The 114,179-nt window shown below is 74.7% G+C and carries 103 protein-coding genes, 2 tRNA genes and 1 riboswitch (1 of these 106 running past the window's edge); of the genes, 53 read left to right on the top strand and 52 right to left on the bottom strand.

The window, feature by feature from the left end; genetic code table 11:
- The 3 genes from KMZ30_RS09265 to trmB form a co-directional block, all read left to right on the top strand.
- Positions 1-12, top strand: partial view of a ribose-5-phosphate isomerase gene (locus KMZ30_RS09265; protein WP_256437935.1) — the end only. Its footprint begins 459 nt before the window's first position; 12 of the gene's 471 nt are visible here — the last part of the coding sequence; the start codon falls outside the window, past its left edge; its stop codon occupies positions 10-12.
- An 84-nt stretch (positions 13-96) separates the two neighbouring features.
- Positions 97-1,209, top strand: a complete 1,113-nt coding sequence (locus KMZ30_RS09260) for a PP2C family protein-serine/threonine phosphatase (RefSeq protein ID WP_215512670.1) — start codon at positions 97-99, stop codon at positions 1,207-1,209.
- 52 nt (positions 1,210-1,261) lie between these two features.
- Complete coding sequence (gene trmB, locus KMZ30_RS09255) at positions 1,262-1,942, top strand: tRNA (guanine(46)-N(7))-methyltransferase TrmB (protein ID WP_308279702.1); 681 nt, start codon at positions 1,262-1,264, stop codon at positions 1,940-1,942.
- A gap of 194 nt (positions 1,943-2,136) precedes the next feature.
- Here the strand turns inward: trmB and KMZ30_RS09250 are convergent.
- Positions 2,137-2,210: transfer RNA gene (locus KMZ30_RS09250), tRNA-Pro, on the bottom strand.
- 88 nt (positions 2,211-2,298) lie between these two features.
- Here KMZ30_RS09250 and KMZ30_RS09245 point away from each other — a divergent pair.
- Positions 2,299-2,372, top strand: a tRNA-Gly gene (locus KMZ30_RS09245).
- A 16-nt stretch (positions 2,373-2,388) separates the two neighbouring features.
- On the opposite strand, the gene KMZ30_RS09240 is transcribed toward KMZ30_RS09245, so the two are convergent.
- Together KMZ30_RS09240 and KMZ30_RS09235 are read right to left on the bottom strand one after the other, a co-directional pair.
- On the bottom strand, positions 2,389-3,363 hold the full coding sequence (locus KMZ30_RS09240) for a DUF389 domain-containing protein (RefSeq protein WP_215512668.1): 975 nt from the start codon (positions 3,361-3,363) through the stop codon (positions 2,389-2,391).
- A gap of 36 nt (positions 3,364-3,399) precedes the next feature.
- Positions 3,400-4,350 carry a zinc metalloprotease gene (locus KMZ30_RS09235; RefSeq protein ID WP_215512667.1) on the bottom strand — a complete coding sequence of 317 codons (951 nt, stop codon included), beginning with the start codon at positions 4,348-4,350 and terminating at the stop codon, positions 3,400-3,402.
- 265 nt (positions 4,351-4,615) lie between these two features.
- Between KMZ30_RS09235 and tig the strand changes: the two genes are divergently transcribed.
- Entirely contained in the window at positions 4,616-5,971 is a 1,356-nt protein-coding gene (gene tig, locus KMZ30_RS09230) for a trigger factor (RefSeq protein ID WP_215512666.1), read from the top strand.
- 95 nt (positions 5,972-6,066) lie between these two features.
- On the opposite strand, the gene KMZ30_RS09225 is transcribed toward tig, so the two are convergent.
- Positions 6,067-7,149, bottom strand: coding sequence for a LacI family DNA-binding transcriptional regulator (locus KMZ30_RS09225; protein WP_215512665.1), 1,083 nt, complete (start codon positions 7,147-7,149; stop codon positions 6,067-6,069).
- 97 nt (positions 7,150-7,246) lie between these two features.
- On the opposite strand from KMZ30_RS09225, the gene KMZ30_RS09220 reads away from it, so the two are divergent.
- From KMZ30_RS09220 to clpX, 5 genes are all read left to right on the top strand, one after another.
- A complete protein-coding gene (locus KMZ30_RS09220) occupies positions 7,247-8,500 on the top strand; it encodes an MFS transporter (RefSeq protein ID WP_308279701.1) in 1,254 nt (417 codons plus the stop codon).
- Between the two features lie 166 nt (positions 8,501-8,666).
- On the top strand, positions 8,667-9,293 hold the full coding sequence (locus tag KMZ30_RS09215; RefSeq protein ID WP_036829374.1) for an ATP-dependent Clp protease proteolytic subunit: 627 nt from the start codon (positions 8,667-8,669) through the stop codon (positions 9,291-9,293).
- A 29-nt stretch (positions 9,294-9,322) separates the two neighbouring features.
- A complete protein-coding gene (locus KMZ30_RS09210; protein ID WP_030527423.1) occupies positions 9,323-9,970 on the top strand; it encodes an ATP-dependent Clp protease proteolytic subunit in 648 nt (215 codons plus the stop codon).
- A 196-nt stretch (positions 9,971-10,166) separates the two neighbouring features.
- Positions 10,167-10,934 (top strand): DUF4118 domain-containing protein, encoded by a 768-nt coding sequence (locus KMZ30_RS09205; RefSeq protein WP_215512664.1) that lies wholly within the window; start codon positions 10,167-10,169, stop codon positions 10,932-10,934.
- Positions 10,935-11,042: 108 nt separating this feature from the next.
- Complete coding sequence (clpX, locus tag KMZ30_RS09200; protein ID WP_030527421.1) at positions 11,043-12,326, top strand: ATP-dependent Clp protease ATP-binding subunit ClpX; 1,284 nt, start codon at positions 11,043-11,045, stop codon at positions 12,324-12,326.
- Positions 12,327-12,426: 100 nt separating this feature from the next.
- Here the strand turns inward: clpX and KMZ30_RS09195 are convergent, their stop codons facing one another.
- Genes KMZ30_RS09195 through KMZ30_RS22325 form a run of 5 tightly spaced genes read right to left on the bottom strand, consistent with a single transcriptional unit; the run spans position 12,427 to position 16,474 of the window.
- Positions 12,427-12,945, bottom strand: a complete 519-nt coding sequence (locus KMZ30_RS09195; RefSeq protein WP_215512663.1) for a hypothetical protein — start codon at positions 12,943-12,945, stop codon at positions 12,427-12,429.
- Positions 12,942-14,291 carry a DUF58 domain-containing protein gene (locus KMZ30_RS22330; protein WP_215512662.1) on the bottom strand — a complete coding sequence of 450 codons (1,350 nt, stop codon included), beginning with the start codon at positions 14,289-14,291 and terminating at the stop codon, positions 12,942-12,944. The genes KMZ30_RS09195 and KMZ30_RS22330 overlap by 4 nt, the downstream gene beginning before the upstream one ends.
- The gene (locus KMZ30_RS09185) at positions 14,288-15,253 is read right to left on the bottom strand and encodes an AAA family ATPase (RefSeq protein WP_030527418.1); all 966 of its coding nucleotides are present in this window, start codon (positions 15,251-15,253) and stop codon (positions 14,288-14,290) included. Before KMZ30_RS09185 ends, KMZ30_RS22330 begins: the two co-directional genes overlap by 4 nt.
- The gene (locus tag KMZ30_RS09180) at positions 15,250-15,744 is read right to left on the bottom strand and encodes a hypothetical protein (RefSeq protein WP_215512661.1); all 495 of its coding nucleotides are present in this window, start codon (positions 15,742-15,744) and stop codon (positions 15,250-15,252) included. The genes KMZ30_RS09185 and KMZ30_RS09180 overlap by 4 nt, the downstream gene beginning before the upstream one ends.
- Positions 15,737-16,474: a DUF4129 domain-containing protein gene (locus KMZ30_RS22325; RefSeq protein WP_215512660.1), complete on the bottom strand. Its 738-nt coding sequence runs from the start codon at positions 16,472-16,474 to the stop codon at positions 15,737-15,739. The genes KMZ30_RS09180 and KMZ30_RS22325 overlap by 8 nt, the downstream gene beginning before the upstream one ends.
- 60 nt (positions 16,475-16,534) lie before the next feature.
- Here KMZ30_RS22325 and KMZ30_RS09170 point away from each other — a divergent pair, with 60 nt between their 5' ends.
- Positions 16,535-17,212: a hypothetical protein gene (locus KMZ30_RS09170; protein ID WP_215512659.1), complete on the top strand. Its 678-nt coding sequence runs from the start codon at positions 16,535-16,537 to the stop codon at positions 17,210-17,212.
- Between the two features lie 106 nt (positions 17,213-17,318).
- A complete protein-coding gene (locus tag KMZ30_RS09165) occupies positions 17,319-17,798 on the top strand; it encodes a hypothetical protein (RefSeq protein ID WP_215512658.1) in 480 nt (159 codons plus the stop codon).
- 98 nt (positions 17,799-17,896) lie between these two features.
- Here the strand turns inward: KMZ30_RS09165 and valS are convergent, their stop codons facing one another.
- From valS to eccD, 4 genes are read right to left on the bottom strand one after another with little or no spacing between them, the layout of a single operon-like run.
- The gene (gene valS, locus KMZ30_RS09160) at positions 17,897-20,527 is read right to left on the bottom strand and encodes a valine--tRNA ligase (RefSeq protein WP_215512657.1); all 2,631 of its coding nucleotides are present in this window, start codon (positions 20,525-20,527) and stop codon (positions 17,897-17,899) included.
- A gap of 43 nt (positions 20,528-20,570) precedes the next feature.
- A complete protein-coding gene (locus KMZ30_RS09155; RefSeq protein ID WP_215512656.1) occupies positions 20,571-21,818 on the bottom strand; it encodes a S8 family serine peptidase in 1,248 nt (415 codons plus the stop codon).
- Positions 21,815-23,146: a type VII secretion protein EccB gene (eccB, locus tag KMZ30_RS09150; protein ID WP_215512655.1), complete on the bottom strand. Its 1,332-nt coding sequence runs from the start codon at positions 23,144-23,146 to the stop codon at positions 21,815-21,817. The genes KMZ30_RS09155 and eccB overlap by 4 nt, the downstream gene beginning before the upstream one ends.
- A 1-nt stretch (position 23,147) precedes the next feature.
- On the bottom strand, positions 23,148-24,482 hold the full coding sequence (eccD, locus tag KMZ30_RS09145; protein WP_215512654.1) for a type VII secretion integral membrane protein EccD: 1,335 nt from the start codon (positions 24,480-24,482) through the stop codon (positions 23,148-23,150).
- Positions 24,483-24,712: 230 nt separating this feature from the next.
- Here eccD and KMZ30_RS09140 point away from each other — a divergent pair, with 230 nt between their 5' ends.
- From KMZ30_RS09140 to KMZ30_RS09120, 5 genes are all read left to right on the top strand, one after another.
- The gene (locus KMZ30_RS09140) at positions 24,713-25,030 is read left to right on the top strand and encodes a WXG100 family type VII secretion target (protein WP_215512653.1); all 318 of its coding nucleotides are present in this window, start codon (positions 24,713-24,715) and stop codon (positions 25,028-25,030) included.
- A gap of 24 nt (positions 25,031-25,054) precedes the next feature.
- Positions 25,055-25,345, top strand: a complete 291-nt coding sequence (locus KMZ30_RS09135; RefSeq protein ID WP_036829365.1) for a WXG100 family type VII secretion target — start codon at positions 25,055-25,057, stop codon at positions 25,343-25,345.
- A 117-nt stretch (positions 25,346-25,462) separates the two neighbouring features.
- Positions 25,463-26,050, top strand: a complete 588-nt coding sequence (locus KMZ30_RS09130; RefSeq protein ID WP_215512652.1) for a hypothetical protein — start codon at positions 25,463-25,465, stop codon at positions 26,048-26,050.
- Entirely contained in the window at positions 26,050-27,534 is a 1,485-nt protein-coding gene (locus tag KMZ30_RS09125) for a S8 family peptidase (protein WP_215512651.1), read from the top strand. The genes KMZ30_RS09130 and KMZ30_RS09125 overlap by 1 nt, the downstream gene beginning before the upstream one ends.
- Positions 27,534-29,000, top strand: coding sequence for a WXG100 family type VII secretion target (locus KMZ30_RS09120; protein WP_215512650.1), 1,467 nt, complete (start codon positions 27,534-27,536; stop codon positions 28,998-29,000). The genes KMZ30_RS09125 and KMZ30_RS09120 overlap by 1 nt, the downstream gene beginning before the upstream one ends.
- A gap of 86 nt (positions 29,001-29,086) precedes the next feature.
- Here the strand turns inward: KMZ30_RS09120 and KMZ30_RS09115 are convergent, their stop codons facing one another.
- Complete coding sequence (locus KMZ30_RS09115) at positions 29,087-30,661, bottom strand: hypothetical protein (protein WP_215512649.1); 1,575 nt, start codon at positions 30,659-30,661, stop codon at positions 29,087-29,089.
- Between the two features lie 121 nt (positions 30,662-30,782).
- On the opposite strand from KMZ30_RS09115, the gene eccCa reads away from it, so the two are divergent.
- From eccCa to KMZ30_RS09100, 3 genes are all read left to right on the top strand, one after another.
- Positions 30,783-34,763: a type VII secretion protein EccCa gene (eccCa, locus tag KMZ30_RS09110; protein WP_215520003.1), complete on the top strand. Its 3,981-nt coding sequence runs from the start codon at positions 30,783-30,785 to the stop codon at positions 34,761-34,763.
- A 14-nt stretch (positions 34,764-34,777) separates the two neighbouring features.
- Positions 34,778-35,530, top strand: coding sequence for a lysophospholipid acyltransferase family protein (locus tag KMZ30_RS09105; RefSeq protein WP_215512647.1), 753 nt, complete (start codon positions 34,778-34,780; stop codon positions 35,528-35,530).
- Between the two features lie 266 nt (positions 35,531-35,796).
- Positions 35,797-36,480: a hypothetical protein gene (locus tag KMZ30_RS09100; RefSeq protein WP_215512646.1), complete on the top strand. Its 684-nt coding sequence runs from the start codon at positions 35,797-35,799 to the stop codon at positions 36,478-36,480.
- A 20-nt stretch (positions 36,481-36,500) separates the two neighbouring features.
- Here the strand turns inward: KMZ30_RS09100 and KMZ30_RS09095 are convergent, their stop codons facing one another.
- The 6 genes from KMZ30_RS09095 to KMZ30_RS09070 are packed head-to-tail and all read right to left on the bottom strand — an operon-like array spanning position 36,501 to position 43,221.
- Positions 36,501-37,040 carry an NUDIX hydrolase family protein gene (locus tag KMZ30_RS09095; RefSeq protein ID WP_030527400.1) on the bottom strand — a complete coding sequence of 180 codons (540 nt, stop codon included), beginning with the start codon at positions 37,038-37,040 and terminating at the stop codon, positions 36,501-36,503.
- Complete coding sequence (locus KMZ30_RS09090; protein WP_308279697.1) at positions 37,037-37,915, bottom strand: ECF transporter S component; 879 nt, start codon at positions 37,913-37,915, stop codon at positions 37,037-37,039. Before KMZ30_RS09090 ends, KMZ30_RS09095 begins: the two co-directional genes overlap by 4 nt.
- Positions 37,912-39,555 carry an ABC transporter ATP-binding protein gene (locus KMZ30_RS09085; RefSeq protein WP_215512645.1) on the bottom strand — a complete coding sequence of 548 codons (1,644 nt, stop codon included), beginning with the start codon at positions 39,553-39,555 and terminating at the stop codon, positions 37,912-37,914. Before KMZ30_RS09085 ends, KMZ30_RS09090 begins: the two co-directional genes overlap by 4 nt.
- On the bottom strand, positions 39,548-40,669 hold the full coding sequence (locus KMZ30_RS09080; RefSeq protein ID WP_215512644.1) for an energy-coupling factor transporter transmembrane component T: 1,122 nt from the start codon (positions 40,667-40,669) through the stop codon (positions 39,548-39,550). The genes KMZ30_RS09085 and KMZ30_RS09080 overlap by 8 nt, the downstream gene beginning before the upstream one ends.
- A 21-nt stretch (positions 40,670-40,690) precedes the next feature.
- On the bottom strand, positions 40,691-41,566 hold the full coding sequence (locus KMZ30_RS09075; protein WP_215512643.1) for a hypothetical protein: 876 nt from the start codon (positions 41,564-41,566) through the stop codon (positions 40,691-40,693).
- Positions 41,566-43,221 carry a prenyltransferase/squalene oxidase repeat-containing protein gene (locus tag KMZ30_RS09070; protein ID WP_215512642.1) on the bottom strand — a complete coding sequence of 552 codons (1,656 nt, stop codon included), beginning with the start codon at positions 43,219-43,221 and terminating at the stop codon, positions 41,566-41,568. The genes KMZ30_RS09075 and KMZ30_RS09070 overlap by 1 nt, the downstream gene beginning before the upstream one ends.
- A 110-nt stretch (positions 43,222-43,331) precedes the next feature.
- Positions 43,332-43,404, bottom strand: a riboswitch (cobalamin riboswitch).
- 313 nt (positions 43,405-43,717) lie between these two features.
- On the opposite strand from KMZ30_RS09070, the gene ileS reads away from it, so the two are divergent.
- On the top strand, positions 43,718-47,050 hold the full coding sequence (gene ileS / locus KMZ30_RS09065; RefSeq protein WP_215512641.1) for an isoleucine--tRNA ligase: 3,333 nt from the start codon (positions 43,718-43,720) through the stop codon (positions 47,048-47,050).
- 85 nt (positions 47,051-47,135) lie between these two features.
- Entirely contained in the window at positions 47,136-47,735 is a 600-nt protein-coding gene (locus KMZ30_RS09060; RefSeq protein ID WP_308279696.1) for a GNAT family N-acetyltransferase, read from the top strand.
- Positions 47,736-47,866: 131 nt separating this feature from the next.
- On the opposite strand, the gene KMZ30_RS09055 is transcribed toward KMZ30_RS09060, so the two are convergent.
- Together KMZ30_RS09055 and KMZ30_RS09050 are read right to left on the bottom strand one after the other, a co-directional pair.
- Entirely contained in the window at positions 47,867-48,244 is a 378-nt protein-coding gene (locus KMZ30_RS09055; protein ID WP_308279695.1) for a rhodanese-like domain-containing protein, read from the bottom strand.
- The gene (locus KMZ30_RS09050; protein ID WP_215512640.1) at positions 48,241-48,711 is read right to left on the bottom strand and encodes a cysteine dioxygenase; all 471 of its coding nucleotides are present in this window, start codon (positions 48,709-48,711) and stop codon (positions 48,241-48,243) included. The genes KMZ30_RS09055 and KMZ30_RS09050 overlap by 4 nt, the downstream gene beginning before the upstream one ends.
- Positions 48,712-49,059: 348 nt before the next feature.
- On the opposite strand from KMZ30_RS09050, the gene KMZ30_RS09045 reads away from it, so the two are divergent.
- Both KMZ30_RS09045 and KMZ30_RS09040 read left to right on the top strand, forming a co-directional pair.
- Complete coding sequence (locus KMZ30_RS09045; RefSeq protein WP_215512639.1) at positions 49,060-49,860, top strand: class I SAM-dependent methyltransferase; 801 nt, start codon at positions 49,060-49,062, stop codon at positions 49,858-49,860.
- 52 nt (positions 49,861-49,912) lie between these two features.
- Positions 49,913-51,304 (top strand): bifunctional folylpolyglutamate synthase/dihydrofolate synthase, encoded by a 1,392-nt coding sequence (locus KMZ30_RS09040; RefSeq protein WP_372447512.1) that lies wholly within the window; start codon positions 49,913-49,915, stop codon positions 51,302-51,304.
- A gap of 17 nt (positions 51,305-51,321) precedes the next feature.
- On the opposite strand, the gene KMZ30_RS09035 is transcribed toward KMZ30_RS09040, so the two are convergent.
- The 4 genes from KMZ30_RS09035 to KMZ30_RS09020 are packed head-to-tail and all read right to left on the bottom strand — an operon-like array spanning position 51,322 to position 54,853.
- A complete protein-coding gene (locus KMZ30_RS09035; RefSeq protein WP_215512638.1) occupies positions 51,322-51,933 on the bottom strand; it encodes a response regulator transcription factor in 612 nt (203 codons plus the stop codon).
- The gene (locus tag KMZ30_RS22320; RefSeq protein WP_308279694.1) at positions 51,930-53,108 is read right to left on the bottom strand and encodes a sensor histidine kinase; all 1,179 of its coding nucleotides are present in this window, start codon (positions 53,106-53,108) and stop codon (positions 51,930-51,932) included. The genes KMZ30_RS09035 and KMZ30_RS22320 overlap by 4 nt, the downstream gene beginning before the upstream one ends.
- A gap of 12 nt (positions 53,109-53,120) precedes the next feature.
- Positions 53,121-53,945 (bottom strand): ABC transporter permease, encoded by an 825-nt coding sequence (locus KMZ30_RS09025; protein WP_215512637.1) that lies wholly within the window; start codon positions 53,943-53,945, stop codon positions 53,121-53,123.
- A complete protein-coding gene (locus tag KMZ30_RS09020) occupies positions 53,942-54,853 on the bottom strand; it encodes an ABC transporter ATP-binding protein (protein ID WP_215512636.1) in 912 nt (303 codons plus the stop codon). The genes KMZ30_RS09025 and KMZ30_RS09020 overlap by 4 nt, the downstream gene beginning before the upstream one ends.
- A gap of 128 nt (positions 54,854-54,981) precedes the next feature.
- Here KMZ30_RS09020 and KMZ30_RS09015 point away from each other — a divergent pair, with 128 nt between their 5' ends.
- From KMZ30_RS09015 to KMZ30_RS08955, 13 genes are all read left to right on the top strand, one after another.
- Positions 54,982-55,254, top strand: coding sequence for a hypothetical protein (locus tag KMZ30_RS09015; RefSeq protein WP_215512635.1), 273 nt, complete (start codon positions 54,982-54,984; stop codon positions 55,252-55,254).
- The gene (locus KMZ30_RS09010; RefSeq protein WP_215512634.1) at positions 55,251-55,664 is read left to right on the top strand and encodes a DUF4233 domain-containing protein; all 414 of its coding nucleotides are present in this window, start codon (positions 55,251-55,253) and stop codon (positions 55,662-55,664) included. The genes KMZ30_RS09015 and KMZ30_RS09010 overlap by 4 nt, the downstream gene beginning before the upstream one ends.
- Positions 55,665-55,673: 9 nt before the next feature.
- On the top strand, positions 55,674-56,096 hold the full coding sequence (gene ndk, locus KMZ30_RS09005) for a nucleoside-diphosphate kinase (protein WP_030527382.1): 423 nt from the start codon (positions 55,674-55,676) through the stop codon (positions 56,094-56,096).
- A gap of 225 nt (positions 56,097-56,321) precedes the next feature.
- Complete coding sequence (locus KMZ30_RS09000) at positions 56,322-57,356, top strand: rod shape-determining protein (protein WP_215512633.1); 1,035 nt, start codon at positions 56,322-56,324, stop codon at positions 57,354-57,356.
- Complete coding sequence (gene mreC / locus KMZ30_RS22315; protein ID WP_215512632.1) at positions 57,353-58,189, top strand: rod shape-determining protein MreC; 837 nt, start codon at positions 57,353-57,355, stop codon at positions 58,187-58,189. The genes KMZ30_RS09000 and mreC overlap by 4 nt, the downstream gene beginning before the upstream one ends.
- On the top strand, positions 58,186-58,677 hold the full coding sequence (locus tag KMZ30_RS08990; protein ID WP_215512631.1) for a rod shape-determining protein MreD: 492 nt from the start codon (positions 58,186-58,188) through the stop codon (positions 58,675-58,677). The genes mreC and KMZ30_RS08990 overlap by 4 nt, the downstream gene beginning before the upstream one ends.
- Positions 58,674-60,659 carry a penicillin-binding protein 2 gene (mrdA, locus tag KMZ30_RS08985; protein ID WP_215520002.1) on the top strand — a complete coding sequence of 662 codons (1,986 nt, stop codon included), beginning with the start codon at positions 58,674-58,676 and terminating at the stop codon, positions 60,657-60,659. The genes KMZ30_RS08990 and mrdA overlap by 4 nt, the downstream gene beginning before the upstream one ends.
- 38 nt (positions 60,660-60,697) lie before the next feature.
- Positions 60,698-62,095 carry a dihydrolipoyl dehydrogenase gene (gene lpdA, locus KMZ30_RS08980; protein WP_215512629.1) on the top strand — a complete coding sequence of 466 codons (1,398 nt, stop codon included), beginning with the start codon at positions 60,698-60,700 and terminating at the stop codon, positions 62,093-62,095.
- A gap of 184 nt (positions 62,096-62,279) precedes the next feature.
- On the top strand, positions 62,280-62,435 hold the full coding sequence (locus tag KMZ30_RS08975; protein ID WP_215512628.1) for a hypothetical protein: 156 nt from the start codon (positions 62,280-62,282) through the stop codon (positions 62,433-62,435).
- Positions 62,432-63,484, top strand: coding sequence for a hypothetical protein (locus tag KMZ30_RS08970; RefSeq protein ID WP_215512627.1), 1,053 nt, complete (start codon positions 62,432-62,434; stop codon positions 63,482-63,484). Before KMZ30_RS08975 ends, KMZ30_RS08970 begins: the two co-directional genes overlap by 4 nt.
- A 186-nt stretch (positions 63,485-63,670) precedes the next feature.
- Entirely contained in the window at positions 63,671-65,089 is a 1,419-nt protein-coding gene (locus KMZ30_RS08965) for a pyridoxal phosphate-dependent decarboxylase family protein (RefSeq protein WP_215512626.1), read from the top strand.
- A 100-nt stretch (positions 65,090-65,189) separates the two neighbouring features.
- Positions 65,190-65,825 (top strand): DUF2510 domain-containing protein, encoded by a 636-nt coding sequence (locus KMZ30_RS08960; RefSeq protein WP_215512625.1) that lies wholly within the window; start codon positions 65,190-65,192, stop codon positions 65,823-65,825.
- Positions 65,826-65,878: 53 nt separating this feature from the next.
- Positions 65,879-67,009, top strand: a complete 1,131-nt coding sequence (locus tag KMZ30_RS08955) for a M48 family metallopeptidase (RefSeq protein WP_215512624.1) — start codon at positions 65,879-65,881, stop codon at positions 67,007-67,009.
- Between the two features lie 21 nt (positions 67,010-67,030).
- Here KMZ30_RS08955 and KMZ30_RS08950 read toward each other — a convergent pair whose 3' ends face one another.
- Positions 67,031-69,082: a HelD family protein gene (locus KMZ30_RS08950; protein WP_215512623.1), complete on the bottom strand. Its 2,052-nt coding sequence runs from the start codon at positions 69,080-69,082 to the stop codon at positions 67,031-67,033.
- 110 nt (positions 69,083-69,192) lie between these two features.
- On the bottom strand, positions 69,193-69,687 hold the full coding sequence (locus tag KMZ30_RS08945; protein ID WP_215512622.1) for a CoA-binding protein: 495 nt from the start codon (positions 69,685-69,687) through the stop codon (positions 69,193-69,195).
- 105 nt (positions 69,688-69,792) lie between these two features.
- Here KMZ30_RS08945 and KMZ30_RS08940 point away from each other — a divergent pair, with 105 nt between their 5' ends.
- The gene (locus KMZ30_RS08940; RefSeq protein WP_215512621.1) at positions 69,793-70,236 is read left to right on the top strand and encodes a VOC family protein; all 444 of its coding nucleotides are present in this window, start codon (positions 69,793-69,795) and stop codon (positions 70,234-70,236) included.
- A gap of 133 nt (positions 70,237-70,369) precedes the next feature.
- Here KMZ30_RS08940 and KMZ30_RS08935 read toward each other — a convergent pair whose 3' ends face one another.
- From KMZ30_RS08935 to KMZ30_RS08920, 4 genes are all read right to left on the bottom strand, one after another.
- Entirely contained in the window at positions 70,370-70,750 is a 381-nt protein-coding gene (locus KMZ30_RS08935) for a RidA family protein (RefSeq protein ID WP_215512620.1), read from the bottom strand.
- A gap of 93 nt (positions 70,751-70,843) precedes the next feature.
- The gene (locus KMZ30_RS08930; RefSeq protein ID WP_215512619.1) at positions 70,844-72,415 is read right to left on the bottom strand and encodes an HNH endonuclease signature motif containing protein; all 1,572 of its coding nucleotides are present in this window, start codon (positions 72,413-72,415) and stop codon (positions 70,844-70,846) included.
- A gap of 147 nt (positions 72,416-72,562) precedes the next feature.
- Entirely contained in the window at positions 72,563-73,051 is a 489-nt protein-coding gene (locus KMZ30_RS08925) for an SRPBCC family protein (RefSeq protein ID WP_215512618.1), read from the bottom strand.
- Between the two features lies 1 nt (position 73,052).
- Entirely contained in the window at positions 73,053-73,382 is a 330-nt protein-coding gene (locus tag KMZ30_RS08920) for an ArsR/SmtB family transcription factor (RefSeq protein ID WP_215512617.1), read from the bottom strand.
- 230 nt (positions 73,383-73,612) lie between these two features.
- Between KMZ30_RS08920 and KMZ30_RS08915 the strand changes: the two genes are divergently transcribed.
- Entirely contained in the window at positions 73,613-74,758 is a 1,146-nt protein-coding gene (locus KMZ30_RS08915) for an acyltransferase family protein (RefSeq protein WP_215512616.1), read from the top strand.
- Positions 74,759-74,776: 18 nt separating this feature from the next.
- Here the strand turns inward: KMZ30_RS08915 and KMZ30_RS08910 are convergent, their stop codons facing one another.
- The 5 genes from KMZ30_RS08910 to KMZ30_RS08890 are packed head-to-tail and all read right to left on the bottom strand — an operon-like array spanning position 74,777 to position 80,593.
- The gene (locus KMZ30_RS08910) at positions 74,777-75,349 is read right to left on the bottom strand and encodes a 1-acyl-sn-glycerol-3-phosphate acyltransferase (protein WP_215512615.1); all 573 of its coding nucleotides are present in this window, start codon (positions 75,347-75,349) and stop codon (positions 74,777-74,779) included.
- 60 nt (positions 75,350-75,409) lie between these two features.
- Entirely contained in the window at positions 75,410-75,667 is a 258-nt protein-coding gene (locus tag KMZ30_RS08905; RefSeq protein WP_215512614.1) for a formate dehydrogenase subunit delta, read from the bottom strand.
- Positions 75,664-78,534 (bottom strand): formate dehydrogenase subunit alpha, encoded by a 2,871-nt coding sequence (fdhF, locus tag KMZ30_RS08900; protein ID WP_215512613.1) that lies wholly within the window; start codon positions 78,532-78,534, stop codon positions 75,664-75,666. Before fdhF ends, KMZ30_RS08905 begins: the two co-directional genes overlap by 4 nt.
- The gene (locus KMZ30_RS08895; RefSeq protein WP_215512612.1) at positions 78,531-80,111 is read right to left on the bottom strand and encodes an NADH-ubiquinone oxidoreductase-F iron-sulfur binding region domain-containing protein; all 1,581 of its coding nucleotides are present in this window, start codon (positions 80,109-80,111) and stop codon (positions 78,531-78,533) included. Before KMZ30_RS08895 ends, fdhF begins: the two co-directional genes overlap by 4 nt.
- Positions 80,108-80,593, bottom strand: coding sequence for an NAD(P)H-dependent oxidoreductase subunit E (locus tag KMZ30_RS08890; protein ID WP_308279693.1), 486 nt, complete (start codon positions 80,591-80,593; stop codon positions 80,108-80,110). Before KMZ30_RS08890 ends, KMZ30_RS08895 begins: the two co-directional genes overlap by 4 nt.
- A gap of 613 nt (positions 80,594-81,206) precedes the next feature.
- On the opposite strand from KMZ30_RS08890, the gene rpsO reads away from it, so the two are divergent.
- Positions 81,207-81,476, top strand: coding sequence for a 30S ribosomal protein S15 (gene rpsO / locus KMZ30_RS08885; RefSeq protein WP_030527353.1), 270 nt, complete (start codon positions 81,207-81,209; stop codon positions 81,474-81,476).
- A gap of 196 nt (positions 81,477-81,672) precedes the next feature.
- Positions 81,673-84,075 (top strand): polyribonucleotide nucleotidyltransferase, encoded by a 2,403-nt coding sequence (locus KMZ30_RS08880; RefSeq protein ID WP_215512611.1) that lies wholly within the window; start codon positions 81,673-81,675, stop codon positions 84,073-84,075.
- A 159-nt stretch (positions 84,076-84,234) separates the two neighbouring features.
- Here the strand turns inward: KMZ30_RS08880 and KMZ30_RS08875 are convergent, their stop codons facing one another.
- Positions 84,235-84,372, bottom strand: coding sequence for a hypothetical protein (locus tag KMZ30_RS08875; protein ID WP_169742042.1), 138 nt, complete (start codon positions 84,370-84,372; stop codon positions 84,235-84,237).
- 143 nt (positions 84,373-84,515) lie between these two features.
- Here KMZ30_RS08875 and dapB point away from each other — a divergent pair, with 143 nt between their 5' ends.
- From dapB to KMZ30_RS08860, 3 genes are read left to right on the top strand one after another with little or no spacing between them, the layout of a single operon-like run.
- Positions 84,516-85,262 carry a 4-hydroxy-tetrahydrodipicolinate reductase gene (gene dapB / locus KMZ30_RS08870; protein WP_215512610.1) on the top strand — a complete coding sequence of 249 codons (747 nt, stop codon included), beginning with the start codon at positions 84,516-84,518 and terminating at the stop codon, positions 85,260-85,262.
- Positions 85,259-86,497, top strand: coding sequence for a uroporphyrinogen-III C-methyltransferase (gene cobA, locus KMZ30_RS08865; RefSeq protein ID WP_215512609.1), 1,239 nt, complete (start codon positions 85,259-85,261; stop codon positions 86,495-86,497). The genes dapB and cobA overlap by 4 nt, the downstream gene beginning before the upstream one ends.
- Positions 86,490-87,182, top strand: coding sequence for a sirohydrochlorin chelatase (locus KMZ30_RS08860; protein ID WP_215512608.1), 693 nt, complete (start codon positions 86,490-86,492; stop codon positions 87,180-87,182). Before cobA ends, KMZ30_RS08860 begins: the two co-directional genes overlap by 8 nt.
- Position 87,183: 1 nt before the next feature.
- On the opposite strand, the gene KMZ30_RS08855 is transcribed toward KMZ30_RS08860, so the two are convergent.
- The 3 genes from KMZ30_RS08855 to KMZ30_RS08845 are packed head-to-tail and all read right to left on the bottom strand — an operon-like array spanning position 87,184 to position 89,506.
- Complete coding sequence (locus KMZ30_RS08855; protein ID WP_215512607.1) at positions 87,184-87,498, bottom strand: AzlD domain-containing protein; 315 nt, start codon at positions 87,496-87,498, stop codon at positions 87,184-87,186.
- A complete protein-coding gene (locus tag KMZ30_RS22715) occupies positions 87,495-88,772 on the bottom strand; it encodes a GNAT family N-acetyltransferase (protein WP_215520001.1) in 1,278 nt (425 codons plus the stop codon). The genes KMZ30_RS08855 and KMZ30_RS22715 overlap by 4 nt, the downstream gene beginning before the upstream one ends.
- A gap of 2 nt (positions 88,773-88,774) precedes the next feature.
- Positions 88,775-89,506 carry an enoyl-CoA hydratase-related protein gene (locus KMZ30_RS08845; protein WP_215512604.1) on the bottom strand — a complete coding sequence of 244 codons (732 nt, stop codon included), beginning with the start codon at positions 89,504-89,506 and terminating at the stop codon, positions 88,775-88,777.
- Between the two features lie 62 nt (positions 89,507-89,568).
- On the opposite strand from KMZ30_RS08845, the gene KMZ30_RS08840 reads away from it, so the two are divergent.
- Positions 89,569-90,507, top strand: coding sequence for an SMP-30/gluconolactonase/LRE family protein (locus KMZ30_RS08840; RefSeq protein ID WP_215512603.1), 939 nt, complete (start codon positions 89,569-89,571; stop codon positions 90,505-90,507).
- On the opposite strand, the gene KMZ30_RS08835 is transcribed toward KMZ30_RS08840, so the two are convergent.
- Positions 90,492-90,959 (bottom strand): dihydrofolate reductase, encoded by a 468-nt coding sequence (locus KMZ30_RS08835; protein WP_215512602.1) that lies wholly within the window; start codon positions 90,957-90,959, stop codon positions 90,492-90,494. The genes KMZ30_RS08840 and KMZ30_RS08835 overlap by 16 nt on opposite strands.
- Positions 90,956-91,765 carry a thymidylate synthase gene (locus KMZ30_RS08830; RefSeq protein ID WP_030527336.1) on the bottom strand — a complete coding sequence of 270 codons (810 nt, stop codon included), beginning with the start codon at positions 91,763-91,765 and terminating at the stop codon, positions 90,956-90,958. The genes KMZ30_RS08835 and KMZ30_RS08830 overlap by 4 nt, the downstream gene beginning before the upstream one ends.
- Before the next feature lie 34 nt (positions 91,766-91,799).
- Between KMZ30_RS08830 and dapA the strand changes: the two genes are divergently transcribed.
- From dapA to KMZ30_RS08810, 4 genes are all read left to right on the top strand, one after another.
- Positions 91,800-92,696, top strand: a complete 897-nt coding sequence (gene dapA / locus KMZ30_RS08825; protein WP_215512601.1) for a 4-hydroxy-tetrahydrodipicolinate synthase — start codon at positions 91,800-91,802, stop codon at positions 92,694-92,696.
- A complete protein-coding gene (locus KMZ30_RS08820) occupies positions 92,693-94,378 on the top strand; it encodes a ribonuclease J (RefSeq protein ID WP_215512600.1) in 1,686 nt (561 codons plus the stop codon). The genes dapA and KMZ30_RS08820 overlap by 4 nt, the downstream gene beginning before the upstream one ends.
- Before the next feature lie 672 nt (positions 94,379-95,050).
- Positions 95,051-97,795 (top strand): FtsK/SpoIIIE family DNA translocase, encoded by a 2,745-nt coding sequence (locus KMZ30_RS08815; protein ID WP_215512599.1) that lies wholly within the window; start codon positions 95,051-95,053, stop codon positions 97,793-97,795.
- A gap of 34 nt (positions 97,796-97,829) precedes the next feature.
- Complete coding sequence (locus KMZ30_RS08810) at positions 97,830-98,531, top strand: ion channel (RefSeq protein ID WP_215512598.1); 702 nt, start codon at positions 97,830-97,832, stop codon at positions 98,529-98,531.
- 12 nt (positions 98,532-98,543) lie between these two features.
- Here KMZ30_RS08810 and KMZ30_RS08805 read toward each other — a convergent pair whose 3' ends face one another.
- The gene (locus KMZ30_RS08805) at positions 98,544-99,737 is read right to left on the bottom strand and encodes a dipeptidase (protein WP_215512597.1); all 1,194 of its coding nucleotides are present in this window, start codon (positions 99,735-99,737) and stop codon (positions 98,544-98,546) included.
- A 58-nt stretch (positions 99,738-99,795) separates the two neighbouring features.
- Here KMZ30_RS08805 and rimO point away from each other — a divergent pair, with 58 nt between their 5' ends.
- From rimO to KMZ30_RS08790, 3 genes are all read left to right on the top strand, one after another.
- The gene (rimO, locus tag KMZ30_RS08800) at positions 99,796-101,211 is read left to right on the top strand and encodes a 30S ribosomal protein S12 methylthiotransferase RimO (RefSeq protein ID WP_215512596.1); all 1,416 of its coding nucleotides are present in this window, start codon (positions 99,796-99,798) and stop codon (positions 101,209-101,211) included.
- A complete protein-coding gene (gene pgsA / locus KMZ30_RS08795; protein WP_226902246.1) occupies positions 101,208-101,951 on the top strand; it encodes a CDP-diacylglycerol--glycerol-3-phosphate 3-phosphatidyltransferase in 744 nt (247 codons plus the stop codon). The genes rimO and pgsA overlap by 4 nt, the downstream gene beginning before the upstream one ends.
- Positions 101,952-102,153: 202 nt before the next feature.
- On the top strand, positions 102,154-102,462 hold the full coding sequence (locus KMZ30_RS08790) for a helix-turn-helix domain-containing protein (RefSeq protein WP_215512595.1): 309 nt from the start codon (positions 102,154-102,156) through the stop codon (positions 102,460-102,462).
- 309 nt (positions 102,463-102,771) lie between these two features.
- Here KMZ30_RS08790 and KMZ30_RS08785 read toward each other — a convergent pair whose 3' ends face one another.
- The 5 genes from KMZ30_RS08785 to KMZ30_RS08765 all read right to left on the bottom strand — a co-directional run bounded on the left by KMZ30_RS08785 (position 102,772) and on the right by KMZ30_RS08765 (position 111,153).
- A complete protein-coding gene (locus KMZ30_RS08785) occupies positions 102,772-103,647 on the bottom strand; it encodes a DNA-formamidopyrimidine glycosylase family protein (protein ID WP_215512594.1) in 876 nt (291 codons plus the stop codon).
- Between the two features lie 6 nt (positions 103,648-103,653).
- Complete coding sequence (locus KMZ30_RS08780; protein ID WP_215512593.1) at positions 103,654-108,357, bottom strand: ATP-dependent helicase; 4,704 nt, start codon at positions 108,355-108,357, stop codon at positions 103,654-103,656.
- A gap of 83 nt (positions 108,358-108,440) precedes the next feature.
- Positions 108,441-109,070: a dihydrofolate reductase family protein gene (locus tag KMZ30_RS08775; protein ID WP_215512592.1), complete on the bottom strand. Its 630-nt coding sequence runs from the start codon at positions 109,068-109,070 to the stop codon at positions 108,441-108,443.
- A 70-nt stretch (positions 109,071-109,140) separates the two neighbouring features.
- Complete coding sequence (locus KMZ30_RS08770; protein ID WP_372447511.1) at positions 109,141-110,178, bottom strand: agmatine deiminase family protein; 1,038 nt, start codon at positions 110,176-110,178, stop codon at positions 109,141-109,143.
- A gap of 3 nt (positions 110,179-110,181) precedes the next feature.
- Positions 110,182-111,153 carry a nitrilase-related carbon-nitrogen hydrolase gene (locus tag KMZ30_RS08765; protein WP_215512591.1) on the bottom strand — a complete coding sequence of 324 codons (972 nt, stop codon included), beginning with the start codon at positions 111,151-111,153 and terminating at the stop codon, positions 110,182-110,184.
- Positions 111,154-111,222: 69 nt separating this feature from the next.
- On the opposite strand from KMZ30_RS08765, the gene KMZ30_RS08760 reads away from it, so the two are divergent.
- Positions 111,223-111,447 carry a DUF3046 domain-containing protein gene (locus KMZ30_RS08760; protein WP_030527319.1) on the top strand — a complete coding sequence of 75 codons (225 nt, stop codon included), beginning with the start codon at positions 111,223-111,225 and terminating at the stop codon, positions 111,445-111,447.
- 10 nt (positions 111,448-111,457) lie between these two features.
- Here the strand turns inward: KMZ30_RS08760 and KMZ30_RS22310 are convergent, their stop codons facing one another.
- From KMZ30_RS22310 to KMZ30_RS08745, 3 genes are all read right to left on the bottom strand, one after another.
- On the bottom strand, positions 111,458-112,441 hold the full coding sequence (locus KMZ30_RS22310) for an NBR1-Ig-like domain-containing protein (RefSeq protein WP_215512590.1): 984 nt from the start codon (positions 112,439-112,441) through the stop codon (positions 111,458-111,460).
- A gap of 152 nt (positions 112,442-112,593) precedes the next feature.
- Complete coding sequence (locus KMZ30_RS08750) at positions 112,594-113,523, bottom strand: peptidase inhibitor family I36 protein (protein ID WP_308279691.1); 930 nt, start codon at positions 113,521-113,523, stop codon at positions 112,594-112,596.
- A partial coding sequence (locus KMZ30_RS08745; protein ID WP_215512588.1) for a peptidoglycan DD-metalloendopeptidase family protein occupies positions 113,520-114,179 on the bottom strand: 660 nt, incomplete at its 5' end. The genes KMZ30_RS08745 and KMZ30_RS08750, both read right to left, overlap by 4 nt.

The raw sequence follows: 114,179 nt of genomic DNA, 5'->3' as shown, positions 1-114,179 counted from the left end.
CCCGCTCCCTGACCGGCGCGTCGCCCGCAGCGGTCGCCCCGTGTCAGGGCGATCGCCTACTGTGGCGCTGCCCGGACGACGACGCAGGGGGTGAGCATGGCCACAGGAGTCGAGCTCCCCGGCGTCGCGCGCCACGACCCCGGGGCCACCCGGCGGACGGTCGTGGCCGGCCGGTTCTCCGGCGTCGACCAAGGGCGCGCCCTCACCTGGGGCCTGGTCGCGCTCGTCATCCTGCTCGGCATCGGTGTCGTCTTCGACCCCGAGCTCGTCGCCATCTCCTTCGCCTTCCCGATCGTCGTCGTCTCCGGCCTCGTGCTCGAGCCTCGGCGCCACGCCGTCGTCCTCGCCGCGGCCGGAGCCGTGGTGCTGCTCTGGGGTCCGCTCGCGCAGCTGAGCGTCGCCCGCGTGCTCGGGGTGTACGTCGCGGTCGCGCTCGTCATGGCGCAGACGGTCGTCATCTCCCGCTCGCGGGCGCTCGTCGGCACCCGGGGGCTCGGTGCCGACCGGATGTTCGCCGACCTGCGCGACCGCATCGACCAGGTCGGGCGGGTCCCGGCGCTGCCGGCGGGCTGGCGTGCCTCCTCGAGCATCCTCTCGGCGCACGGCGACCGCTTCTCCGGCGACTTCGTCATCGCCAACCTGTCACCGGCACGGGACCGGCTCCAGGTGGCGCTCGTCGACGTCAGCGGCAAGGGCACGGGTGCCGGCGTGCGCTCGCTCCTGCTGTCCGGCGCGCTCGGCGGCCTGCTCGGGTCGGTCTCCGCCGACGGGTTCCTGCGTGCCGCCAACGACTACCTCGTGCGCCAGGGCTGGGACGAGGGCTTCGCGACCGCCGTGCACCTCGACCTCGACCTGCGCAGCGGGGCCTTCTCGATCGGCAACGCCGGCCACCCCGCCCCGGCGCTGTTCACCGCCGGCCGCGGCCGGTGGACCGTCCTCGAGGGCCTGCACGGCCCGCTGCTCGGGGTCGTCCCGGACGTCGACTTCCCGCGGGCCACCGGCCGCCTCGACCGCGGCGACGCGTTGCTCGTCTACTCCGACGGCGTCATCGAGGCCCGCGGGCGCGACCTCACCGACGGCGTCGACCGGATGCTCGGCGTCGCCGCGGCGTCGGTCGTCAAGGGCGGCGACATCGCCCGCGATGTGTGCGCGACGGCGCGTTCGGGGCAGGATGACGACCGGTCCGCCTTCTCGGTCCACCGCGGCTGAGGCCCGGCGAGCAGGCGGCCGGCCCGCCTCCCCGACCCGAAAGGCCCGACCCGTGGCACCCGGCCCGGTCCTCGACCACGAGCCCCGCGAGGGCGTGCGCACCTTCACCCCGCGCTGGCGCAACAGCCCGCTGACCGACGAGCGGATGGCGACGCTGCTGCCCGCGCGCACGCTGCCCGACGGTCCGCTCGACCCGCCCGTCGCGTTCGGCCGGACCGGCCCCGTCGTGCTCGAGATCGGCAGCGGCCACGGTGCGGCCGCGGTCGCGTTCTGCCGCGCCCATCCCGAGGCCGACCTCGTCGCCGTCGACGTCCACGTGCCCGGCGTCGCCCGGATGCTCGCCTCCGCCGAGGAGGCCGGCCTGCGCAACCTGTGGGTGCACCCCGGGGACGTCCTGCCGTTCCTCGGCGACCGGATCGCCCCCGGCACGCTCGACGCGGTGCACCTGTTCTTCCCCGACCCGTGGCCGAAGTCCCGCCACGCGAAGCGGCGGTTCGTCCAGCAGCACACCCTGACGCTCATCGCCTCGCGGCTGCGCCCGGGCGGTCATCTGCTCATCGCGACGGACATCGCCTCGTACGCCGAGCACTGCCGCGAGCAGCTCGCCGCGCACGGCGGCTACGACGTCGTCGAGGGGGAACGGCCCGACTGGCGCCCCGAGGACGGCTTCGAGGCCAAGGGGCGGCGCGCCGGACGGTCGGTCCACGAGTTCCGCTGCACCGTGCGCGCCTGAGCGGCCCGAGGGGAGGCGACACGCAGGTGCCGAGGCGCGACCGTCTGCGTGTTCCCTGCTCTCGATGCTCCGACGGGGCAGCCGGACCCGCCGTCGCCGCTCCCGCTCCTCCGTCGCGGGACCGGCTCCGCCTCCCGTCATCCGCCACCACGACAAGAGGCTCGAAGGGCGCTTCGCGCCCGACGAGCCTCGTGTCGGGGTAGCCGGATTCGAACCGGCGGCCTTCCGCTCCCAAAGCGGACGCGCTACCAAGCTGCGCCATACCCCGTGACGCGCGGGCGTCCTCGTCGATTTCCGGATCCCGCGCGAGCCGCCCTAGGCTAGCGGTGCCCTCGCGGTGCACGCCGACGAGGTGCGCGGGCGTAGCTCAATGGTAGAGCCCCAGTCTTCCAAACTGACTACGCGGGTTCGATTCCCGTCGCCCGCTCCACGGCCCTCCCGGCCCCTCAGTAGTCGGGGTGCCCGAGCACCCCTCGACCCCGCACCAGCGTCCGCCGCCGGGCCGGCACCCGCGACCACACCGCCTGCTGCAACGCGAGCGTGAGGGCGCCGGCGACCGCCATCCCCGCGAGGTTGAGCCCGAGCTGCGCGAGCGACCCGGTCACCTCGTGCCAGGCGCCGAACGCCGCACCGAGCGAGACGTTGGCCGCCGCCGGGACCGTCGTCACCGAGATGAAGACGCCCGACAGCCCGCCGGTGCGCGCGGAGGTCAGCGACAGGACACCCGCCGCGGCCGCGATGACCGCGACGACGAAGCTCCAGCGGTCCGGGGTGTAGATGAACGCCGTCGCCGGGCGCTCGCCGACGATGTCGTCGTACGTCACCCAGCCGAGCGCCCGCCCGAGGAGGCCGGCCAGCGCCGTCACCAGCATCCCGGCGAGGAAGCCGAGCACGAGGGTGCGCGCCGCGATGCCGAGCAGGCCGGCCTTGCGGCGGACGATCGCCAGCCCGATGGCCGCGACCGGGCCGAACTCCGGCCCGAGCACCATCGCGCCGATGACGAGGATGGGGGAGTCCAGGACGATCGCCACGCCGGCGATGAGCGTCGCGAGCCCCATGAACGACAGGTAGGTCCAGTTGAGCTCGGCCTCCGAGTAGGCCCGGTGGCCGACCTCGGTCCACACGACGGCGTCGGCGCTGGCCCCGGGCGCGAGCCGCTCTGCCTCCAGGCCCGAGCGCGAGAGCCACGTGTCGACCGTCTCGACGCGGATCGTCCCCTCCTCGTGCACCCCGAGGGCGCGCAGCCCGTCGATCACCGGGTTGGCGCCCTCGCGGGCGATGTCGGCGGTGACGACGTCACCCGGGGGGATGCGCGAGGCGCCCCGGTGCACGGCGAGACCGGTGACGTAGTCGTCGGACTCCAGCAGCGCGAGGACGTCGTCGGTCAGCGACCCGGGGACGGAGATCCGCAGTGACAGCACCGCGCCAGTGTGCACCGGCGCGGTGCCGTCATCGCGTCACTTGCCGCCGTTGCCGCCCGCGCGGAAGGCGACCCACGCGTCGCTCATCCGCTCGGCCTGTCCACGGGTGAACATGTCCATGCAGGAGTCCTGCGTGTAGTCCATGAAGTTGTGGATGGGGTCCAGCCCCGGGGCGCTGCAGGTGTCGGCCCCGACCGGGCAGTCGAACTGCGGCTGCGCCTCCTTCGGGGTGTCGGTCACGTAGTCGCCGGAGGCCGCGCACCCGTGGGCGAAGGTGTGCTCGAGCATCAGCCAGTGCCCGACCTCGTGGGTCAGGGTGTCGCCGAGGGCGTACTTGCCCGCGGTGCCGCCGGGCATGGACTCGTCGAGCATGACGACGCCGTCGATGTGGTCGCGACCGTTGTTGTAGCCCTTCGGGAAGTACGCCCAGCCGAGCAGCCCGCCGCCGATGTTCGCCGCGTAGACGTTGAGCGTGCGCGAGTCGCCTTGGTGGAGCGCCTTCTTCATGTCGCGCTCGTTCTTGCCGGGCACGACCGTGTACCAGGCCGGGTTGGTCGTCCACGTCGTGCCGGTCAGGGTGAAGCGGAACGGGGTGTTCGCGGCGTCGGCCGAGGTGCGCCCGGAGTAGGAGTCGTTGAGCACCTTCATCTGGGCGGCGATGAGGGTGGTCCAGCGCGCCTTCTCGGCGGCGGTGAAGCCGTCGTCCGAGACCATGTGGAAGACGGTGTTGACCGTCACCGTGCCGTTGCCGAGGTACGGGGCGTCGGGTAGCACGCCGTACGCGTTGGCCTGGTTGTCCGGGTAGAGCTTCGGCTCGGCGGCGGTCGCGCCCTCGGCCGCACGGGCGGCGCCGCCCGGCGCGCAGGCGGCGACGGCCGGGGAGGGGGTCGCGCCGGCGGCCACGGAGCCGACGGTGCCGGCGGTCGGGACGGCCAGGGCGGCGGCGAGGGTGCCGGCCGCGGCGAGGCGGGTGAACGTGCTGGTCATCGAGGTCATCGTCGTCCTCCGAAGGGGACGTCCCCGGGTGGGGGACGCGCGGTGGTCGGGACGGTACTCGTCCGCGGTGTCGGGCGGTAGGTGCCGGGCGCCCGGGATGCCGAGAGGGCGATTCGGCCGCGCCGCGACGGGCCGCTAGCATGGGCCTTTGGTGTCGTCCCGGGCACCGGCGCCATGCGCGGCCCGGGTGCGGCCGGTGCGTCCGGCCCCGCGACCCGTGACCGTCAACCCCGACACCCCAGGTGGAGTGCCCGAAGTGAAGAGTGCCGTCGAGACCCTGAGCCCGACCCGGGTCAAGCTGACCGTTGAGGTCCCGTTCGACGAGCTGAAGCCGCTGCTCGACGACGCGTACCGGACCATCGGTGGCCAGATCCAGGTCCCCGGCTTCCGCAAGGGCAAGGTCCCGGCCCGGATCATCGACCAGCGCGTCGGCCGTGGCGCCGTCGTGCAGGAGGCCGTCAACGAGGCCCTCCCGCGCTTCTTCGCCGAGGCCGCCGAGGCCGAGGACGTCCGCGCCATCGGCCAGCCCGAGGTCGACGTGACCGCCGTGCCCCTCGAGGACGGCCAGGAGCTCACCTTCACCGTCGAGACCGACGTGCGCCCGACCATCGAGCTCCCCGAGCTCACCGGCATCGCCGTGAGCGTCGACGACGTCACCGTCTCCGACGAGGACGTCGAGGAGCGGATGACCTCGCTGCGCGAGCGCTTCGGCACCCTCGTCGGCGTCGACCGCGCCGTCGAGGACGGCGACCACGTCTCCATCGACCTGCGCGCCGAGATCGGCGGCGAGGAGATCGACTCCGTCACCGGCATCTCCTACGAGGTCGGCAGCGGCAACATGCTCCCCGGGATGGACGAGGCTCTCGCCGGCATGACCGCCGGCGAGACCAAGACCTTCACCGCGCCCCTGGCCGGCGGCGACCACGAGGGCGAGGACGCCGAGTGCACCGTCACCGTCCAGTCCGTCAAGGTCCGTGAGCTCCCCGAGCTCGACGACGAGTTCGCCCAGCTCGCCTCGCAGTTCGACACGATGGACGAGCTGCGCGCCGACGTCGTGACCCAGGCCGAGCAGGCCAAGAAGTACGAGCAGGGCATTCAGGCCCGCGACAAGGTCCTCGAGCACCTCCTCGAGACCGTCGAGGTCCCGGTCCCCGAGGGCATCGTCAAGGCCGAGGTCGACGCCCACCTCGAGGGCGAGAACCGGATGGACGACGACGAGCACCGCGCGGAGGTCGACGAGTCGACCCGCAAGGCGCTCAAGGCCCAGTTCCTCCTCGACGCCATCGCCGAGAAGCTCGAGGTCCGTGTCGAGCAGCCCGAGCTCATCGAGTACCTCGTGATGAGCGCGCAGCAGTACGGGATGGACCCGAACCAGTTCGCGCAGGCGCTCGACCAGCAGGGCCAGGTCCCCGCGATGGTCCAGGAGGTCGCGCGCCGCAAGGCGCTCGCGGCCGTCCTCGACGACGCGACCGTCACCGACGCCAGCGGCAACGCGGTCGACCTCGACGAGCTCGTGCCGGACGCCGAGGGTGACGAGGCGGCCGACGCGGAGGCCGTGGCCGACGAGGCCCCCGCGGACGAGCAGGCCGAGCAGGAGTCGGCGAAGGCCTGACGCCTCCCGCAGCAGCGACCGCACGGCGCCGCACCCCGACCGGGGCGCGGCGCCGTGCGTCGTGCGGGGGTGCGCCGCGCGAGGGCGTGCCGGCGTCAGGCGGCGGGCGGGGGAGCGGTCGTCGTGCCGACCCGCAGCGAGACCTCGAAGTCGACGTCGGCGACCGGCGCGCCGTCGAGGGCGGCGCGCACCAGCCGGCCGAGGGCGCGGCCCTTCTCGGCGCCGGGCTGGACGACGGTGGTCAGCGTCTGGTCGAGCCACGGCAGGTCGACCCCGTCGAACCCGGTGACGGACACCTCGCCCGGCACGTCCAGCCCGAGGGCCTGGGCCGCGCGGACCACCCCGGCCGCGAGCAGGTCGGCCTGGACGACGACGGCGGTCGGGCGCTGCGCCGCCGGGCGGTCGAGGAGGAGGCGGCCCGCCGCCTCGCCGGCGCCGACGGTGAGGGCGGCGGCCTGGACGACGGCGGCGTCCGGGCCCGCGAGGTCCCAGAACCCGCGCAGGCGGCCGCCGGCGTCCGGGTAGAGCGCACCCTCGAGGTCGGCGGCCGTCACGGCGCGCGTCGTGGCGCCGGGGTGCAGCGCCATCGCGACGGACGCGACGCGGGTGTGCCCGAGCCCGAGGACGTGCCGGGTCGTCAGGCCGATCGCGCCGGCCTCGTCGACCCGGACGTGCGCGACGCCGGGGTCGGCGGGCGAGCCGGCGCCGACGAGGGGGATGCCGCGGGCGCCGAGGTGGGCGACGACGGGGTTGTCGCGCAGCCCGCACAGGGGGAAGACGGCGGCGTCGACGGCCTGGGTCGCGAGCTGCCCGACCGCACGGACCGGGTCGTCGGCCGGCTGGGCGACCAGGAGCATCGAGCGGCCGGCGGCCTCGAGCTCCTCGGCGAGCCCGTCGAGGACGGCGAGCGCGAAGGGGTCGCGGAACGCGTCGCGCAGGGGGGCCTCGACGACGACCGCCACGGTGCCGACGCGGCCCTGCCGCAGGGACGAGGCGAGCGGGTCCGGGCCGGCGAAGCCCAGCTCCTCGGCCGCCGCGCGCACCCGGTCGGCGGTGCCCGGCGAGACCGGCCCCTTGCCGCTGAACACGAGGGAGGCGGTGGAGGTCGAGACCCCGGCCAGCTCGGCCACGTCGCGCAGGGTGGGACGGCGGTCCCCGGCTTGACGTGGCTGGCTCATGCGGCCGACAATATCGAATCGATTCGATCGAATCGATTCGACGCGGGTCACGACCGCGTCACGGACACCCACGACCACCACGACCCGAGAGCGACCCGTGACCTCCGCCATGACCGCCCCGCCCCTGTCCCGAGCCCGCGTCACGAGCGCCCGCACGGCCGTGTTCGTCGTCTTCGCGCTCGCCGGGCTCGTCTTCGCCTCGTGGGCGGCCCGCATCGCCGACACCAAGGTGGCGCTCGGCCTCAGCGCCGGCGAGCTCGGCGCGACACTGCTCGCCGCGAGCGTCGGCTCGGTCACCGGGCTGCCGCTCGCCGGCCGGGTCAGCAACCGGCTCGGCGCCGGCCGGACCGTGATGATCGGGATGGCCGTCTCGCTCGTCGGGCTGATCGGCACCGGGGCCGTCGTCGACGCCGGCGCCTCGCGCGGGTTCGTCATGGTCGGGCTCTTCCTCGTCGGCCTCGGCGTCGGCCTCTGGGACGTGTCGATGAACCTCGAGGGCGCCGCCGTCGAGCGGGAGCTCGGCACCTCCGTCATGCCGCACTTCCACGCCGCGTTCTCCGGCGGCACCGTGCTCTCGGCCCTCGTCGGGGCGGGGATGTCGGCCGCCGGCGTGCCGCTCAGCCTGCACTTCGCCGGGGCCGTCGTCGTCACCGTCGTCGGCGCCGCCTGGGCGCTGCCGCGCTTCCTGCCGCAGAGCCTCGAGCTCGAGGAGCCGGGCGAGGCCGTCGAGGGTGGCGGGCGCGAGCGCTCGGCCTGGCTCGAGCCGCGCACCCTGCTCATCGGCGTCGTCGTCCTCGCCGCCGCCTTCACCGAGGGCACCGCGAACGACTGGCTGGCCGTCGCGTTCGTCGAGGGTCACGAGCTCCCGACGTGGGCCGGGGTCCTGGCGTTCGCCACGTTCCTCACGTTCATGACGGTCGGCCGGCTGCTCGGCACGCGCCTGCTCGACACGCACGGGCGCGTCCCGGTCCTGCGGGTCAGCTTCGGCCTGGCCGTCGTCGGCGCCGCGCTCGTCATCTTCGGGGCCGACTGGCTCGCGTTCGTCGGCGCCGCCGTCTGGGGCGTCGGGGCCGCGCTCGGCTTCCCCGTCGGGATGAGCGCCTCGGCCGACGACCCCCGGCGCGCCGCCGCCCGGATGTCGGTCGTCGCGACGATCGGCTACGTCGCCTTCATCGCCGGCCCGCCGCTCCTGGGCTTCCTCGGCGACCGGGTCGGGGTGCTCCACGCCCTGCTCGTCGTCGGCGCGCTGGCCATCCTCGCCCTCTCCGTCGTCACCGCCGTCCGCGAGCCGGACGGTCGGCCGGTGGGGGAGCGGCCCCACGACCCCGCCGCGGGCAGCCCGGTCGGCTGACCCGGCCCGGGGGAACCCGGGGCGGGCCCGTGCACGCTCGTGCACGGGCCCGCCCTCGCCCGTTGTGCTCACGGCGAACACGGGACCGGCAGTGGAGTGCGGCGGGGTGGCCGGGCGTTAGGGTCACTGACAGGAACGACCCATCACGAGCGAGGAGCATCCCAGCGTGACCAGCACCGAGATCGTCGCCGCGGGCGAGGGCCAGAAGGCCGGCCTCGACGACTCCATCTACAACCGACTCCTCAAGGAGCGGATCATCTTCCTCGGGTCCGACGTGCGCGACGACAACGCGAACGCGATCTGCGCGCAGATGCTGCTCCTCGCGGCCGAGGACCCCGAGAAGGACATCTGGCTCTACATCAACAGCCCCGGCGGCTCGGTCACCGCGGGCATGGCGATCTTCGACACCATGCAGTGGGTCTCGAACGACGTCGCCACCGTCGCGATGGGCATGGCCGCCTCGATGGGGCAGTTCCTCCTGTCGGCCGGCACCCCGGGCAAGCGCTACGCGACCCCGCACGCGCGCGTCATGATGCACCAGCCCTCGGGCGGCATCGGGGGCACGGCGTCCGACATCAAGATCCAGGCCGAGCAGCTGCTCCACATCAAGAAGCAGATGGCCGAGCTGATCGCCGAGCACACCGGGCAGACCGTCGAGCAGATCGAGACCGACTCCGACCGCGACCGCTGGTTCACCGCGGCCGAGGCCAAGGAGTACGGCTTCGTCGACCACGTCATCACCAAGGCCGACATGGCGGGACGCCGTGCCGACAACCCGGTGACCGGCGACTGACCCCGGCCGAGACGACGCGAGAGAGAGACATGAACGCAGACCTGACCGGCCGCCTCCACGTGCCCGGCCCGAGCAGCCGCTACATCCTGCCGCAGTTCGAGGAGCGCACCTCCTACGGGATGAAGCGCCTCGACCCGTACACCAAGCTCTTCGAGGACCGCATCATCTTCCTCGGGGTGCAGGTCGACGACGCGTCCGCCGACGACGTCATCGCGCAGCTGATCGTGCTGGAGTCCCAGGACCCCGACCGCGACATCCTCATGTACATCAACAGCCCCGGTGGCTCGTTCACGGCGATGACGGCCATCTACGACACGATGCAGTACATCCGCCCGGACGTGCAGACGTTCGTCATCGGGCAGGCCGCCTCGGCCGCGGCGGTGCTCCTCGGCGCCGGCGCGCCGGGCAAGCGCTTCGCCCTGCCGAACGCCCGGGTCCTCATCCACCAGCCGGCGATCGAGGGGACCGGCGGCATGGCCTCCGACCTCGAGATCCACGCCAACGAGATCATCCGGATGCGCGGGTGGCTCGAGGAGACGATCGCCAAGCACTCCGGCCGCGAGCTCGACCTCGTCCGCAAGGACATCGACCGCGACAAGATCCTCTCGGCCGAGGGCGCGAAGGAGTACGGCCTCATCGACGAGGTGCTCGCCTCGCGCAAGGCCTCGACCGTCTGAGGTCCGCCGCACCTCGCACCACCGACGCCGCCCGGCTCCGTGAGGACCGGGCGGCGTCGTCGTGCCCGCGCACCACGCCGGCGAGGGCGGGGGCGGCACGACGAGGTCGGGAGGCAGGCGTCAGGATGGCGTCAGGACGCCGTCAACACCGCGTCGGCGACCCCTCGACGACCCACCGGGGTGCTGCGCTGGGGTCATGTCCGTCCGTCGTGACCTCACCCTCCTGCACGCCGCCGCGGCCTTCGGCCCGGTCCTGCTCGCCGCCCTCGTCGGCCTCGCCCGGGACGCGCTGACGCCCACCGTCGTCGCCCTGGTCCTCGTTCTCGTCGTCGTCGCGGTCGCCGCGGCGGGCGACCGGCTCTCCGGGGTCGTGGCGGCGCTCAGCGCGGCCCTCGGGTACGACGTCTTCTTCACGCGCCCCTTCCTCAGCCCGACGATCGCCTCGCCGGCGGACGTCGAGCTCGTCGTGGCCCTCGTCCTCGTCGGGCTCGCGGTGAGCGAGGTCGCGATCCGTGGACGACGGGCGCAGGCCGCCTCGGCCCGCCGCGAGGGCTACCTGTCCGGCGTCGCCGCCCTCCTCGACCTCGACGAGGGGACCGGCACCGCCGAGCGGAGGGAGGCTCTCGCGCGGGCCGTGGGCGAGGTGGTGGGGGTCGAGCGCGCCCGCTGGCACGACGGCCCGCCGGACCGCCGCGACGCCGTCGTCGGGCCGGACGGCCTGCTCCGCGTCGACGGCCGGGTGCGTGAGCCGGAGCGGGAGGGGCTGCCCACCGACCGCATCACGTCCGTCGTCGCCACCTCGCCACGGGGCGTCGTGGGGCACGTCTCGCTGACGTCCGCGGCGCGCGTGCGCCGGCCGACGCACGAGCAGCTGCGCGTGGCGGCGCTGCTCGTACGGGTGGCGGCGCCGCGGGCCGAGCACGAGGAGCCCGGACCCGCCGGGAACGACCTCGCGTTGCGCTGACAGCGAACCCACGCGACGCGCCGGGCCCGCGGGGGCTTCAATGGGTGCGGCGGAAACCGTCGGCGGGTAGCGTCGGGGGCGTTGTCGAGCCGAGGTGGAGGACGTTCCGTGGCACGAGTGGGAGAGACCAGCGACCTGCTGAAGTGCTCCTTCTGCGGCAAGTCGCAGAAGCAGGTCAAGAAGCTGATCGCCGGCCCCGGCGTCTACATCTGCGACGAGTGCATCGACCTGTGCAACGAGATCATCGAGGAGGAGCTCGCCGAGACCGGCGACCTCGGTCTCGACGAGCTGCCCAAGCCGCGCGAGATCTTCGACTTCCTCGAGAACTACGTCGTCGGCCAGGACGTCGCCAAGCGCGCGCTCGCCGTCGCCGTCTACAACCACTACAAGCGCATCCAGGCTGGGGAGGCCGGCTCCAAGAAGGACGCCGACCACGTCGACATCGCGAAGTCGAACATCCTGCTCATCGGCCCGACGGGCTGCGGCAAGACCTACCTCGCGCAGACCCTCGCGAAGATGCTCAACGTCCCGTTCGCCATCGCCGACGCGACCGCCCTGACCGAGGCCGGCTACGTCGGCGAGGACGTCGAGAACATCCTCCTCAAGCTCATCCAGGCCGCCGACTACGACGTCAAGAAGGCCGAGACGGGCATCATCTACATCGACGAGGTCGACAAGATCGCCCGCAAGTCCGAGAACCCGAGCATCACCCGGGACGTCTCCGGCGAGGGCGTCCAGCAGGCGCTGCTCAAGATCCTCGAGGGCACGACCGCGTCGGTGCCCCCGCAGGGCGGTCGCAAGCACCCCCACCAGGAGTTCATCCAGATCGACACGACGAACGTGCTGTTCATCGTGGGCGGGGCGTTCGCCGGGCTCGAGAAGCTCATCGAGTCCCGCAACGGCAAGAAGGGCCTCGGCTTCGGCTCCGAGCTCCACACGCCGAAGGACCTCATCGAGAGCATCCACGAGGTGATGCCCGAGGACCTCATGAAGTTCGGGCTCATCCCCGAGTTCATCGGCCGCCTCCCGGTCATCACGACGGTCGCGCCGCTCGACGTCGAGGCCCTCGTGCGCATCCTCACCGAGCCGCGCAACGCGCTCGTCAAGCAGTACCAGAAGATGTTCGACATCGACGGCGTCGTCCTCGAGTTCAGCGACGACGCGATCGAGGCCGTCGCCGAGCAGGCGCTCGCCCGCGGCACCGGCGCCCGTGGCCTGCGCGCGATCATGGAGGAGGTCCTCCTCCCCGTGATGTTCGACGTGCCGAGCGACGACGAGATCGCCAAGGTCGTCGTCACCCGCGACGTCGTCCTGCGCAACGTCAACCCGACGATCGTGCGCCACGACGACGAGGGCGGCCGCAAGCGCACGCCGCGCAAGCGCTCGGCCTGACGGCGCACCCCCGCCACGACGCGAGCCCGGACCGGTCGGTCCGGGCTCGCGGGCGTCCGGGGCCCGACCGCGACGGGTCGGTCACCCGGATCTGGCGGGGTCAGCCGGTGCGCGCGGCCCGCCAGGCGAGGATCGCGGTGGCGGCCAGCCCGGCGAGGGCGAGGGTCACGACGGCCGTGCCCCACGCCGACGGGGTCCGGGTGCCCAGGAGGCCGACGAGCGCGGCGCCCGCACCGGTCGTCGCGAGCAGCCCGCCCTGCGTCGCCCACCGGCGCAGGGTCGCCCGGGGCAGCCCGGCGCCGGGCGGGAAGGCCGCGAGCAGGGCGAGGCAGAGGTGGGTCGCGAGCACGAGCGTCGCGACGAGCACCGCAGCGGCCCAGCCGCCGACGTCCGTCGGCGTCACGCCGCTCATCCCGACGACGACCACCTGGCCGACGAGCAGGAGTGTCGCCCCCCAGCGCCCCGGCCGGCGCAGCCCCCACCACGTGAGGCCGGCGAGCGGGAGCGCGAGGACGGCAGCCGTGACCGGGGTCGACAGCGCGGCGAGCCCCAGGAGCAGGACGTCGGCGACGACGACGAGGAGGGCGGCGAGCGGCCGCCAGCGGCGCGCGGGGGTCATCGGGCCGCTCCTGCCGTGCGGGGACGACGGCCGATGCCGCGCAGCACCGTGTCGAGGGCGCCGTCGGCGCCCCAGGGGACGACCGGCACGCCGGCCCGCGCGCAGCGGTGGGCCTCCCGCTCGCGCTCCAGCAGCCGCAGCCGCCAGGTGAGGGAGGCCAGCCGCGGGTCCTCGATCCCGGTGGCGGCGACGAGCGCGGCGGGGTCGGCGTCGGGGGTCGCCAGGTGCCCCGGCAGGGTGTCGACGACGAGGACGACGTGCCCGCTGCGGGCCAGGCGGACGGCGTGCGCGAGCGGTTCGGCCGACACGAGCGCCGAGAGGATGACGACGACGGCGCCGGGTGGCACCGACCGGCGCAGCTGGGCCCGCAACGCCCGCTCCTCGCCGACCGACCCGCCGGAGGGCTCGGCCCGGCCGAGGCCGAGGAGGATGCGGGTCAGCTGGTGGTGCCCACCGACCGCCGGGACGTCGACGACCCCGCCGCCGCCGAGGACCGACACCCCGACCCGGTCGCCGGTCGAGAGGTAGTGGGCGGCGAGCGCGCCCGCGGCGTCGACCGCCACGTCGAGGCTCGAGCGGCGGCCGGTGTCGGTGTCGGGCACGCCCACGTCGCGCAGCGCGTCGACGAGGAGGCGGACCTCGGCGTCCTGGTCGGCGTGGGTCGTCGTCACGTGGAGGGTGCCGGTGCGCAGCGACACCGGCCAGCTGATCCGGCGCAGCCGGTCGCCGGTGCGGAACGGGCGCAGGTCGGCGAGCTCGGTGCCGGAGCCCTGCCGGTTGGAGCGGTGCTGCCCGACGAGGCCGGACGGGTGCGGCAGCCCGGCGCGTGAGGAGAACCGGCCCGGGCGCGGTACGACGGTCACGGCCCCGCGCAGCTGCTCGGGCGAGAGCCAGACGAGGCCGCCGAGGTCGCCGAAGCCGGCGACCTGCGCGGGCCCGACCCGCCGCGAGCCCCACCGCAGCGCCTCGACCTCGAGCCCGAGCGGCACCAGCTCGTGCGGCTGCGGGCCTTCGGTCGCCGCGGCGACGTGACCGTGCCGGGGCGTCGAGCGCCCCCAGCGGTCGGCGGGCAGGTGGGCGACGACGTCGCGCAGCCCGGGGACGGGCGCGAGGTCCAGGCGCCACACGAACGACTCGCCCTCGCGCACCACGAGCGGGTCGACCGACGACTGCACCCGGGGCGCCCGACGGGGGCGCGTGACGAGCGACCACGCGGCCGCCCCGAGGAGCGGCACGCCGACGACGACGAGGTCACCGCGCCCGAACGCGACGCCCACGACGAGCACGAGCAGCCCGACGAGCAGGGCCCGACCGAGCGCTCGGGTGGGGCGCCACCCGCCGGTCACGCCGTGCGGGCCGTCGTGCGCGGGGTGCGGACGGTGCGCAGGACGTCCGCGACGACGGTGGCCGAGGTGACCTCGCCCATCCACAGCTCGGGCCGGACGACGACGCGGTGCTCGAGGACCGCGGGGGCGACGGCCTTGACGTCGTCGGGGGCGACGTAGTCACGGCCGCGGACGACGGCCAGGCCGCGCGCGACGAGCATGAGGCCGAGCGAGCCGCGGGGGGAGGACCCCATCAGCACGTGCTCGTGCTCGCGGGTGGCCCGGGCGAGGGCGACGCAGTACCGCCCGACCTCGGGGGAGACGGTGACGTCCTCGAGGGAGGCCTGCAGCTCGAGCAGCTCGGCGGCGTCGACGACGCGGCGCGCCTCCTGCTCCTCGCGGCGCCGCTCGAGGCGACGGCCGAGGACCTGCCACTCCTCGTCGGCGTCGGGGTAGCCGAAGGCGACGCGGACGAGAAAGCGGTCCAGCTGCGCCTCGGGCAGCGGGTAGGTGCCCTCGTACTCGACGGGGTTGGCCGTCGCGAGCACATGGAACGGCCGCGGCAGCCGGAAGGTCTGGCCCTCGACGGTGACCTGCCCCTCCTGCATCGCCTCGAGCAGCGCGGCCTGCGTCTTCGGGGGCGTCCGGTTGATCTCGTCGGCGAGGAGGAGACCGGTGAAGACCGGGCCCTGGCGGAACTCGAAGCGCCGCTCGCCCTGGTCGTAGACGAAGCTGCCGGTGAGGTCGGAGGGCAGCAGGTCGGGCGTGAACTGCGCCCGCGTGAAGTCGAGGCCGAGCGCCTGCGCGAGGGTGCGCGCCGCGAGCGTCTTGCCGAGCCCCGGGTAGTCCTCGAGGAGGACGTGCCCGCCCGCGAGGACCGCCGCGACGACGACCTCGGTGGCCGCCCGCTTGCCGACGACGACGGTGTCGACCTCGTCGAGGACGGCGACGGCGCGTCGGTGGGTCGTGGCGAGGTCGGTCATGCGGTCTCCTTCGTCGGGGGCACGGTCTGCGTCGGGCGCAGCGACTCGAGGTCGGCGATGACCGCCTCGGCGTCCTGGGGGGTCAGTCGGCGCGGTGGCGCCGCGAGGTAGCGCGCGAGGGCGCCGTCGGGCGGGGTCGCGGGGCGGCCGCCCGGTCCGCCGCCGCCGAGGCGCTCGGTGGCGAGCGCCCGCACGAGCTCCTGGAGCTCGGCCGGGGCGCTCGTGTCCGTCCGGTTCGGGGCCAGCAGCCGGCGGAGGGCACCGATCCCGGGCTCGGGCGGCACCTCGTCGGCCCGGCGGGGGAGCCAGTCCCAGTCCACGCCGTCGTCGCGCTGGAGGGGGACGAGCAGCCCGATGAGCGAGACGACGAGGACGACCGCCGCGGCCGCCGCGAGCACCACGACCCCGCGGGCGAGGACGAGCCCGACGAGCGCGACGCCGGCCACGCCGAGTCCGACGACCCGGCCCCGGGTCAGGGGCAGGTCACGCACGGGATCCGGCCTCCTGCCGCTCGGTGGCGGCGCGCAGGTCGGCGGCGAGGCGGGTCAGGGCGGTCTCCGCGGTGGCCCGGTGGTCCTCGGTCAGCTCGTGCCGCGACCAAGCGGCCTCGCGGTAGAGGGCCGCGAGCGACTGCAGGGTCTCCTCGTCGACCTCGAACCGGCGCAGGACGCCCACGGCGGTCTCGGTCGAGGTCCGCGACGCGCTGAGGGTGAGCCCGGCGGCCCGCAGGGTGTCCTCGAGCCGGTCCCACGCCGCGATGATGCCCTCCGCCGGCGTGCCCCGTCCGAGCACGACCAGCCGCTCCTCGGCGTCGTCCGTGAGCGCGGTGCCCAGCCGGGCCAGGTCCGGCCCGGCCGTGTCGTCGGCCTCGACGGCGCGCGGCCCCTGCAGCGAGCGGAGCAGCGCCCGCAGGACGAGGACGAGGACGACGAGGAGCGCGAGCCCGACGAGGCCCACGGCGGTCCAGCCGACGAGCGCCGCGAGGGAGTCGCCGTTGACCGAGGCGGAGCGGAAGGCCCGGGCGTCGACCTCCGAGGAGGGGCGGAAGACGTCGTCGTCGGCGCCGTACTGCGTCACGGGGCCGAGGTGCGGGCCGCTGATGACCCGCGGGATGCCGGGGACCGACGCCGCCCAGACGGCCAGCAGCGCCGCGGCGGCCGCGGTCGCCCCCAGGGCGACCCGGCTCCACCGGGCGCGGTCACCGCGTCGTGCGTCCCCCACGCGACACACCCAACCACACGCGGCTTGGCGAGAGGGGGACCGGGAGGGGACGATGTGCCCGTGGCGACGACCTTCCGGCTGCGGGCCGGCGACACCGGCCCGGTGCAGCAGTCGCCGGTCACCTGCGGGTCGGCGTGCCTGACCGTCGCCCGGATGCTCGTCGACCCCGTCTTCGCGTCGTGGGTCCGGACGGGCGACCCGCACCCGCCCGGCTCACCGGCCGGGGCCACCCAGGCCGAGCGCTTCGCCGCGTACGAGCGGGTCGTCATGCGACGCACGAACGGGGTGCTCTCGGGTGGTCGGCGCCCGAACCTGCCCTGGCCGCGGGCGCTCGGCACGCCGCCGTGGGGTGCGCTGCGCGAGCTGGAGTTCGGGGCCGCCCGTCTCGGCACCCGCTACACGCTCGACCTGCTGCGCGGCGCCGACGAGTACGGGCTGGTCGAGCGCTTCGAGACCCTGCAGCAGGTCGTCGCCGACGGCGAGCCGGCGCTGCTGTACATCGGCAACGCGCTGCTGCCCCGCCACGTCGTCCTCGTCCTGCCCGGCGACGGCGACCGGATGCTCGACGTCTACGACCCCGGGACCGGCCGGGTCGGCCACCTGCGCCGGGACGAGGTCGTGCAGCACCGGATGCGCCTGTCCGGCTGGGACGTCCCCTGGGTGGCGGTGCGGCCGACGGGCCTGCGCCGGGTCGAGGCGCGCCAGGGCGCCCCGTCCCTCGGCCCGATGCCCGCCTGAACCCGTCGAGTGAGCAGGACACGCCGCGTGCGGGCTTCCGCAGACGGCGTGTTCTGTTCACTCGACGGGTGAGAGCGCCCGGGCGCGCGCGGTCTACGCTGCGCTCGTGCCGCTGCCGCCCGACCTCGCCCCGGGACGAGCCGCCGCGCTCGTCGAGGAGCTCGGCCGGGTCGTCGTCCTCTCGCCGGCCGGCACCGCCTACGCGGTCCGCACGGACCGCCGGCACCTTGTGCGGCACGCGCTGCTCGGGGCCGCCGTCGGCTTCTGGCTGGGGCGGCTGCTGGCGGCGGCGGTGCCGATGCCCCTCGCGCTCGTCGTGGCGCCGCTCTGCCTCGTCCTGGGCGCCGGGGCGTGGGCGCTGCGCTTCCCGCCGTGGGCCCGCTGCTGGGTGCAGGTCCAGCGCTTCGGCCCCGAGGAGGACCTGGGTGGGGCGGTGTGCTGGACCGGTGTCCGCGAGCCCGGGGACCTGCCGGCCGCCGTGGACGAGGCGGTCGCCTGCGTCCGGTCCGGAGCGCTGGACGCGGTCACGGAGCACGACGGGCCGGAGCGGGTCCGTCTGCGCTGGCGCTCCCGTCCGCCCGCCTGACCCCGTCGAGTGAACAGGACACGCCGCGTGCGGGATTCCGCAGACGGCGTGTTCTGTTCACTCGACGGGTGAGAGCGCACCCGGCGAGAAAGGGGACCTCAGGCGGTCGGCTTGGGGACCGGGACGAGCTCGAGGTCGCGCGTCGCGACCTCCTCGCCCTCGGCCCACTCGAGCGACCCGGTGAGCCGGCCGGCGGCCCGCAGGTCCGCCTCGCCGGCGCGCAGGTGCTCGAGGAGCGCGGCCGGGGCGACGATCGTCGCGGTGGGCACCTCGGCCCGCATCCCGACCTTGGCCTCGGACTTGGCCTTGCGCACGACCGCGAGGGCGGCCCCGACGGCGGGCAGCGCGGCGGGGTCGCCACCGGCCGGCACCTCGTCGGCGGTCGGCCACGGCGCGCGGTGCACCGTGCCCTCGTGGAACCAGCTCCAGACCTCCTCGGTGACGTACGGGAGGACGGGCGCCAGCAGGCGCAGGACGACGTCGAGGACGAGGCGCAGCGTGGCGCGGGCGGAGGCGGCCTCGGCGTCACCGCGCGAGCCGTAGGCGCGGTCCTTGACGAGCTCGAGGTAGTCGTCGCAGAAGGTCCAGAAGAACGACTCGGTCACCTCGAGGGCGCGGGTGTGGTCCCAGCCCTCGAAGCCGGCGGTCGCCTTCTCGACGACCTCGCGCAGTGCAGCGAGCACCGACAGGTCGAGCGGGTCGGTGACCTGCGCGGCGAGGTCCCCCTCGACGTCGCCGAAGGAGAGGGCGAACTTGCTCGCGTTGAGGACCTTGATGGCCAGCCGCCGGCCGACCTTGATCTGCCCGACGTCGTAGGCCGCGTCGGCGCCGAGGCGACCGCTCGCCGCCCAGTAGCGGACGGCATCGGCCGAGTGCTCCTTGAGGAGGTCCTCGGGCGTGACGACGTTGCCCTTGGACTTGCTCATCTTCTTGCGGTCCGGGTCGAGGATCCAGCCCGAGATGGCGGCGTTCGTCCACGGCACGCTGCCGTGCTCGAAGTGCGCGCGCACGACCGTCGAGAACAGCCAGGTGCGGATGATGTCGTGGCCCTGGGGGCGCACGTCCATCGGGAAGACCTTCTCGAACAACGGGTCCGGGTCGACGCCGTCACGCCCGCGCCAGCCGGCGGCGATCTGCGGGCTGAGCGACGACGTGGCCCAGGTGTCGAGGATGTCGGGGTCGCCGACGAAGCCGCCGGGCACGCCGCGCTGGTCCTCGCTGTAGCCGGCCGGCGGGTTCGCCGCGGGGTCGACGGGCAGCTCGGACTCGTCGGGGAGGATCGGGTGGTCGTGGTCCGGCTCGCCGTCGGCGTCGACCGGGTACCAGACGGGGATCGGCACGCCGAAGAAGCGCTGGCGCGAGACGAGCCAGTCGCCGTTGAGGCCCTGGACCCAGTTGGAGTAGCGGTTGCGCATGAAGCCGGGGTGGAAGTCGACCTCGTCGCCGCGCTCGACCAGCGCCGCGTTGAGGTCGGCCTCGCGCCCGCCGTTGCGGATGTACCACTGGCGGGTCGTGACGATCTCGAGCGGCTTCTCGCCGCGCTCGTAGAAGTTGGCCTTGCGCTGCGTGGGCTTCGGCTCGCCGTCGAGGTCGCCGGACTCCCGCAGCGCGCCGACGATGGCCTCACGGGCCGAGAACGCCGTCCTGCCGGCGACCTGCTCGGCGTAGAGGGCCTCGCCCGCCGAGCCGACGAGCCACTCGGGGGTCTCGGACTGCATCCGGCCGCTGCGGGTCACGAGCGAGCGGGTCGGCAGGCGGAGCTCGCGCCACCAGAGCACGTCGGTGAGGTCGCCGAAGGTGCAGCACATCGCGATGCCCGCGCCCTTGTCCATCTCGGCGGCGGGGTGCGCCACGACCGGCACCTCGACACCGAAGAGCGGCGTGCGGACGGTCGTGCCGAACAGCGGCTGGTAGCGCTCGTCGTCCGGGTGGGCGATGAGGGCCACGCAGCTGGGGATGAGCTCGGGGCGCGTGGTCTCGATGTGCACCGGGCCGTCGGCGCCGTGGAACGCCACGCGGTGGTACGCGCCGGGGTAGTCGCGGGCCTCGAGCTCGGCCTGCGCGACGGCGGTCTGGAACGTGACGTCCCAGAGGCCGGGGGCCTCGGACTGGTAGGCCTCGCCGCGACGGACGTTGCGCAGGAACGCCTGCTGCGACGTGGCGCGCGAGTGGTCGTCGATCGTCCGGTAGCCGATGGACCAGTCGTAGCTGTGGCCGATCCGGCGGAAGAGGGACTCGAAGGCCTCCTCGTCCTTGACGGTCAGCTCGTCGCAGAGCTCGATGAAGTTCTGGCGCGAGATGGGCATCTCGTCGGCGGCCTTCGTGCTCTTGGCGTTGCCGCGGAAGGGCGGCTCGAAGTCCGGGTCGTGGTGCAGCGACGCGTCGCCGCGCACGCCGTAGTAGTTCTGCACGCGCTTCTCGGTGGGCAGGCCGTTGTCGTCCCAGCCGATCGGGTAGAAGACGTTGAACCCGCGCATGCGCTTGTAGCGCGCCATGCAGTCGGTGTGCGTGTAGCTGAACACGTGGCCCATGTGCAGCGAGCCGCTGGCCGTCGGCGGCGGGGTGTCGATGGAGAACACCTGCGAGCGGTCACCGGCGAGGGCGGCCTCGCGGTCGAAGGCGTAGGTGCCCTGCTCCTGCCATACCGCGCCCCACTTCTCCTCCAGGCCGTCGAGGGACGGCCGGTCCGGGATGGCGGAGGCGGCGGTGGGGGAGGCGTGCTCGGTCATGGCCGACATCCTCCCAGACCGCGGAGGGTGCCCTCATCCGGGTTCAGCCGGTGCGGCGTCGGCGTGCGAGGCGCACGAGCGCCAGCCCCGTGAGGGCGCTGCCGGCCGCGACGGCGACCCAGAGCACCTGTCGCCGCTCGCCGGCGCGCGGGTCCGCGACCGGACGCACCTCGAGGCGGGTCGTGGCGGCCTCCGCACGCGGCGGGGCGGTCGTGCCGGGCAGCGGCGGCCCGGCCATCCCGGCGTCGAGGACCGCCGTCAGCGCCTCGACCGGCTGGATGACGCCCCAGCCGACGGCGTCGTCGCGCGCGTCGCGCCGGTCGCGAGCCGCGGTGACCTCGAGGCGATGGGCCCACAGCTGCGGCCCCTCCGACGGGAAACGTTGGGCGAGGAGGGCGGCCGCCGCGCTGACGTACGCGGTGGCGTAGCTCGTCGACCCCTCGTCGGACGACAGGTAGCAGTCGCCCCACGCGCCGAAGGTCGTCAGCACGTCGGTGCCGGGCGCCGCGACGTCGACGTGCGACCCCGTGACCGACCCCTTCGCCGGACGGTCGTCCGCGTCGCTGGCGCCGACCCCGAGCACGCCGGGGTAGGCGGCGGGGTAGCGCGGGCCGCGCACGGGGTCCTGCTCGGTGCTCGTCCCGGCGGCCGCGACGACGAGGGCGCCCTTGCGCTGTGCGTGCTCGACGGCCGACCGCAGGCGGGAGTCGTCACCGGCCGTGCTCAGCGAGACGTTGACGACCTTCGCTCCGCCGTCGACCGCGGCCCGGATGCCCTCCGCGAGGGTGCCGGCGTCGGTGTCCGGCCCCTCCTGCGAGGTGCGATCGTCGGACACGACCTTGACCGGGAGGATGCGGGCGTCCGGGGCGAGGCCCTCGACGCCGGACTTCGAGCCGACGGACCGGGCGGCGATGATGCCGGCGACCGCGGTGCCGTGCAGGCGGGTGTCGGTGCGGGCCGACCCCCCGACGAGGCTCCGGCCGTCGAGCACGGAGGAGCCGGTGAAGTGCTGGTTGCGGGCGACCCCGCTGTCGACGACGGCGACGGTGACACCCCGCCCGGTGGCCATCGTCCAGGCGGTGCGGGACCCGAGCCGGACCAGGGCCGTCGGGGTGTCGGTCACCCACTGGGTCCGGCCCTCCTCGCACTGCTCGGCCGCGGAGGGCAGGGCCGCAGTCACTGCCGGGGCGGACCCGGTGGAGGCGAGCGCCGGTGCGGCCGAGGGGAGCACGGCGGTGCTCGCGAGCAGGAGCGGCGCGGCGATGCGGGCCGCGCGGCGCCGCGAGGTCACGACGTGCCCGAGACGACCGTGCGGGCGGCGTCCTCGCCGAGGGCCGGGCCCGAGCGGAACAGCTCGGTCCAGGCCGCGGGGACCGGCACGACGTCACCGGGCGTGTAGCCCAGGCGCGCGAGCACCTCGGTGTCGGCGCCGACGACCGAGTAGGCCGTCGCGGTCTGGTCCACGGCCAGCACGGGACCCTTGCCGAGCACCTGCCCCGACACCGCCCGGACGAGCGCCCCGGACCCGGTGTCGACGACGGTGCGGCCGCGGTCGGACGCCGGCGGGTCGCTGGTGACCGTCGTCAGCGCGACGACGGGGGCCGTGTTCGCGGCGGCGGTCAGCGTCGCGCACGGCGTGGTCTCGAGGGCGGTCGGCAGCTTCTCGGGCCAGGCCGTCGGGGCCGTGCGCTGCGGCTCCACCTGGAGGCGGGCGATCTGCGCGCCCTCGACGGGCAGGACGTCGGCGGACGCCCCCGAGCCGAGGCGGTACATCGCGAGGGCGACGTCGGGCAGCGGCTCGAGGGTGCCGCGGGGGGTGACGAGGTAGTGACGACCGTCGTCCTGCAGCTCGAGCACGGACCCGACCGAGGCGCCGGGCGGCAGGCCGGGGAGCGGCTTCCCGAGGTCGTCGACGGTGAGCGGGCCGAGCGCCGGCCCCTCGGGGAAGAGGTTGAGCCACGCGGCCGGGGCGGCGACCGGCGGGCGCCCGTCGAGCCGCAGGGCGACCGAGACGGCCGACAGGTCGCGGGCGCGCACCGGGTAGCGCATCCCGTCCGCGACGACGAACACCGCGTCGTCGGAGCGGACGAGCACGGCGGCCCGGACGGCGGGCTCGGCCCGGCGCTTCGGACCGATGGCCGACGAGACCTGCTGTCCCGCACCGAGGCACGAGAGCCAGCCGGTGTTGACGAGGCGGTCGGCCGGGGCGAGGGAGTCGGGGGCGCCGAGGATGCCGAGGGTCGCGCCGCGCTTCTTGTCGGCGAGCTCCTCGTCCGGCACGGCGAGCACCTTGAACTGGTTGCTCGGGATGAGCAGGCGGGCGCTGACGGTGTTGACGACCGGGTGCAGCGCGTCGTCGATGGACACGTACCGCGCGCCGCTGTCCTCGGCGATGACCAGCCGGTCGTTGCCCCAGTCGTCCGGCAGCGACGAGCGCAGGTACCCGAAGGCCATGCTGCCGAGGACGAGCACGACGGTGAGCGCGAGCCCGCCGACGACGGCCCGCAGCGGGCGGTCGGGCTCGACCTCGCGACCGCCCGGGGCGCCGCTGACGAACGCGGTGGTCAGCCGGCGCCGGCTGAACGACTGCGCCTCGACGAGGTCCTTCTTCGTCGCCACGTCAGAGGATCCCGACGGTGGCGGCGGCCAGGGGGAGGAGCGACACGAGCGCGACGCCGTCGAGGGCGTCGGCGACCCGTCCGAGGCGGACCCGGGTGCGGGGGGCGAGGACGGCCAGCGCGACGACGACCGCGCCGGTCGCCCCGAGGAGCACCGCGAGGGCCGGGCGCCACGTCGGGTGCGTCAGCGCGGCGACGACGGCGGCGAGGGCCACACCGAGGATGCCCGTCGCCATCGCGATGACCACGGTGGTGCGGGTGCGGGCGTGCCGCGTGCGCAGCAGCGTGGCGGCGCACCCGGCGAGGACGAGGGCGGTCCCGGCCAGCCCGTCCGCGACGAGCTGCGGCGTGACGAGCAGCGCCGCCCCGCCGGTCGACAGGCCGACGGCGACCATCACCTCGTGGCCGAGGGCCACCTGGCCGCGGACGCGCTCGCGGTCGACCTCGGGCACGTCGGCCTCGATCTCGGCCTCGGTCCGGGGTGCGTGCGAGCTGAGCCGGCTCGAGGAGAGACCGGCCCAGGGGAGGACGTTGCCGACGACGACCGCGAGCACGAGGACGACGGCGCACACCGTCGTCACGTCGACCTCGAGCACCCCGGTGGCGAGGCCGACCGCGGTGGCGACGAGACCGACGACGGCGCCGGCGGCCAGCACCAGGCGGTGCCGGGCCACGACGAGGGCCGCGGCGAGCCCGACGATCGCGACGGCGGAACCGACCCAGACCAGGCCGCGGCCCCAGAGCGCGTCGGCCGGGGCGACCGCGCTGCCGGAGGTCGCCGCGAACGCGAGGGCGGTGAGCGCGAGGGCGAGCGCGCCGCCGGCCTGCGCCCGCGCGTGGAGGACGGCGGCCGACCCGACGAGGAGGAGGGCGACGGCGAGCGCGACCGCCGCGACGAGCAGCCCGGAGTCCCGGGCGGTGAACAGGGCCCAGGCCGCGCAGAGGAAGAGGACGACGGAGGCGCCGACCGCCGTGCCCGCGCTGTGCCGTGCGGTCCACGGGGCGAACTGCGTCTCGACGACGTCCGCGACGGCCTCGACGACGTCGTCGTAGACCTTGTCGGTCGAGGGATCGACGACCTCGAGGCTCAGCACCGACCCGTCGGTCACCCCCTGGGCCGCAAAGGAGCGGTCGGGGTCGAGGAGGGTCCCACCGCCCGCGACGAGCCGGAAGCCGTGCGTGGCCTGCTCGGGGTCGAGGACACCGAGCTCGCGCGCGAGCTCGGGGACGATCTCGACGACCGGGATGCCGCCCGGCACACCGAGATCCGCGCGACGGGTCCCCGACGAGACGGAGACTCGGACGAGCGACGCGGAGGCGGCGCTGGACTGGCTCACGGTTTCGACTCTCCCCTCGACGGCCGGCCCGGTGCCGGTCCCGACGCGCCCCGAGCATAGACGCGTGGGGTTCGGGGAGTTCTCCCCATCGACCCTTTTCGCATGGCACCGTAGGGTCCAGTGCAGGACGAGGGGCCGCACCGGAACCACGTCCGATGGACACCAGCCCTTCAGGGGGTCAGTGAAAACGGCTGCGGCACGATCGTCGTCGCACGAGGGAAGGACACAGCATGGGTGACCAGTTCAGGGCCGGCGCAGGCGTCGTCAAGGCCAGCGCCGACATCGTCTCGGCTGCGCGGGGGGACCTCCGCAAGCAGGTGAACGACCTGCGCACGCAGATGGAGGCCGTCAAGGCGCACTGGGAGGGGCAGGGCGCTGCCAGCTTCCAGAACGTCAGCGAGGCGTGGAACGTGCAGACGCAGGACATCGTCGACGTGCTCGACACGTTCGAGGCGAACCTCACCGGCACGCAGCGCCAGTACGACGCCGACGACGCCGCCGCGTCGTCGAACCTCAGCAAGTACAGCAGCATGCTCGGCAACGGCTGAGCCGACGAAGGGGACTGAACGATCATGGGTGACGGAATCAAGGTCGGCGGCGCCGGCATCGACGCGCTCGTCGACGACATGCAGAAGGGCCTCGGCCAGATCGAGGGCCGGCTCGGCGACATGAAGAACGACCTCAGCAAGTACGTGGAGCAGTGGGACGGTTCGGCCCGCGCCGCGTACTCGAAGGCCCAGGCCGACTGGGAGAAGCAGATCCAGGAGTGCAAGCAGCTCCTCATGGACGTCCGCCAGGCGGTCATCTCCTCCAAGGAGGACTACCTCGCCGGTGAGCTGCGCAACACCAACATGTGGGGCTGAGCGCCCGACGTGCACGCGCCGGGTGCCGGTGCCTCCTCGGGAGGCACCGGCACCGCGGCGTGACGGGGAGGACCGCGGGCGCACGGCGCCCGTGACGGAAAGGACCGAGGAGACGACGTGCCACGACTCGACGACGGCGGACCGGGCGCTGGACCGATCCAGTACCCGAGCATCCTCCAGACGCTCGGGCTGGACTACGAGCAGGACTGGACGAGCTCGACCCACGACGCGCTGCGGACGGTGGAGTACACCGTCGCCTCGCGCTCGACCTTCGGCGAGATCCCGGAGGCGCAGGACTTCGCGACCGTCTACACGGCCGCGGCCCACATCTACGAGGCGACGCTGCGCGGCATCCGTGACGACCTGACCGCCGCCGCGCAGGCGCTGGCGCAGGCCGGCGCCGAGATCCGCGAGCGCGACGAGGCCTCCGGCGACGCCTTCCAGACCCTGCAGGCGCGGTGGGTCGACCCTGACGACTTCGCGGCCTCGCAGCAGACGCAGCAGGCGGCCCGGGACGAGGCCGCGGTCGAGGGGAGCGCGGCCCAGGTGCGCATCGCCGAGGCGGCGCCCGCGCCCACCGACCCCGTGGACCCCGGTGCCGACACCGGTGCGGGCGGGACGCCGGCCTCCACCCCGACCGGTCCGTCGAGCGGCGGCGCCACGCCGTCCACCCCGCCGTCCTCCAGCGGCATGGACGTCGGCTGATGCGTCGAGCCCGCAGGCACGCCACCGCGCTCGCCCTGGCCCTCGTGGCCACGGCGGCCGGCGCCGCGGCCACGCCAGCGACGGCCGGGCTCCTCGCCGGGGCGCCCGACCGCCTGTCGGCGGCCGCGTCCCCGGGCGAGTGGTGGCGCACGGCGATGGGCGTCGACGAGCTCAACCGCCGGGGCACCGGCAAGGGCGTGACGGTCGCCCTCATCGACGGGCCGATCGACGCCGACGTCCCCGAGCTCCGGGGGAAGGTCGACTCCAGCCGGAGCCTCTGCCGGAAGGACGGCTACGACGCCCCCCTCCGCTCGCCGTCGGCCACGGGCAAGCCCGCCGAGCACGCCACGAGCATGGCGGCGCTCATCGCCGGCTCCGGGAAGGGAACGGGACCGGGCGGCCGAGGCATCCGCGGCATCGCGCCCGACGCGACGATCCGGCACTATGCCGCCTTCTACCGGGACGCGAAGGATCGGCCCACCTGCCCGTCGGACGACAGCGAGAGCGTCGACGACGGCATCGCCCGCGCCATCGAGCGAGCCGCCTCGGACGGCGCCGACGTCATCAGCATCAGTCTCGTCGGCCGCTACGACCGCGACACCGTCGACGCCCTCCTCGCGGCCTACCGGGCCGACGCGATCGTCGTCGCCGGCACGCCCAACGACGCGAAGTCGGGGGTGTGGCCCGGTGAGGGCAACGGGGTGCTCGCGGTGAACAGCGTCGACTCGGCCGGCCGGATCCCGGAGTTCGGCATCAAGGGCAGCGCGTTCCTCGCCCTCGCGGCGCCGGGCAAGGACGTCATGGCCGGCAGCTACGACGCCTCCGGCTGGCACAGCGACACCGTCGTCTCGGGCTCGTCGATCGCCACCGCGATCGTCGCCGGCGGCATCGCGGCGATGCGCTCCGCCCACCCGGACGCCAGCGCCGGCCAGATCCTCCACGCGGTCAAGGACAACGTGGGCCTGCGCGAGAAGAAGAGCGGCAGCGGGTACGAGACCTGGTTCCGGCGCAGCGGGGCGGACCTGCCCACCGTGCGCAGCGCCAACCTCGCCTACGGCTGGGGCATCTTCGACCCCGCCGACGCCGTGGAGGTCGACCCGTCGACGCTGCCCGAGGACAACCCGTTCGTCCGCACCGGCAAGAACGACGAACCGACGCCGCAGCAGGTCGCGACGTCCATGAGCCTGCCGGCGCCGACGTCGATGGGCTCCGTGAGCCCGTCGACGTCCCCGACCGCCACTGCGACCCCGTCCGGCACGCCTGCGGTACAGGCGGCTCCGGCCGTCCGGGACGACGGCTCGGGCGGGCCGCCGTGGCTGCTCCTCGGCGCCGCCGGGCTCGTGCTCCTGCTGCTCGCCGGAGGTGGGCTCGCCCTGCGCGGACGCCGTGCTGCCGCGGGGACGTCACCCGCACCGATGACCTCTGCCACCACGACCAGCACCACGACGGACGGCGCCGCGAGCGCCGAGGGGAGGAACCACTGATGGTCATTCCTGACGAGGGCCCGAGCAACCCGGCGCTGCCGGCCGACGCGGGGCCCAACGAGCGCAAGCTCTACGGGATCTACGGATTCTCCACGGTCCTCGTGCGGATGACCGCCGACGACTGGGGGACGACCGCCGACACGGTGAGCAACCTCGCCACCGAGGTGCGCTCGGTCATCACGAAGCTCCAGGGGGCCGACCGACCGTGGACGGGCCCGGCCGCCGATGCGGCCTACGGCACGCTCCAGAAGCTCGCAAGCCAGCTCGATGACCGCGCCGAGGAGATCACCGGCATCAAGCGCGGGCTGACCCAGGCCGCCGACGCCGCGGACACGGCGCGGCAGGCGTACCAGAACACGGTGCGCACGATCTCGACCGACGTCGACCGCTCGTCCTACGAGCACACCCAGGCGCGCCAGGGCGGTCAGCCCGCGCCGGACGGCACGGTCTTCGACCAGGCCGGCTTCGACGCGGCCGTCGCGGCGCAGCGCGAGCAGCGTGAGCAACAGTCCGCGACGGTGCTCGCCGGCTTCGGCTCCGGCATCCGTGGAGCGGCCCAGCAGATGCCCGTGGCCGCGCAGGACTCCGTGACCATCGACCCCGGGTCCTCCGGCGGGGGCGGCGGCGGGGGTGGCTACCCGTCGGGTGGCGGCCCCAGCGGTGGCTCGTACGTCGCGCCGTCGGGCGGTGGCGGGGGCGGCGGCGTCTACCACGTGTCGCACCCGACCGGCTGGGTGCAGGAGCCGGTCGTCGAGAACCCGCAGCCGCCCACACCGGTCCCGCCCGTCGACCCGCCGGTCGACCCACCGACCCCGGTGAGCCCGGTCAGCCCGACGCCGACCCCGGTCCACCTCGACGGTGGTACGACCGGCACGGTCACGCCCGGCGGCGCAGGCAGCACCGGGTGGGCCGGTACGTCACCGGCCGGAAGCTCGGTCTCCGGCGGTGCCGGAGGTCTCGGCGGCGCCGGGGCGGTCGGCGGCGGAGCCCTCATGGGTGGCGCCGCGCTGCTCGGCAAGGGCGTGCTCGGGCGGATGGGTGGCGGCGCGTTCGGGGCCGCCGGCGCGGCCGGCCGTCCCGGCCTGGTGGCCGGCAGCACCTCCGCCGCGGGCCGTGGAGCCACCGGAGCCGCGGGTCGCGGGGCAGCCGGTGCGGCCGGGCGCACGACCGTCGCCCCCGGTGGTCAGGGTGCCGCCGCGCGCGGTGGTGCCCGGGGCGCCGGTGGCGGTCGTGGCGCGGCCGGGGTCACCGGGTCGCGCAGCACCGGGAAGTACGGGGTCCCGAAGGTCGGCGAGAGCGGCGGCCGGGGCGCCGGGGCCAAGGGTGCCGTCGGAGCCGCGTCCGGAGGGCGCGGTGGACGCCGGGGCCGCGACGAGCAGGCCCAGGACGTCGACCACCTGACGCACGAGGACGAGGAGACCTGGTTCGAGGGCGAGGACGACGCGACCCCGCCCGTGTGGCGCTGACGCCCCGCACCAGCGTCGAGAGCGCCCCTTCCCCGCCCGGGGGAGGGGCGCTCCGGCGTGTCGGGGCGACCTCGTCGTGGCCGGGGTCAGCCGGAGGTGAACCGGCGCAGCGCCTCGACGAGGCCACCGGCCACCACGGCGAGCGGCAGCGCGAGGACGACCGCGAGCGCCTCGAGCCGGTCCGCGCCGCGCGAGAGCCGGGTCGAGGCCCAGCCCCCGGACAGTGCGATCGCGCCGAGGACCGCGGCCACCCCGAGGACGACCGCCCCGGCGACGACGCCCCAGCGCCAGCCGCCGTCCCAGTCGACGACGGCGACCGAGGTCGAGAGGGTGAGGGACGCCGCGGTGGCGAGCATCGCGGCGCGCGCCAGCCGGTCGCGGACGTGCCGCGCCTGGTACCCCAGCGCCGCGGCCGAGGCGAGGAGGAGCGCCCAGCGCGACCACGGCGCGAGCGTCGACAGCGGCTCGGTGAGCGCGACGACCCATCCGGCGACGACGGCGAGGACGCCGAGGTAGGTCGTGCCGACCGAGACCACCGAGCGGGCCTGCGCGACGCGGTCGCGGACGTCGGTGGCGGTGACGCGGCGGCGACGCGCGGCGTGCCGCTCGCGCACCGACCACACGGTCGTCGAGAGGCGGTCGGTGTCGACGAGCTGGGTCTGGTCGATGTCGAGGCTGGCGCTCGGCAGCGCGCGGACGACGACCGGCGCGAGGCCCACGACGAGGGCGGCGGCCACGGTCACCGGCTGCTCGGCGAGCACCGTCCCGGCGACGAGGGCGGCGAGGCCGCCGAGGCAGGCCAGCGCCGTCCGCTCCGCCCGGTCGGCGGGGGAGCCGTCGGACGACGCGAGCGCGAGGACGACCGCCCCGAGCGCGGCCGCGAGCACGACGGCGACCGCGACCCGCGAGGGCGAGGACGCGAGTGGGACGAGCAGCCCCGCGGCCCCGGCGAGCGCGGGGGCGCCGACGAGCCGGACGAGCGCGGCACCGCTGCGGTGCCGGGGCGTGAGGAGGACGGCGGCCACGGCGGCGGCCAGCAGCACTCCGCTCGCGGCCCAGCGGACCGCTGCGGCGTCGAGGACCTGGTCGGTCGCGCCGGCCGGCGCGGCGAGGGCGAGCGCCGCGGCGACGAGCGCGACGACGGCGCTGGCCGCGACGAGCACCGGCCCGAGGTCGGAGGCGCGCCGGGCGGAGCGCCGGCCGGGCCCGCGACGACGGCGCCGCGGGTGGTGCAGCGCGGAGCGGCTGACGGTGGCGTCGACGTCGTCGACGGCGTCGCGCCGCTGGGTGGCGTCGTCGACGAGCGAGACCGAGGGGTCGGCGGTCGCGACGGACGGCGAGCGAGACCCACCGGCCCACGCCGGGGCCGACGGGCGGGCGCCGGGGGCGGCGGAGGACCGGTCGAGGCTGACGACCCCGCGGTGCACGGCGTGGGTGGTGGTCCGGACGACGGTGAGGACCGCGCCGGCGGGCAGGTCACCCGAGATCCGGTCCTGCGGCCCGAGGACGTGGCCGGCGGCGGTCGCGACCGAGCTCGGCGTGGCGCTCGAGGAGATGCCGAGGACCGAGAGGACCTCGCTGACGCGGGTGCCGACGGGGACGACGAGGTCGTAGCTGCGCTCGTCCGCGACGAGCGTCAGCTGCTGCGTCGTCCCGTCCACCGGGCCCTCCCGTCGTTCTCCCGCACTCGATCCGGCCCACCTCGGGCCACTCCCCGCGGGGAACAGTATCCACGGGTACGGTAGGCCGAGCGCCAGAAGCACCACCGGGAGGGGAAGCAGGATGTCGGTGCCCGCACGCAGCGGCACGCGAGAGAAGGCACCGGAGGTCCCCACGGGACGTCTCGTGCTCCAGCCCCCTCCCGAGATCACCCCGTCCGAGGGCGCGAGCGGCCTGCTGATGCAGGCGGTGCCGATGCTCGGCTCGCTCGGCTCCATCGGCTTCGTGGCCCTGTCGCAGAACGGCGCGCGCGCCTGGCTGACCGCCGGGATGTTCCTCGTCGCCAGCGTCGGGTTCGTCCTCGCGAGCGGTCTGCGGCAGCGCCAGCAGCACGCCGCCGGCGTCCTCGCCGCGCGCCGCGAGTACCTCGCCTACCTCCAGGAGGTCCGCGGCACCATCCGCGACGCCGCGGCCCGCCAGCGCGAGGCGGCGCTGTGGGACTACCCGGACCCCGCCGCGCTCCCGGTCATCGCCGCGGAGGGCACGCGCGTCTGGGAGCGCCAGGTCTCCGACGTCGACTTCCTCCAGGTGCGGATGGGCACGACGTCGCAGCCGCTCTGCCTCGAGCTCGAGCCGCCGGAGACGCCCCCGCTGGCCCAGCTCGACCCCGTCGCCGCCTCGGCGCTGCACCGCCTCCTCTCGACCCACCGCGTCCAGCCCGGCCTGCCGGCGTCGGCGGCGCTGCGGGCGTGGCCGCACGTCGAGGTGACGGGCGACGCCGACCCCGCGCGCTCGCTGGCCCGCTCGCTCGTCCTCCAGGCCGCGATGCAGCACGCTCCCGAGGACCTCGTCGTCGCCGCCCTCGTCTCGCGCGAGGCGCGTGCCGAGTGGGAGTGGCTCAAGTGGCTGCCGCACGCCCTCAGCCCTCGCGAGCACGACGCGGTGGGTCCGGTGCGGCTCGTCGGGGAGTCGGTCCACGACCTCCTGCCGCTCCTGCCCCAGGAGATCGTCGAGCGCCCGCGCTTCGGCCCGAGCGAGCGCGGTGCGCTGCCGCACGTCCTGCTCGTCGTCGACGGCGGGCACGTGCCGCCGGGTAACCCGGTCGTCACGCCGGACGGCGTCCTCGGTGTCACCGTCCTCGACCTGCCGGAGCAGTGGGGTGAGCTCGACTCGGGGACGACGCTGCGCCTCGCCGTCGGCCCGCGCACGACGAGCGGACCGCGCGCCGGCACGGCCCCGCTCGAGGTCATCAGCCTCGCCCGCGGGGTGGCCCACGGGGTCGCCGACCAGCTCTCGACGACCCGCGCCGAGGCCGCCGCCCGCCGCCTCGCGCCGCGCTACACCGCCGACGAGCCCGAGGCGCGTGACGCGCTGAGCGCCTCCACCGAGCTCGTCGACCTCCTCGGCACCGGCGACGTCCGCGACTTCGACGTCGACACCGCGTGGCGCGCGCGCCTGCAGCGCGACCGCCTCCGCGTCCCGATCGGCGTCGACGAGAAGGGTCTTCCCGTCGCGCTCGACATCAAGGAGTCGGCGCAGCAGGGCATGGGCCCGCACGGCCTCGTCATCGGCGCCACCGGCTCCGGCAAGTCCGAGCTGCTGCGCACCCTCGTGCTCGCGCTCGCGATGACGCACTCGCCGGAGTCGCTCAACTTCGTCCTCGTCGACTTCAAGGGTGGCGCGACGTTCGCCGGGATGGCCGACATGCCGCACGTCTCGGCCGTCATCACCAACCTCGGCCAGGAGCTGACGCTCGTCGAGCGCATGCAGGACGCGCTCCAGGGCGAGATGACCCGCCGCCAGGAGCTCCTGCGCTCGGCGGGCAACTTCGCCAACGTCACGGACTACGAGCGCGCGCGTGCCGGCGGCGCCGACCTCGAGCCGCTGCCCGCGCTGCTCATCGTCGCCGACGAGTTCTCCGAGCTGCTCGCCGCCAAGCCCGAGTTCGCCGACCTCTTCGTCGCCATCGGCCGCCTCGGACGCTCGCTCTCGATGCACCTGCTGCTCTCGTCGCAGCGCCTCGAGGAGGGGCGCCTGCGCGGGCTGGAGTCGCACCTGTCCTACCGGATCGGCCTGCGCACCTTCTCGGCCGGCGAGTCCCGCACCGTCATCGGCGTGCCGGACGCCTACGAGCTGCCGCCCGTCCCGGGCCTGGGCTACCTCAAGCCCGACCAGACGACGCTGACGAAGTTCAAGGCCGCCTACGTCTCCGGCCCGCCGAAGGGCCGCCGGCGCCGCGCCGCGAGCGAGCCCGGCGGCTCGGGGCCGTCCGAGATCCTCCCGTACACCCTCGCCCCGGTCGCGGCCGGACGGCGCGCACCGGTCGAGCCCGCGGCCCCGGCGCCCCAGGAGGCCGCCGAGGAGCGCGCGGTCTTCGACATCGCCGTCTCGCGGATGAAGGGCCACGGCCGCCCCGCCCACCAGGTGTGGCTGCCGCCGCTCGACGTCCCGAACTCGATGGACCAGCTGTTCGGCGACCTGCGCGAGGACCCGGCGCTCGGGCTCACGAGCCCGTCGTGGCGGGCGCGCGGTGACTACGTCCTGCCGGTCGGCATCGTCGACCGGCCGCTGGAGCAGCGCCGCGAGCTGTTCGTCCTGCGGCTCGGCGGGGCCGGCGGCCACGTCGCCGTCGTCGGCGGTCCGCGCTCGGGCCGCTCGACCTTCGCCCGCACGCTCGTCACGGCCATCGCCCTGACGACGACGCCGCTCGAGAGCCAGGTCTACGTCCTCGACTTCGGCGGCGGCACGTTCACGCCGATGGCCAAGCTCGCCCACGTCGCGGGGGTCGCCAACCGCAGCGAGCCGGAGGTCGTCCGCCGGCTCGTCGCGGAGATCCGGGGCATCGTCGACGCCCGCGAGGCCTACTTCCGCGCCAACGGCATCGACTCGATCGAGACCTACCGTCGCCGGCGGGCCGAGGGCCGGGTCGACGACGGCTACGGCGACGTCTTCCTCGTCGTCGACGGCTGGCCCACGGTGCGCGCCGAGTTCGACGAGCTCGAGGGGCAGATCACCGAGCTCGCCGGCCGCGGCCTGACCTTCGGCGTGCACGTCGTCCTCACGACCTCGCGCTGGATGGACTTCCGCAACCAGATCCGCGACGTCCTCGGCACCCGCGTCGAGCTGCGCCTCGGTGATCCGACCGACTCCGAGGTCGACCGGCGCATCGCCGCCAACGTCCCCAAGGGGCGCCCCGGCCGCGGCCTGACGATGACCAAGCACCACTTCCTCGGGGGCATCCCGCGGATCGACGACCGCGGCAGCGTCGACGACCTCGGCGACGGCGTCGAGGACCTCGTCACCCGCGTCAACGCGGCCTGGCAGGGTTCGCGCGGCCCCAAGCTGCGCCTGCTGCCCGAGGAGATCACGCTCGACGCCGTCCGCGAGCTCGCCGGGCCCGACGACCGCCGGCTGCTGCTCGGCGTCGACGAGGCCAACCTCGCCCCGATCGGCCTCGACCTCGCCGAGGAGCCGCACCTCTACCTCCTCGGGGACGGCGACAGCGGCAAGACCGCGTTCCTGCGCACCGTGGCCCACGAGGTGGCGCGCCTGCACACCCCGGACGAGGCCAAGCTCTTCGTCGTCGACTACCGCCGCGGCCTGCTCGGCGAGCTGCCCGAGGCGCACGTCGGCGAGTACCTGACGACCGAGGAGCAGACCGTCGGGGCCGTCGAGGGCATCACGGAGTTCCTCCGCACCCGTCTGCCCGGCCCCGACGTGACGCCGGAGCAGCTGCGCGCCCGCTCGTGGTGGAGCGGCGCCGAGGTCTACTTCCTCGTGGACGACTACGACCTCGTCGTCACCTCGTCCGGCTCGCCGCTGCGGCCGCTCGTGCCCCTGCTCGCGCAGGCGGGCGACGTGGGTCTCCACCTCGTCGTCACCCGGCGCAGCGGTGGTGCGTCGCGGGCGCTGTTCGAGCCGGTGCTCCAGAGCATCCGCGACCTCGGCAGCCCCGGGATCCTGCTCTCGGGCAGCCCGGACGAGGGGATGCTCATCGGCCGCGTCAAGGCGTCCCCGCAGCCGCCGGGCCGTGCGCGCATGGTCTCGCGCGACCTCGGGGACCAGGTGTTCCAGACCGCGTGGCAGCCTCCTCGTCACCGCTGACCTAGGCTGCCCGCATGGAGCCCGTGTACCGCCCCGTCATCCACGCGGCCAAGACCCTGTTCTTCCTCCAGGGCACCCGCTTCACCATCACCGGTGAGGAGAACGTGCCGCGCACCGGTGGTGCCGTCATGGCGATCAACCACACGTCCTACCTCGACTTCATGTACGCCGGGCTGCCGGCGTGGCCGCACCGCCGCTACGTGCGGTTCATGGCCAAGAAGTCGATCTTCGTCCACGGTGTCGCGGGGCCGCTCATGCGCGGGATGCACCACATCCCCGTCGACCGGCACAACGGCGGCGAGGCGTTCCGGCTCGCCGTCGCCGCGCTCAAGGCCGGCGAGATCGTCGGCGTCTTCCCCGAGGCGACGATGTCGCGCTCCTTCGAGCTCAAGGAGTTCAAGCCGGGCGCGGTGAAGATGGCGCAGGTCGCCGGCGTGCCGGTCCTGCCGACGACGATCTGGGGCGGGCACCGGGTCTGGACCAAGGACCACCCGAAGCGGATGGGCCGGGCCAACATCCCCGTGCACATCGCGGTCGGGGAGCCGATCGTGCTCGAGCGCCGCGAGGACGTCACCGCGGCGACCGCGCGGGTCAAGGCGGCGATGCAGGCGCAGCTCGACGTGCAGCAGGCGGCCTACCCGGCCCTGACCGGCGACGAGCTCGTCTACCTGCCGGCGCGCCTCGGTGGCACCGCACCGACGCTGCAGGCCTCGCACGAGGCCGACGAGCAGGACATGCGCCGCACCCGCGACAAGTTCACCGGCTGACCCCGCCGCTCGGGTCGGTCACGCAGGAGCTCCCGCCGCACCCGGACGCTGTGCGGAGTCGCGGGAGCTTCTGCGCGCCCGAGCATCCGCGCCGTCACGGTGACGACGCGGAACCTCCACAGGGACGCGGATGCATCCCCGTCCCGCCGGAGCAACCGCGCCGCGGGTGTGGCGATCGGCGGCGGACGGGCTCTGGTGCGGGGCGTCAGGACAGGCGCATACTCGGCATCGCGGGGCACGGCCTACCGGGCGGCGAGGGGGACGACGTGGCGAATGCTCGTGAGTGGACCGACGAGGACCAGTCGCTGCTCTACACCTGCCACCTGGCGGCAGACCTGTTCGCCGGCCGCCCGTTGCGGCCGGCGCCGGTGACGACGACGTTTCCCCCACAGTTCGCGCACGACGAGTGCTTCCTCGCCGGCGGTCGCTTCGTGCTCAACGTCTTCGACTCGCCGGGCGACGGGACCTACCAGCACGACAGCAGCTTCTTCCTCGCGACGGGACGAGGCGGACTGGCGATGACCGCGGGTTACGCGGCCGGCCGCGCCTACACCAACTCGCGACGGCGGAAGCGAGCCGCGGCGGACGCCCGGCCACGGTGGCTCCCCAGGTACGTCGGCGTGATGACGGTGTCCGACCGTGGCATCTACCTGCGCACGCCGCAGGACTTCATCCCGTGGGACTGGGGTTTCGTGCAATCCTGCGAGGTCGTCGGCTTCAACCAGGTCGTCCTGGCAGCCCCGGCCACCGACGGCCGGTTGGCGCACTGGCTCCTCCAGTCGCCGTACGCCGAGCTGTTCTTCCTGCTCTGGGCCCATGCCCGGTACCCCGGCCACCCCCAGCTGGTCGACGACCGGTGGCTGCCTCCGAGCTGGACGCGCTGGGCGTCCGACCTGGGCAAGCGACCCCCGCTCGTCCGGCCCCCGGCCCATCCGGAGGCTCTGGGCTAGCGGACGCCTGTCCTCCGGGGTCAGACGGAGTGGCCGAGGTGGGCGAGCGCCTGCCGCAGGAGGACGCCGTGGCCGCGGTCCATCTCGGCCTGCACGCCCGGGTCGAGCGCCTGCGCCGGGGTCAGCCACGTGAGGTCGAGCGCGTCGTTCTGCGGGGCGCAGTCGCCGGCCACGGGCACGACGAACGCGAGCGACACCGCGTGCTGGCGCGGGTCGTGGAAGGGCGTGACGCCGGGCGTCGGGAAGTACTCGGCCACCGTGAACGGCTGCGGCGCCACCGGGATGCGGGGCAGGGCCACCGGCCCGAGGTCCTTCTCGATGTGGCGCAGCAGGGCGTCGCGGATGCGCTCGTGGTGCAGGACACGACCCGAGACGAGCTCGCGGCAGACGCGGCCCTCGTCGTCGAGGCGCAGCAGCACGCCGAGGGCGGTGACCTCGCCGCGGTCGTCGACCCGCACCGGCACGGCGTCGACGTAGAGGATCGGCAGCTTCTCGCGCGCCGAGTCGAGCTCCTCGCGGCTCAGCCAGGCGGGGTCGCGGTCGAGCTCGAGGGGGTTCATGGAGGCGATTGTGCCAACTGTCCCGGCGCCCGCGACCGGGGGCTCGCCGGGGCGTCGGCGTCACCGGCCTCCTCGAACGCCACGGGCGCCTCGAAGGCGGCCCGCCGGGCGGCCCGGCGCAGCGCCCCGAGCACCGGCCGGGCGGTGACCGAGACGAGGACGACGTTGGTCAGGGCGCGCCCGAGGTCCCAGCCGAGGCTCGTCGCGAGGCTGAAGACGACGAACCGGTGGAGGTTCTCCAGCAGGGGCGCTCCCGCGACGAACGACAGCCCGCCACCGGTGCCGGTCGAGAACGGCCAGAACGACAGGTTGAGCAGGAACCCGTAGGCGAGGCCGGCGAGCGCGCCGTACCCGGCGAGCAGGGCCACCTCGGCCTTGCCACGCGCCCGCGGCAGGAGGCCGGCGCCCATCCCGACCCACGCGGCACCGAGCATCTGGAAGGGCAGCCACGGGCCGACGCCGCCGGTGATGAGGGCCGACGCGAAGAGCGTGACGGCGCCCTGGACGAACCCGAACCCGGCGCCGAAGACGCGCCCGCCGAGGACGAGGAGGAAGAAGACGGTCTCGAGCCCGGCGGTGCCGGCCCCGAGCGGACGCAGGGCGGCGCCGACGGCCGAGAGCACCCCGAGCATCGCCACCGCCTTGACGTCCATCCCGCCCTCGGCGATCTCGGCGAGGACGACCGCGAGCAGCAGCGGCAGGACGAGGGCGAAGACGAGCGGGGCATCCGCCGAGTGGGCCAGGCCCGAGGACGGGTCGACGAGCAGCGGCCAGCCGAAGGCGACGAGCCCGGCGAGGCTGACCAGCGCGACGGCGACGGTCGAGCGTGGCCGCATCCGGATCGCGCGTCCGGGACGGGCGTCGGCGGCGCTCACCGGACACCCGCCGGGAGCGCGGTCCGGACGGCGTCGACGGTCAGCCACGGGCCGGGGCGCAGGACCTTGGCGACCTGCGGTGCGAACGAGGGGGAGGAGACGACGACCTCGGCGGTCGGGCCGTCGGCGACGACCTCGCCGGCGGCCATGACGACGACCCGGTCCGCGACCTCGGCGACGAACTCCACGTCGTGGGTGGCGACGACGACGGCCCGGCCGCGGGCGGCGAGGTCGCGCAGGGTGGTCGTCAGGGCGGCCTTCGCGGTGGGGTCGAGGCCGCGCGTCGGCTCGTCGAGGAGCAGCACCGGCGGGTCGGCGGTCAGCTGCACGGCGAGCACGAGGGCGAGCTTCTGCCCCTCGGAGAGGTCGCGCGGGTGCCGGTCGGCGGGGATGCCGGGCGCCAGCCGGGCGAGCAGCCCGGCGCACGTCCCTGCGGGGACCGAGCTCTCGCGGTCGGCCTGCATGCACTCCCCGTCGACGGTGTCGAGGTAGAGCAGGTCGGTCGCGGTCTGCGGGACGAGCCCGACGACGGCCCGCCGGCGCGCGGGCGACAGCACGGACGGCTCGACGGGGGTGCCCGAGGGTCGGGCCACCTCGACCCGGCCCGACGTCGGCCGCGTCGAGCCCTGGAGGGCCCAGAGCAGGCTCGACTTGCCCGAGCCGTTGCGCCCCATGAGGGCGGTGACCTCGCCCGCGGCCAGGCCGAGGTCGACCCCGGCGACGGCGATGACGTCACCCGGGTGGCGCACGACGACGCCGGCAGCGCGCAGGAGCGGGGCCCCGCCCGGTTGCTGCTCGACCGCAGGCTTCGGCGCGTCGGCGAGCTCCGCCCGCAGGCCGCGGGAGGCCCGCCGCGCGTCGCGCACCGACAGGGGCAGCGGGCGCCATCCGGCCCAGCGGCCGAGTTCGACGACGGGCGAGGCGATGTCGCTCCACCGCATGACCTCGGCCGGCTCGCCGTCGCGCACGACCCCGCCGGCGCCGACGTGCAGCACGCGGTCGGCGTAGTGGAGCACCCGCTCGACCCGGTGCTCGGCGACGACGACCGTGACCGCGAGGTCGTGGACGAGCCGGGTGATCGTCGCGAGCACCTCCTCGGCGCCGGTGGGGTCGAGGGCCGAGGTCGGCTCGTCGAGGAGGATGACGCGCGGGTGGGCGGTCAGCACCGAGCCGATGGCGACCCGCTGCTGCTGCCCGCCGGAGAGCTCGCGCAGGTTCGCGCCGCGCAGCTCGGGGATGCCGAGGACGTCGAGCGTCTCCTCGACCCGCTTGCGCATCGTCGTCGCCGAGAGGCCGAGCTGCTCCATCCCGTAGGCGAGCTCCTCCTCGACGGTGTCGGTGACGAAGCCGGCGAGCGGGTCCTGGCCGACGACCCCGACGAGGTCGGCGAGGTCGCGCGGGCGGTGCTCGCGGGTGTCGCGGCCGTGGAGCAGCACGCGGCCGCGGAGGGTGCCTCCGGTGAAGTGCGGGACGCGCCCGCACATCGCGCCGAGGAGGGTCGACTTGCCCGAGCCGGTCCGCCCGACGACGAGCGCCAGCTCGCCCTCCTCGACGACGAGGTCGACGTCGCGCAGGACGGGGGCGTCGGCGCCGGCGGGGGTCACCGAGACCGACTCGAGGACGATGGCCTGGTCAGACACCGGCCACCTCCCGGGCGCCGCGCACGGGCACGCGCGACGGCGGGCGGGGCGGCTCGGGGGTGAGGAACGCCGGGAGGGCGGCCACGAGCAGCCCGACGACGGCGAGCAGCGGGAGCGCGGGCACGCCCAGCGGCTCGAGCGGCATGGCCAGGGCGTCGGGGGTGGTGCGGCCGACGACGGTGAACACGGCGGCGGGGACGACGCCGCACGCGACGGTCAGCCACTCGGGGGCGCCCCAGGCGTCGGGTCGGTAGGTGGTGGTGCGCACGTGGCGCCCGCCGAGCCAGAGGCCGGTCAGCGCGAGGCCGAGACCGACGACGAGCGACGGGGTGCCCATGAGCGTCGGCGTCGAGGCGTCGAGGATGCCGTAGAGGCCGACGGCGGTGAGCAGCAGCCCGAGGAGGGTGACCGCACCCGTCACGAGGCGCTGCCGTGGGGCCGCCGTGCCGCTGCGGCCGTAGCCGCGGGAGTCCATCGCGGCGGCGAGGAGCAGCGATCGCTCGAGGGTGTCCTCGAGCACCGGCAGGGCGATGGCGGGGACGGCACGGATGCCCTTACGCGTCTCGCCGCGCAGGTCGCGGGCGCGCCGCACCCGCTGCACCGACTCCGCGAGCTGCGGTGCGACGGAGACCGACACGACGACGGCGGCGCCGACCTCGTGCAGGGCGGTGGGCAGGCTGCGCAGGAGCCGCTTGGGGTTGGCGAGGGCGTTGGCCGCCCCGATGCACGCGATGATGACGGCGAGCCGCAGGCCCAGCGTCGCGGCACCGAGCAGGCCCTCGAGGTAGACGTCGCCGCCGACCTGGATGCCCGCCGCCCACGACGGCAGCGTCGCCTCGGGCAGCGGGAGCACGCGGAGGGTGCCGAACTTCAGCCCCACGAGGACGTGGAGGACCACGCGCACGACGATGATCGCGAGCCCGAGCCACAGGTAGAGCCGGAAGGCCCGGGCCCACGGCGAGGACCCGCGGCGGGCCGACACGACGAGGGCCGCGACGGCGAGCGCGAGGAGAAGCAGCAGCGGGTTGGTCACCGCGCTGACGGCCACGGCGAGCCCGATCGCCCATCCCCACCAGGCGCCCGGGTGGACGGCGCGGGGGAGCGATCGGGTCACCGTGGCATCATCCCAGCCGGCTCAGGACGCGCGACGGCGCGAGACCCACACGGCGCCGCCGCCGACGAGCAGGACGAGCGCCGCGCCCACGGCGAGCGTGCCGAGGCCGCCGCCGTCGGAGGCCTCGGCGCTGGTCGGCGCCGCGGCGAGGCTCGGGGCGTCGGACGGGTCGCTGCCGGGGGTCGCGGCCGCGGTCGCCGAGGGGGAGGCCGACGTCGTCGGTGCGCCGGTGGGGGTCGCCGTCGCCGAGGGGGCCTTCGTCGCCGAGGGCTTCGTCGCCGTCGAGGACGACGCCGACGGGGACGCGCCCTTCGTGGTCGCAGGGCCAGAGGTCGCCGACGAGCCGGACGTCGTGCGCGGCGCGCTCGTCGTCTTCCTCGGCGTGGAGGTGGGCTTGCTGGTCTTCTTCGGCGTGGAGGTCGGCTTCGGGGTCGATGTCGCCGTCTTCGCGGGCGGGGCCGTGCCGGGGGCGCCGCCGGAGCCGAACTTCCAGCCCTCGACGCTGCCCGGCTTCGGGTCGTAGGAGCCCGCGCCGAGGCTGCTGTAGCTCCACGAGCCGCCGCGCGAGGCGTGGAAGTACGCCCAGTACGCCGAGGCGGGCGGGGTGTTGACGCACCCGGCGGAGCTCGGCGCGCCGTTGATCCGGCAGACGAAGCCGGGCTGGCGCTGGACCTGGGTGACCGAGAAACCGGCCTTGGCGAGGGCGTCGAGGCCGCTCGTCGGGTCGCCCGGGGCGCACGCGACGGTCGTCGAGGACCCGAAGTCGACGACGACCGTGACGCCCGTGGTGCCGGAGCAGGCGGCGGCCGAGGCCGGGGCCGCCGCCGCGACGACCCCGGCGGTGGCCAGGGACGCCGCGGCGGTGACCGCGAGGAGGCGGGAGAGGAGGCGACGCATCAGGCGTGCGCCCCCCGACGGCCGCGCGAGAGGGCGACGGCGACGCCGCCGAGGACGAGCAGCACGAGCCCGACGAGCACCGGCACGAGCGGCTCGGAGCCGGTCTGGGCGAGCGACCCGGTCGGCCCCGCCGCGACCGGGTCGGTGGTCGAGCCGCCACCGGAGCCCGCGGTGCCGGTCGGGTCGCTCGTGGAGCCACCCGTCGAGGTCGGGGCGGAGGTGGAGGTGGCGGACCCGGACGGGCTGGCCGTCGGCGAGGCCGACGCGCAGGCGAGGTCCGGGGCCTCGGCGTCCGCGCCGGTGGCGGTCACGGAGCCGAGCGGCGTGCCCACGAGGGCGAGCAGGGCCTGGGCCGTCGAGCGGCGGACCTGGTCGTCGCTCTTCGCGTCCGCACCCTGCGCCACCTTCTTCTCGTATGACTCCCGGTCGTAGGCGATGCCGCCGCGCAGCGCCGCGGGGAAGGTGCAGTCGAACTGCAGCGACCTCAGGTAGGACTGCGCGAGTCGCGCCTGTGCCGTGCGGCCGCCGGCGAGGAACGCCTGGCCGGCGAGACCGGTGCTGTTGGCGTTGAGGACGGCCGTGAGACCGGCGCCGGGCACACCGCCCGAGGCGTCCTGGATGCCCGCGAGGTAGTCGAGGCCCTGGTTGGCCTCCGTGGAGCGACCCCCGACGGCGATCAGGGCCTGGACCGCCATCGCGGTGGCGTCCGGGTCGGCGCTCGCCGAGTCGGAGCAGCCGGCGTCGGTCATGTAGAGCTGGAACCCGCCGCCCGGGCACTGCTGCGCGGCGAGGTAGGCGACGGCGGCGTCGCTGGGGCCGGCGCCGGCACGGTGCAGGCCGATGAGGCCGAAGGACTGCCCGAAGACGTTCGAGTAGTCCTCGGTGAGGGGCTCGCCGGTCTCGGCGTCGAGGGTGAGGTCGGTGTAGCGGCCCGTGGGCTGCTCGCGACCCTGGAGGGTGGCGACGAGGTCGACACCCCCGAAGGAGGTCGGGTCGACCTTCTGGGCGACGGCGACGTTGAGGAGCTTGGCGACCGCCCCGGACGCGACCTCGCCGGGGTGACCGCTGTACGCGACGCCGATGTAGTCCTTGACGTTCGCCTCCTTCGCGAGGAACTCGGTCGCGAGGGTGGCCTCGTCCTGCCCGGTGCCGGCGGCGTCGAGCCCGAGGACGGCATCGGCGGTGGCGCCGTAGTACGGGAAGTCGAACCCGTCGTACGAGAAGTAGTGGCGGTCCCCGACCCGGAGCTGCTCCTCGAGGAAGTTCGCGCCGACGAGGACGGGGTCGGTCGAGGTCGCCGGGCCCTGGGCGGCCGCGACGCCGTAGCGGCGGGCGTCGCCACCGGGGACGAGACCGGTCGGGGCCTCGTCGGTGGGGGAGGCCGAGGGCTTCGGCGAGGCGGGCGTCGTGGCCGACGGGCTCGGCTCGGCGGTCGCGGTGGCCGAGGGGCTCGGCTCGGCGGTCTCCGACGGGGTCGGCGACGCGGAGGCGTCCGGCGTCGTGGTGGCCGACGGCGAGCCGCTGGGGGTGGCGGTGGCGGACGGGGAGGGCGACGCGTCGTCGGCCTGCGCCACGGCGGGCGCGCCGACGAGCGCTGCGGAGAGCAGCAGGGCCCCGAGCGCGCGGGCGCCGGGACGGAGCGTGGTGGGGGACATGGGGCCTTCCTGAGCGGTTCGTGACGAACGCCCGACCCACCGGGACACCCCGGCACCCGGGCTCCGTCCCGCATTCCTCGACGGGTGTGATGGAGCCGCTCGCGCCCGCTGGGCATTCCGACTCGCCACCCTCGCGGGTGACCTACGGCTGCGGGACAGTGCCGGACTTCGACCGGCTTCCCCCAGGCGGGTGCGTGTGGTGTCGCGCTCACGTGCGACGCGGTGAGCCTACCCCCACGGGAAGTCGGTGGGTACCACGCGCCCGGCCCCGGTATCATCGTCCCCACAGGCGCTCGAGCCGTCATCAGCGGCGAGCCTCCGGAAGAACGGGACGCGAGTCCTCACTAGACCCGGACGTCGGGGTCACGTCACGACCTGGTGCAAGAGCGGTCGCCCTGCGGGGCGGCAAGCGAGGTGGTACCGCGGTGGTGCCCGGTGAGCAGCCGGAGCCGTCGTCCTCGACACCACGAGTCGACGACCCGCAGGAGCAGCCCCGATGACCTACCCCAAGGTGTCCACCACCGGCGACCACACCGGTGCGGCCTTCGGCGTCCCCGCCAGCCCGCGCCTCCCGGAGGTCGAGGAGGCGGTGCTCGCGCACTGGGCGGCCGACGACACCTTCCGCGCCTCGGTCGAGCAGCGCGACGCGGGGGAGCGCGGCGAGAACGAGTTCGTCTTCTACGACGGCCCGCCCTTCGCCAACGGCCTCCCGCACTACGGACACCTCCTGACCGGCTACGTCAAGGACGTCGTCCCGCGCTACCAGACGATGAAGGGCAAGCGCGTCGAGCGCCGCTTCGGCTGGGACACGCACGGCCTCCCGGCCGAGCTCGAGGCAATGCGCCTCAACGGCATCAAGACGACGGACGAGATCCTCGAGCTGGGCATCGAGAAGTTCAACGCGGCCTGCCGCGAGTCGGTCATGAAGTACACCGGCGAGTGGCGCGACTACGTGACCCGCCAGGCGCGCTGGGTCGACTTCGACCACGACTACCGCACGATGAACGCCGACTACATGGAGTCGGTCATCTGGGCCTTCAAGTCCCTCTACGACAAGGGCTACGTCTACGAGGGCTTCCGCGTCCTGCCGTACTGCTGGAACGACGAGACGCCACTGTCCAACCACGAGCTGCGGATGGACGACGAGGTCTACCAGAACCGGCAGGACCCGTCGGTCACCGTCGGCTACCTCCTCGACGACACCGGCGCCGACCCGGTCCTCGACGGCGCGCACCTGCTCGTGTGGACGACGACGCCGTGGACGCTGCCGAGCAACCTCGCGGCGATGGTCGGCTCCGACATCGAGTACGTGGTCGTCGAGGCGCCCGTCCCCGGCACCGACCGCACCGCCCGCTACGTCCTCGCCGAGGCGCGGCTGGAGGCGTACAAGCGCGAGCTCGCCTCCGCCGAGGGCGAGGTCAGCGTCGTCGGGCGCTACCGCGGCGCCGACCTCGTCGGCCGCACCTACACGCCGCCGTTCTCCTACTACGCCGGCCGCGCCAACGCCTTCCGCGTCGTCGCCGCCGACGACGCCGTGACGACCACGGACGGCACCGGCGTCGTCCACACCGCGGGCGCCTTCGGTGAGGTCGACAAGGAGGTGACCGACCGCGAGGGCATCGAGGCGGTCATGCCGGTCGGCAAGGACGGCCGCTTCACCGCGCCGGTCACCGACTACGAGGGCGTCCAGGTCTTCGACGCGAACGCGCTCGTCATCGACCACCTCAAGGCCGCGACCCGCGGCGAGGGCGCGACCGGTGCGGTCTCGCCCGGCACGGTGCTGCTGCGCCGCGAGTCCTACGACCACAGCTACCCGCACTGCTGGCGCTGCCGCGAGCCCCTCATCTACAAGGGCGTGGAGTCGTGGTTCGTCGAGGTCACGGCCGTCAAGGAGCGGATGGTCGAGCTCAACCAGCAGATCACCTGGACGCCCGAGCACGTCAAGGACGGCCAGTTCGGCAAGTGGCTCGAGAACGCGCGCGACTGGTCCATCACGCGGAACCGGTTCTGGGGCAGCCCGGTCCCGGTCTGGAAGTCGGACGACCCGGCGTACCCGCGCATCGACGTCTACGGCTCGTTCGAGGAGCTCGAGCGCGACTTCGGCGACCTCCCGCGCGACCGCGACGGCAACCCCGACCTGCACCGCCCGTTCGTCGACGAGCTGACCCGGCCCAACCCCGACGACCCGACGGGCCGCTCGACGATGCGCCGCGTCGAGGACGTCCTCGACGTCTGGTTCGACTCCGGCTCGATGTCGTACGCGCAGGTGCACTACCCGTTCGAGAACGCGGACTGGTTCGCGGGCACCGAGACCGAGGACGCGCACTTCCCGGCGGACTTCATCGTCGAGTACATCGGGCAGACGCGCGGCTGGTTCTACACGCTGCACGTCCTCGCGACGGCCCTGTTCGACCGGCCGGCGTTCCGCTCGTGCATCAGCCACGGCATCGTCCTCGGCAACGACGGCCAGAAGATGAGCAAGTCCCTGCGCAACTACCCGGACGTGCGCGAGGTGTTCGACCGCGACGGCGCCGACGCGATGCGCTGGTTCCTCATGTCGAGCCCGATCCTGCGCGGCGGCAACCTCGTCGTCACCGAGGAGGGCATCCGCGAGGGCGTCCGGCAGGTCATCCTCCCGCTGTGGAACGTCTGGTACTTCTTCTCGCTCTACGCCAACGCGGCGAACGGCGGCGCCGGGTACGAGGCGCGCTGGTCGACGGCGTCCACGGACCCGCTCGACCGCTACCTGCTCGCGAAGCTGCACGACCTCGTCGGCACCGTCGAGGCGCAGATGGACGCCTCCGACGTCCCCGGCGCGAGCGAGTCGGTGCGCCAGTTCGTCGACGTGCTCACCAACTGGTACATCCGCCGGTCGCGGGAGCGCTTCTGGGACACCGGGTCCGGTGACTCCGCAGCCGCCGAGCAGGCGTTCGACACGCTGTACACGGCGCTCGAGGTCCTCACCCGCGTGGCGGCGCCGCTCCTGCCGCTCGTCACCGAGGAGGTCTGGCGCGGGCTGACCGGCGGCCGCTCGGTGCACCTCGCCGACTGGCCCGCCGCGGCGGACCTGCCGGCCGACGACGCGCTCGTCGCGGCGATGGACCAGGTGCGCGCGGTGTGCTCGACCGGCTCGTCGCTGCGCAAGGCCGAGGGTCTGCGCGTCCGCCTGCCGCTGCGCGAGCTGACCGTCGTGACGGCCGACCCGGAGGGCTTCGCGCCGTTCACGGCGATCGTCCGGGACGAGCTCAACGTCAAGGGCGTGACGGTCCTCGACGTCGCCGAGGCGCACGAGTCCGACTTCGGCATCTCGCAGCGCCTCACCGTCAACGCGCGGGCGGCCGGCCCGCGCCTCGGCCGTGACGTGCAGACCGCCATCAAGGGCTCGAAGTCCGGCGACTGGGCGGTCGCCGACGACGGCACCGTCACCGCCGGCGGGCTGGCGCTCGTCGAGGGCGAGTACACCCTCGAGACGGTCGTCGAGGGTGGCGCCGGCGGCTCGCTGGCGACGGCGATGCTGCCCGGTGGCGGTTTCGTCGTCCTCGACACCGAGGTCACGCCCGAGCTCGCCCGCGAGGGCATCGCGCGCGACCTCGTGCGCGCGGTGCAGCAGGCCCGCAAGGACGCCGGGCTCGAGGTGTCGGACCGCATCCTCCTCGAGGTGTCGGGCGACCCCGAGGTCGACGCCGCGGTCGAGGCGCACGGCGCGCTCGTCGCGGGCGAGACGCTGGCCGAGCGGGTCGACGCGCTCGACTCGCCCGACGGCGAGCGGGTCGCGGTCGTCACGGTCGGCGACGGCCACAAGGCCCACGTGCGGGTCACCCGCCGGTGATCCCGCCGGCCGCCCGCTACCCCACGGGTCCCACGCGTATCGGGTCACCCGATACGGCAGCGCTCCACCCGGGAACGGTTCCGGGGTGAAGCGCGGCGGACCCCGGGAGAGCGGTGCGGACACGGCCGCCGACGGCCGGCGCTCCGTGCTGACGTGGCCCGCGGTCCCGCCGGTCGCCGGACGGGTCCGCCTGCGGGAGTTCAGGAACGACGACCTCGCGCTGGTGCTCGACCTCGCCACCGACCCCTACGTGCCGGTCATCTCGACGCTGCCTGCCGGGGCCGACGACGCGGATGCCCTCGCCTACATCGAGCGGCAGCAGGGGCGCCTCGCGGAGGGACGCGGGTTCAGCTTCTGCGTCTCCCTCACGGACACCGACGAGGCGGTCGGCACCGCCGGGCTCTGGGTCGACGACATCGGGCACGGGCGCTTCCGGGCCGGTTACACGGTCGCGCCGTCGTGGCGGGGCCGCGGCCTGGCGACGGACGCACTGCGGGCGCTGACGTCGTTCGCGTGGACCCTCGAGGTGGCCCACCGCGTCGAGCTGTACGTCGAGCCGTGGAACACCGTCTCCCTCGCGGTGGCGGAGCGCAACGGCTACCTCCGCGAGGGGCTGCTGCGCGACCACCACCGCCTCGGCGGCGAGTGGCGCGACATGGTCCTCCTGGCCGCCGTCCGCCCCTGACCCCGGTCTCGTCCCCACCCGCCCCACGCGTATCGGGTCACCCGATACGGCCGCGCTCCATCCGGGAACGGTTCCGGGGTGAAGCGCGGCGTTGTCGGGTGAGGCGCCGTCCACGCCCGAGTCGCGGGGGGTCAGCGCTCGGACAGTCCCGCTTCGCGCCACGCCGCGAAGCCGCCGTCGACGTCGGCGGCCCGTAGCACCCCGACGTCGCGCAGCGCCGCGGCGGCCAGCGAGGACGTGTACCCCTCCTGGCAGATGACGACGACGCGCAGGTCGTCGCTCGCGATGGGCAGTGCCGCGTCGTTCGTCGGGTCGAAGCGCCACTCGAGGACGTTGCGCTCGACGACGAGCGCGCCCTCGGGCTCGCCCTCCTCGGCGCGCTGCGCGGCCGGCCGGATGTCGACGAGCACCGCCTCACCGGCGGCGAGCTCGGCGTACGCCTCCTGCGGCGTCAGACGCTCGATGCGGTCGCGCGCCGCGGAGAGCAGGAGGTCGACGCGGCTGGTCACCAGGCCTCCGCGGTGCGGGTGACGACGGGCTGCAGCACCCCGTCATGCTCCTCGTAGTCGGTCATCGACGCCAGCCGCGGGGCGTAGACGTGCAGCGACACGGCCGGGTCAGGGCCTTCGTTCGAGACGCGGTGGACGTACTGCGCCCCGAATCCGTGCGCGTCGCCGCGTCGGTGGACGCGCCGCAGCCCGCGGACGAGCCCGTGCGCGGCGGTCCGCTCGACGAGCGCGCCCTGGAGGACGACGAAGGCGCCCGCGCTGCCGCCGTGGTCGTGCCACTCGGTGTGCTGACCCGGGAGCCACGTGAGCAGCCAGGCCTCGTGCCCCTCGGTCGCGAGCAGGCGACGGTAGTAGCGGCGCTCGGGGTCGAAGTCGACGGCCGGCCGCCAGACGGCGGGGTCGGCGGCGAGCCGGCGGGCGGCCTCGAGGGGAGTGGACAGGGTGCGGGGTCGGGCGATGACGGTCATGGCGATGTCCTTCGGGTGGCGGTGCGTGCGAGGGGACCGTCGCGGCGCGTGAGGGCGCGGCCGCTCGACGGAGGGAGGTGGGGGAGGTCGGGTGTGCGGAGCGGTCAGCGCGGACAGCGACGACCCGCCGGCCCGGGCGCCGGGGAGCAGGTCGACGGTCGGCGCGAGCTCATGCGACGACCGTAGATGAAAAAGCAGTAGTTATGCAATCCATAACCAACCGTTGTCTTGCGATGGCGTCCTCGTGGCGACCCGCCCGTCGGCGAGGGCTGTCGCCGCGCCGGTGCTCGGGCGTAGCGTGACCGGTTGCCTGCTGACGCGCCCGCGCCCCGCCGGCGAGGAGGAGCCATGGCCAGGGACGAGGTGGACGGTGCCCGGACGTTCCGGCAGCCGGGCGAGGTCTACGACCGCTTCATGGGCCGCTACTCCCGGGCCCTGGCCCCCGTCTTCGCCGACGCCGCGGGCGTGGCACCGGGGCAGCGCGCCCTCGACGTCGGCTGCGGTCCGGGCGCCCTGACCGAGGTGCTCGTGGACCGGCTCGGGGCTGCGGCCGTCACCGCCGTCGACCCGTCCCCGCCGTTCGTCGCCTCCTGCCGCGGGCGGTGCCCGGGCGTCGACGTGCGCGAGGGGCGGGCCGAGGCGCTGCCGGTCGACGACGGGACCCACGACGTCGCCCTCGCACAGCTCGTCCTGCACTTCGTGAGCGAGCCCACCGCAGCGGCCGCCGAGATGGTCCGCGTCGTGCGCCCGGGCGGGACGGTGGCCGCCTGCGTCTGGGAGTTCTCGGCCGGGATGGAGATGCTCCGCCTCTACTGGGACGCCGCCCTCGACGTCGACCCCGAGGCCCCCGACGAGGCACGCACCCTCCGGTTCGGGCGGCCGGGCGAGATCGCCGACCTCTTCTCGGCCGCAGGCCTGGGCGAGGTCGAGGAGAGCGTGCTGCCCGTGTCGTCGACCTACGCGGACGTCGACGAGCTCTGGACAGGCTTCCTCGCGGGCATCGGACCGGCGGGCAGCCACCTCCTCGGCCTGCCCGAGGAGCAGCGCGCCGGGGTGCGCGCCGGCGTCGAGCAACGCCTCGGCGGGACGGGTGGGCCGTTCACGCTCGGCGCGACCGCGCGCTGCGCAGTGGCCCGCCGCCCCGCGTGAGCGGGCACCGGCCGGTTCCCGTGGCGGCCGTGGGATGCGGGAGGATGGGCGGGTGAGCCCTGCACCCGACGCCGCCCAGCGCGAGGCCGCGCACGCCCTCGAGGTCCGCAAGCGCCTGCGCGAGGTCGAGGAGTCCATCCTCTCCCGCGCGCCCGAGCACGACCTCCAGCCCTCGCTCGACCGCATCGCGGCCGTCATGGAGCTCGTCGGCGACCCGCAGCGCACCTTCCCCGTCGTCCACGTCACCGGCACCAACGGCAAGACGAGCACGGCGCGGATCATCGAGTCGGTGCTGCGCGAGATGGGCCTCAAGACAGGCCGGTTCACCAGCCCGCACCTGCACTCGATGCTCGAGCGGATCGCGGTCGGGGGTCGCCCGGTCGACGCCGAGCGCTTCCTCGCGGCCTACGACGACGTCATCCCGTTCGTCGAGATCGTCGACGCGCGCTCGGCGGCCGAGGGCGGCCCGCGGATGACGTACTTCGAGGTCCTCGTCGCGGTCGCCTACGCGGCGTTCGCCGACCTGCCCGTCGACGTCGCCGTCGTCGAGGTCGGGATGGGTGGCGCCTGGGACGCGACCAACGTCGTCGACGCCCCGGTGTCGGTCATCACCCCGATCGACGTCGACCACCGGCACTTCCTCGGGGACACGCCCGCCGAGATCGCGCAGGAGAAGTCCGGCATCATCAAGGCCGACGGCATCGCCGTGTCCGGCGTGCAGGACGACCGCGACGCCGCCGAGGTCCTCGTCGACCGCGCGGCCGAGGTCGGTGCGCGGATCGTGTTCGAGGGCAACGACTTCGGCGTCACGACGCGTGAGGTCGCGGTCGGCGGCCAGCAGCTGTCGCTCAAGGGCCTCGCCGGCGAGTACCCCGACCTCTTCCTGCCGCTGCACGGCGCCCACCAGGCGCAGAACGCCGCCGTGGCCGTCGCCGCGGTCGAGGCGTTCGTCGGGGGCGGCGAGCAGGCGCTCGACGTCGAGGTCCTGCGCGCCGGGCTCGCCGCGGTCGAGTCGCCCGGCCGCCTCGAGATCGTCCGCCGCAGCCCCACCGTCCTCGTCGACGCCGCCCACAACCCTGCCGGCGCCCGGGCGCTGCGCGACGCGATGTCGGACGCGTTCACCTTTGTCAAGCTCGTCGGGGTCGTCGCCGTCATGGCCGACAAGGACGCCGCCGAGATGCTCGAGGTCCTCGAGCCGCTGCTCGACGAGGTCGTCGTCACCCGCAACACCTCGCCCCGCTCGATGCGCCCACGCGAGCTCGGCGAGCTGGCGGCCGAGATCTTCGGCGAGCACCGCGTCACCGTCGTCGACGATCTGCCCGACGCCCTCGACCGGGCGGCCGGCCTCGCCGACGAGGGCGGCGTCGCCGGCGGCGTCCTCGCCACCGGCTCGGTCGTCACGGCCGCCGAGGTGCGGATGCTCCTCGGCACCACCGACGTCTGACCGCCGGGAGCCCTACCTCAGAGCCAGCCGGCCTCGCGGGCGACGCGGACGGCGTCGGCCCGGTTGCGGGCCGTCGTCTTGCCGATGACCGAGCTGAGGTGGTTGCGGACCGTGCCCTCCGACAGGTGCAGGGTCCGGGCCAGCTGCGCGATGGTCGCGCCCGACTCGGCGGCCCGCAGCACCTCGGTCTCGCGCGGGGTGAGCGGCGAGTCGCCGAGCGCCAGGGAGTCCGCGGCCAGCGCCGGGTCGACGACCCGCAGCCCGGCGTGCACGCGCCGGACGGCATCGGCCAGGGCGTGGGCCGGGGTGTCCTTGACGACGAACCCGGACGCGCCGGCCTGCATCGCCCGGCGCAGGTAGCCCGGCCTCCCGAAGGTCGTGACGACGAGCACCCGTACGTCGGGGTGCCGTTCGCGCAGCAGCGCGGTGGCGTCGATGCCGTCCCCGCCGGGCATCTCGACGTCCATGAGCACGACGTCGGGCGCGGTCTCCGCGACGACGCGCACGACGTGCTCGCCGTCCTCGGCCTGGCCGACGACCTCGAGGTCGGGCTCGAGGTCGAGCAGCGCGGCGAGGGCGCCGCGCACGAGCGCCTGGTCGTCGGCGAGGACGACGCGGATGGGGGTCACGGACGGCTCCCGGTGTCGGTGGCGGAGACGACGATCTCGAAGCCGCGCGGCTCGAGGCGGCGGGCGGTGAGGACGGCGCCGGCGGTGCGCGCGCGCTCGGCGAGCCCGCGCAGCCCGTGGCCGGCCGCGCGGGCGGCGGGACCCCCGGGCGGCACCCGGCCGTCGTCGGCGAGGCGGAGGCCGCCGTCGTCGATGGTGACCCGGCACGTGCTCGCGCCGCTGTGCCGGATGACGTTCGTGACGCCCTCGCGGACGGTCCAGGCGTAGAGCTCGCGCAGGTCGGGGGCGACCCCGTCGACCCGGCGCGGCAGGTCGGCCTCGATGCCCGCGGACGACAGCGCGGCCCGCGCCCGGGCGATCTCGCCGGCGAGCGAGATCTCGCGGAAGCCCTCGACCGCACCACGCACGTCGGCCAGCGCCTCGCGGGCGAGCGACTCGACCTCCTCCACCTCGGCCTTCGCGCGGGCCGGGTCGAGGTCGACGAGCCGGGCGGCGAGCTCGGCCTTGACCCGGATGACGGTCAGCGAGTGGCCGAGGATGTCGTGTAGGTCGCGGGCGACCCGGTTGCGCTCGTCCTCGACGGCGAGGCGGGCGTTCTCGCGCTGGGCCTCGGCGAGGTCGCGCGACCGGCGGACGGCGACCATCCCGCTCGTGATGGCCAGCACCGCGAAGGCGATGGCGAAGCTCAGGCTGTTGTCGCGCTCCCACCCCGGGACCCGGTGTGCGAGAACCTCGTAGAGGACCGCGAGTCCCACCGCGATGACGTAGGGCACCCAGCCGCCGAAGGTCCACATCGCCGACACGGCGACGAAGACCCAGGTCGCGGTGGCCGTCTGCCCGATGACGAGCACGCAGCCGGCCGACAGCGCGGAGAGCAGCGCGAACCGCAGCGCGCGCGGCCACGGGCCCGCCTCCGGCGTCGTGACGCCCGATCGCGAGACGCCCGGCAGCGGGGAGACGACGTAGTGCCACACGTAGACGACGACGAAGAGCACGAGCAGCCCGACGCCGGTCACCCGGTCCACCCCGGTCGTCCGCCACGCGGTGACGAGGGGCTCGAGGAGGTAGACGACCCAGATGAGCCCGATGAGCCGGCGCGCGACCCCCGCCGACGCCGGGACCGGCGCGACGAGGTCGTCCTCGTCCCGCCGGCTCGCCCACGGCCGCCCCGTCACGCTCACAGGGTCTCAGACCCGGTCGGTGTCACGGCGGAAGCGCCACACGGCTCCCGCGACGAACAGCGCACCCCAGACGACGAGGTCGAGCACCCACGAGACGTGGAAGGCGTCGTGCGTGCCGGACGTCGTCAGCGTCAGGGGCCAGTGCGCCAGCTGGCTCAGGCCGTAGATCGGCGTGTACTGCGCGATCTGCCCGTAGAGGGAGTCGGTCGGCAGCGGCCCGGAGAACAGCCCGCCGAGGATGGCGAGGACGGCGAGCAGGGGCCCGAGGAACTGCATCGCGTTCTCGCTCGGCAGCAGGTAGCCCATGAAGAGCCCGAAGGCGGCGAAGACGAGCGACCCCAGGACGATGACGAGCGCCATCTGCCACCACGGCGCGAGCCGGGTGAGGTGCGCGGTCCCGGTGGCGGCGCCCACGGCGAAGGTCACGAGCGTGGCGCAGGTGCCGAGCACGACGGCGACGAGCATCTTGACGAGGACGTGCGACACCGGTCGGGCCGGGGTGAGCCGCAGCTGCCGGCTCCACCCGGCCGCGCGCTCGATCGAGACCGACGCGCCGGCCGACGTCGAGGCCATCACCGCGCCGTAGACGGCCATGCTCGCCATGACGTAGGCGCCGACGTTCGCGACGGCGTGCGGTCCGAGCACGTCGTCCTGGCCGGTGATCTGGCTGCCGATGAAGACGAGCATCACCGCGGGGAAGACGAAGGTGAACACGAGCACCCGGCGGTTGCGCACGAGCCGGCGCAGCTCGATGCGCAGCACGGTGGGGTTGAGCAGGGGACGACGCGGGGCCGGTCGGGCCGCGGCCGTCGAGGTGGGCAGGGCGGTCATCGGGGGAGTCCTCCCGTGGTCGGAGCGGTGGCGTCCTCGCTGGTCAGCGCGACGAACGTGTCCTCGAGACGCCGGCCGGCGATCTCGAGGTCGTGGGCGGCGGTGGTGGTGAGCAGGTGCCGGGCGAGGGCGTCCGAGTCGGTGCTCACGACGGAGATCGCGGCGCCGCGCACCTCGACCTCGACGACGCCCGGCAGCGCCCGCAGCGCGTCCGCGTCGGCGCCGGGGAGGGTGGCCCGCACCACGCGGCCCGAGCTCATCGCGCCGAGCTCGGCCGGCGTCCCGTCGGCGACGACCCGACCGCCGCGGACGACGACGACGCGGTCGGCCCAGCTCTCGGCCTCCTCGAGGTAGTGAGTCGCGAAGACGACGGTGCGCCCCTGCGCGGCGTCCGCGTGGATGGCCTGCCAGAAGGCGCGGCGGGCGGAGACGTCCATCCCGGTCGTCGGCTCGTCGAGGACGACGAGCTCGGGGTCGGGCACGAGCGCCATCGCGAAGCGGGTGCGCTGCTGCTCGCCGCCGGAGCAGTCCTTGATGCGCCGACCGGCGATCGCGGTGACGCCCGCGGCCTCGAGCGCCTCGTCCACCGGCCGCGCCGCGGGGAAGAGCGCGGCGGTGTACTCGACGCTCTCGCGGACGGTCAGGTCCTTGAGGAGGCCGCCGGACTGCAGCACCGCCGAGACGAGGCCGCGGTCGACGGCCTCGCGCGGGTGCATCCCGAAGACGGCGACGTCGCCGTCGCTCGGCGTGCCGAGGCCGAGCACCAGGTCGATCGTCGTCGACTTGCCGGCGCCGTTCGGGCCGAGCAGCGCGACGACCTCGCCCTGGCCGATCGTCAGGTCGATGCCGTCGACGGCGCGCACGTCGCCGAAGTGCTTGCGGAGTCCCCTCAGGGTGATCGCGTCCATGGCCACGACCCTCGCGTGGGCGACGGGCGGACGCCCCGCACGGCCGTCACGAGGGTGACGTGACGTCCGCGCGCGTCGGTGCGTGACGGATGTCAGGGCCGTCCGGCGGGCTCGCCTACGCTGGACGCATGACCCTGCTCAAGCTCGTGCTGATCGTGGCCGCGCTCGTGGCCGTCTGGTACGTCGTCCGGATGGTGCGGGCGCAGCAGGGCGGCGCCGACGTGACCTTCACCCCGGTCGAGGAGCTCTCGGCCGACGTCCGGCAGGTCATCGACGCCTCCCTGGCGCAGGGTCAGGCGGTCGCGGCGATCAAGCACTACCGGGCGGCGACCGGAGCGAGCCTCGCGCAGTCCAAGGCGGCGGTCGAGACCTACGACTGGAAGAGCGGCGGGCCCCGATGAGGCGGCTGCACCTCTACGGGCAGCAGGGGAAGCTGACCTTCCGTCTCCTCGCGGTCGTCCTCGTCGGGCAGGCGATCGTGCTCTCGTTCTTCGCGCTCGTCGCCCGCGCCCAGGCCATCGCCGACGGGCGTCCCGACGACGGCAGCCGCCTGCTGTGGGTCGGGATGGGCCTGGCGCTCGCGGCGGTCGTCGCCGGCGGGCTGATGCGCCGCCCGTACGGCATCACCCTCGGCTGGCTCGTCCAGCTCGCGACCTGGCTGAGCGCCGTGCTCGTCCCCGCGATGCTCGGGGTCGCGGTCGTCTTCACCGCCCTGTGGGTGCTGCTGCTCGTCCAGGGCGTCAAGGCCGACGCGCTCGTCGCCCGGCACGAGGCCGAGGTGGCCGCCGGGGGCGCGGTCGCCGCCGACTAGGCTGGGCGCGTGACCACCGAACGCTCCCTCGTCCTCGTCAAGCCCGACGGCTACGCCCGCGGCCTCACCGGGGAGGTCCTGCGCCGCATCGAGGCCAAGGGCTACCGCCTCGCCGCGCTCAAGGTCGTCAGCCCGACGACCGACATGCTGCACCGCCACTACGCCGAGCACGAGGGCAAGCCGTTCTTCGAGCCGCTCGTCGAGTTCATGTCCTCCGGCCCGGTGACGGCGGTCGTCATCGAGGGCGAGCAGTGCATCGCGGGCTTCCGGTCGCTCGCCGGCGCCACCGACCCGACGAAGGCCGCGCCCGGCTCGATCCGCGGCGACCTCGGCCGCGACTGGGGCGCCAAGGTGCAGAAGAACATCGTCCACGGCTCGGACTCCCCGGAGTCGGCCGCCCACGAGATCGGCATCTGGTTCCCCGAGCTCTGAGCCCCACGAGCACCACGCGTATCGGGTGACCCGATACGCCCGCGCCTCACCCGACAACGGTTCTCGGGTGAGGCGCGGTCATGTCCGGGGAGGCGTGCCGAGAGCGGCCCGAGAGACGCCCCACGCGTCACTCCCGTCACACCGACCACGGGAGGCCGGTACGCCTCGCCCCTCCCCGGCGTTGCGTCCCCGGCCGACCGCCGGGCCCGGCCTAGCCTGCACCGCATGAGCGGCTGGTCGACGGGACTGTTCCGGGGGAGGGACCTCGCCATCGACCTCGGCACCGCCAACACCGTCGTCTACGAGCGCGGCCGCGGCGTCGTCCTCGACGAGCCGTCGGTCGTCGCCGTCCGCGCCGGCACGGGCGAGCTCGTCGCCGCCGGCCGCCGGGCCAAGGAGATGCTCGGGCGCACCCCGGAGGCGGTGAGCGCGGTCCGGCCGCTGCGCGACGGCGTCATCTCGGACGCCGACGTCACGGAGCGGATGATCCGCTGGTTCGTCGACCGCGTCGCCCCCTCCAGGCTGCGCCGGCCGCGGGTCGTCGTCTGCGTCCCGAGCGACATCACGAGCGTCGAGCGTCGCGCCCTCGAGGACGCCACGCTCCGCTCGGGCGCCCGCCGGGTCCACGTCGTCGAGGAGACGATGGCGGCCGCGATCGGCGCCGGCCTGCCCGTCGAGGGCACCGAGGCCTCGATGGTCGTCGACATCGGCGGCGGCACGACCGACGTCGGGGTCATCAGCCTCGGCGGCATCGTCGTCAGCCGCACGGTGCGCCTGGGCGGCGACGAGATCGACGAGGCGCTCGTCTCCTTCGTCAAGGCCGAGTACTCGCTGCTGCTCGGGGAGTCGAGCGCGGAGCGGCTGAAGATCGCCGTCGGGTCGGCCTTCCCGCTCGTCGAGGAGCTGTCCGAACGGGTCCGGGGGCGCGACCTCGTGACGGGGCTGCCCAAGACGGTGACCATCGGCTCGGCCGAGGTGCGCCGCGCCATCGAGACGCCGGTCGCCCGGATCGTCGACCTCGTCCGGTCCGTCCTCGACGTCTGCCCGCCCGAGCTCGCCGGCGACGTCGTCGACCGCGGCATCGCCCTGACCGGCGGGGGAGCCCTCCTGCGGGGCCTGGACGAACGGCTCTCGCACGAGCTCGGCGTGCCGGTGCGCGCGGCCGAGGAGCCGCTGCACGCCGTGGCCCGCGGGGCCGGCCGCTGCGTCGAGGAGCTGGCGACGCTGCACCGCGTCCTCGTCGACACCCGCCGACCGTGAGCGACGACCGCCGCCGTCCCCGCGGACGGACCGTCGTGGCCGGCCTCGCGGCGGCGACCGGGCTCGTCCTCGCCCTCGACCTGTCCGGGGCGGTCGACACCGCGCCGGTGCGTCAGCTCGCCGCCGCCGGGCTCGGGCCGCTCGAGCGCGCCGTCGGGCCGCGCGACGACGAGACCACGCGCCTGCGGGCCGAGAACACCCGGCTCGCGGCGCGCCTCACCGACACCCAGCAGCGCCTCGCCGCCGCCGGACGTGCGCAGGCCCTGCTCGACGCCCCGGCGCTCGGTGGCCTGCCCGTCGTCACGGCCCGCGTGGTGGGGGTGGGGCCGTCCGGGCCGGCGGGGCCCGAGCGGGTCACCCTCGACGTGGGGGCGCGCGACGGGGTGGAGGTCGACCGCGCCGTCGTCACCCCCGACGGGCTCGTCGGCCGTGTCGTCACCGTCGGGCCCTGGACCTGCGACGTCCTCCTCCTCGGCGCCCGCGACGTCGCCGTCGGCGTGCGCGTCGGCTCCCGCGGCGTCCTCGGCGAGGTGTCGGCCGCCGCGCGCCCCGGCGGGCCGGCGCCGGCGCCGGGGACCCTCGCGCTCGCCCCGGTCGCCGGGGGAGCGCTCGCCGCCGGCGACACCGTGACGACGCTCGGCAGCCCCGGCGACCGGCCGTTCCCCGCCGGGCTCGTCGTCGGGACGGTCTCCGCCGTCGACGACGCGCGCGGTCGACCGACCGCCGGTGGCGTCGTCACCCCGGCCGTCGCGTCGGCCACTCTCGACGTGGTCGGCGTCGTCCTCGGGGCCCGCCGCTCCCAGCCCCGGCCGGCCGCGACCGCGGGGGGATGATGCGACCCCTCGGGCTCCTCGCGCGCGCGGCGCTCCTCGTCGTCGCGGCCGTCGTGCTCGCCGCCCTCGCGGCCCGGCACGTGCGCCCGGTCCCCGACCTCGTGGCGGTGCTCGTCGTCGGATGGGCCCTCTGGCGCGGACCGGTCGCCGGGGCGCTCGCCGGGCTGGTGGGTGGCTGGGCGCTCGACCTCGTGCCCCCCGGCGCCGACCTCCTCGGCCTGCACGCGATGGCCTACGCGGGGGCCGGTCTGCTCGCCGGTCGGCTGCGCGTGCCCGGACCGGTCGGTGCGCCGCGCGTCGCCGCCGCCGCGCTCGCGGTGTCGGGGCTCGTCGCGGCCGTGGACGTGCTCCGGGCGCTGTCCGTGCAGGCGCCGGTCGACCTCGGCGAGGTCGCGCTGCGCGTCCTGCTCACCGCCACCGTCGCCGCGGTGCTGGTCCCGGTCGTCGTCCGTGTCGAGCGGGCCGTGCTCCGGCGGCGGTTCGGATGAGCCCTGGCGGCCGCCGCGGCCGCGTCACGGCGGTGCTCGTCGCGGTCGTCCTCGCCTTCGCCGGCCTCGTGGCCCGGCTCGGCGAGGTGCAGCTCGCGCAGGCCGACGACCTCGCCGCCCGTGCCGTCGCGCTCGACACCCGGACGATCCTCGTGCCCGCCCTGCGCGGGCGCATCGTCGACGCTCGGGGCCGCGAGCTCGCGGGCCACCGGACGAGCACGGTCGTCACCCTCGAGCGACGGGTCATCGCGGACGACCGTGACGGCGCGCAGGCCGAGGTGCGCGAGGTGGCCCGCGTCCTCGGGCGGGATGCCGACGAGCTGCTGGGGCGGCTCTGGCTCTGCGGCGAGGCCGGGGCTCCGGCCGCGCCGGCCTGCTGGGCCGGCTCCGCGCAGGTCCCGGTGCCGCTCGCCTCCGACGTCGACCCGGTCCGCGCCCTCTCGCTCGTCGAGCGGCCAGACCGCTTCCCGGGCATCGACGTGGCCTCGGTGCCCGTGCGGACCTACCCGCGACCGGCGGGGGCGCAGGCGGCCCAGGTGCTCGGCTACCTCGGCCGGACGACGGAGGCGGACCTCGCGGCCGACCCGACCTTGCACCCGGACGACCTCGTGGGCCGGGCGGGGCTCGAGCAGCAGTACGACCGGGAGCTGCGCGGGACCCCCGGGCGCACCGTCGTGTCGGTCGACGCCCGGGGTCTCGTGACCGGCGTGGTGTCCCGCGTCGACCCCGTGCCCGGCCGCGACCTCGTCACCTCGCTCGACGCCACCGTGCAGGCCCGTGCCGAGGAGGCGCTCGAGACCGAGATGCGACGCGCCCGCGGGCGCGGATGGCCGGCCGACTCCGGTGCGGTCGTCGTCCTCGACCCCCGCTCGGGCGCGGTGGCCGCCCTCGCCAGCCTGCCGACGTACGACCCCAACGTCTGGACCGGCGGCATCTCGGCCGCCGACTACCGGCGCCTCACCGACCCCGCCGCGGGGACGCCGCTGCTCTCCCGCGCCACCGACGTCGGGTTCGCGCCGGCGAGCACGATGAAGCCCGCGTCCGTCGCCGCGGCGGTCCGGGACGGACGCTCGCTCGGGGCGACGTACGACTGCCCGGCCGTCTACCGGATCGGGGACCGCGACTTCCACAACTTCGAGACCGAGCCCCGGGGCCACATCAGCCTGGCGACCGCGATCGAGATCTCCTGCGACACCGTGTTCTACCGCCTCGCCCACGACGCGTGGCGGCGCCAGGGCGGCCCGGACGCACCCGCCGACACCCGCGACCCGTTCGCCTCGACGGCCCGGGGCCTCGGGCTCGGCCGCGCCACCGGCATCGACCTGCCGAGCGAGTCGGCGGGGCGGGTGCCCGACCGCACGTGGCGGCGGGCGACGTGGGAGCAGCAGAAGGACGAGCTGTGCCGGCGCGCGCGCACCGGGTACCCGGAGGTCGGCGACCGCGAGCGACGGCGCTTCCTCACGGAGGTCGCTCGCGAGAACTGCGCGACCGGCTGGCAGCTGCGCGCCGGCGACGCGGCCAACTTCTCCATCGGCCAGGGCGACGTGCTCGCGACACCGCTGCAGATGGCCGTCGTCTACGGCGCGATCGCCGACGGCGGCACCGTCCGGACCCCGCGCGTCGGGGCGGCGCTCGTCGACCCGGTGACGGGCGAGCGGACCCCGGTCGACGCCGGCCCGACCCGCCGCGCGCCGCTCAGCGCGGCGACCGACCGCTACCTGCGCGCCGCGCTCCGCCGGGTGGTGACGTCGGGGACGGCGGCGCCGGTCTTCGCCGGGATGCCGGCGGACTGGCCGGTCGCGGGCAAGACGGGCACCGGCGAGGTCGTCGGCCGGCGCGACACCTCGTGGTTCGTCTCCTACGCCCCGGCCGGCCGGCCGCGGTGGGTCGTCGCCGCCGTCGTCGCGCAGGGCGGCACCGGCGGCTCGACGGCCGCTCCGGTGACGCGGGCGGTGCACCTCACCCTGCGCGGCCTGGGCTGAGCGTCACCGGACGCAGCTGCACCGATAGGCTGACGGGCATGGCTGACTTCGACCTCGTGGTGCTCGGTGCTGGTCCTGGTGGGTACGTCGCGGCGATCCGCGCGTCCCAGCTCGGGAAGAAGGTCGCGGTCGTCGAGAAGAAGTACTGGGGCGGGGTCTGCCTCAACGTCGGCTGCATCCCTTCGAAGGCGCTCATCAAGAACGCCGAGCTCGCGCACACGCTCCAGCACGACAAGGAGCTGTACGGCATCGAGGGCGAGGCGACGATGAAGTACGGCGCCACGCACGCGCGCTCTCGCAAGGTGTCGGCCGGCATCGTCAAGGGCGTCCACTTCCTCATGAAGAAGAACAAGATCGAGGAGATCGACGGCTGGGGCACGCTGACCAGCGCCACCTCGATGGACGTCGCGCTCAACGACGGCGAGACCCGTCAGCTGACCTTCGACCACCTGATCATCGCGGCCGGCGCCGTGACCCGGATGCTGCCCGGTGTCGAGGTGTCGCAGAACGTCGTCACCTACGAGGAGCAGATCCTCGACGAGAACCTCCCCGGCTCGATCGTCATCGCGGGCTCGGGCGCCATCGGAGTCGAGTTCGCCTACGTCATGAAGAACTTCGGCGTCGACGTCACGATCGTCGAGTTCCTCGACCGGATGGTCCCGACCGAGGACGAGGAGATCTCCAAGGAGCTCCTCAAGCACTACAAGAAGCTCGGCGTCAAGGTCATGCTCTCGACGAAGGTCGAGGGCGTCGAGGACACCGGCTCCGGGGTCCGTGTCACCGTCTCGCCCGCCGCCGGCGGCGACCAGCAGGTCCTCGAGGCCGACAAGTTCATGTCGGCCATCGGCTTCGCCCCGCGCACCGAGGGCTACGGGCTCGAGGCGACGGGCGTGCAGCTGACCGAGCGCGGCGCCATCGCCATCGACGAGTACGGCCGCACCAACGTCGAGAACGTCTACGCGATCGGCGACTGCACCGCCAAGCTGATGCTCGCCCACGTGGCCGAGGCCCAGGGCGTCGTCGCCGCCGAGCACCTGTCGGGCGCCGAGACGATGCCGGTCGAGTACGACTTCATCCCGCGTGCCACCTACTGCCACCCGCAGATCGGCTCGTTCGGCTACTCCGAGGCGCAGGCCAAGGAGAAGGGCTATGACGTCAAGACGGCGAAGTTCCCGTTCTCGGCCAACGGCAAGGCGATGGGCCTCGGCGACGCCGTCGGCTTCGTCAAGATCGTGGCCGACGCCGAGCACAACGAGATCATCGGCGCGCACATGATCGGCCCCGACGTCACCGAGCTGCTGCCCGTGCTGACCCTCGCCCAGAAGTGGGACCTCACCGCGGACGAGGTGTCGCGCAACGTCTTCGCGCACCCGACCCTGTCCGAGGCGGTCAAGGAGGCCGTCGAGGGCATCGCCGGCCACATGATCAACCTCTGACGCACGCGCCCCTCGCACCTCCCCTTGTCGGGGTCACCCCGAAAAGTCCACGAGACCCCGGCTCCGAGCCGGGGTCTCGTGCACGTTCCGGGGTGTCGAATCGGCTGACCCTCGAGCGAACCGAGGGCTGGTCAGGGACCGTCGATCGCCGCTAGCCTTCCGCCACCGGCGGGAGGAGCGGAACATGCCGAAGAACGGTGACCGACGGCAGAACCCGGTGACGGGGGAGCGCGAGATCTACTTCGAGCCTCCGGGGCATTGGGAGGTCATCGACTTCGCCAACGCGCCCGACGAGCACGTGCCCGAAGACCTGGTGCCGCCGCCCGACGGCGAACCGTGAGCACGCCGCTCGCGCCGCCGGATGGGTGGACCGTCAGCGCTGCGGTCGCACCCGCCTCCGCCGCTCCGCCGGCCGCGAACGACCAGAAGGACCCGACCCTGGGCACGCCACGTGAGTGGGCCAAGGGGGCCGAGGCCGTGCGGAGCACGGTCAAGTGGCTCGTCACCGCCCTCGCGGCCGTGGGTGCCTTCCTCTTCGCGAAGGGTTTCGTCAGCACCCCGGAGCTCAGCTGGACCGAGAACCGCGACCAACTGCGCCTGGCGCTGATCAGCGGCGGCGTGGGTCTCCTCGGGCTCGGTTATCTGATCGCGAAGGCCGTCGACATCCTCCGTCCTCACATGTACGAACTCCATCGCCTTCCCGCCGATTACGTGAAGGTGGTCGAGGGTGGTGGCGCCGGCGTCGCTCTCCCCACCGACTGCCCGACGGTCGAGAGCGTCCGGGACCGACTGCAAGCCTTCCGCCGCGCGACGTTCGACAACGCCGAGGAGATCGCCGAGATCAATCTGTCTGCCCTGTCGTCGAAGCAAGAGAAGCGGCTAGCGGTCCTCCAGCGCGAGCGGCGCCTGCTCCTGCACAATCTCGCGGTCTACGAGGCCGCGCGGACGGCGCTTCTCGACGGCGCCGAGTACCACACGTTGTCCCGTGGAGTCTCCGGGTGGCGCGCCGCCTCGATGATTCTTGCCGGCGTCGTGGCGGCAGCCGGAGGGATCGGCTACGCCCTGTCCCTCGCGAGCGCCGAGACCGATACGCCTCCGGCGGCGCCCGTCGTCGGCGAGATGGTGCAGGTCGACTCCGAGGCGGGGTCGCAGCTCTGGTCCCTGCTGGGTCTCGCCGGCTGCCAGGCGGCAGCCGACTCGCCGCGCATCCCGGTCGTCGTCGGTGGCGGCGACGGCAGCACGGCGTCGCCCTACTCCGTCACGACGCTCCCGACCTCGACGTGCCGCGCGCAGACGTTCACGGTCACGGACGCCGCGGCCCTCGTCAGCGTCCCGAAGTCCGTGAAGATCACCTACGCGCCGTCGACGGCCACGCCGACGCCCCGCTGACGCGGCCACCCAGCGCATCCGAGCGCGAAACCCAGCCCACGACCGGGACGCGCCCGGCACGTGCGGGGTTATCGCTGTCCGAACCGGGATGCGACCGCGATAACCCCGCACGTGCGGGCTGGGCGGCCGGGGCGCAGAGCGGGGCGCACGGGGCCGAGACCACGGCGCCTGTGCAGAATGGCGCCCATGACGCCCGAGGAGTTCCGCGCCGCCGGACACCAGCTCATCGACTGGATCGCCGACCACCGCAGCCGGGTCCCCGACCTCCCGGTGGCCGCGCAGGTCCGCCCGGGCGAGGTCCGCGACGCCCTCCCGGCCCACGCCCCCACCGAGCCGGAGCCGTTCGCCGACGTGCTCGCCGACCTCGACCGCGTCGTCGTCCCCGGCGTCACCCAGACCCAGCACCCCGGCTTCTACGGCTGGTTCCCCAGCAACGCGAGCCTGGCCAGCGTCCTCGGCGACATCGCGTCCGGGGGAGTCGGCGCGCTCGGCATCACGTGGCAGTCGGCCCCGGCGCTCACCGAGGTCGAGCAGGTCGTCACCGACTGGCTGCGCGACCTCTGCGGCCTCGCCCCCGAGTGGCGCGGCGCCATCCAGGACACCGCCTCCACCGCCTGCCTCGTCGCGATGCTCGCCGCCCGCGAGCGCGCCAGCGACGGCTCCGAGCACCGCGGCGGCCTCCAGTCCCTCGACGCGCCCCTCGTCGCCTACACCTCACCGCAGGCGCACAGCTCGGTCCCCAAGGCCGTCCTCCTCGCCGGCTTCGGGGCCGACAACCTCCGGTACGTCGACGTCGACCCGGTGACCTACGCGATGGACCCCGCCGCGCTGCGCCGGGCGATGGCCGACGACGTCGCGGCCGGCCGGGTGCCGGCCGTCGTCGTCGCGGCGGTCGGCACGACGGGCACGACGGCGATGGACCCCGTGCCCGCCATCGTCGAGATCGCGCGCGAGCACGGGGCGTGGGTGCACGTCGACGCGGCGATGGCCGGCTCGGCGATGCTCCTGCCCGAGATGCGCCACCTCTTCGCCGGGGTCGACGACGCCGACAGCCTCGCGTGGAACCCGCACAAGTGGATGGGGACGATCCTCGACACCTCCCTGCTCTACGTCCGCGACGTCGACCACCTCGTCTCGGTGATGTCGACGACCCCGAGCTACCTGCGGGCGAGCACCGACGACCAGGTCGTCCAGTACAAGGACTGGGGCATCCCGCTGGGCCGGCGCTTCCGCGCGCTCAAGCTGTGGTTCCACCTCCGCCTTGACGGCGTCGAGGCCATCCGCGAGCGGCTGCGGCGCGACCTCGCCAACGCGCGCTGGCTCGCCGAGCAGGTCGAGGCCGAACCGGGATGGCGGGTGCTGGCGCCCGTCGAGCTGCAGACGGTCTGCGTGGTCCACGAGCCCGAGGGGCTGACCGGCGAGGAGCTCGACGCGCACACCCTGGCCTGGCTCGAGGCGGTCAACGCGACCGGGCGGGTCTTCCTCGGGGCGAGCAGCCTCGACGGCCGCTGGATGGTGCGGGTGTCCGTCGGCGCCGAGTCCACCGAGCGCGCCGACGTCGAGGAGCTCTGGCGGCTGCTGCGCGAGGCCGTCGCGAGCCGCTGAGGGCGCCCCGCCACGGCCGGGTGGGTCGAGTTTGCGCGAACCGGCCCGCGCGACGGCCCGCCTGGTGTCACACTCGCCTCGAGCAGGCGGGAGGAGCAGCATGTCGCAGGTCAGGCACCGGATGAGCCACGCCGCCGCGGGGCTGACGCTCGCCCTCGGCGCGGCGGTCGCCATGCTGGGCACGCTGCTGCCCGTCTACACCGTCCGTCCCGGCACGGTGCCGGCGCGCGTGTGGTCCGTCCTGTGGCTGCGCGCCGACGGGTCCGCCGTGCACCTCGACGACTCCCTGCGCACCTACCTGCTGGTGACCGCCGCCTGGGCCCTCCTCATGGGTGTCGCCCTCATCCTCACGCGGGTTCGGTACGTCGGCGCGGTGTGGCGGCTCGCGGCCGTCGTGGGACTGAGCGCGGCGTCCTTCGTTACGTTCGCCTTCTGGGTGCTCGTCTTCCGCCCCGGCGCGTCGGTCGGCCGCCCGTCGTGGTTCGCCGCGACGGCTCCGGAGGTGGTCGACGCGTTCGCGGCGACGACGGTCGACGCGGGCCTGGGGCTCTACGTCCTCACCGTGGGATGCGCCGTCGGCGTGCTGGCGGCGCTCGTGCCCACCTTCCACACGCGGCGCGTCGTCAAGGACGCGACACAGGGCGGGCGGGCGCTCGCCCCCGGTTGGTACCCGTCCCCGAACGGCCGCCGGCGACACCGGTACTGGGACGGCGAGAAGTGGACCGTCGGCGCCTGAGCCCGCCGCTGCGCCTGCCCTGACGCGAGGTCGCCCGAGGTTAGCCTCGGAGGGTGACCGACTCCCGCCGCCCCCCGTCCGCGACGCTCGCCGCGGTCGCGGCCGTGCTGCTCGCGCTCCTCGTCGTCCTTCTCGTGCTCGCGCTCGCCGTCGGGTGGGTGGCGGTGCTCGTCCTCGACGACGGCGTCAGCCGGTGGATATGGGGGATCCTCGGCGCGCTCGTGCTCTGGCGGCTCGTGCCGCGCCCCGCCCGCGTCGACCGCCGGGCGGTGCCGACGACGCGGGAGGAGCAGCCGGCCCTGCACGGGCTCGTCCACGCGGTGGCGCACGAGGTGGGGGTGGCCGCCCCGACCCGCGTGCTCGTCGACACCGTCGCCGCGACCCGCGTGCACCCCACCGGCTACCTCGGCGGGGCCGCGCTCGTCGTCGGCCTGCCGGAGTGGACGGCGCTCGACCCGGGGGAGCGGGTCGCCGCCCTCGCCCACGAGCTGCGCTGCTCGGGGGCCCGGCGGGGGCCGGCCGGCATCCTCGTGCGCCTCGCCGGTGACGTGCTCTCGGGAGCGCGGACGATCCTCACGCCCGTCCGGGCCGTGACCGCCGACCGCAAGGCCGTCGAGCAGGCGACGTCGACGATGGGCTACTACGGGCCGGGTGACGAGATGGCGGGCAACCTCATGCGTCGCCAGGCGTCGGCGGCCGTCGGTGGTGCCGGGATGCAGGTCGTGGCGGTTCCCTTCCGTGCGCTCCACGCCGCGCTCGACCGGGCCTGGCGCCCGACCCTGTACCGCGCCGCGTTCGAGGCCGACCGGCGCGCCGCCGCCCTCACCGGGCCCGCCGCGGTGCGCGGCTGGCTGCTCGCCGGCGTCGGGGTGCCCCGCGGCGCGACCGCCGCGCACAACGCCGCTCGCACACCGGGGGCCGACGTCTTCCTCGCCATCGAGGCGGCCGACCGGCCCTCGGCCGCCGAGCTGCGCTCCCGCCTCGAGGCCGCGCCCACGACGGCCGTCGACGCCGACCACCCGCCGACCCGCCAGCGCGTCGCCGCCCTCGAGGCCGGCGACGTGCCCGTGGGCGACGGATGGGTCGAGCGCAGCACCGTCACCGCCGCCGACGTCGAGCTCTTCCGGATGCGGGCCTCGCTCGGCGACCGCCTCCGCGACGAGCTGGTGCACGGGCGCGGCTGACGCACCACGTCGCGACCGCCGTCAGCCGGCCAGCACCTCCGGCAGCGGCTCGGAGTGCACGACCACGAGGGCCGACACCGCCCGGGTCAGCACGACGTAGAGGCGCCGCAGGCCGGTGCGCTCGTCCGGCTCGCCGCGCACGACCGCCGCCGGCTCGACGACGACGACGCGGTCGAACTCCAAGCCCTTGGCGATGCTCGCCGGCACGAGCTCGACCTGACGGTCCTCGTCGTCCCCGTGGTCGGCGTCGAGCCGTCCGTGCGGGATGCCCGCGGTCGTGAGCGCCGACGCGACGGCAGTGACGAACGCGTCGGGCACGATGACGCCCACCGACCCGGGCTCGTCCGTCAGCGAGCGCACGGCGTCGACGACCTCGAGCGAGCGCCGCTCCGGGTCGGCGTGCACGACGTCGAGGCGGCCGGGGTCGTCGCGCACCGAGACCGGCGCCGCCAGCCCCGGTGCGACGAGGGGCAGCAGGCGGGCGGCGTAGTCGATGACGAGGGCCGGGACGCGGAAGCCGCGGTCGAGGACGACGAGCTCGTGCTCGGGTCGACCGAGGTGGCGCATCGCCTCCGCCCACGACGGGGTCGCCCACGGGGTCGTGCCCTGCGCGAGGTCGCCGAGGACGGTCAGGCTGCCGGTCGACGCCCGGCGGCCGACGGCCCGCAGCTGCATCGGGGAAAGGTCCTGGGCCTCGTCGAGGATGACGTGACCCAGGCTCGGCGTGCGGTCGAGGAGGTCGGCCAGCTCGTCGAGGAGCGCCATGTCGGCCCGCGTCCACCGCGCGGCGCCCTTGCTGCGGGGCGGCCTCTCCCACAGCAGGATCCGCTGCTCGTCCTCGGTGAGCACGCCGTCCGCGGCGGCGGCCAGGGCGTCCGCGTCCGACAGCAGGCCGTGGAGCACGGCGGCCGGGTCGAGCGCCGGCCAGAGGTCCTTCGTCGCGGCGCGGACCGGTGCCGAGCGGGCGATCGAGTCCTGCACGGTGTCGCCGGGGAAGTCGCCGGAGCGCTCGATCTGGAGCATCACGAGGTGGGCCAGGCGCTGGGGGAGGAGCTCGCGGGCCGCGGAGTAACGGACGCCGCGCGCGACCAGCCCGTCGAGCTCGTCCTGCACCTCGTACGCCGGGACGCGCCAGCGGCGGGAGCCGCGCGGGACGACGAGCGCGTCGTGGGCACGGGCGACGTTGCGCCACACCGCGGCCCGGAGGACCTCGGCCATCCGGGCATCGCCCTTGAGGAGGGCGACCTCGGTGGGGTCCTCCGCGCGCACGCGGCCGTGGTCGAGGAGGGTGTCGACGGTGGCGTGCTGCACGCGCACCTCGCCGAGCGAGGGCAGGACCGCGCCGATGTGGTCGAGGAACGCGCGGTTGGGGCCGACGACGAGGACGCCGGCCCGGTCCAGGCGCCGGCGGAAGGAGTAGAGCAGCCACGCCGCACGGTGCAGGCCGACCGCGGTCTTGCCGGTACCGGGCGCCCCCTGCACGCAGATGCTCGTCGCGAGGTCGGAGCGGACGATCTCGTCCTGCTCGGGCTGGATCGTCGAGACGATGTCGCGCATCGGACCGGAGCGGGGACGCTCGATCTCGGCGGCGAGGATGCCGCTGCGGTCGGCTGCGTCACCCGCGACGAGCCGCTCGTCCTCGTACGCCGTGAGGCGGCCGCGGTCGACCCCGAACCGGCGCCGCAGCTCGACGCCCATCGGCTCGGCGGGGGAGGCGCGGTAGAACGCGGTCGAGATCGGCGCCCGCCAGTCGACGACGACCGGGTCGCCGTGGGCGTCGCCGACGTGCCGCCGCCCGACGTGGAAGGTCTCCTCGCCGTGCTCGGTGCGGCAGTCGATGCGCCCGAAGAAGAGCGTGGTGCGCGGGTCGTCCTGGAGGGAGGCGACGCGACGGGCGAGGACCAGGTCGAGGTAGGCCGCGTTGAAGGCGTCGGCCGCGGTCGTCACGTCGAGCCGCTCGGTGGTCTCGCGCATCCGGCGCAGCTCGTCGCGCGCGTGGTCGAGGTGGGCCTGCTCGCGGGCGAGCACGTCGTCGGTGGGGGTGGTCGGGTGGTCGGCGGTCGTCGTGGGCACGGCGGAGCCGCCTCCTGCGGTGTGTGGGTTTCCCATGCTGGCGAACCGATGATGGTACACCCGGTGGGGGTGGGTCCGTCCAGCCCTCGGACGCCCGTCGGGCGGGCGCGTCAGACGGCGCGGGGGACTGCCCCCGTCCACGTGAGGACCCGGCACATCACGTGGTGCACGCCGTCCCCGTCGGGGTGGAACATGATCGGGCAGCCACCGGCGATGACCGTCGCGCCGGCCGCCCGCGCGCGCTCGACCGCCTCGGGGGAGACGGAGCCGGTACCGGTCGAGCGGTGCAGCCAGAGGCGGCGGACGCCCGAGTCGAGCGACTCCTCGACGCTCTCGAGCGCGTGCGCGGCGGACGTGGCGACGACGACCGCGTCGACACCGCCGGGCACGGCCTGCACCGTCGGGTAGGCCGGGTCGCCCTGGACCTCGGTCGCGTGCGGGTTGACCGCGAAGACCTCGTAGCCGTGGTCGCGCAGCCACGTGTAGACGGTGTTCGCGCCGTGGCCCCGCGGGGTGCGGGAGACGCCGGTGACGGCGATGCGGCGCTGGGCGAGGACGTCGGCGGCGGCGACGCGGACCGGGGTGGTGGTGGGTGTGGTGGCCATGGCGGGGCTCCTTCTCGACGCCTCTCGATGCTTCCACCGCGGGGGGCGCCGCGCTGTTCCGTGGGTCACGCGACGGGTGTCGGTGGACGGGTCCACACTCAGCGCATGGACCGATCACTGCAGCCCGTCCAGGTCGTCATCGACTGCGCCGACCCCGCCGCCCTCGCGGAGTTCTGGGCCGGTGCCCTCGCCCCGCGGGGCTACGCGGTGCCGGCGCCACCGGGCGGGTTCGCCGACTGGCCGTCCTTCCTCGCGGCGCAGGGACTTCCGGAGGAGCGGTTCAACGACGCCTCGGCGCTCGAGGCCGACGGGCAGCCGCGCATCTTCTTCCAGCGGGTGCCCGAACCCAAGGAGGGGAAGAACCGCCTCCACCTCGACCTGCTCGGCGGGGGCGGGCCCTCCGTCCCGATGGAGGAGCAGCGCCGCCGGGTCGCCGCGGAGGTCGAGCGCCTCGAGGGGCTCGGCGCCGTCCGGGGCGAGGAGCACGCCGAGATGGGCGTCCACTGGGTGACGATGCACGACCCCGAGGGCAACGAGTTCTGCGTCTGAGCGCAGCGGGCGACGGTGGCCGGCGCCGAGACGTGGTCGTCGGCGTGGGCGGTGGCGTGGGACGTGGGGTGATCACCCCCGCTTGGGCGCCACCAGCGCCGCCCGGGGCGCTGCCGCGGTCGGCGACGTCACGTCAGCCCACGTAGGCCGTCATCCTGATCGAGACCAGCACACCGGGGATCACGGCGCCGAGCTTCGCGGCGTACCGCGCGGGCGGCGTGGCGGGGACCCACTGCGAGTAGGCGGCGTTCATCCCGGGGAAGTCGTCGGGGTCGTGCAGCAAGATCCCGACCTCGACGACGTCGTCCTTCGAGCCCCCGGCCGCCTCGACGACGGCGGTGCAGTTGGCGAGGGCCTGCGTGGTCTGGGCGCCGATCGTGTCACCGGCCAGGGCGCCGGTCGCGGGGTCGACACCGACGGTCCCCGAGACGTGGACGAACCCGCCGGCCTTGACCCCTTGCGCGAAGAGCGGGTTGCGGGGCGCCGCGTCGGTGGTGATGACCTCGACTGCCATGGAGACAGCGTGCCCGAGCGGTGCCCCGGACGCCAGAGCCCGGGCAGAGCGGCATCCCGGTGCAGGCACGACGACGCACAGTGCGAACGAAGGTCAGAAGGGTGGGGCGGCGGGGAACGGGTCGCGCTGCCGGGGTGGGTGGAGGCCGGTGACCCGGTACGCCCGCGCCGGTCGATGGACCTCGACGCGGCACCTGCGGGTCACGGGCGGAGCGGTGCCACCGCGGTGCTCGAGGCCGAACTCGAGCGCCGAGTGCACGTGGGTCTCCGCATTGCGTCGGGCCGGGGGAGGCGGCGGGTCCGGGGCACGAGCCGGGAGCACCAGCGGCCGGTGGTCGAGGGGGTGGGTGGTGCGAACCGCGCCGGTGGGACCGGTCCAGTGGAGCGTGCCGTCCTCGTCCATCCGCACCGACCACCCCGGCCGTTGCTTGACGCGGTGGTGGCGGCGGCAGAGACACGCGAGGTTGGCGGCGTTCGTCGGCCCCAGAGGCCAGGCGAGGACGTGGTCGAGGTCACAGAACCGGGCCGTCACCTGGCAGCCGGGGAAGCGACACCGGCCGTCCCGGGCCCGGACCAGCGCGACCAGTCGCGCGCCGGGCCGGTAGGCGTCCGTCGCGAGCTCGTCGTCGGGGTCGGTGAGGGCGCCGCTGGTGGGGTGGAGGACCGGGGACGCCGGGGCGGTGACGTGGGTCGCGCGAGCCAGCCATCCGCGAGGCACGAGGTCGGGGTCGCCGGCGTGCAGGCCGTGGACGGTGACGAGGTCGCGGTCGTCGAGCTGGGAGGCGTCGGACGTGTCCTCGACGACGTGATGGCCGGCGGGAGCAACGAGCTGCACCCGCACGTCGACGGTCGCGTTCGACGTGACGAGGTCCGTGAGCGCCTTGGCCCGCGCCCGCTCGAGGTGCTCGCAGGTGCCCTCGTCGACGTACTGCCGGGCGAGGGTGTCGATGGCCGCCCACGCCGCGCAGGCGTCCTCGGACGGGAAGGTCCCGAGCCACGTGTCGACCCCCGGCTCGTCGACCCAGCGCCGCAGCCCCGAGGCCGCTCGAGCACGGACCGCCCTCTGGCGCAGCAGGTCCGGTGAGATGGCGGCGAGCACCCGACGCGTCCGGCGCCGCAGCCGGGCGGCGTCCTCGCGGTCGAACCACGAGTCGAGGGAGGCGACGACACCCGCAGCGACCTCGGCCGGGACCTCCTCGAGCTCGGCCGCGACGACCTGCGCGCGGTAGGCGTCGAGGCGACCGGCGGCCATCGCCGCGTGGAGCCCGCCGAGGCCGGTGCTCGTCGCCGTCCCGCTCGGGCCGTCAGCCGCACGCCGCACCGCGTCGCGCACCCGCCGTTCCGCGTGCACCACCGACACCGACAGCACACCCGACACGACGGCCGGTGCGTTGAGGGCGACGTGACCGGGCGCCCGGTGGGTCTCGACCAGCTCGCCCGTCTCCAGCACGACGGGCTCGACCGCCGCGAGCCGGACGATGGCCTCGTCCTGCGCCGCGGCGACGACGTCGGCGAGGGCCTGGAGCTCGCGGAGCGCGTGCGCCCAGTCGGCGACCGAGCCGTCCACGAGGGTGGGGGAGAGCGCCTCCGCGACGAGCGTGCGGGCACCGACCGCAGCGGCGGCGACGTCCGCGGCGTTCGCCGGGAGCTGCGTGCTGGTGGCCATCGGCTCCCCCTCCCCTCGTGCCCCCATCCTACTCCCCGAGCCAGCGGAGCGGAAGAGTCGTCCGCAGTCAAAAACACTGTGGCACAACGGAAGTAAGGGGTAAGAGGGTCCGGTGTGACGGTCGTGACGACGGCCCCTGGCCCGCCCTCAGCCGCGGGTGAGGAACGCGTCGATCTGCCCGATGGCGGACCGCGCACCCTCCTCCATCCCCATGTCGAGGACCTGCTGCAGCGCCTCGGCGCTCGCGTAGGTCGTCGTGTACACCGCACGGGTGCCGCCCTCGGTCTCGGAGAACTCGTACAGGCAGTCGGACACGGGCAGGTCGGGGTTGGGCGTGAGGTCCGCACGGGCGAAGCCGTCGCGGAACGTGAACCGCGTCGGCGCGTCCACGCCCGTCACGTCCCAGTAGCCGGCGAAGCGCTCGCCCTCCGGCGAGGTCATGTAGTACGTCGTCCGGGTACCCTCGCGCAGCTCGTGGTCGACGAACGTGGCGGGGTACTCCGGCGGGCCCCAGACCTGCTCGAGCTGGCGGGGGTCCTCGTAGAGCGCCCAGACCCGCGCGACCGGAGCGGCGAACTCCGCGGTGATGGTCAGGGTGTGGTTCTCGACGTCCTTGGCGATGTCGGTGACGGGCATGTCAGGTCTCCTCGGTGAGCAACAGGTCGATCCGGGCGATCCGTCCCCGCCAGACCGCCTCGAGCTCGTCGAGCATCGAGGCGACCGACCGGACGGCCTCCACGTCGCCGCTGGCCAGCTGCTCGCGACCGTGACGTCGCTTCGTCAGCAGGCCCGCCCTCTCCAGGACGGCGACGTGCTTCTGGATGGCGGCGAAGCTCATGTCGTAGCCCGCCGCCAGGGTGGTGACCGAGTGCTCCCCGGCGAGGACGCGGCGCAGGATGTCGCGCCGCGTCCGGTCGGCGAGCGCGTGGAACAGCGCGTCCGCGCGGTCCTCGCTGCTTTCGGTCACAGGACCAACATACAACCAAGCGGTTGTATGTTGTCAAGGGGTGGGCCCGGCGAGGGGAGGGGGCGTCGGCGTGACGTACGTCGCACCCGCTGCAGCGCCCGACGAGCCACCCTGTCGTGAGATCCGGCCGCCTGACCTGCGGCGCAGCGTATTCCCGAGCGCTTTCAGCGACCTGAGACCTGGGCCTGCCGACTTGAGCCACGGCCCGACCCCTCGGCAAGGTCGTGGGGATGGAGCTGCTGACCCGCCGGCCGGCCCTCCCCGCGCTCACCGGCCTGCGGGCCGTCGCCGCGGTGTGGGTCGTCCTCTTCCACTACCGCGAGGAGATCCTCGCGCTCGAGCCCTCGCTCGCCCCGCTCGACACCTTCATGCGGGCGGGCTACCTCGGCGTCGACCTCTTCTTCGCCCTGAGCGGCTTCGTCCTCGCGTACACGTACGCCGAGCGGATGCGCGCCTTCCGCTGGCGCGACACCCGCTCGTTCGTCCGCAACCGCTTCGCGCGGGTCTGGCCCGTGCACGTCGTCGCCCTGCACGTCGACGTCCTCACCGCCTTCCTCCTCGGCACCCTCGGGCGCACCGTCGAGGACAGCCGCCGCACCGGCGACGCCTACCTCCAGAACCTCGGGATGGTCCACTACTGGGTCAACGACCGGCCGAGCTTCAACACCCCGGCGTGGTCGATCAGCGCCGAGTGGTTCGCCTACCTGCTCGCGCCGCTCCTCTTCGTGGTCGTCGCGCGCCTGCGCCGGTCCTCCACGGCCCTGGTCCTCGCCGCCGCGAGCTACGGCGTCATGCTCTGGATCTTCGCGACGATGGCCCTGCCGAACGGCAACCTCGAGAACATGTTCTGGGTCCGGATCATGTTCGAGTTCGTCGGCGGGATGCTCCTCTGCCTCGCGTGGGTGCGCGGAGGGGCGCGCCTGGGCCGCCTCGCCCCCGTCCTGCCGCTGGCCCTCCTCGTGACCGCCGTCCTCCCCGCGGCGTCGGCGGGGCGCTACTGGATGGCGCCCGCGCTCGGCCTCGGGGTCGCCGCGCTGGCGGCCTCGTCCGGGTGGCTCGCCAAGATCCTCTCGCTGCGCTGGCTCGTCGCCGCGGGCGAGGCGTCGTTCGCGCTCTACATGGTCCACTGGCTCTTCGAGTGGCCGGTCGAGCAGGCCGTCGGCCTGGCGGCGGGCAACCCGTGGCTGGCCCAGCTCGTGCTCGTCGCGGTCGTCGGCGTCCTCGGCCTCGCGTCGTGGGCGATGCTCGTGCTCGTCGAGCGCCCGGCGCGCCGCCGCATCGTCACCGGCCGCCGTCCCCGGCAGGACGAGCCGGCCGTCAGCGCACCGGCACCGGTGCCGGCCGGGCCCCGACCGGAGCTGGTCGGCCTCCGGTGAGCGCCGGCTGCCGTACGGTCACGCCCCGGTGGGGCGGTCCTCCTCGCGCAGGCGCGGCTCGGTGCGCCTCTCGGGGTGGATCCCGCGCTTGTCGCGGTAGAACTCCCGGACGAGGTCCATGTCGGCGCGGACGTCGGGCGTCGCCGTGATGGTCGGCCCGAATCCCGCTGTGCGGGACGGGCCGTCGATGAACGCCAGCGCGATGGGCAGCTTGGCCGCGCGCGCGATCCGCCAGAAGCCCGACTTCCAGTACTCGCCGCGCTCGCGCGTGCCCTCGGCGGCGAGGATGAGCAGGAACGGCTCGCCGCTGCGGGCCTCACGCACCAGCTCGCGCACGACCTGACCGGGGTTCCCGCGGTCGAGCGGGATGCCGCCGAGGCGGTGCAGCAGCCAGCCGAGCGGTCCCCTGAACAGCTCCTGCTTGATGAGGACGCGCGGCGTGACGTCGCCGCGCCACATGACGAGCAGCATCATCACGAAGTCCCAGTTGGACGTGTGCGGGGCCCCGACGAGGATGCCGGTGCGGGGGACCTCGCCGACGGCCGTCCACCGGGCCAGGCGCAGCACGGTCTTGGCCAGGGCGACGCGCATCGGGACCTCTCCGCGGCCGGCCGGTCCGGCGCGCGGCACCACGCTAGCGCTCCGCCCGCCTCAGCCCCCGGACGGCTCCCGCACCTCGGACCGGTCGATGTCGCCGTCGACGAGGTCCTCGGCGGCCCGCACGAGCAGCGGGTGGAGGTCGGTCTCGCCGCGCCGGACGCGCGCCAGCAGCTCGTGCCGCATCCGGGGCTCCCAGAACTTCTTGATGTGCGTCGCGAGCTCCTCGGCCGCCTTCTCCGGCGGCAGCGCCTCGAAGTTGCGGACGAGGTCGTGCCCGAGCCGGACGACCGGGGGGACGCCCCCGGTCACCGGCGTCGCCTCGCCATCGCGCCGGCCGGCATCGGGGCACCGCGCTCCTCGGGCGCGGCGCCGCTCTCGGCCCGCGCGGCCTCGGTCGCCACCGTCACCTGGACCGCCGTCACCTTGTACTCCGGGCAGTTGGTCGCCCAGTCGGAGTTCTCGGTGGTCACGACGTTGGCACCGGTCACCGGGTGGTGGAACGTCGTGTAGACGACGCCGGCGGGCATCCGGTCGGAAACGAGCGCCGTGAGCCGGGTCGCCCCGACGCGCGAGGCGAGCTCGACGACGTCGCCGTCGCGGATGCCGCGCAGCTCGGCGTCGGACGGGTGGATCTCGAGCACGTCGGCCGGGTGCCACGTCGAGTTCGGTGTCCGGCGGGTCTGCGCGCCGACGTTGTACTGCGACAGGATGCGACCGGTCGTCAGCACCAGCGGGAAGCGCCGGTTCGCGCGCTCGGTCGTGGGGACGTAGACCGTCGGGGTCAGCTGGCCCAGACCGCGGACGAACTGCCCGACGTGCATCGTCGGGGTGCCGTGCGGCGCGGCGTCGGTGACCGGCCACTGCATCGAGCCCTCGGCGTCGAGCCTGGCGAACGAGACGCCGGCGAACGTCGGTGTGGTCGAGGCGATCTCGTCCATGATCTCGGCCGTCGACCCGTACGACATCGGGTAGCCCATCGCCGTCGCGAGCTCGCAGACGACCTGCCACTCGTCCCGGCCGACGCGGCTCGGCATGACCGGCCGCACCCGGTTGAGCCGGCGCTCGGCGTTGGTGAAGGTGCCGTCCTTCTCGAGGAACGACGTGCCGGGCAGGAACACGTGGGCGAAGCGCGCCGTCTCGTTGAGGAAGAGGTCCTGGACCACCACCATCTGCATCGAACGCAGCGCGGCCTCGACGTGCTGCGTGTTGGGGTCGGACTGCGCGATGTCCTCGCCCTGCACGTAGAGCCCGAGGAACGACCCGCCGATCGCGGAGTCGAACATGTTGGGGATGCGCAGCCCCGGCTCCGGCTGGATGGTCACGCCCCACAGCGACTGGTAGATCTCGCGCACCTCGGGTCGGGACACGTGCCGGTAGCCCGGCAGCTCGTGCGGGAAGGAGCCCATGTCGCAGGAGCCCTGCACGTTGTTCTGGCCGCGCAGCGGGTTGACGCCGACGCCCTCACGCCCGAGGTTGCCGGTGAGCATCGCGAGGTTCGCCATCCCCATGACCATCGTCGAGCCCTGGCTGTGCTCGGTGACGCCGAGGCCGTAGTAGATGGCGGAGTTCGGGCCGGCCGCGTACAGCCTTGCGGCGGAACGCAGCTCGTCGGCCGGGATGCCCGTCTCGGCCTCGGTGGCCTCCGGCGAGTGCTCGGGTCGGGCGATGAACTCGAGGTAGCCCTCCGCGCCCTCGGTGCGGGTGCGGACGAACTCCTCGTCGAGCAGGCCCTCGGTGACGATGACGTGCGCCATCGCGTTGACGAACGCGACGTTCGTCCCCGGACGCACCGGCAGGTGGTACGCGGCCTCGACGTGCGGGCTGCGGACGAGGTCGATGCGCCGGGGGTCGGCGACGACGATCCGCGCGCCCGCCCGCAGGCGCTTCTTCATGCGTGAGGCGAAGACCGGGTGCGCGTCGGTGGGGTTGGCCCCGATGAGGAGCATGACGTCGGCCTGCTCGACCGAGCGGAAGTCCTGGGTGCCGGCCGAGGTGCCGAAGGCGTGGTTGAGCCCGTACCCGGTGGGGGAGTGGCAGACCCGCGCGCAGGTGTCGACGTTGTTGTTGCCGAACGCCGCCCGCACCATCTTCTGGACGACGTACACCTCCTCGTTCGTGCAGCGCGAGGACGAGATGCCGCCGATGGACCCGACGCCGTGCTCGGACTGGATGCGCCGGAAGCCCTCGGCCGCCGTCCGGATCGCCTCCTCCCACGAGACGACGCGCCACTCGTCGTCGATGGACTCGCGCACCATCGGCTGCAGCTGCCGGTCCTCGTGGGCGGCGTACCCGTAGGCGAACCGGCCCTTGACGCACGAGTGCCCCTCGTTCGCGCCGCCGTCCTTCCACGGCACCATGCGGACGACGCGCGTGTCGTCGCCGGAGCCCTGCACCTCGGCCTTGAACGAGCAGCCGACGCCGCAGTACGCGCACGTCGTGACGACCGAGCGGGTCGGCATCCCGAGCTGGACGACCGACCGCTCCGTCAGCGCCTCGGTCGGGCAGGCCTGCACGCAGGCGCCGCACGAGACGCACTCGGAGTGCAGGAAGTCGGTGCCGCCGGCGGAGATCCGCGAGTCGAAGCCGCGCCCCTCGACGGTGAGGGCGAACGTCCCCTGCGTCTCGGAGCAGGCACGCACGCAGCGCGAGCAGACGATGCAGGCGGCCGGGTCGTAGTCGAAGTAGGGGTTGGAGCGGTCGGTGGTGTCGGCGAGGTGGCTCGCGCCGTCGAGGCCGTACCGGACCTCGGCGACCCCGGTCTCGCGCGCCCACTTCTGCATCTCGCAGCTGCCGCGGGCGCACCCGGCGCAGTCGGTCGGGTGGTCCGAGAGGTAGAGCTCCATGACGTTCCGGCGCAGGTCCTGCACCTGCTCGGTGCGAGTGCTGACGACCATCCCGTCGGTGCACGGGGTCGTGCACGACGCAGGGGTGCCCTTGCCGCCCTCGACCTCGACGAGGCAGAGCCGGCAGGACCCGAACGCCTTGAGCGAGTCGGTGGCGCAGAGCTTCGGGATCTCGATGCCGACCTCGGCGGCGGCTCGCATCACCGACGTGCCGGCGGGCACCGTGACCTCGCGGCCGTCGATGCTCACGGTGGCGGGTGCACCGACGACTGCCGGTGTGCCGTGGTCGGTCTCGGACGCCAGGGCGTCGGGTCGCTCGTCGAGGGTGGTCATGGCCGCGCTCCTCCGGTGGTGCTGGTGGCTGACTCGGGCATCGTGTCGGTGGCGGCGTCGGCCGCGGCGGGCTCGACACCGAAGTCCTCGGGCCAGTGCTCCAGGGCGCTGCGGACCGGCATCGGGGTGAGGCCGCCCATCGCGCAGAGCGAGCCCTTGGTCATCGTCGCGCAGAGGTCCTCGAGGAGGACGAGGTTGGACTCGCGCTGCGTCCCCGCCCGGATGCGGTCGATGACCTCGACGCCCCGGGTCGAGCCGACCCGGCACGGGGTGCACTTGCCGCAGGACTCCTTGGCGCAGAACTCCATCGCGAACCGCGCCATCGCGCCGGCGTCCATCGAGTCGTCGAAGACGACCACGCCGCCGTGCCCGACCATCGCGCCGGCCTCGGCGAAGGCCTCGTAGTCCATCGGCAGGTCGAAGCGGGCCGGCGGCAGGTAGGCGCCGAGCGGGCCGCCGACCTGGACCGCCTTGACGGGCCGCCCGGACGCCGTACCCCCGCCGTAGCCCTCCACGAGCTCGCGCAGCGAGATGCCGAAGTCGGCCTCGACGACCCCGCCGCGGGCGACGTTGCCCGCCAGCTGGAAGACCTGGGTGCCGCGGCTGCGACCCGTGCCGAGCGCGGCGTACGCGGCGCCGCCGTCGGCGAGGACCATCGGGACGGCCGAGAGCGTGAGGACGTTGTTGACGACCGTCGGCCGGCCGAACAGCCCCTCGAGCGCGGGGATCGGCGGCTTGGCGCGCACCTCGCCCCGCTTGCCCTCGAGCGACTCGAGCATCGACGTCTCCTCGCCGCAGATGTACGCGCCGGCCCCGACGCGGACGTCGAGGTCGAAGCGGCGGCCGCTGCCGAGCACCGACGCGCCGAGGACTCCGTGCGCGTACGCGACGTCGATGGCGCGGCGCAGCGTGCGGATGGCGTGCGGGTACTCGGAGCGCAGGTACACGAAGCCCTCGGTCGCGCCGGTGGCCATCGCGGCGATCGTCATGCCCTCGACGAGGGTGAAGGGGTCGCCCTCGATGAGCATCCGGTCGGCGAAGGTGCCGGAGTCGCCCTCGTCGGCGTTGCAGCAGACGAACTTGGTGTCGGCCTGCGCCGTGCGGACGGTCTCCCACTTGATGCCGGCGGGGAAGCCGGCGCCGCCGCGGCCGCGCAGCCCGGAGTCGGTGACCTCGCGGACGACCTCGGCGGGGTCGAGGCCGAGGGCGCGCTCGAGGCCGGCGAGCCCGCCGTGGGCGCGGTAGGCGGCGAGGTCGGTCGGCTCGATGACGCCGACCCGGGTGAACGAGACGCGGTGCTGGCCGGTCAGCCACGGGTGATCGTCGACGACGCCGACGCAGCGGTCGGTGTCGTCGAGCGTGCCGCCGAGCAGGGCGTCGACGTCCCCGCTCGTCACGTTCGCGTAGCCGACCCGTCCGGCGTCGGTCTCGAGCTCGACGAGGGGCTCGAGCCAGAGCATGCCGCGGGAGCCGTTGCGGCGGACGGTGGCGCCGGCCGCCTCGAGGGCAGCGGCGACCTCGTCGGCCCCGACGGAGACGGCGGCGGCGTCGGCCGGCACCCAGACGACGGGGTTCACGCCGGCCACCCCTCGGTCAGGGCGTCGAGGCGGTCGGGCGTGAGCCGGCCGTGGAGGGCGCCGTCGAGCATCCCGGACGGGCCGAGCGCGCAGTTGCCGAGGCAGAAGACCTCGCCGACCTCGACGTCGGTCGAGCCGGCCCACCGGTCGGTGGCGGCCGCGACGGTGGCCTCGGCGCCGCGCGCCTGGCAGGCCTCGGCGCGGCAGAGCGTGACGCGGTGCGCGGTCGGGGGAGTGCGGCGCAGGTCGTGGTAGAAGGTCAGCACGCCGAGGACGTCGGCCCGGCTGAGGTTGAGGACGTCGGCGACGACCGGCACGTCGTCGTCGTGGACGTACCCGTGCTGCTGGACCACCGCGTGGAGCACCGGCAGGAGCGGCCCGCGCATCGAGGCCATCCCCTCGGCGAGCGCCCGCACGGCGGCCGCGCGCCCGGGGTCGGCCGGCGCCGGGGCCGGTGCAGGGCTGGGTCCTCGCTGGCGCACGTCGTCCACCTCTCTGTGGGGTCGCTCACCTGTCCGGGCAGCCTACGACGGACCCGCCGGTAGCGGCAGGTCCTCCGGCCCGCGGCGCAGCGCCCCGAGCACGGCGAGGCCTTGCCCCGCGGGCAACGCGCCCCGACCGGCCCCGGCGACCCCGCACATGCGGGCTTTTCGTGGTCGGCGGGCAGGGCGGACAGCGACAACCCCGCACGTGCGGGGTCATCCGGGACGAGAGCGGACAGGAGATGACACATGCGTCGATCGCAGCACGCCCGAGCGCGGGGGGGCCTCCGGCCCGCGCCGCATCGCCCCGAGCACGACGCGCCCTTGCCCCGTGGGCAACCCGCGTCGGCTCTGGTCCGCTCTGCCGGGTGGCGGCGAGAGCTCACCGCCACCCGGACGATCGCGACCAGAGCCGGCGATCCGGACCAGAGCCGGGCGGTGAGAGGATGGGGGAGCGGGGCCACCGGGCGCCGGTCGCGCCGATTAGGGGTGCGTACCGGGCCGCTGGTAGCCTTGCCAACTGCCGTCAGATCGGCCGCGGATCCAGAGAGCCCCGGTGAACCAGCCCGGGAGCGCCGCGCAGCAGAAACCCCCGAAGGAGAGTCGTCGCCCCATGCCGCTGAGCACCGACGTCAAGAAGCAGATCATCGCCGAGTACGGCACCACCGAGGGTGACACGGGCTCGCCCGAGGTCCAGGTCGCGCTCCTCACGCAGCGCATCAAGGACCTCACCGAGCACAGCCGTGCGCACAAGCACGACCACCACTCCCGTCGTGGCCTGCTGCTGCTGGTCGGCCGTCGCCGCCGCCTCCTGCGCTACCTGGAGAGCATCGACATCGAGCGCTACCGCTCGCTGATCAAGCGCCTCGGTCTGCGTCGTTGAGACTTCCGAGAGGGCGGTCCCCGCACACGTGTGCAGGGGCCGCCCTTCTCGCATGAGCGGGCTCGGCCCGTTCGGAAGAACCCACAACTGAACATCGACAGCACGACCGGCGTCGCCCCGCGCGACGCCGCCTGAAGGACACACCCGCGCACAACGACGATGCGCGTGCGTGAATGACACGAGAGAAGGAGGCCCCGTGGAGGGTCCCGAGATCACCGCCACCGAAGCCGTCATCGACAACGGCAGCTTCGGTACCCGCACCGTCCGGTTCGAGACCGGACGCCTGGCCAAGCAGGCCGGCGGCGCCGTGAGCGCCTACCTGGACGAGGACACGATGCTCCTCTCCACCACCACCGCCGGGAAGCACCCGCGCGAGGGGTTCGACTTCTTCCCCCTGACCGTCGACGTCGAGGAGCGGATGTACGCCGCGGGCAAGATCCCCGGCTCGTTCTTCCGCCGCGAGGGCCGCCCGTCCACCGACGCGATCCTCACCTGCCGTCTCATCGACCGCCCGCTGCGCCCGACCTTCACCAAGGGTCTGCGCAACGAGGTCCAGGTCGTCATCACCGTCCTGGCGCTCAACCCGGACCACCAGTACGACGTGCTCGCCATCAACGCGGCCAGCGCCTCGACGCAGATCTCCGGCCTGCCGTTCAGCGGCCCGATCGGTGCCGTCCGCGTCAGCCTCATCGACGGCCAGTGGGTCGCCTTCCCGAACTTCAGCGACATCGAGCGCTCGACCTTCGACATGGTCGTCGCCGGCCGCGTCGCGGGTGACGACGTCGCGATCATGATGGTCGAGGCCGAGTCCACCGAGCACACCTGGGACCTCGTGAAGACCCTGGGCAAGCAGGCGCCGACCGAGGAGGTCGTCGCCGAGGGCCTCGAGGCCGCCAAGGGCTTCATCCGCACCCTGTGCGACGCGCAGGCCGAGCTCGCCCGCACCGCCGCCAAGCCGGTGCAGGAGTTCCCGGTCTTCCTCGACTACGAGGACGACGCCTACGCCGCGGTCGAGTCCGCCACCACCGGCGACCTCACCGCCGCCCTGCAGATCGCGGGCAAGCAGGAGCGCGAGGAGCGCATCGACGAGATCAAGGAGTCGATGAAGGCCTCCCTCGCCGAGCAGTTCGAGGGGCGCGAGAAGGAGCTCTCCGCCGCGTACCGCTCGGTGCAGAAGAAGCTCATCCGCGAGCGCATCCTGCGCGACAAGGTCCGCATCGACGGCCGTGGCCTCGCCGACATCCGCGCCCTGAGCGCCGAGGTCGAGGTCCTGCCGCGCGTGCACGGCTCGGCGATCTTCGAGCGCGGCGAGACCCAGATCATGGGTGTCACCACGCTCAACATGCTCCGGATGGAGCAGCAGCTCGACACCCTCTCGCCGGTGACGCGCAAGCGCTACATGCACAACTACAACTTCCCGCCGTTCTCCACCGGTGAGACCGGTCGCGTCGGCTCGCCGAAGCGCCGCGAGATCGGCCACGGCGCGCTCGCCGAGCGGGCGCTCATGCCGGTCCTGCCGACCCGCGAGGAGTTCCCCTACGCGATCCGCCAGGTCTCCGAGGCGCTGGGCTCCAACGGCTCGACCTCGATGGGCTCGGTCTGCGCGTCCACCCTGTCGCTGCTCAACGCCGGTGTGCCGCTGCGCGCCCCGGTCGCCGGCATCGCGATGGGCCTGGTCTCCGCGGAGGTCGACGGGCAGACGCAGTACGCGGCGCTCACCGACATCCTCGGCGCCGAGGACGCGTTCGGCGACATGGACTTCAAGGTCGCCGGCACCCGCGAGTTCGTCACGGCCATCCAGCTCGACACCAAGCTCGACGGCATCCCCGCCGACGTGCTGGCCGGCGCGCTGACCCAGGCCCGCGACGCCCGCTTCCACATCCTCGACGTGATGAACGAGGCCATCGACGCCCCCGACGAGATGAGCCCCTTCGCTCCCCGCGTCATCAGCGTCACGGTCCCGGTCGACAAGATCGGCGAGGTCATCGGCCCGAAGGGCAAGATGATCAACCAGATCCAGGACGACACGGGCGCCCAGATCTCGATCGAGGACGACGGCACCATCTACATCGGTGCGACCGACGGCCCGTCGGCGGAGGCGGCCCGCGCGGCCATCAACGCCATCGCCAACCCGCAGATGCCGGAGATCGGCGAGCGCTTCCTCGGGACCGTCGTCAAGACGACGACCTTCGGGGCGTTCATCTCCCTCCTGCCGGGCAAGGACGGCCTGCTGCACATCTCCGAGGTGCGCAAGCTCGTCGGCGGCAAGCGGATCGACGCGGTCGAGGACGTCCTGTCCGTCGGCCAGAAGATCCAGGTCGAGCTCAAGGAGATCGACCCGCGCGGCAAGCTGAGCCTCGCGGCGGTCACCGCCGAGGGCGACACCGAGGCCGACGCCCCGGCCGCCGAGGCGCCCGCCGCCCCGGCCGCCGAGGCCCCCGCGGCCGACGCGGACACCTCCGACGACGACCACGACGAGGCCGGCGACGCCGGTGACGAGTCGGGCGAGGGCGGCGACCGCCCGCGTCGCAACCGTCGCCGTCGCGGTGGCCGCGGTCGTGGCGAGCGCTCCGGCGAGGGCGGTTCCAGCGAGGACTGACCCGGCCGGCGCCGCACGCGTCATCCGGACCGGAGCCCCGGCACACCCCGTGTGTGCCGGGGCTCCGGCGCGTCAGAACGCCACCGGGGACGTCCGGGGGAACGCGAGAGGCCCGCGCCCCCGGTGGGGGTGCGGGCCTCTGTCGTGACGTGCGGCCGGTCAGGCGGCGGCGCGGGGACGCAGCTGGTGCGGCGCGCTCCAGCGCATCTCCATCCGCGTGCGGCCCTCGGCGTCGGTGACCGGGACCCAGCGCACGGCCAGGCCGGTGCGGCTCGTCGTGGTCGTGACCTTCTTCATGTCAGGCCCCCTTTCCGTGGTGTTCACCTGCTGTTCACCTTCAGGATAGCCGACGGAACCGCCAAAGGTGAACGGACGGTGAACGACGGCGCGGCGCGGACGTCGAGCGGGCCGGCATCGACGCGCTGGCTAGGGTGGTCGGTATGAGCACGACACGCTTGGCGGTCATCGGTGCGGCCGGCCGGATGGGGTCCACGGTCTGCGCGGCGGTCGAGGGCGCCGACGACCTCGAGCTCGTCGGCCGGTACGACGCCGGGGACGACCTCGAGGACCTCGGCGGGGCCGACGTCGTCGTCGAGTTCTCGGTCCCCGACGCCTCGCCGGCCAACGTCGCCCACTGCGTCGAGCGCGGCGTCCACGTCGTCGTCGGGACGACCGGGTGGAGCGAGGAGCGGCTCGCGACGCTGCGCGAGCAGCTCGGCGAGGACCCGACCGTCGGCGTGCTCGTCGCCCCGAACTTCGCCATCGGGGCGGTGCTCCTCATGGAGCTCTCCCGTCGCGCCGCCCCGTTCTTCGAGTCCGTCGAGGTCGTCGAGCTGCACCACCCGGACAAGGTCGACGCGCCCTCGGGCACCGCCGCGCGCACGGCCGACCTCATCGGCGCCGCCCGCGACGAGGCCGGCTGCGACCCCGTCCCGGACGCCACGACCCACGACCCCGACGGCGCCCGCGGCGCCCGCGTGCACGGCGTCCCCGTCCACTCCGTGCGGCTGCGCGGCCTCGTGGCCCACCAGGAGGTCCTCCTCGGGGGTCCCGGCGAGATGCTCACGCTGCGCCACGACTCCTTCGACCGGGTCTCCTTCATGTCCGGCGTCCTTGCCGCCGTGAGGCAGGTCGGCGACCGCCCCGGCCTCACGGTCGGGCTCGAGCACTACCTCGGCCTCGGGTGAGCACCCTCGTCGGGCTCGACCTCGCCGGACGGCGGGTCGTCGTCGTCGGTGCCGGCGCGGTCGGCGGCCGACGGGTCCGCACCCTCGTCGAGGACGGGGCCCGGGTCGTCGTCGTCGACCCCGCACCCTCCGAGGACGTCCGCCGGATGGCCTCGCACGGCGACGTCGAGCTCCGGCAGCGGCCGGTCGTCGAGCAGGACGTCGACGAGGCCTGGTTCGTCGTCGCCGCCACCGGCGACCCGGCCACCAACCGCGACGTCGCCGCCTGGTGCGAGGCGCGGCGCACGTGGTGCGTCGACGCCTCGGACGGCGCGGCGGGCAGCGCCCGCGTCGCCGCGCAGTCGACCCACGACGACCTGCGGATCGGGGTCGTGAGCACCGGCGCCCCCGACCCGCGCCGGACCGTCGCGGTCCGCGACGCCCTCGGCGCGCACGTGGAGTCCGGCCGCGTCGACCTGCGGCGGCACCGGTCGGGCACCGGCCGGGTCGTGCTCGTCGGCAGCGGCCCGGGGGCGCCCGGCCTCGTGACCACGGCCGGGCGCGAGGCGCTCGCGACGGCCGACGTCGTCGTCACCGACCGGCTCGGCGCGACCTGGCTGCTCGACCACCTGCCCGACGACGTCGAGGTCGTCAACGTCGGCAAGAGCCCGACCAACCACCCCGTGCCGCAGGCCGAGATCAACCGGCTGCTCGTCGAGCACGCGCTCGCGGGGCGGACCGTCGTGCGCTTCAAGGGCGGTGACCCGTACGTCTTCGGCCGTGGCGGCGAGGAGGTCCACGCGTGCCGCGCGGCGGGCGTCGAGGTCGACGTCGTCCCCGGCATCACCTCGGCGTTCTCGGTGCCCGCGCTCGCGGGCATCCCCGTGACGCAGCGGGGCGTCGCGACGTCGGTCCTCGTGACCTCCGGGCACGCCGGCGCCGACCCGGCGATGACCGGCGCGCTCGCGGCCGGGGCCACGGTCGTCCTCCTCATGGCCGTCTCCGCGCTGCCGGGCATCTGCGACGCCGCGCTGGCGCAGGGCGTGCCGGCCGACCTGCCGGTGGCCGCGGTGGAGCAGGGCTCGACCGCGCACGAGCGCGTGACCCGGGCGACGCTCGCCACGGCGGCCCGGGTGTTCGCGGAGGCCGGCGTGCGCCCGCCCGCCGTCGTCGTCCTCGGCCGGGTCGCGGCCGAGGGCTTCCTCGACGACCCGGTCTGCGCCACCCCGCCCGGCTCCGCGTCGGACGATGGCTGAGCCGCCGGCCCTCGTCGTCTGCGGGCACGGCACCCGTGACCCGGGCGGCCGCGCGGTCGTCGCGGCGGCGGTCGAGGCGGTCGCGGAACGGTTGCCGGGCGTCGACGTCCGCGAGGCGTACGTCGACGTCCACGGACCGGCCGTCGACGACGTCGTGGCGTCCCTGCCGGCCCGACCCGACGGCTCGCGCGCCGGCGTGGTCGTCCCGCTGCTGCTCGCCGCCGGCTACCACGTGCGGGTCGACCTCGCCGAGGCCGTGGCCGAGCGGCCGGACGTCCTCGTCACCCCGGCGCTCGGGCCGGACGACCGCCTCGTCGACCTCCTCGTCGAGCGGGTGGAGCAGGCCGGGGGAGCGGGGCCGCAGGACACGGTCGTCCTCGCCCCGGCCGGGTCCAGCGACGGGCGCGCACAGGAGGCCTCGGCCGAGACGGCGCGCCGGCTCGGGGAGCGCCTGCACCGCCCGGTTCGTCTCGGCTACGCGGCGGGCCCGCGACCGCCGGCCGCCTGCGCGGTGACGGCGGCCCGCGTCGAGGGTGCCCACCGGGTCGTGCTCGTCTCGTACCTCCTGGCGCCGGGGTTCTTCCAGCGCCGGCTCGACGAGTGCGGCGCCGACGTCGTCACCGCGCCGCTGCTCCCGGACCGGCGCGTGGTCGAGGTCGTGCTCGAGCGCTACCGCACGGCCTGACTCAGCCCCAGCCGACGGCCCGCAGCAGCGCCGCGGTGGCGGCCGCCCCGGCGACGACGACGAGGAAGTTGGCGCGCAGGAGGAGCAGGACGACGGCCACCGCGAGGGCCGCGGCGCGGGCGTCGAGGACGAGCGCCCCGGCGTCCCCGGCGACGGTCTGCACGGTGACGAGGGCGGCGAGCAGCGCGACGGGCAGCAGGGCGATGACGCGGGAGCGGCGATCGCCCTCGACCCAGTGGGCGGGCACGAGGTAGCCGGCGAGCTTGAGCGCGTAGGCCGCGGCGCAGGCGAGCAGCACGGTGGTCCAGGTCGTCACGGCAGCGGGTCCCGTCCGTCGAGCTCACCGGGGGCGGCCGTCGGCGACCCCTCGTGCCGTCCGCCGCGCCGCAACCCCACGGCGAGGGCGGCGAGGACGGAGAGGATGACCGGCACGCCCGGCGGCAGGAGCGGGCTCGTGACGAGGGCGACGAACACGGCGAGCACCGCGGTGGCCGCCGCGTCCCCGCTGCGCAGGCGCGGCCAGAGGAGCGCGGCGAAGGCCGCCGCCGCCGCGGCGTCGAGTCCGTAGGTGCGGGGGTCGCCGAGCGCGTTGCCGACGAGCGCGCCGACGAGGGTCATGAGGTTCCAGCCGAGGAACACGGCGATGCCCGTGAGCCAGAACCCGATCCGCTGGGACGGTCGCTCCGGCTGGGCCACCCCGACGGCGGTCGACTCGTCGATGGTCAGCTGCGCCGCGGCGAGCCGGCGCAGCCCGGCGACGCCGAGGAAGCGCGAGGTCTGCAGGGCGTAGAGGCCGTTGCGGACGCCGAGCAGCGACGACGTCGCCACCGCGGCCACGCCGCTGCCCCCTGCCCCGAGCACCCCGACGACGGCGAACTGCGACCCGCCGCTGAACAGCAGGAGCGAGAGCGCCTGCGTCTGCCAGACGTCGAGGCCCGAGGCCACCGACAGCGCGCCGAACGAGACGCCGTAGAGGCCCGTCGCCCCGCCGACCGACAGCGCCTGGCGCCGCACCTCGCGCAGCGTGTCGCCGTCGGGCGAGACGACGCGGTCGCGGAAGGCGCCGTCGGGGCCCAGGCCCGAGCCCGCGAGGAAGGCGCGGGTCTCCTCGTCGTCGGCGAGCAGCCACGCGGTGACGGTGTCGGCCCCGGCCTGGCGCAGCTGGTCGACGGCGGCGTTGACCAGCCGCGAGCCGTGGCCCTGGCGGCGGGCGTCCGGGTGCACGGCGAGGAGCGTGACCTCGCCCCAGGCGCCTTCGGCGTCGGGGTCCTGCGACGGCCCCAGCGCGACGGCGCCGACGACCTGCGGGCCGGCGCACGCGACGAGCAGCCGGTGCACGCCCTCGGGCGGGTCGGTCAGGCCGGCCCGCCAGGCGCGTGCGAAGGCGTCCGGCTCGAAGAGCGCGACGACCTCGTCGGGCAGCCGGCCGGCGTACGTCGCCCGGAAGACGTCGGCCTGGACGCGGCCGACGGCCGGCGCGTCGTTGGCGCGGGCGACCCGGACGCTCGCGTCGGCCGTGGGGCCGGTGTCGGACCCGTGGTCGTGACCATGATCGTGCGGGTGGTCGTGGGAGTGGTCGTGCGTCGTCATCGTCAGACCCCCCGGAAGACGGCCGGACGGCGCTCGGCGAAGGCGGCCCGCCCCTCGGCGAGGTCCTCGCTCGACCACGCGTGCGCGAACGCGGCCTCGTAGCGTCCGAGCCCGGCCTCGTCGTCGTGCCGGACCCCGAGGCCGACCTTGGAGCCGGCCTGGCTCAGCGGCGCGAGCGCTGCCGCGCGCGTCGCGAGGGCCAGGGCGTCGTCGAGGCCACCGCGCTCCTGCGCGAACCCGAGGCGCCATGCGTCGTCGGCGTCGAGGACGGCGGCCGTGAGGACCAGGTGCCGGGCCGCGCCCTCGCCCCAGCACCGCGCGAGCCGGTCGAGGGTCCAGTGGTCGACCATGAGGCCGAGCTTGGCGACCGGGACGGCGAAGCGGGCCGAGTCGCCGACGACGCGCACGTCGCAGGCGAGCGCGAGCTGCATCCCGAGGCCCATGCACGAGCCGTCGACGGCGGCGACGGTGGGGACGGGGACGGCCGCGAGGTGCTGGAGGACCTCGGCGAGGCGCTGCGTGAAGGAGACGTCCTCGAGGTCCGTGAGGTCGGCGCCGGCGCAGAAGTGGCCGCCGGCGCCGGTGAGGACGACCGCGCGCGCACCGGCGGCGAGCGCGGCGACGACCTCGTCGTGCAGCTGCTCGAGGGTGGCGAGGTCGAGGGCGTTGCGCCGGTGCTGGCGGTCGATCGTCAGGACGGCGACCCGGTCGGCGAGCGAGGCGTGGACGGTCACGGCCTCGACCCTACCGAGCGCCCCGGGTGACGCCCGGCCCGGCAGCCCCTACGCTCCCGGGCATGACGCTGCCGCTGACCGTCGTGCCGGTCCCGGGCCCCGGGGCGGAGGACGTGCTCGTCGGGGACGACGGGCGCGTCTGGACGGGCACCGCCGACGGCGTCGTCCACGTCCACGACCCCGCCACCGGCGCGGTGGCGCCCGTCGCGGTGACGGGCGGCCGCCCCCTCGGCCTCGAGTGGCTGCCGGACGGGCGGGTGCTCGTCTGCGACGCCCACCGCGGCCTGCTCGCCCTCGACCCCGCGAGCGGCGACCTCGAGACGCTGCTCACCGAGGTCGACGGCGAGCACCTGCTCTTCACGAACAACGCCGCCGTCCAGCGCGACGGCACCATCTGGTTCACCGACTCCAGCCGGCGCTGGCAGGTCGAGGACTGGAAGAACGACCTCGTCGAGCACACGTGCACCGGGCGGCTGCTGCGCCGCACCCCGGACGGCGCTGTCACGACCGTCGTCGACGGGCTCGCCTTCGCCAACGGCGTCGCGCTCCTGCCCGACGAGCGCGCGGTGCTCGTGGCCGAGACCGGCACCTGCCGCATCCGCCGGGTCCCGCTGCACGGCGGGGAGCCCGGCGAGGTGACGACGTGGGTCGAGGACCTGCCCGGCCACCCGGACAACATCGCCCTCGGCTCCGACGGGCTGGTGTGGGTGACCGTCGCCTCGCCGACCGACCCCGTCCTCGGGGTGCTGCAGCGCAGCCCGCGCGCGGTGCGCGGCCTCGTCCGCCGCCTCCCGGACCGCGTCAAGCCGGCGCCGCGCCGCACCGCGCGGGTGCTCGCCCTCGACGACACCGCGCGCGTCGTTCGCGACCTGTCCTTCGACGCGAGCCGCTGGCACGTCGCGACGGGCGTGCGCGAGCACGAGGGCCGGGTGTGGCTCGGCAGCCTCGTCGAGCCGGCGATCGCGGTGGGGGAGGTCCCGGGCGGTCAGCGCCGCTCGTAGGTGACCCAGGCGCAGCGCTCGCCCGGCACCCGCTCGGTCTCGACCCAGGTGCCTGGGTCGACGGGCGGGAAGTGTGTGTCGCCCTCGGGCTCGAGGTCGACCTCGGTGACGAGCAGGCGGTGCGCGTAGGGCATCGCCTCGGCGTAGACCTGGCCGCCGCCCGCGACGAAGACCTCGTCGGCCGGGCCGGCGAGCGCGAGCGCCTCGACGAGCGAGTGCGCCGTCTCGACCTCGGCGTGCGCCCAGTCGGGCTGCCGGGTGATGACGATGTGGCGCCGGCCGGGCAGCACCCGCCCGATGGAGTCGAAGGTGCGCCGGCCCATGACGAGCGGATGCCCCATCGTCGTGCGCCTGAAGAACGCGAAGTCCTCCGGCAGGTGCCACGGCATCGACTGCCCCGCGCCGATGACGCCGTTGCGGGCGACGGCGGCGATGAGCGAGACACGGGTCATACGGCGATCGGCGCCTTGATCGACGGGTGCGCCTCGTAGCCGACGAGCTCGAAGTCCTCGAGCTCGTAGGCGTCGATCGAGGGCCGGGGCGCGATGGTCATCGTCGGCAGGGGCAGCGGTTCGCGCGTCAGCTGGAGCGTCGCCTGCTCGAGGTGGTTGAGGTAGAGGTGCGCGTCGCCGAGGGTGTGGACGAAGTGGCCGGGGCGCAGGTCGGTCTGCTGCGCGACCATCATGGTCAGGAGGGCGTAGCTGGCGATGTTGAACGGGACGCCGAGGAAGACGTCGGCGCTGCGCTGGTAGAGCTGGCAGTCGAGGAACGCCGGCCCGCCGTCGGCGGCCGGGCGGACGTAGAACTGGAACATCGTGTGGCACGGCGGCAGGGCCATGTCGTCGACATCGGCGACGTTCCACGCCGAGACGACGTGCCGCCGCGAGTCGGGGTTGGTCCGCAGCGCCTGCACGACCTTGGCGACCTGGTCGACGGTGCGGCCGTCCGGCGTCGGCCACGAGCGCCACTGGTGCCCGTAGACCGGCCCGAGGTCGCCGTGCTCGTCGGCCCACTCGTCCCAGATGGAGATGCCGCGCTCCTGCAGCCAGCGGACGTTGGTGTCGCCGCGGAGGAACCACAGCAGCTCGCCGATGATCGAGCGCAGGTGCAGCCGCTTCGTCGTGAGCACCGGGAAGCCCTCGGCGAGGTCGAAGCGCATCTGGTATCCGAAGACGCTCCGGGTGCCGGTGCCCGTGCGGTCCGACTTCTCGACGCCGGTCGTCATCACGTGGTCGAGGAGGTCGAGGTACTGGCGCACGGTCCCAGCCTAGGGGCGCACTAGTCTGGCGTGCATGACCTCCTCCCCGTTCGGCCGCGTCCTCACCGCGATGGTCACGCCGATGACCCCCGACGGTGCGGTCGACGGCCCGGGCGTCGAGGCAGTCGTCGAGCACCTCCTGGCCACCGGCCACGACGGGCTCGTCGTCAACGGCACGACCGGCGAGGCCTCCACCCTGACCGACGACGAGAGCGTCGACGTCGTGCGCCGCGTCGTCGCGGCCGCGGCGGGCCGGGCCAAGGTCGTCGCGGGCTGCGGGTCCAACGACACCGCGCACGCCGTCGCGATGGCCCGGCGGATGGCCGACGCCGGCGCCGACGCGCTCCTGCTCGTCTCGCCGTACTACAACAAGCCCACCCAGGCGGGCCTCGTCGCGCACTGCCGCGCCGTCGCCGACGCCACCGAGCTGCCGGTCATGCTCTACGACATCCCCGGCCGCACCGCCGTCCCGTTCGCCACCGAGACCCTCGTGGCGCTCGCCGAGCACCCGCGGATCATCGCGGTCAAGGACGCCAAGGGCGACCTCGCGGCCTCGACCCGCGTCATGGCGGCGACCGACCTGCTGTGGTTCAGCGGGGAGGACGCCCTCAACCTGCCGCTCCTCGCGATCGGCGCCGTCGGCGTCGTCTCCGTCGTCGGCCACGTCGCCGGTGCCCAGTACCGGGCGATCCTCGAGGCCGTCGACCGCGGCGACCTCGACGACGCCCGTCGCCTGCACCGGGGCCTGGTCCCCGTCGTCGACGCGATCATGTCGCCCTCGCAGGGCGCCATCATGGCCAAGGCCGCCCTCGTCGAGCTCGGGGTCATCGAGCACGCGAGCGTCCGCCTGCCCCTCGTCGAGTCCCCGCCCGAGCACCTCGAGGCGCTCCGGGCGGCGCTCGCCACCCTCCCCACCCCGAAGGACTCATGAGCCACCCGCACCCCGACCTCGACCTCCCCGCACCCCTCGCCCCCGGGGGCGTGCGCGTCATCCCGCTCGGCGGGCTCGGCGAGGTCGGCCGCAACATGACGGTCCTCGAGCACGAGGGCCAGCTGCTCGTCATCGACTGCGGCGTCCTCTTCCCGGACGACCACCACCCCGGCATCGACCTCATCCTCCCGGACTTCAGCGCCATCGAGGACCGCCTCGACGACATCCAGGCGATCGTCCTCACGCACGGTCACGAGGACCACATCGGCGCCGTCCCCTACCTCCTGCGTCGCAAGCCGGACATCCCCGTCGTCGGCTCCCAGCTGACCCTCGCCCTCATCGAGGCCAAGCTCAAGGAGCACCGGATCACGCCCTACACCCTCGGGGTCGCCGAGGGCGGGCGCGAGCGGCTCGGGGTCTTCGACTGCGAGTTCGTCGCGGTCAACCACTCCATCCCGGACGCCCTCGCCGTCTTCGTGCGCACCCCCGGCGGCACGATCCTCCACACCGGCGACTTCAAGATGGACCAGCTGCCGCTCGACGGCCGGCTCACCGACCTGCGCGCCTTCGCCCGGCTCGGGGAGGAGGGCGTCGACCTCTTCCTCACCGACAGCACGAACGCCGAGGTGCCGGGTTTCACGACGCCCGAGCGCGAGATCGCGCCGGCCATCGACAAGGTCTTCCGCCACGCGCAGCGCCGCATCATCGTCGCCTGCTTCTCCTCGCACGTGCACCGCGTGCAGCAGGTGCTCGACGCGGCCGACAAGGCGGGGCGCAAGGTCGCGATGATCGGCCGCTCGATGGTGCGCAACATGGGCATCGCCGCCGACCTCGGCTACCTCAAGGTGCCCGACGGCGTCCTCGTCGACCTCAAGCAGCTGAACGACCTGCCCGACGAGAAGGTCGTCCTCGTGTGCACCGGCAGCCAGGGCGAGCCGATGGCGGCCCTCTCCCGGATGGCCAACCGCGACCACCGGATCGAGGTGGGGGAGGGCGACACCGTGCTCCTCGCCTCCTCGCTCATCCCCGGCAACGAGAACGCCGTCTACCGGGTCATCAACGGCCTGATGCGCCTCGGCGCGAACGTCGTGCACAAGGGCAACGCCAAGGTGCACGTCTCGGGCCACGCCAGCGCCGGTGAGCTCCTCTACTGCTACAACATCGTCAAGCCGCGCAACGTCATGCCGGTCCACGGCGAGTGGCGCCACCTCGTGGCCAACGCCGACCTCGCCGTCGCCACCGGCGTCCCGCGCCGCAACGTCGTCGTCGTCGAGGACGGCGTCGTCGTCGACCTCGTCGACGGCCGGGCGCGCGTCGCCGGGGCGGTCGAGTGCGGCTACGTCTACGTCGACGGCTCCTCGGTCGGCGAGGCCGACGAGACCCTGCTCAAGGACCGCCGCATCCTGCGCGACGAGGGCTTCATCTCCGTCGTCGTCGTCGTCGACTCGATGACCGGCAAGGTGGTCGCGGGTCCGGAGATCACCGCGCGCGGCTTCGTCGAGGACGACGTCGTGTTCGACGAGATCCGCCCGCGCATCGAGCGGGCCCTCGACGAGGCCACCGCCCAGGGCGTCACGGACTCCCACCAGCTCCAGCAGGTCGTGCGCCGCACGATCGGGCCGTGGGTCGGGCGCAAGATCCGCCGTCGCCCGATGATCATCCCGACCGTCATCGAGGCCTGAGCCCGCCACCCCGGGGTCGTTGACCCTTCAACCGATTCCGCACGGGGTGTCCACGCACGGGCTCGGCGCGGATGAGCGGTTGGGCGGGCTCCTGCCTACGGAATCAGTAGGCCCGGGCGCATCGCGGCCACTCATCCGCTCAGACGAAGTCCCGGATCATTTCGCCGAACCCGCCCCGGGAAGGTAAAGCGTCCGTAAAGTGGTTCCCATCGGACGACAACCGGTGGACCCGCGAGGGCCGGCCGCGACACCGCCCGGTCCGGGCGGAGTCCAGCAGGTGAGCGAATCGAGAAAGATCCGCGAACCTCTGGCGGACCGGGTAAAGAGTTCGTAAAGTACGGGTCAGTGGCCGGTCAACTCCACGGCAGTGGAGGAGGCGGGGCACGGACGGCCGGAGCGCAGGGCTCCGGCGACCACGACGCACGGCAGGACGTCTGGCGAAGCTCCGCAGGGGAGCCCGTCGGACGGGACCGGACAGGCTCCGCAGGGGGAGTCGGCCCCCGGTCCACCCGGCCGGCACGACTGTGCGGTGTCCCGCTCGGCGACAGGGGTCGAGCGGGGCGCCGCACGTGCGTGTCGGCCGGGAGCACCGGCTCTCGCGCGCGCAAATCCGTGGCCCCCGTGCCGCGTGTGACGCGTGAGTCGGCTGTGACGCTCGCGTAGCCTGCGACCATGGCGACACGTACGTCCTCCACCTCCCGCTCCCGGGGTGGCAGCACGCGCCCCGCGACGCGGAAGAAGGCGGCGAGCCCCCGGACGGCGGCCAAGCGGCCCGCGCGCTCGGGCGGGCTGCCGCTCCCGCTGCGCGCCGCCCAGACGACGTGGATGGGCCTGGCCCACGCCACCGGCGCCGTCGCGCGCACCGTCGGTGACGCGGGGCGCGACCTCGAGCCGGAGCACCGCCGCGACGGCGTGGGCTTCCTGCTCGTCGCGCTGTCGGTCGTCGTCGCCGCCCGCGAGTGGTGGGGGATGCCGGGTGCCGTCGGCACGATCGTCCACGCCGTCGTCGCCGGGACCTTCGGCAAGGTCGGTTACGCGGTCCCGCTCGTGCTCCTCGCCTTCGGCATCCGGGTGCTGCGGGCGCCGCGCGAGGAGGAGTCGACCTCCCGTGCCGCCGTCGGCACCACGGCGCTCGCCTTCGCCGCCTGCGGCCTCGTCCACGTCGCCGCCGACATCCCGACCCCGCCCGAGGGCGCCGACGGGATGCGCGCGGCCGGCGGCATCATCGGCTTCCTCGCCTCCAGCCCGCTCGAGGCGGCCGTGTCGGTCTACGGCACCGTCCCGCTGCTGCTCCTCCTCGGCCTGTTCTCCCTCCTCGTCCTCACCGCCACCCCGCTGCACCAGGTGCCCGAGCGCCTGCGCGGGGCGATGGACCGGCTGACCGGCCACCACCCCGACGCCGAGCCCGAGCCGGAGCCGACCCCGAAGGCGCCGCGCCGCCGCCGCACCGCCCGTGAGCTCGCCGACGCCGAGGCCTCGATGCACGGCGACGAGGCGTTCGAGCAGGCCGCGGTCGTCGACCCGCGCACCGGCAAGCGACTGCGTCCCGGGCAGAAGCGCCCCGCGTCCGCCCCGGAGACCGCCGCCGCGTCCTCGCCGTCGGCCCCGCCGGCCGCGGCGGAGGCGCTCGCCCGGCAGGTCCAGGCCAAGGCCCCGCTCGAGGCGCCGCCCACCGCGCAGCTGCCCCCGCGCGTCGAGCAGCTCTCCCTCGCCGGCGACATCACCTACACGCTGCCGGACTCGGGCGTCCTCGAGCCGGGCAGCCCGCACAAGGCGCGCAGCGCGGCCAACGACCGCGTCGTCGAGTCGCTGACGACCGTCCTCGACCAGTTCGACATCGACGCGCAGGTCACCGGCTTCACCCGCGGCCCGACCGTCACCCGCTACGAGGTCGAGCTCGGCCCGGGCATCAAGGTCGAGCGGGTCACCGCCCTCTCGAAGAACATCGCCTACGCGGTCGCCAGCGCCGACGTGCGCATCCTGTCCCCGATCCCCGGCAAGTCGGCGATCGGCATCGAGATCCCCAACACCGACCGCGAGAAGGTCAGCCTCGGCGACGTCCTGCGCAGCCAGGTGGCGCGCGGGTCCGAGCACCCGATGGTCATGGGCGTCGGCAAGGACGTCGAGGGCGGCTACGTCATCGCCAACCTCGCGAAGATGCCGCACCTGCTCGTCGCCGGCGCCACGGGCGCGGGCAAGTCGAGCTTCGTCAACTCGATGATCACCTCGATCCTCATGCGCTCGACCCCCGACGAGGTCCGGATGGTCCTCGTCGACCCCAAGCGCGTCGAGCTGACCGCCTACGAGGGCATCCCGCACCTCATCACGCCGATCATCACCAACCCGAAGAAGGCCGCCGAGGCCCTCCAGTGGGTCGTGCGCGAGATGGACACCCGCTACGACGACCTCGCGGCGTTCGGCTTCAAGCACGTCGACGACTTCAACAAGGCGGTCCGCGCGGGCAAGGTCAAGCCGCTGCCGGGGTCGGAGCGGGTCATCACGCCCTACCCGTACCTGCTGGTCATCGTCGACGAGCTCGCGGACCTCATGATGGTCGCGCCGCGCGACGTCGAGGAGTCGATCGTCCGGATCACCCAGCTGGCGCGCGCGGCGGGCATCCACCTCGTCCTCGCGACCCAGCGGCCCTCGGTCGACGTCGTCACCGGCCTCATCAAGGCCAACGTTCCCTCGCGGATGGCCTTCGCGACCTCCTCGCTCGCCGACAGCCGCGTCGTCCTCGACCAGCCGGGCGCCGAGAAGCTCATCGGCCAGGGTGACGCGCTGTTCCTCCCGATGGGCGCGAGCAAGCCGATGCGCGTCCAGGGCGCGTGGGTCACCGAGTCCGAGATCCACGCCGTCGTCACGCACGTCACCGAGCAGCTCAAGCCCCGCTACCGCGACGACGTCGTCGTGACGGCGCCGAAGAAGCAGGTCGACGACGACATCGGCGACGACCTCGACCTCCTGCTGCAGGCGACCGAGCTCGTTGTCACGACGCAGTTCGGCTCGACCTCGATGCTCCAGCGCAAGCTGCGCGTCGGGTTCGCCAAGGCCGGGCGGCTCATGGACCTCCTCGAGTCGCGCGGCGTCGTGGGGCCCTCGGAGGGGTCGAAGGCGCGCGACGTGCTCGTCAAGGCCGACGACCTGCCGACGACGCTCGCGCTGCTGCGCGGCGAGGACGTCCCCGACGCCGACGTGCCCTTCGACGGCGAGGCAATGGACGGGGACGCGCACGCGCTGGCGTCCGCCGCGGCCGCCGGCCACGGCGTTCCGGAGGACGACACGGCCGAGGTGCCGGTCGTCCGCTACGGCGGCGACGCGGTGGCCGACGACCTCGACCGCTACCCGGCCGCCGTCGAGTACCACGACGGCGACGACGACGGCGAGGACGCCTGGGAGCTGACGGGCCGCCGGTGACCGGCCGCGGTCGCCGCCCGGCTACCGTGCTCCCATGACCTCGACCTGGGAGGAGCTGCGGGAGCCGCCGTCGACGTGGGAGCGGTGGAAGGCGACGCTGCGCAAGCAGCCCTCGGCCATGCTCCTCGGGGTGCAGATCCTCGTCATCCTCCTGCTGCCGTTCCTCCAGGACCTGGACTGGGGACGCGCCGTCATCTCGCTGCTCAGCCTGAGCGCCGTGAGCATCGCCGTCTTCACCGTGCGCAGCACGCCGGCCCTCACCTGGTTGTCGGCGACCCTCGCGCTCCCCGCGGCGGGCTTCGAGGTGTGGAGCCTGTTCGTCGACGCCGGCACCGTGCTCATCCTCGCCCACGCCGCGCTGGCGGTCTTCTACTTCTACACGGCGTACGCGCTCATCTCGTACATGTTCGAGGACTCCTGGGTCACCAAGGACGAGCTGTTCGCGGTCGGTGCGGCCTTCACGGTCCTGCTCTTCGCCTTCGCCTACGTCTTCCTCCTGATCCAGGAGATCTGGCCGAGCTCCTTCACCTCGGTCGACGGTCCCGGGCGGCGCACCTTCCTCGAGCTCCTCTACTTCTCCGGCGCCAACCTCACCAGCGTCGGACTCTCCGACGTCGGTCCGGTCAGGCCGCAGGCCCGGGCCGTGGTCACCGTCGAGCAGCTCGGTGGCGTCCTCTACGTCGCGATGGTCATCTCGCGGCTCGTGGCGCTCACGGTGATCCGCGCCCGTCAGTGACGGCGCGGGTCCTCAGGCGGGAACGCCGTCGAGGTCCTCGATGCGCGCCAGTCCGGGACCGCGGGTCGCCGCGATCTCGCCGGCGCGCTCCTGCGCCTCCCCGAGCACGCGCAGGGCGTTGCCGCTCGTGAGGGCGCCGAGGTCGGCGTCGCTCCATCCGCGCTCGGCGAGGGCGGCGAGGAGGCGGGGGTAGCCGCTGACGTCCTCGAGGCCCTCCGGCTGCACGTCCACGCCGTCGTAGTCGCCCCCGAGGCCGATGTGCTCGACGCCGGCGACCTCGCGCACGTGCTCGCAGTGCGCCACGACGTCGTCGAGCGTGGCCGCCGGGGCCGGGTGGGTGCGGCGGCGCGCGGCGGTGAAGGCGGTGTAGGCGACGAAGTCGGACGACGAGATGCCCTCGGCGGCTGCGGCATCGGCCGCCTCGAGGTCCCACTCGCGCACGGCGGGGGAGACGAACTTCGGCACGAACGTCACCATGCAGACGCCGCCGTTGCCCGGCAGGCGCTCGAGGACGTCGTCGGGGACGTTGCGGGGGTGGTCGCAGACGGCGAGCGCCGACGAGTGCGAGAAGACGACCGGCGCCTCGGTGACCTCGAGCGCGTCGCGCATCGTGTCGGCGGAGACGTGGCTGAGGTCGACGAGCATGCCGAGCCGGTTCATCTCGCGGACGACCTCGCGGCCGAACTCCGAGAGACCGCCCAGCACCGGCTCGTCGGTGGCGGAGTCCGCCCACGGGACGTTGTCGTTGTGGGTGAGCGTCATGTACCGGACTCCGAGGGCGAAGAGCATCCGGAGGGTGCCGAGCGATGAGTCGATGCTGTGCCCGCCCTCGGCGCCCATGAGGGAGGCGATGCGGCCGGTCGCGAGGGCCTGCTCGACCTCGGCGCGGGTCGTCGCGAGGGCGAGGTCGCCGGGGTGGCGTCGGACCATCTCGTGGACGGCGTCGACCTGCTCGAGGGTGGCCGCGACCGCAGCGTCGCCCTGGAGCTCGGCGGGGACGAAGACGGACCAGAACTGGGCGCCGACCCCGCCCTCGCGCAGCCGCGGGAGGTCGGTGTGGGTGGCGAGCCCGCCGGCCGCGAGGTCGAGGCGCTCCCAGTCGTAGCCGACCCGCTCCCGGGCCTCCCAGGGCAGGTCGTTGTGGCCGTCGAGGACCGGGTGGTCGCGCAGCAGCGCACGGATGCGGGCCTCGGTGTGCTCGAGCATGCGCGCGACCCTACCGGGGGTGCCCGAGGGGCCGACCCGGCGCAACTAGAGTGGCGGCATGACGACCAGTGCGACCCGCGGCAGCGTCGCGCTCGTGACCCTCGGCTGTACCCGCAACGAGGTCGACTCGGAGGAGCTCGCCGGCCGGCTCGCGGCCGACGGGTGGACCCTCGTCGACGACGCGGCCGACGCCGACGTCGCCCTCGTCAACACGTGCGGCTTCGTCGAGCAGGCGAAGAAGGACTCCATCGACACCCTCCTCGAGGCGGCCGACCTCAAGGACACCGGACGCACCCGGGCCGTCGTCGCCGTCGGGTGCCTCGCTGAGCGCTACGGGCGCACCCTCGCCGACGAGCTGCCGGACGCCGACGCGGTGCTCGGGTTCGACTCCTACGCCGACATGTCGACCCACCTCCAGGGCATCCTCGCCGGCGGCCGCCCCCAGTCCCACGTGCCGACCGACCGCCGCCGCCTGCTGCCGCTCTCGCCCGTCGAGCGCCCCGCGGCGTCCGACGCCGTCGCGCTGCCCGGGCACGACGCCGAGGTCGTGCGCTCGCGCCTCGGGTCGGCCCCGTGGGCGCCGCTGAAGATCGCGAGCGGCTGCGACCGCCGCTGCGCCTTCTGCGCCATCCCGATGTTCCGCGGCTCGTTCGTGTCGCGCCGGCCCACCGACGTCCTCGCCGAGGCGCGCTGGCTCGCCGGGCAGGGCGTGCGCGAGCTGTTCCTCGTCAGCGAGAACTCGACGTCGTACGGCAAGGACCTCGGCGACCTCACGCTGCTGGAGTCGATCCTCCCGGAGCTGACCGGCATCGAGGGGATCGAGCGGGTCCGGGTCTCCTACCTCCAGCCGGCCGAGGTGCGCCCCGGCCTGCTCGAGACGATGGCCGCCACGCCCGGCGTCTCGCCCTGGTACGACCTGTCCTTCCAGCACGCCTCGACCCCGCTGCTGCGCCGGATGCGCCGCTTCGGCGGCACCGAGCCCTTCCTCGGGCTGCTCGAGGGCGTGCGCGCCCGCCAGCCGCTCGCCGGCGCCCGCAGCAACGTCATCGTCGGGTTCCCCGGCGAGACCGAGGCCGACGTCGAGGAGCTCGAGCGGTTCCTCACCGCGGCCCGGCTCGACGTCGTCGGTGTGTTCGGGTACTCGGACGAGGACGGCACCGAGGGCGAGACCCTCGACGGCCACCTGCCCGAGGACGTCGTCGCCGAGCGTGTCGAGCGCGTCTCCGCCCTCGTCGAGGAGCTGACCGCGCAGCGCGCCCTCGAGCGCGTCGGCGAGCCGGTCACCGTCCTCGTCGAGGAGCACGACGAGGACGACGCCCTGGTCGTCGTCGGCCGGGCCGACCACCAGGGGCCGGACGTCGACGGGGTGTGCCACGTGCGCGTGTCCGACGGTGCGCTGCCCGCCGTCGGGACCTTCGTCGAGGGCGTCGTCGTGGGGGCGGAGGGAGTCGACCTGCTGGTGGAGCCGCGATGAGCGAACCCACCCCCCGCCCGCCGCGTCCCGTGCGGCCCGGGCCGCTCGCCGACGGGCGGATGAGCGACCCGTACCGCGTGGGCATCGACCCCGCGAGCCCGGTCGTGCCCGAGACCGGCCCGAGCGCGTGGAACATCGCCAACTACCTCACCGTGCTGCGCCTCGCGCTCGTGCCGGTCTTCGGCTGGCTGCTGCTCACGCACGGCGGCGAGGACCCGACCTACCGCTGGGCGGCCTTCGGGGTCTTCGCGGTCGCGATGATCACCGACCGCATCGACGGCGACCTCGCACGCAGCCGCGGGCTGGTGACGAACTTCGGCAAGGTCGTCGACCCGATCGCCGACAAGGCGCTCGTGACGATGGCCCTCGTCGGCCTGTCGAGCGTCGGCGAGGTCATGTGGTGGGTCACCGTGCTCGTCCTCGTGCGCGAGTGGGGCATCACCGCCATCCGCTTCTGGGTCATCCGGCACGGCGTCATGGCCGCGGGGCGCGGCGGCAAGGTCAAGACGCTGCTGCAGACCTTCGGCATCGGGTTCTTCCTCTGGCCGCGCTCGACGCTGCCGTTCAGCGGCTTCTGGGACGCCCTGTCGTGGACCCTGCTCGGGGCGGCCGTCGTCGTCACCGTCGTCACCGGGGTCGACTACCTCGTCCAGGCCCTGCGGCTGCGGCGCACGAGCGAGCGGGCGGTGCGCAAGCGCGCCGAGCGGGCGGCGCGCCGGTCCGGGGGAGCCTCGCGGTGACCCCGGCGGGGGTGGCGAGGCCGGCGGGAACAGCGGTGGGGGAGCGCGCGTTCTCCGAGGACCGGCCGCGGGCCCGGGCCACGAGCGTCACGGCCCGGCTCGTCCACGTGGTCGGGACCGTCCGGAACCTCCCTGCCGACGAGGCCCCGGCGCGGTACCGTAGGGCGACCACCGACGAGCCGACGTCCCGAGAGGAGGCCCCGTGATCCTGCTCCGCCACGAGCTGGGCGAGGTGCTCCGCGAGGTGCGCACCGCGCAGAAGCGCACGCTGCGCGACGTCGCCAAGTCCTCCGCCGTCTCGCTCGGGTACCTCAGCGAGATCGAGCGCGGCACCAAGGAGGCCTCCTCCGAGCTGCTGGCCTCGGTGTGCGACGGCCTCGGGATGACCCTCTCCGAGCTGCTCTCCCTCGTGCGCGACCGGGTCGAGCACGTCGAGACGATGACCGCCCCGGTCACGCTCCCGGTCGGGCCCGCCCGTACCGCGGACGAGGTCTCCGCCTCCGCGGCCTGAGCCCGTCCTCCCCGCGGCGGCTCCTCCGTCCGCCGCGCTGGTCCACCACCCCGTCGAGGGTGCGCATGCTCTCGGCGACCTCGCCCAACCGCTGCGACCCCACCAATACGCCCCGACGTCGCCCTGCCGGGGTGTCATGGCACCCCGGCACGGCGGGGCATCACCGGCACTGCGACGGCGCCCCGGCGAGGCACGACACAGGGGATCGTCCACGAGACCCCGGCTCCGAGCCGGGGTCTCGTGCCCTTTTCGGGGTGACCCCGAAAAGTGGAGGCGGTGGAGGCCCCTGGGGTGGGTGGGGGCGGTGGGTCAGGGGGTGCGGCGGCGGTAGGCGCCGCGCGGCCCCGGGGTGCTGCCGAGGGGGCGCTGGGGGCGGCCGTCGTCGGTGGGCGCGAGACCGCCCTGGCACGTCGGGCACGAGAAGATCGTCCGCTCCCGCGGCGGCACCCCGGCCATCGCGACGCGCACCGTGCTGCCACACCGCCTACACGGCCGACCGGAGCGGGCATGGACGTACGCCTCCTCGCCGGCCCGCTGGATGCCGGTGCTGCCCTGCCAGCCGGTCCGCTCGGCCGCCGCCATGAGGCGCTGCAGCCGGGCGAGCAGCCGATCGAGCCGGGCCGGATCGGCCTCGGCGGCCGGCTGCCACGGGAAGAGCCGCTCGATGAACAGCAGCTCGCTGGCCCAGAACGTCCCGACCCCCGCGAGGGTGCGCTGGTCGAGCAGCGCCTCGACGAGCGTGCGCGGATGGGCGAGCAGGTGCTCGCGGGCGAGGTCCGCGTCCCAGTCGGGGCCGAGGACGTCCGGGCCGAGGTGGCCGACGAGGTCGGACTCACGCGCTGTCGGCACGAGGTCGAGCATCCCGAGGCGCAGCCCGAAGCCGGACCACTCGTCGGTGAGGACCGCGGCGCGCAGGTCCTGCCGGCGCAGCGTGCGTTCGGTGCGCGGCCCGGGGTGCTCGACGCGCCACTGTCCCTCCATCCGCAGGTGCGTGTGGAGGGTCGAGCCGGTGTCGAAGCGCTGGAGGACGTGCTTGCCGCGGGCCACGACCTCGAGGGTGGTCGCCCCCCGGAGGTCGACGTCGGGGGCCGAGGGCCAGCGCAGCTCGGCGTGCGTCACGACGCGGCCGGCGAGGGCGCGGTGGAGCCGGTCGGCGGTCCGGTGGACGGTGTCACCCTCGGGCACGGACGCTCACCGCCGCATCCGCAGACCGCGGGGGGTGAGGTGGAAGCCGGCGGCCTCGAGGGCCGAGACGACGGGGTGGTCGGAGCCGAGGAGCTGCCCGCCGTCGGCCTTCTCGACGGTGATCCGGCCCAGGTGGCCCCGCCGGACCGCGTCGGCCAGGGCCGCGGCGGCGAGGGCGAGGACGGCCGCGTCGTCGGCGAAGGTGAGGAGCGTCTTGCCACCCCGCTCGACGTAGAGCGCGAGGACGCCGTCGACGAGGACGACGACCGCCCCGGCCTTGCGTCCCGGCTGGTGCCGACGCCGCTTGTCGTCGCCCTCGCCGTCGGACGGCTCGGCGACGCGGTCGGGCCACGGCAGGGCCGCGCCGTAGGGGTTGGCCGGGTCGCTCGCCGCGAGGACGACGGTCGTGGGTTCGCCTCGCTTCTCGCCGCCCGCCGGTCCGGTGCCGGCCCGCAGGCGGTCGACCGCCCCCGACGTGCCGAACTGCGATGCGCCGAGCCCCTCGACGAAGTAGCCGCGCCGCACGCGTCCGCTCTCCTCGGCCTTGCCGAGCACCCGGTAGACACCGGCGAAGCCACCGGGGACCTCCTCGGCGGCCACCGCGCCACGCGTGACGACGCCGTGCCGGTCGAGCAGCAGCTCGGCGGTGGCGAGGGCGCGCAGGGTCGGGTCGGCGTCGGCCGGCGGCAGCAGCGCCCAGCGACCGGTCACCCGGGCGGGGCCGGAGCGGGCCGGGAAGGCCGGGCGCGACGGCGCGGAGCCCAGCGCCCCGAGCGGCCCACGGCGGCTGCCGTAGCGGGTGCGGCGCGGCGCGGGGGTGCTGCGCTTGTGGGCCGTCCGGCCTCCGGCGAGCACGGCGCGCACCGGGGCGAAGGTGTCGCCGGTGACGCGGCCGGACCACACGAGGTCCCACAGCGTCGTGGCGAGCGCCTCGTCGTCGGTGCTGCCGACCTGGTCGGACAGGCTGCGGAAGAAGTGCGCGCCGCCGCCCGCGAGGACGTCGAGCACGGCGATGCCCTGCTCGGTCGGCACCCGCTCGGGGTCCGGGCCGGGCAGCGTGAGGTGCGCGGACTCGGCGAGGTGCAGCGACACCCAGCCGTCGTCGCCGGGCAGCGATCCGTGGCCGCACCACAGCACCTCGCCCCCGGCCATCAGCTCGTCGAGGAGGGCCGGGGTGTAGTCGGCGACGCGGGCGGGCAGGACGAGCGACTCGACGGCGCTCGCGGGCAGGACCGCGCCGCTCAGCTGCTCGACGGCGCGCAGGACGCCGTCGCGTCCACGCAGCCGCCCGCCGACGCCCTGCCACTCGCCGAGGAAGCGCCCGAAGGCGTCCGGCGTGACCGGCTCCACCTCGGCGCGCAGCGCCGCGAGCGAGCGGCGGCGGAGCATCCGCAGCACCTCGGCGTCGCAGAACTCGGTGGAGCCACCACCGGTCGGCAGGAGCTCGCCCTCGACGACCCGCCCCGAGGAGACGAGGCGGGCGAGGGTCTGCGCGGCCACGGCGACCCCGATGCCGTAGGCGCGGGCGACCTCGGAGGCGTGGAAGGGCGCGTGGGTGCGGGCGTAGCGCGCGACGAGGTCGCCGAGGGGGTCGGTGACCGGCTCGAGGAAGGTCTGCGGCACGCCCGGGGGGAGCGAGGCCCCGAGGGCGTCGCGCAGCCGGGAGGCGTCGTCGATGGCGGCCCAGCGGTCCTCAGCGGCCACGCGCACCGGGATGGCCTGGCGGGCGGCGGCGAGGTCGGCGAGCCAGCCCTCGACGTCGGCGCCGGTGACTCCCTCGCGGCAGCGCTGGAGCACGCCGTCGACGGACAGAGGGCCGAGGACGCGCAGCAGGTCGAGGACGTCGTCACCGTCGCGGGCCGCCCGCTCGGGTGTGAGGCGCTGCAGCTCGGCCTCGGTGCGGGCGACCTGCTCGGCGTCGAGGAGGTCGCGCAGCGCGAGCCCCTCGGAGCCGCCGAGCAGCTCGGCGAGGAGCGAGGGGTCGAGGGCCAGCGCGGCGGCCCGGCGCTCGGCGAGCGGGGTGTCGCCCTCGTAGAGGAACTGGGCGACGTAGCCGAACAGCAGCGACTTCGCGAAGGGCGAGGGCGTGCCCGACTCGACCTCGACGACGGTGACCTTGCGCCCGGCGACGTCGCGCATCAGCTCGACGAGCCCGGGCACGTCGAAGACGTCCTGGACGCACTCGCGCACGGCCTCGAGGACGATGGGGAAGGTCGGGAAGCGGCTCGCGACCTCGAGCAGCTGGGAGGCGCGCTGGCGCTGCTGCCACAGCGGCTGGCGCCGGTCCGGCCGGCGGCGGGGGAGCAGGAGCGCGCGGGCGGCGCACTCGCGGAAGCGGCTCGCGAACAGGGCCGAGCCGCCGATCTCGTCGGTGACGATGCCGCGCACGTCGTCGGGGTCGAGCGTCACGAGGTCGAGCAGCTCGCGCCCGACGCCGCGCCGGTCGATGCCCTCGACGTCGTCGAACTCGAGATCGGGCAGCCGCAGGACGATGCCGTCGTCTCCGTGCATCGCCTGCACGTCGACGCCGAAGCGGTCGCGCATCCGTGCCGACAGGGCCAGCGCCCACGGGGCGTGCACCTGCGCGCCGAAGGGGGAGTGGACGGCGATGCGCCAGTCGCCGAGCTCGTCGCGGAAGCGCTCGACGACGACGGTGCGGTCGTCCGGGACGTGGCCGGTGGCCTCGCGCTGCTCGCGGAGGTAGGTGAGGAGGTTGTCGGCCGCCCACTCGTCGAGCCCGGCCGCCATGACGCGCTCACGGGCGGCGGTGGGGGAGAGCGCCTCGACCTCGCGGACGAACTCGCCCACGGCGCGGCCGAGCTCGGCGGGGCGCCCGAGGGAGTCGCCCTTCCAGAACGGCAGCCGTCCGGGCAGGCCGGGGGCGGGGGTCACGAGCACACGGTCGTGCGTGATGTCCTCGATCCGCCAGGTGCTCGTGCCGAGGGTGAAGAGGTCCCCGACGCGGGACTCGTAGACCATCTCCTCGTCGAGCTCGCCGACCCGCCGGCCCGGCCCCTCCCCGGTCGCGAGGAAGACGGCGTAGAGCCCGCGGTCGGGGATGGTGCCGCCGGAGGTGACGGCGAGCCGCTGCGCGCCACGGCGACCGGTCAGGGTGTCGGACAACCGGTCCCACGTGATGCGGGCGCGCAGCTCGGCGAAGTCCTCGCTGGGGTAGCGACCCGCGAGCATGTCGAGGACCGACTCGAGGACCGGCCGGGTCAGCGTCGCGTAGGGCGCGGAGCGACGGGCCAGCGCGAGCACGTCGTCGACCGTCCACTCGTCGAGCGCGCACATCGCGACGACCTGCTGGGCGAGCACGTCGAGCGGCGTCTGCGGCACGTGCAGGGCCTCGATGCTGCCCGAGAGCATCCGCTCGACGACGACGGCGGTCTGCACGAGGTCGCCGCGGAACTTCGGGAAGAGCACACCCCGGGAGACCGCCCCGACCTGGTGTCCGGCGCGGCCGACGCGCTGCAGGCCGGACGCGACCGACGGCGGCGACTCGACCTGCACGACGAGGTCGACGGCGCCCATGTCGATGCCGAGCTCGAGGCTGCTCGTGGCGACGACCGCGGGCAGCCGGCCGGACTTCAGCTCCTCCTCGATCTGGCCGCGCTGCTCCTTGCTGACCGAGCCGTGGTGCGCGCGCGCGAGCACCGGTGCGGCGCCGGCGGACTGGCCGGACTGGGCCATCACCTTGGCCGGCGCGGCCTTGAGGACCGCCGGCCGCGGCGTCGCGCCCTCGGCCCCCACCTCGTCGGCGCCGTCGGCGGCCTCGACGCGCTCCTCCCAGATCTCGTTGAGCCGCGTGGTGAGCCGCTCGGCGAGACGCCGGCTGTTGGAGAAGACGAGGGTCGAGGTGTGGTCGGCGACGAGGTCGACGATGCGCTCCTCGACGTGCGGCCAGATGCTCGCGCGCTGCTCCTGCCCGGACGCCGCGCCCGCGAGGTCACCCGTCGGCTGGCCGAGCTCGCTCATGTCGGGGACCGGCACGACGACCTTGAGGTCCCACTCCTTGGTGGAGGGCGGCTGGACGATGTCGACGGGCCGACCGCCCGCGAGGTAGCGGGCCACCTCCTCGACCGGGCGGACGGTGGCGGACAACCCGATCCGCTGTGCCGGCCGCTCGAGCAGCCCGTCGAGGCGCTCGAGCGAGAGGGCGAGGTGTGCGCCCCGCTTGGTGCCGGCGAGGGCGTGGACCTCGTCGAGGACCACTGTCTCGACGCCGGCCAGGGCCTCGCGCGCGGCGGAGGTGAGGAGCAGGAAGAGCGACTCCGGCGTCGTGATGAGCACGTCGGACGGGGTGCGCGCGAAGGCGCGTCGCTCGTCGGCCGGGGTGTCGCCGGAGCGCACCGCGACCGTGATGTCGGGCTCCGGCAGCCCGAGCCGGGTCGCGGCGTGCCGGATGCCGACGAGCGGGCTGCGCAGGTTGCGCTCGACGTCGACGGCGAGCGCCTTCATCGGGGAGACGTAGAGGACCCGGCAGCGCTTGAGCCGCTCCTCGGGCACGGGCTCGGAGGCGAGGCGGTCGAGGGCCCAGAGGAAGGCCGAGAGCGTCTTGCCCGAGCCGGTCGGCGCCACGACCAGCGCGTGGTGGCCGCTGCTGACCGCCTCCCAGGCCCCCGCCTGCGCCGCGGTGGGCGCGCTGAAGCTCCCGCGGAACCAGGCGGCGGTGGCGGGCGAGAAGCGGTCGAGGACGTCGGCATCCATGCTGGTCACACCCTCTCACCCGGCACCGACACCTCAGGTCGCTGCCGACCGGGCGGGGACGCCGGGTGTCGAGGCGCGCGACGTCAGTCCCGACGGTCCAGCAGCAGGTGCACCACGCCGCTCGGCGACGCGACCGCGTCGATCGCGTAGGTGTCCTCGAGGGCCTCGAGGCCGTCCCAGAGCCGCACCCCGCGCCCGAGGAGGATCGGGACCTGGACGACGTGCGCGTGGTCGACGAGCCCTGCGGCCAGGAAGTCCCGGACCACCGTCGCCCCACCGCCGACGCGCACGTCGAGCCCGCCGGCGGCCTCCCGGGCGACCTCGAGCGCCTCGGCGACCGGGGCGTCGAGGAAGTGGAAGGTCGTGCCGCCGGCCATCTCGAGCGGGGGCCGCGGCCGGTGGGTCAGGACGAAGGTCGGGGTGTGGAACGGCGGGTCCTCACCCCACCAGCCGCGCCAGTCCGGGTCGTCCTGCCACCCCGGCGGGCCGAACTTGTGCGAGCCCATGATCTCGGCGCCGATGCCGACTGAGTGCTGCTGCGCGAGGGCGTCGTCGACGCCGGACGAGCCGTCCGGCCCCCAGAAGCGGGTCGCGAACATCCACGCGTGCAGGCGTTGCCCGGCGTGGCCGAAGGGTGCCTCGAGCGACTGCGGCTCCCCGGAGCCGAAGCCGTCGAGGGAGACGGAGAAGTTGTGGACGCGGGTGCGGGACATCGGTGGCCTCCTCGGTCGGTGCCCGGCACTCTGGCACGCCGGACCGACAGGCGGCACCCCCGCGGCGGGCTCAGCCCGCCGGCTGCTGCTGCGTGATGCAGTGGATGCCGCCGCCGCGCGCGAAGAGCGGGCGCGCGTCGACGCCGACGACCGTGCGACCCGGGTAGGCCTGCGCGAGCACGCCGAGCGCCTCGTCGTCGCGGGGGTCGTCGAAGGCGCAGGCCACGACGCCGCCGTTGACGACGAGGTGGTTGATGTAGGACCAGTCGACCCAGCCCTCCGTGTCCTCGAGCGTCCGCGGCGCGGGCACCCGGACGACGTCGAGGGTGCGGCCCGCGGCGTCGGTCGACGACGACAGGAGGCCCTCGAGCTCGACCGACACCTCGTGGTCGGGGTGCGCTGGGTCGTCCTGCCAGTGCAGCAGGACCGTCCCGGGCGCGGCGAAGGCCGCGACGATGTCGACGTGGCCGCGGGTGCCGAACTCGTCGTAGTCGCGGGTCAGGCCGCGCGGCAGCCAGACGCAGCGCGTCGCCCCGATCGTGCGCGCCATCTCGGCCTCCACGTCGGCCCGCGACAGCCCGGGGTTGCGGCCGGGGTCGAGCTGCACGGTCTCGGTGAGCAGGACGGTGCCCTCGCCGTCGACGTGCAGGCCCCCGCCCTCGTTGACCAGGTCGGAGCCGATGCGCTCGGCACCGGCCCGCCCGGCGACGAACGTGCCGATGCGGGCGTCGTGCTCCCAGGCCGCCCACTCCTGCGCGCCCCATCCGTTGAAGACCCAGTCGACCGCGCCGAGCGTGCCGTCGTCGTCGCGGACGAACGTGGGACCGATGTCGCGCATCCAGGCGTCGTCGAGCGGCGCCTCGAGCAGGTCGACGCGGTAGCGGCCGTGGCGCCCCTCGTCGAGCCAGTGCCGTGCCACGGCGACGGCGCCGGGGTCGACGACGACGGTGACCGGCTCGAAGCGGGACACCGCGAGCGCGACGTCGGCCCACGTCGCGCGGGCCTCGTCGGCGTCGGCGTCGGTCTCCCCGAGCGTGTAGCCCGACGACGGCCAGGCCATCCACGTGCGCTCGTGCGGGGCCCACTCCGGCGGCATCCGCCAGGCCACGGGTCAGCCCTCCCGCTGGTGCTCGGGCCGGATCGGGGCGGCGAGCGGGGCGTAGGAGTCGGGGCGCCGGGTCGCGAGGAAGGGGAAGAGGTCGATCCAGTCCCGGCCCTGGGCGAGGTCGAGGTCGGCGACGAGGACGGCCGCCTCGTCGCGCGGCGCCTGCACGAGGACCCGGCCGTAGGGGTCGGCGATGAACGAGGAGCCGTAGAAGGTGATGAGCCCCTCGGTGCCGTAGCGGTTGGGGACGACGACGAAGACGCCGTTGGCGATGGCGTGCCCGACGATCGTGTGCTGCCACAGCGGCTGGGTGTCGAAGTCCGGGTGGTCGGGCTCGGAGCCGATCGCCGTCGGGTAGACGAGGACCTGCGCGCCGGCGAGGCCGTAGGAGCGGGCGACCTCGGGGAACCACTCGTCCCAGCACGTGGGGAGGCCGACGCGCATCCCGCTGACCGCGTCGAGCTCGTAGACGGGGTAGGCGTCCTGCGGCGGCCCGGCGCGGAAGTACTTGTCCTCGTGGTAGCCGGCCGTCACGGGGATGTGGGTCTTGCGGGTGCGGCCGACGAGCGTGCCGTCGGGGGCGACGAGCACGGCGGTGTTGAAGCCGAGGCCGTCGTCGGAGCCGTCCGGCGCCGGTGCCTTCTCGTAGAGGCTGGCGTGGACGTGGACGTCCGCGGCCGCCGCGGCCTCGCGGGCGAAGGCCATGGTCGGGCCGTCCTCGAGCGACTCGGCCGTCGCGTCGGGACGCCCCGTGGGCAGCGTGTCGGCGGGGTAGCGCGACAGGGTGAGCTCGGGGAGGAACACGACCCGCGCCCCGGCGTCGGCGGCGGTGCGGACGCCGTCGAGGAGCGTGGCGCGCAGCCGGTCGGCGTCCTCGTCCCAGGCGTGCTGGACCAGCCCGACCCGGACGGGCGGCTGCGAGGGCTCGTGGACACGGGCGAGCGAGGGGAGGACCCCGTCGGCGGTGATGAGGCGCATGGCGCCAGTATGCCGTCGCGGGACGGCCCGCCCGCACCGGCCGCGGGACGCGCCGCCTACGATCGGCGGATGCGTCACTCGAGGTTCTGGGAGCTCATGGCCGAGGAGTTCGGCGAGGGCTACGCGCGCTCGCTCGCGAACAACCAGCACCTCACCGCGCTCGGGGGTCGCACCGCGCAGCAGGCCCTCGACGCGGGCGAGGCGCCGCGGGCCGTCTGGGCGGCCCTCACCGCGCAGATGGACGTCCCCGTCGAGCGGCGGCACGGCCGCGAGGTCCCCCCGCCGCGCTCCTGACGCGGCGGCGTCAGCGCACGACGAGCTGGTAGGTGACGGGCCGTCTGCCCGGGAAGGCGACGGCGCCCTCGGCGTCGGTCAGCTTGAACCGCCCGATGCAGAAGGTGCCGGCGGCCGGCGCGGTGACCGCGGTCGCGACCTCGACGACGTCCCCCGGGGCGGTGTCGGGCACCGGGACGTGCGTGATGGTCTGGCAGTCCTCCGGCCCCGGTGCGCCGCCGACGCGCTGCAGCCGGTAGCCCACCCACGGCCGGGTGCCGGCGTTCTTCAGCCGCCAGACCTTGGTCGTCGTGCTGCGGGGCGCGACGACCGAGCAGTCCGGCAGCGTCGCGTCCCCGACGAAGACCGCGACGTCGCCGGGGTGCGCCGGCTCCGCGGCGGGCGGGTTGGGCTGCTGGACCGGGCAGCGCGCCGGGGTCGGCAACGGCGCCGCGAGGCCTGCGGCCCCGAGCGCGGCGGCCCGCTCGACACCGGTTCCGGTCATCCCGTCCTGGCTCGTCATCGACGACACGGCGGCGGCGACGAGGGCCACGGCAGCCGCCGTCCCGGCCAGGGTCAGCGCACGCCGGCCCGCGCCCCGGGCGGCCGGCTCGGGTGGGTCGGTCTGCGGGACTTCGGGGTCCGTCGTCGGGACGCTCGCGGGAGCCACCGCCGGGACCACAGGCGGCTCGACGGCCGCCGGGGCCGACACCGCGGGCCGACCCGGCCGGTCCTGGCCCGGGCAGGCGGGCGCGACGACGTGGTGGGCCGCGTCCCACGCGGTGCGTGCCGCGCCGAGGTCCGCGTCGCAGGCACGGACGTACTCGCGCACCGTCTCCCACGTCGGGAGCCGGTGACCCCGCGCGGCCTCGTGCAACGTCGTGTGCGAGATGGCCCGCGAGCGCGCGGCCATCGCCCGGTAGGACGGGGTGCCGGCCGCCTCGCGCACCGCGCGCAGGTGCTCGGCGAAGGCGCTGACGGCCGCGCTGCGCGCGGCCCGGTCGGCGTCGGTCACGATGGCTCTCCCCTCGTCCCGGGTGGCGTCGGTGCGCCCTGGCCGAGGCTACCGACGCGTGGCGAGACTGCCACCCGGGGAGCGGGGAGGTCGATGGGGAGGCCTCCCCACCGTTGGTGCGGTGGGGAGGCCTCCGGTCCGGGCGGGCCCGGTCAGGACAGGGTGATCCCGCGGTAGTAGGACGTGAGGATGGCGCGGAAGCCCTTGCCGGCGTTCGCCATGTCGCGGGAGCCGTTCTGCGACAGCCAGTCACCGGTCACCCACGCAGAGCACGCCGTGGAGGTGGCGCAGTAGTGGGCTCGCAGCACCGACCCGTCGCGGGTCATCCGCACCGACCACGTGCGGTCGACCGCGGCGCTCGTCGAGGCGACCGACGACCCGGGGCGGTAGACCTGGTCACCGGTGTCGTCCCGGACGTCGTAGCACGCACCGGACGGGGTCTTCCGGGTCGAGTGCAGCGCCCAGTACCAGGCGTAGCTCTTGACGGCGGTGGCGCCGGCGTCGAGCGAGGCCGAGGGCCAGGAGCTGACCCACTCGTTGGGGAGGACGTTCTTGACGTAGGTCTTGAAGTCCACCCGGTCGACCCGTCCGAGCGAGGTGCGGTAGACGAGGATCGTCGAGGGCAGCCTCGTGTTCGTGCCGTCCGTCGTGCAGCTCCCCCCGGCCCCGCCGTCGCCGATGCGGTGGGAGGCGTTGTTGTTCTTGAGGGTGGCGTTGAGGTTGGCCTTGGCGCCGGCGGCGAAGGTCTGGGAGGCGCCGGCGTAGCTGCTGTTGTAGTAGACGGTGACGCTCTTGCCGGTGCGGTTCCAGACGGAGGCGGCCTCGTTCTTGACGCAGAGCCCGTGGCCGGCCTTGGTGCCCTTGAAGTCGTAGCAGGACGGCTGGGTGGTGCCGTAGTCGGCGATCGAGGTGGTGAAGTCGCTGACGGCGCCGGCGTTGTCGCTGTTGTAGAACAGGCAGAACTCGCCGGTGTCGCAGACGCCGTCCCGCGAGGCCGCCTGGGCGGGGGTCGCCACGACACCCGTCGCGACGACCACCGCCCCGGCGACCGCGGCCCAGCGGGCGCGGGTCAGGGCGCTCACGGGCACGACTGCTTGCGCTGGAGGGTCGTCGTGTTGTTCGGGTACGCCGGGCTGCCGTCCTTGAAGGTGGCCTTGACGACGGTCCCGTTGAGGCGCTGTTCGTAGTGCAGGTGCGGCCCGGTGGACCCGCCGGTGCTGCCGACGCGGCCGATCATCGTCTTCGCGGTGACGCTCTGCCCGACCGAGACGTCCTGCGAGCTGAGGTGGGCGTAGTAGGTCTTGTAGCCGCCGGCGTGCGAGATGACGATGTACCGGCCGTACGAGGTGTTGCCGAGGTTCGCGACCGTCGTCACGGTGCCCGGCGCGGACGCGTACACCTTCCAGCCCAGGTCGTCGGGGTAGTGGTTGAAGTCGACCGCGAGCGACGGGCTGTGGTTGCTGCGGGTCTGGCCCTCCCAGCTCTCGCCGCAGGGGAAGGGCAGGAGGAACCCGGACGAGGAGCCGCCGCTGCCGATGCGGTGGGAGGCGTTGTTGTTCTTGAGGGTGGCGTTGAGGTTGGCCTTGGCGCCGGCGGCGAAGGTCTGGGAGGCGCCGGCGTAGCTGCTGTTGTAGTAGACGGTGACGCTCTTGCCGGTGCGGTTCCAGACGGAGGCGGCCTCGTTCTTGACGCAGAGCCCGTGGCCGGCCTTGGTGCCCTTGAAGTCGTAGCAGGACGG

The organism is Phycicoccus mangrovi, assembly GCF_018729305.1.
Taxonomy (GTDB): Bacteria; Actinomycetota; Actinomycetes; order Actinomycetales; family Dermatophilaceae; genus Phycicoccus; species Phycicoccus jejuensis.
This window is presented reverse-complemented; position numbering and strand designations above follow the sequence as displayed.

Coding starts and splice junctions, on each gene's coding strand:
- KMZ30_RS08860 (WP_215512608.1), top strand. CDS start 86,490: ATGGCTGAGCCGCCGGCCCTCGTCGTCTGCGGGCACGGCACCCGTGAC.
- KMZ30_RS08915 (WP_215512616.1), top strand. CDS start 73,613: ATGGAGCTGCTGACCCGCCGGCCGGCCCTCCCCGCGCTCACCGGCCTG.
- KMZ30_RS09125 (WP_215512651.1), top strand. CDS start 26,050: ATGCGTCGAGCCCGCAGGCACGCCACCGCGCTCGCCCTGGCCCTCGTG.
- KMZ30_RS08960 (WP_215512625.1), top strand. CDS start 65,190: ATGTCGCAGGTCAGGCACCGGATGAGCCACGCCGCCGCGGGGCTGACG.
- rpsO (WP_030527353.1), top strand. CDS start 81,207: ATGCCGCTGAGCACCGACGTCAAGAAGCAGATCATCGCCGAGTACGGC.
- KMZ30_RS09050 (WP_215512640.1), bottom strand. CDS start 48,711: ATGACCGTCATCGCCCGACCCCGCACCCTGTCCACTCCCCTCGAGGCC.
- fdhF (WP_215512613.1), bottom strand. CDS start 78,534: ATGACCACCCTCGACGAGCGACCCGACGCCCTGGCGTCCGAGACCGAC.
- KMZ30_RS08775 (WP_215512592.1), bottom strand. CDS start 109,070: ATGTCCCGCACCCGCGTCCACAACTTCTCCGTCTCCCTCGACGGCTTC.
- KMZ30_RS09195 (WP_215512663.1), bottom strand. CDS start 12,945: ATGACCCCCGCGCGCCGCTGGCGGCCGCTCGCCGCCCTCCTCGTCGTC.
- KMZ30_RS08975 (WP_215512628.1), top strand. CDS start 62,280: ATGCCGAAGAACGGTGACCGACGGCAGAACCCGGTGACGGGGGAGCGC.
- KMZ30_RS08875 (WP_169742042.1), bottom strand. CDS start 84,372: ATGAAGAAGGTCACGACCACGACGAGCCGCACCGGCCTGGCCGTGCGC.
- KMZ30_RS09010 (WP_215512634.1), top strand. CDS start 55,251: ATGAGGCGGCTGCACCTCTACGGGCAGCAGGGGAAGCTGACCTTCCGT.
- KMZ30_RS08820 (WP_215512600.1), top strand. CDS start 92,693: ATGAGCCACCCGCACCCCGACCTCGACCTCCCCGCACCCCTCGCCCCC.
- KMZ30_RS09185 (WP_030527418.1), bottom strand. CDS start 15,253: ATGACCGACCTCGCCACGACCCACCGACGCGCCGTCGCCGTCCTCGAC.
- KMZ30_RS08990 (WP_215512631.1), top strand. CDS start 58,186: ATGATGCGACCCCTCGGGCTCCTCGCGCGCGCGGCGCTCCTCGTCGTC.
- KMZ30_RS08935 (WP_215512620.1), bottom strand. CDS start 70,750: ATGGCAGTCGAGGTCATCACCACCGACGCGGCGCCCCGCAACCCGCTC.
- KMZ30_RS22715 (WP_215520001.1), bottom strand. CDS start 88,772: ATGACGACGCACGACCACTCCCACGACCACCCGCACGATCATGGTCAC.
- KMZ30_RS09205 (WP_215512664.1), top strand. CDS start 10,167: ATGTCCGTCCGTCGTGACCTCACCCTCCTGCACGCCGCCGCGGCCTTC.
- eccCa (WP_215520003.1), top strand. CDS start 30,783: ATGTCGGTGCCCGCACGCAGCGGCACGCGAGAGAAGGCACCGGAGGTC.
- KMZ30_RS09135 (WP_036829365.1), top strand. CDS start 25,055: ATGGGTGACGGAATCAAGGTCGGCGGCGCCGGCATCGACGCGCTCGTC.
- KMZ30_RS09020 (WP_215512636.1), bottom strand. CDS start 54,853: ATGGACGCGATCACCCTGAGGGGACTCCGCAAGCACTTCGGCGACGTG.
- KMZ30_RS08815 (WP_215512599.1), top strand. CDS start 95,051: ATGGCGACACGTACGTCCTCCACCTCCCGCTCCCGGGGTGGCAGCACG.
- KMZ30_RS08925 (WP_215512618.1), bottom strand. CDS start 73,051: ATGCCCGTCACCGACATCGCCAAGGACGTCGAGAACCACACCCTGACC.
- rimO (WP_215512596.1), top strand. CDS start 99,796: ATGACGACCAGTGCGACCCGCGGCAGCGTCGCGCTCGTGACCCTCGGC.
- KMZ30_RS09025 (WP_215512637.1), bottom strand. CDS start 53,945: ATGACCGCCCTGCCCACCTCGACGGCCGCGGCCCGACCGGCCCCGCGT.
- KMZ30_RS08805 (WP_215512597.1), bottom strand. CDS start 99,737: ATGCTCGAGCACACCGAGGCCCGCATCCGTGCGCTGCTGCGCGACCAC.
- KMZ30_RS09105 (WP_215512647.1), top strand. CDS start 34,778: ATGGAGCCCGTGTACCGCCCCGTCATCCACGCGGCCAAGACCCTGTTC.
- KMZ30_RS09015 (WP_215512635.1), top strand. CDS start 54,982: ATGACCCTGCTCAAGCTCGTGCTGATCGTGGCCGCGCTCGTGGCCGTC.
- KMZ30_RS09140 (WP_215512653.1), top strand. CDS start 24,713: ATGGGTGACCAGTTCAGGGCCGGCGCAGGCGTCGTCAAGGCCAGCGCC.
- mrdA (WP_215520002.1), top strand. CDS start 58,674: ATGAGCCCTGGCGGCCGCCGCGGCCGCGTCACGGCGGTGCTCGTCGCG.
- dapA (WP_215512601.1), top strand. CDS start 91,800: ATGACCTCCTCCCCGTTCGGCCGCGTCCTCACCGCGATGGTCACGCCG.
- KMZ30_RS09075 (WP_215512643.1), bottom strand. CDS start 41,566: ATGCGTCGCCTCCTCTCCCGCCTCCTCGCGGTCACCGCCGCGGCGTCC.
- KMZ30_RS09225 (WP_215512665.1), bottom strand. CDS start 7,149: ATGAGCCAGCCACGTCAAGCCGGGGACCGCCGTCCCACCCTGCGCGAC.
- KMZ30_RS08765 (WP_215512591.1), bottom strand. CDS start 111,153: ATGCGCCTCATCACCGCCGACGGGGTCCTCCCCTCGCTCGCCCGTGTC.
- KMZ30_RS08840 (WP_215512603.1), top strand. CDS start 89,569: ATGACGCTGCCGCTGACCGTCGTGCCGGTCCCGGGCCCCGGGGCGGAG.
- KMZ30_RS09045 (WP_215512639.1), top strand. CDS start 49,060: ATGGCCAGGGACGAGGTGGACGGTGCCCGGACGTTCCGGCAGCCGGGC.
- KMZ30_RS08910 (WP_215512615.1), bottom strand. CDS start 75,349: ATGCGCGTCGCCCTGGCCAAGACCGTGCTGCGCCTGGCCCGGTGGACG.
- KMZ30_RS09095 (WP_030527400.1), bottom strand. CDS start 37,040: ATGAACCCCCTCGAGCTCGACCGCGACCCCGCCTGGCTGAGCCGCGAG.
- ileS (WP_215512641.1), top strand. CDS start 43,718: ATGACCTACCCCAAGGTGTCCACCACCGGCGACCACACCGGTGCGGCC.
- pgsA (WP_226902246.1), top strand. CDS start 101,208: ATGAGCGAACCCACCCCCCGCCCGCCGCGTCCCGTGCGGCCCGGGCCG.
- KMZ30_RS08965 (WP_215512626.1), top strand. CDS start 63,671: ATGACGCCCGAGGAGTTCCGCGCCGCCGGACACCAGCTCATCGACTGG.
- KMZ30_RS08810 (WP_215512598.1), top strand. CDS start 97,830: ATGACCTCGACCTGGGAGGAGCTGCGGGAGCCGCCGTCGACGTGGGAG.
- lpdA (WP_215512629.1), top strand. CDS start 60,698: ATGGCTGACTTCGACCTCGTGGTGCTCGGTGCTGGTCCTGGTGGGTAC.
- KMZ30_RS08780 (WP_215512593.1), bottom strand. CDS start 108,357: ATGGATGCCGACGTCCTCGACCGCTTCTCGCCCGCCACCGCCGCCTGG.
- valS (WP_215512657.1), bottom strand. CDS start 20,527: ATGACCGAGCACGCCTCCCCCACCGCCGCCTCCGCCATCCCGGACCGG.
- KMZ30_RS08760 (WP_030527319.1), top strand. CDS start 111,223: ATGCGTCACTCGAGGTTCTGGGAGCTCATGGCCGAGGAGTTCGGCGAG.
- KMZ30_RS08835 (WP_215512602.1), bottom strand. CDS start 90,959: ATGACCCGTGTCTCGCTCATCGCCGCCGTCGCCCGCAACGGCGTCATC.
- KMZ30_RS09120 (WP_215512650.1), top strand. CDS start 27,534: ATGGTCATTCCTGACGAGGGCCCGAGCAACCCGGCGCTGCCGGCCGAC.
- KMZ30_RS08930 (WP_215512619.1), bottom strand. CDS start 72,415: ATGGCCACCAGCACGCAGCTCCCGGCGAACGCCGCGGACGTCGCCGCC.
- KMZ30_RS09000 (WP_215512633.1), top strand. CDS start 56,322: ATGAGCGGCTGGTCGACGGGACTGTTCCGGGGGAGGGACCTCGCCATC.
- KMZ30_RS09070 (WP_215512642.1), bottom strand. CDS start 43,221: ATGTCCCCCACCACGCTCCGTCCCGGCGCCCGCGCGCTCGGGGCCCTG.
- KMZ30_RS08940 (WP_215512621.1), top strand. CDS start 69,793: ATGGACCGATCACTGCAGCCCGTCCAGGTCGTCATCGACTGCGCCGAC.
- dapB (WP_215512610.1), top strand. CDS start 84,516: ATGAGCACGACACGCTTGGCGGTCATCGGTGCGGCCGGCCGGATGGGG.
- KMZ30_RS08945 (WP_215512622.1), bottom strand. CDS start 69,687: ATGGCCACCACACCCACCACCACCCCGGTCCGCGTCGCCGCCGCCGAC.
- KMZ30_RS09235 (WP_215512667.1), bottom strand. CDS start 4,350: ATGACCAGCACGTTCACCCGCCTCGCCGCGGCCGGCACCCTCGCCGCC.
- KMZ30_RS09210 (WP_030527423.1), top strand. CDS start 9,323: ATGAACGCAGACCTGACCGGCCGCCTCCACGTGCCCGGCCCGAGCAGC.
- KMZ30_RS09260 (WP_215512670.1), top strand. CDS start 97: ATGGCCACAGGAGTCGAGCTCCCCGGCGTCGCGCGCCACGACCCCGGG.